At 62.9% G+C, this 115,343-nt stretch carries 102 protein-coding genes, 2 tRNA genes and 1 pseudogene (2 of these 105 cut by a window edge); 55 read left to right on the top strand and 50 right to left on the bottom strand.

The annotated features are described in order from the left end of the window. The 3 genes from NE850_RS09865 to NE850_RS09875 all read left to right on the top strand — a co-directional run. Positions 1-118, top strand: partial view of a Rossmann-like and DUF2520 domain-containing protein gene (locus NE850_RS09865; protein ID WP_007180742.1) — the 3' portion only. 821 nt of this gene lie to the left of the window's left edge; only the last 118 of its 939 coding nucleotides appear in the window; its start codon lies beyond the left edge, outside the window; the stop codon is at positions 116-118. A 77-nt stretch (positions 119-195) separates the two neighbouring features. Further along, positions 196-516, top strand: a complete 321-nt coding sequence (locus NE850_RS09870) for an EthD family reductase (protein ID WP_007180741.1) — start codon at positions 196-198, stop codon at positions 514-516. A 230-nt stretch (positions 517-746) separates the two neighbouring features. After that, positions 747-1,310, top strand: a complete 564-nt coding sequence (locus tag NE850_RS09875; protein ID WP_007180740.1) for a YggT family protein — start codon at positions 747-749, stop codon at positions 1,308-1,310. Positions 1,311-1,376: 66 nt separating this feature from the next. On the opposite strand, the gene NE850_RS09880 is transcribed toward NE850_RS09875, so the two are convergent. Beyond that, the gene (locus tag NE850_RS09880; protein WP_007180739.1) at positions 1,377-2,267 is read right to left on the bottom strand and encodes a hypothetical protein; all 891 of its coding nucleotides are present in this window, start codon (positions 2,265-2,267) and stop codon (positions 1,377-1,379) included. Positions 2,268-2,940: 673 nt separating this feature from the next. Between NE850_RS09880 and NE850_RS09885 the strand changes: the two genes are divergently transcribed. Next, a tRNA-Gly gene (locus NE850_RS09885) sits at positions 2,941-3,014 on the top strand. A gap of 691 nt (positions 3,015-3,705) precedes the next feature. Next, a complete protein-coding gene (trmB, locus tag NE850_RS09890) occupies positions 3,706-4,488 on the top strand; it encodes a tRNA (guanosine(46)-N7)-methyltransferase TrmB (protein WP_007180660.1) in 783 nt (260 codons plus the stop codon). A gap of 93 nt (positions 4,489-4,581) precedes the next feature. Here trmB and NE850_RS09895 read toward each other — a convergent pair whose 3' ends face one another. The 3 genes from NE850_RS09895 to NE850_RS09905 form a co-directional block, all read right to left on the bottom strand. Next, positions 4,582-5,418 carry an undecaprenyl-diphosphate phosphatase gene (locus NE850_RS09895; protein WP_007180659.1) on the bottom strand — a complete coding sequence of 279 codons (837 nt, stop codon included), beginning with the start codon at positions 5,416-5,418 and terminating at the stop codon, positions 4,582-4,584. An 82-nt stretch (positions 5,419-5,500) separates the two neighbouring features. Continuing rightward, complete coding sequence (locus NE850_RS09900; protein WP_007180658.1) at positions 5,501-6,094, bottom strand: DUF1439 domain-containing protein; 594 nt, start codon at positions 6,092-6,094, stop codon at positions 5,501-5,503. A gap of 103 nt (positions 6,095-6,197) precedes the next feature. Continuing rightward, on the bottom strand, positions 6,198-6,530 hold the full coding sequence (locus NE850_RS09905; RefSeq protein WP_084747912.1) for a YkgJ family cysteine cluster protein: 333 nt from the start codon (positions 6,528-6,530) through the stop codon (positions 6,198-6,200). 231 nt (positions 6,531-6,761) lie between these two features. Here NE850_RS09905 and hemN point away from each other — a divergent pair, with 231 nt between their 5' ends. Both hemN and NE850_RS09915 read left to right on the top strand, forming a co-directional pair. Continuing rightward, positions 6,762-8,147, top strand: a complete 1,386-nt coding sequence (hemN, locus tag NE850_RS09910; RefSeq protein ID WP_165186899.1) for an oxygen-independent coproporphyrinogen III oxidase — start codon at positions 6,762-6,764, stop codon at positions 8,145-8,147. Between the two features lie 106 nt (positions 8,148-8,253). Continuing rightward, positions 8,254-8,338, top strand: a tRNA-Leu gene (locus NE850_RS09915). A gap of 163 nt (positions 8,339-8,501) precedes the next feature. Here the strand turns inward: NE850_RS09915 and NE850_RS09920 are convergent. Next, positions 8,502-9,887, bottom strand: a complete 1,386-nt coding sequence (locus NE850_RS09920) for an amino acid permease (protein ID WP_035518498.1) — start codon at positions 9,885-9,887, stop codon at positions 8,502-8,504. A gap of 213 nt (positions 9,888-10,100) precedes the next feature. Between NE850_RS09920 and NE850_RS09925 the strand changes: the two genes are divergently transcribed. Then, positions 10,101-11,048, top strand: a complete 948-nt coding sequence (locus tag NE850_RS09925) for an alpha/beta hydrolase (RefSeq protein ID WP_310698703.1) — start codon at positions 10,101-10,103, stop codon at positions 11,046-11,048. A 104-nt stretch (positions 11,049-11,152) separates the two neighbouring features. Here NE850_RS09925 and NE850_RS09930 read toward each other — a convergent pair whose 3' ends face one another. From NE850_RS09930 to NE850_RS09965, 8 genes are all read right to left on the bottom strand, one after another. After that, on the bottom strand, positions 11,153-11,986 hold the full coding sequence (locus tag NE850_RS09930) for a M55 family metallopeptidase (protein WP_310698704.1): 834 nt from the start codon (positions 11,984-11,986) through the stop codon (positions 11,153-11,155). After that, the gene (locus NE850_RS09935) at positions 11,983-13,077 is read right to left on the bottom strand and encodes a P1 family peptidase (RefSeq protein ID WP_007180652.1); all 1,095 of its coding nucleotides are present in this window, start codon (positions 13,075-13,077) and stop codon (positions 11,983-11,985) included. Before NE850_RS09935 ends, NE850_RS09930 begins: the two co-directional genes overlap by 4 nt. Next, positions 13,074-13,979: a glutathione ABC transporter permease GsiD gene (gene gsiD / locus NE850_RS09940; protein WP_007180651.1), complete on the bottom strand. Its 906-nt coding sequence runs from the start codon at positions 13,977-13,979 to the stop codon at positions 13,074-13,076. Before gsiD ends, NE850_RS09935 begins: the two co-directional genes overlap by 4 nt. 7 nt (positions 13,980-13,986) lie before the next feature. Beyond that, entirely contained in the window at positions 13,987-14,907 is a 921-nt protein-coding gene (gene gsiC, locus NE850_RS09945; protein WP_007180650.1) for a glutathione ABC transporter permease GsiC, read from the bottom strand. A 124-nt stretch (positions 14,908-15,031) separates the two neighbouring features. Continuing rightward, positions 15,032-16,594, bottom strand: coding sequence for a glutathione ABC transporter substrate-binding protein GsiB (gene gsiB, locus NE850_RS09950; RefSeq protein ID WP_007180649.1), 1,563 nt, complete (start codon positions 16,592-16,594; stop codon positions 15,032-15,034). A gap of 109 nt (positions 16,595-16,703) precedes the next feature. After that, a complete protein-coding gene (locus tag NE850_RS09955) occupies positions 16,704-18,626 on the bottom strand; it encodes a dipeptide ABC transporter ATP-binding protein (protein WP_007180648.1) in 1,923 nt (640 codons plus the stop codon). Positions 18,627-18,698: 72 nt separating this feature from the next. Further along, entirely contained in the window at positions 18,699-19,691 is a 993-nt protein-coding gene (locus NE850_RS09960; protein WP_007180647.1) for an isoaspartyl peptidase/L-asparaginase family protein, read from the bottom strand. Then, positions 19,688-20,671, bottom strand: a complete 984-nt coding sequence (locus NE850_RS09965; RefSeq protein WP_007180646.1) for a MurR/RpiR family transcriptional regulator — start codon at positions 20,669-20,671, stop codon at positions 19,688-19,690. Before NE850_RS09965 ends, NE850_RS09960 begins: the two co-directional genes overlap by 4 nt. Before the next feature lie 209 nt (positions 20,672-20,880). Here NE850_RS09965 and NE850_RS09970 point away from each other — a divergent pair, with 209 nt between their 5' ends. Beyond that, positions 20,881-21,591, top strand: coding sequence for a pseudouridine synthase (locus NE850_RS09970; RefSeq protein ID WP_165186962.1), 711 nt, complete (start codon positions 20,881-20,883; stop codon positions 21,589-21,591). A gap of 167 nt (positions 21,592-21,758) precedes the next feature. After that, entirely contained in the window at positions 21,759-21,947 is a 189-nt protein-coding gene (locus NE850_RS09975; protein ID WP_007180644.1) for a hypothetical protein, read from the top strand. A 143-nt stretch (positions 21,948-22,090) separates the two neighbouring features. Here the strand turns inward: NE850_RS09975 and NE850_RS09980 are convergent, their stop codons facing one another. After that, positions 22,091-23,116, bottom strand: coding sequence for an NAD-dependent epimerase/dehydratase family protein (locus NE850_RS09980; RefSeq protein WP_165186964.1), 1,026 nt, complete (start codon positions 23,114-23,116; stop codon positions 22,091-22,093). A 95-nt stretch (positions 23,117-23,211) separates the two neighbouring features. On the opposite strand from NE850_RS09980, the gene NE850_RS09985 reads away from it, so the two are divergent. The 3 genes from NE850_RS09985 to NE850_RS09995 all read left to right on the top strand — a co-directional run bounded on the left by NE850_RS09985 (position 23,212) and on the right by NE850_RS09995 (position 26,386). Further along, entirely contained in the window at positions 23,212-24,243 is a 1,032-nt protein-coding gene (locus NE850_RS09985) for a CDP-6-deoxy-delta-3,4-glucoseen reductase (RefSeq protein ID WP_007180642.1), read from the top strand. 466 nt (positions 24,244-24,709) lie between these two features. Then, positions 24,710-25,894, top strand: a complete 1,185-nt coding sequence (locus tag NE850_RS09990; RefSeq protein WP_310698705.1) for an acetylornithine transaminase — start codon at positions 24,710-24,712, stop codon at positions 25,892-25,894. An 18-nt stretch (positions 25,895-25,912) separates the two neighbouring features. Next, entirely contained in the window at positions 25,913-26,386 is a 474-nt protein-coding gene (locus NE850_RS09995; RefSeq protein ID WP_007180640.1) for a GNAT family acetyltransferase, read from the top strand. Positions 26,387-26,468: 82 nt separating this feature from the next. Here the strand turns inward: NE850_RS09995 and NE850_RS10000 are convergent, their stop codons facing one another. The 7 genes from NE850_RS10000 to NE850_RS10030 all read right to left on the bottom strand — a co-directional run bounded on the left by NE850_RS10000 (position 26,469) and on the right by NE850_RS10030 (position 33,504). Further along, entirely contained in the window at positions 26,469-27,185 is a 717-nt protein-coding gene (locus NE850_RS10000) for an ABC transporter ATP-binding protein (protein WP_165186966.1), read from the bottom strand. After that, positions 27,185-27,958: an ABC transporter ATP-binding protein gene (locus NE850_RS10005; RefSeq protein ID WP_007180638.1), complete on the bottom strand. Its 774-nt coding sequence runs from the start codon at positions 27,956-27,958 to the stop codon at positions 27,185-27,187. The genes NE850_RS10000 and NE850_RS10005 overlap by 1 nt, the downstream gene beginning before the upstream one ends. An 18-nt stretch (positions 27,959-27,976) precedes the next feature. Continuing rightward, entirely contained in the window at positions 27,977-29,146 is a 1,170-nt protein-coding gene (locus NE850_RS10010) for a branched-chain amino acid ABC transporter permease (protein WP_007180637.1), read from the bottom strand. Positions 29,147-29,164: 18 nt separating this feature from the next. Continuing rightward, a complete protein-coding gene (locus NE850_RS10015) occupies positions 29,165-30,115 on the bottom strand; it encodes a branched-chain amino acid ABC transporter permease (protein WP_007180636.1) in 951 nt (316 codons plus the stop codon). Between the two features lie 230 nt (positions 30,116-30,345). Next, the gene (locus NE850_RS10020) at positions 30,346-31,545 is read right to left on the bottom strand and encodes a branched-chain amino acid ABC transporter substrate-binding protein (RefSeq protein ID WP_007180635.1); all 1,200 of its coding nucleotides are present in this window, start codon (positions 31,543-31,545) and stop codon (positions 30,346-30,348) included. A gap of 541 nt (positions 31,546-32,086) precedes the next feature. Beyond that, a complete protein-coding gene (gene ispH, locus NE850_RS10025; RefSeq protein ID WP_007180634.1) occupies positions 32,087-33,046 on the bottom strand; it encodes a 4-hydroxy-3-methylbut-2-enyl diphosphate reductase in 960 nt (319 codons plus the stop codon). Positions 33,047-33,048: 2 nt separating this feature from the next. Then, on the bottom strand, positions 33,049-33,504 hold the full coding sequence (locus tag NE850_RS10030; protein ID WP_007180633.1) for a peptidylprolyl isomerase: 456 nt from the start codon (positions 33,502-33,504) through the stop codon (positions 33,049-33,051). Positions 33,505-33,701: 197 nt separating this feature from the next. On the opposite strand from NE850_RS10030, the gene radC reads away from it, so the two are divergent. The 4 genes from radC to nadB all read left to right on the top strand — a co-directional run bounded on the left by radC (position 33,702) and on the right by nadB (position 36,962). Beyond that, entirely contained in the window at positions 33,702-34,463 is a 762-nt protein-coding gene (gene radC, locus NE850_RS10035; protein WP_007180632.1) for a DNA repair protein RadC, read from the top strand. Between the two features lie 241 nt (positions 34,464-34,704). Then, on the top strand, positions 34,705-34,938 hold the full coding sequence (gene rpmB, locus NE850_RS10040) for a 50S ribosomal protein L28 (protein ID WP_007180631.1): 234 nt from the start codon (positions 34,705-34,707) through the stop codon (positions 34,936-34,938). 10 nt (positions 34,939-34,948) lie between these two features. Further along, the gene (gene rpmG, locus NE850_RS10045; RefSeq protein WP_007180630.1) at positions 34,949-35,116 is read left to right on the top strand and encodes a 50S ribosomal protein L33; all 168 of its coding nucleotides are present in this window, start codon (positions 34,949-34,951) and stop codon (positions 35,114-35,116) included. 247 nt (positions 35,117-35,363) lie between these two features. Continuing rightward, on the top strand, positions 35,364-36,962 hold the full coding sequence (gene nadB / locus NE850_RS10050) for an L-aspartate oxidase (RefSeq protein ID WP_007180629.1): 1,599 nt from the start codon (positions 35,364-35,366) through the stop codon (positions 36,960-36,962). Positions 36,963-37,050: 88 nt separating this feature from the next. Here nadB and nadC read toward each other — a convergent pair whose 3' ends face one another. The 6 genes from nadC to purN form a co-directional block, all read right to left on the bottom strand. Next, complete coding sequence (gene nadC / locus NE850_RS10055; protein WP_007180628.1) at positions 37,051-37,950, bottom strand: carboxylating nicotinate-nucleotide diphosphorylase; 900 nt, start codon at positions 37,948-37,950, stop codon at positions 37,051-37,053. Beyond that, complete coding sequence (gene nadA / locus NE850_RS10060; RefSeq protein ID WP_310698706.1) at positions 37,950-39,089, bottom strand: quinolinate synthase NadA; 1,140 nt, start codon at positions 39,087-39,089, stop codon at positions 37,950-37,952. The genes nadC and nadA overlap by 1 nt, the downstream gene beginning before the upstream one ends. Positions 39,090-39,219: 130 nt before the next feature. Next, positions 39,220-40,416, bottom strand: a complete 1,197-nt coding sequence (locus tag NE850_RS10065) for a fatty acid desaturase (protein ID WP_165186968.1) — start codon at positions 40,414-40,416, stop codon at positions 39,220-39,222. Positions 40,417-40,619: 203 nt separating this feature from the next. Then, positions 40,620-41,975: a mechanosensitive ion channel family protein gene (locus NE850_RS10070; RefSeq protein WP_007180625.1), complete on the bottom strand. Its 1,356-nt coding sequence runs from the start codon at positions 41,973-41,975 to the stop codon at positions 40,620-40,622. Positions 41,976-42,056: 81 nt separating this feature from the next. After that, complete coding sequence (locus tag NE850_RS10075; RefSeq protein WP_007180624.1) at positions 42,057-43,316, bottom strand: RsmB/NOP family class I SAM-dependent RNA methyltransferase; 1,260 nt, start codon at positions 43,314-43,316, stop codon at positions 42,057-42,059. Continuing rightward, entirely contained in the window at positions 43,313-43,966 is a 654-nt protein-coding gene (gene purN, locus NE850_RS10080) for a phosphoribosylglycinamide formyltransferase (protein ID WP_007180623.1), read from the bottom strand. Before purN ends, NE850_RS10075 begins: the two co-directional genes overlap by 4 nt. 117 nt (positions 43,967-44,083) lie before the next feature. Between purN and NE850_RS10085 the strand changes: the two genes are divergently transcribed. The 7 genes from NE850_RS10085 (at position 44,084) to NE850_RS10115 (ending at position 54,427) form a co-directional block, all read left to right on the top strand. Continuing rightward, positions 44,084-45,079 (top strand): bifunctional riboflavin kinase/FAD synthetase, encoded by a 996-nt coding sequence (locus NE850_RS10085; RefSeq protein WP_007180622.1) that lies wholly within the window; start codon positions 44,084-44,086, stop codon positions 45,077-45,079. Between the two features lie 172 nt (positions 45,080-45,251). After that, positions 45,252-48,089, top strand: coding sequence for an isoleucine--tRNA ligase (ileS, locus tag NE850_RS10090; RefSeq protein ID WP_310698707.1), 2,838 nt, complete (start codon positions 45,252-45,254; stop codon positions 48,087-48,089). An 11-nt stretch (positions 48,090-48,100) separates the two neighbouring features. Then, positions 48,101-48,610, top strand: coding sequence for a signal peptidase II (lspA, locus tag NE850_RS10095; RefSeq protein WP_035518496.1), 510 nt, complete (start codon positions 48,101-48,103; stop codon positions 48,608-48,610). Between the two features lie 112 nt (positions 48,611-48,722). After that, positions 48,723-49,937 (top strand): bifunctional phosphopantothenoylcysteine decarboxylase/phosphopantothenate--cysteine ligase CoaBC, encoded by a 1,215-nt coding sequence (gene coaBC, locus NE850_RS10100; protein ID WP_007180619.1) that lies wholly within the window; start codon positions 48,723-48,725, stop codon positions 49,935-49,937. A gap of 79 nt (positions 49,938-50,016) precedes the next feature. After that, the gene (locus NE850_RS10105) at positions 50,017-51,036 is read left to right on the top strand and encodes an LLM class flavin-dependent oxidoreductase (RefSeq protein WP_310698708.1); all 1,020 of its coding nucleotides are present in this window, start codon (positions 50,017-50,019) and stop codon (positions 51,034-51,036) included. Positions 51,037-51,049: 13 nt separating this feature from the next. After that, a complete protein-coding gene (gene dut / locus NE850_RS10110) occupies positions 51,050-51,496 on the top strand; it encodes a dUTP diphosphatase (RefSeq protein WP_007180617.1) in 447 nt (148 codons plus the stop codon). Positions 51,497-51,916: 420 nt separating this feature from the next. Beyond that, positions 51,917-54,427 carry a hypothetical protein gene (locus NE850_RS10115; protein ID WP_007180616.1) on the top strand — a complete coding sequence of 837 codons (2,511 nt, stop codon included), beginning with the start codon at positions 51,917-51,919 and terminating at the stop codon, positions 54,425-54,427. Positions 54,428-54,493: 66 nt separating this feature from the next. On the opposite strand, the gene clpA is transcribed toward NE850_RS10115, so the two are convergent. Then, entirely contained in the window at positions 54,494-56,791 is a 2,298-nt protein-coding gene (gene clpA, locus NE850_RS10120; protein WP_007180615.1) for an ATP-dependent Clp protease ATP-binding subunit ClpA, read from the bottom strand. Further along, positions 56,788-57,102 (bottom strand): ATP-dependent Clp protease adapter ClpS, encoded by a 315-nt coding sequence (clpS, locus tag NE850_RS10125; RefSeq protein WP_006050100.1) that lies wholly within the window; start codon positions 57,100-57,102, stop codon positions 56,788-56,790. Before clpS ends, clpA begins: the two co-directional genes overlap by 4 nt. Before the next feature lie 550 nt (positions 57,103-57,652). On the opposite strand from clpS, the gene NE850_RS10130 reads away from it, so the two are divergent. Continuing rightward, positions 57,653-57,859 carry a cold-shock protein gene (locus NE850_RS10130; RefSeq protein WP_007180614.1) on the top strand — a complete coding sequence of 69 codons (207 nt, stop codon included), beginning with the start codon at positions 57,653-57,655 and terminating at the stop codon, positions 57,857-57,859. 274 nt (positions 57,860-58,133) lie between these two features. Here the strand turns inward: NE850_RS10130 and icd are convergent, their stop codons facing one another. Next, a complete protein-coding gene (gene icd / locus NE850_RS10135) occupies positions 58,134-59,390 on the bottom strand; it encodes an NADP-dependent isocitrate dehydrogenase (protein WP_007180613.1) in 1,257 nt (418 codons plus the stop codon). Positions 59,391-59,722: 332 nt separating this feature from the next. Here icd and NE850_RS10140 point away from each other — a divergent pair, with 332 nt between their 5' ends. From NE850_RS10140 to NE850_RS10190, 11 genes are all read left to right on the top strand, one after another. Then, positions 59,723-60,292 (top strand): pseudouridine synthase, encoded by a 570-nt coding sequence (locus NE850_RS10140; RefSeq protein ID WP_007180612.1) that lies wholly within the window; start codon positions 59,723-59,725, stop codon positions 60,290-60,292. Positions 60,293-60,748: 456 nt separating this feature from the next. After that, entirely contained in the window at positions 60,749-60,943 is a 195-nt protein-coding gene (locus NE850_RS10145) for a hypothetical protein (RefSeq protein ID WP_011489640.1), read from the top strand. Positions 60,944-61,088: 145 nt separating this feature from the next. Further along, complete coding sequence (locus tag NE850_RS10150; RefSeq protein WP_007180611.1) at positions 61,089-61,595, top strand: DUF192 domain-containing protein; 507 nt, start codon at positions 61,089-61,091, stop codon at positions 61,593-61,595. A 332-nt stretch (positions 61,596-61,927) separates the two neighbouring features. Next, the gene (gene fusA / locus NE850_RS10155) at positions 61,928-64,033 is read left to right on the top strand and encodes an elongation factor G (RefSeq protein ID WP_007180610.1); all 2,106 of its coding nucleotides are present in this window, start codon (positions 61,928-61,930) and stop codon (positions 64,031-64,033) included. Positions 64,034-64,208: 175 nt separating this feature from the next. Next, positions 64,209-64,721 carry a cupin domain-containing protein gene (locus NE850_RS10160; protein WP_007180609.1) on the top strand — a complete coding sequence of 171 codons (513 nt, stop codon included), beginning with the start codon at positions 64,209-64,211 and terminating at the stop codon, positions 64,719-64,721. An 18-nt stretch (positions 64,722-64,739) separates the two neighbouring features. Further along, complete coding sequence (locus NE850_RS10165; RefSeq protein ID WP_007180608.1) at positions 64,740-65,747, top strand: HoxN/HupN/NixA family nickel/cobalt transporter; 1,008 nt, start codon at positions 64,740-64,742, stop codon at positions 65,745-65,747. A gap of 194 nt (positions 65,748-65,941) precedes the next feature. Next, on the top strand, positions 65,942-67,606 hold the full coding sequence (locus NE850_RS10170) for an ABC transporter substrate-binding protein (RefSeq protein ID WP_007180607.1): 1,665 nt from the start codon (positions 65,942-65,944) through the stop codon (positions 67,604-67,606). A gap of 57 nt (positions 67,607-67,663) precedes the next feature. Continuing rightward, on the top strand, positions 67,664-68,674 hold the full coding sequence (locus NE850_RS10175) for an ABC transporter permease (protein ID WP_007180606.1): 1,011 nt from the start codon (positions 67,664-67,666) through the stop codon (positions 68,672-68,674). Further along, on the top strand, positions 68,671-69,549 hold the full coding sequence (locus NE850_RS10180) for an ABC transporter permease (RefSeq protein WP_007180605.1): 879 nt from the start codon (positions 68,671-68,673) through the stop codon (positions 69,547-69,549). Before NE850_RS10175 ends, NE850_RS10180 begins: the two co-directional genes overlap by 4 nt. Next, the gene (locus tag NE850_RS10185; RefSeq protein WP_007180604.1) at positions 69,546-71,723 is read left to right on the top strand and encodes an ABC transporter ATP-binding protein; all 2,178 of its coding nucleotides are present in this window, start codon (positions 69,546-69,548) and stop codon (positions 71,721-71,723) included. Before NE850_RS10180 ends, NE850_RS10185 begins: the two co-directional genes overlap by 4 nt. 253 nt (positions 71,724-71,976) lie before the next feature. Then, on the top strand, positions 71,977-72,507 hold the full coding sequence (locus tag NE850_RS10190; protein WP_007180603.1) for a Rap1a/Tai family immunity protein: 531 nt from the start codon (positions 71,977-71,979) through the stop codon (positions 72,505-72,507). Positions 72,508-72,599: 92 nt separating this feature from the next. Here the strand turns inward: NE850_RS10190 and NE850_RS10195 are convergent, their stop codons facing one another. Next, positions 72,600-73,445 carry an aldo/keto reductase gene (locus tag NE850_RS10195; RefSeq protein WP_007180602.1) on the bottom strand — a complete coding sequence of 282 codons (846 nt, stop codon included), beginning with the start codon at positions 73,443-73,445 and terminating at the stop codon, positions 72,600-72,602. A gap of 190 nt (positions 73,446-73,635) precedes the next feature. On the opposite strand from NE850_RS10195, the gene NE850_RS10200 reads away from it, so the two are divergent. Then, positions 73,636-74,382: a GntR family transcriptional regulator gene (locus tag NE850_RS10200; protein ID WP_007180601.1), complete on the top strand. Its 747-nt coding sequence runs from the start codon at positions 73,636-73,638 to the stop codon at positions 74,380-74,382. A gap of 7 nt (positions 74,383-74,389) precedes the next feature. Here the strand turns inward: NE850_RS10200 and NE850_RS10205 are convergent, their stop codons facing one another. After that, complete coding sequence (locus NE850_RS10205) at positions 74,390-75,781, bottom strand: CoA transferase (protein WP_007180600.1); 1,392 nt, start codon at positions 75,779-75,781, stop codon at positions 74,390-74,392. 116 nt (positions 75,782-75,897) lie between these two features. Here NE850_RS10205 and NE850_RS10210 point away from each other — a divergent pair, with 116 nt between their 5' ends. Then, positions 75,898-77,139 (top strand): citrate/2-methylcitrate synthase, encoded by a 1,242-nt coding sequence (locus tag NE850_RS10210; protein WP_165186973.1) that lies wholly within the window; start codon positions 75,898-75,900, stop codon positions 77,137-77,139. Between the two features lie 36 nt (positions 77,140-77,175). On the opposite strand, the gene NE850_RS10215 is transcribed toward NE850_RS10210, so the two are convergent. Next, positions 77,176-77,481: a DUF2917 domain-containing protein gene (locus NE850_RS10215; protein ID WP_310698709.1), complete on the bottom strand. Its 306-nt coding sequence runs from the start codon at positions 77,479-77,481 to the stop codon at positions 77,176-77,178. A 210-nt stretch (positions 77,482-77,691) separates the two neighbouring features. On the opposite strand from NE850_RS10215, the gene NE850_RS10220 reads away from it, so the two are divergent. From NE850_RS10220 to NE850_RS10230, 3 genes and pseudogenes are all read left to right on the top strand, one after another. Beyond that, the gene (locus NE850_RS10220; protein WP_007180597.1) at positions 77,692-79,110 is read left to right on the top strand and encodes a PLP-dependent aminotransferase family protein; all 1,419 of its coding nucleotides are present in this window, start codon (positions 77,692-77,694) and stop codon (positions 79,108-79,110) included. Between the two features lie 98 nt (positions 79,111-79,208). After that, positions 79,209-80,681: pseudogene (gene mdtD / locus NE850_RS10225) on the top strand (multidrug transporter subunit MdtD); the annotation flags it as partial. Positions 80,682-80,931: 250 nt separating this feature from the next. Then, complete coding sequence (locus NE850_RS10230; RefSeq protein WP_165187497.1) at positions 80,932-82,206, top strand: EAL domain-containing protein; 1,275 nt, start codon at positions 80,932-80,934, stop codon at positions 82,204-82,206. On the opposite strand, the gene NE850_RS10235 is transcribed toward NE850_RS10230, so the two are convergent. Next, positions 82,162-83,148 carry a sigma-70 family RNA polymerase sigma factor gene (locus tag NE850_RS10235; RefSeq protein WP_007180594.1) on the bottom strand — a complete coding sequence of 329 codons (987 nt, stop codon included), beginning with the start codon at positions 83,146-83,148 and terminating at the stop codon, positions 82,162-82,164. The two genes, NE850_RS10230 and NE850_RS10235, sit on opposite strands and share 45 nt — an antisense overlap. Before the next feature lie 250 nt (positions 83,149-83,398). On the opposite strand from NE850_RS10235, the gene clpP reads away from it, so the two are divergent. Further along, entirely contained in the window at positions 83,399-84,046 is a 648-nt protein-coding gene (gene clpP, locus NE850_RS10240; protein ID WP_165186975.1) for an ATP-dependent Clp endopeptidase proteolytic subunit ClpP, read from the top strand. Positions 84,047-84,294: 248 nt separating this feature from the next. Continuing rightward, positions 84,295-85,734 carry an NYN domain-containing protein gene (locus NE850_RS10245; RefSeq protein ID WP_310698710.1) on the top strand — a complete coding sequence of 480 codons (1,440 nt, stop codon included), beginning with the start codon at positions 84,295-84,297 and terminating at the stop codon, positions 85,732-85,734. 347 nt (positions 85,735-86,081) lie between these two features. On the opposite strand, the gene NE850_RS10250 is transcribed toward NE850_RS10245, so the two are convergent. From NE850_RS10250 to xseA, 7 genes are all read right to left on the bottom strand, one after another. Next, positions 86,082-87,851, bottom strand: a complete 1,770-nt coding sequence (locus NE850_RS10250; RefSeq protein WP_007180591.1) for a hypothetical protein — start codon at positions 87,849-87,851, stop codon at positions 86,082-86,084. Positions 87,852-88,111: 260 nt separating this feature from the next. After that, a complete protein-coding gene (locus NE850_RS10255) occupies positions 88,112-88,669 on the bottom strand; it encodes a glycine zipper family protein (protein ID WP_007180590.1) in 558 nt (185 codons plus the stop codon). A gap of 318 nt (positions 88,670-88,987) precedes the next feature. Then, positions 88,988-91,249 carry a catalase/peroxidase HPI gene (gene katG / locus NE850_RS10260; RefSeq protein WP_007180589.1) on the bottom strand — a complete coding sequence of 754 codons (2,262 nt, stop codon included), beginning with the start codon at positions 91,247-91,249 and terminating at the stop codon, positions 88,988-88,990. A gap of 501 nt (positions 91,250-91,750) precedes the next feature. Beyond that, positions 91,751-92,125 carry a DUF190 domain-containing protein gene (locus NE850_RS10265; RefSeq protein ID WP_007180588.1) on the bottom strand — a complete coding sequence of 125 codons (375 nt, stop codon included), beginning with the start codon at positions 92,123-92,125 and terminating at the stop codon, positions 91,751-91,753. 113 nt (positions 92,126-92,238) lie between these two features. Further along, positions 92,239-92,598 carry a DUF190 domain-containing protein gene (locus NE850_RS10270; RefSeq protein ID WP_405044819.1) on the bottom strand — a complete coding sequence of 120 codons (360 nt, stop codon included), beginning with the start codon at positions 92,596-92,598 and terminating at the stop codon, positions 92,239-92,241. Between the two features lie 202 nt (positions 92,599-92,800). After that, positions 92,801-93,379: a superoxide dismutase [Fe] gene (gene sodB / locus NE850_RS10275; protein ID WP_007180586.1), complete on the bottom strand. Its 579-nt coding sequence runs from the start codon at positions 93,377-93,379 to the stop codon at positions 92,801-92,803. A gap of 218 nt (positions 93,380-93,597) precedes the next feature. Beyond that, positions 93,598-94,977, bottom strand: a complete 1,380-nt coding sequence (gene xseA / locus NE850_RS10280) for an exodeoxyribonuclease VII large subunit (RefSeq protein ID WP_310698711.1) — start codon at positions 94,975-94,977, stop codon at positions 93,598-93,600. 567 nt (positions 94,978-95,544) lie between these two features. Here xseA and lpxK point away from each other — a divergent pair. The 5 genes from lpxK to NE850_RS10305 all read left to right on the top strand — a co-directional run bounded on the left by lpxK (position 95,545) and on the right by NE850_RS10305 (position 99,625). Then, positions 95,545-96,561 (top strand): tetraacyldisaccharide 4'-kinase, encoded by a 1,017-nt coding sequence (gene lpxK / locus NE850_RS10285; protein ID WP_007180584.1) that lies wholly within the window; start codon positions 95,545-95,547, stop codon positions 96,559-96,561. Continuing rightward, complete coding sequence (locus NE850_RS10290) at positions 96,542-96,745, top strand: Trm112 family protein (RefSeq protein ID WP_007180583.1); 204 nt, start codon at positions 96,542-96,544, stop codon at positions 96,743-96,745. Before lpxK ends, NE850_RS10290 begins: the two co-directional genes overlap by 20 nt. Before the next feature lie 172 nt (positions 96,746-96,917). Beyond that, a complete protein-coding gene (gene kdsB / locus NE850_RS10295; RefSeq protein WP_007180582.1) occupies positions 96,918-97,718 on the top strand; it encodes a 3-deoxy-manno-octulosonate cytidylyltransferase in 801 nt (266 codons plus the stop codon). A 213-nt stretch (positions 97,719-97,931) separates the two neighbouring features. Beyond that, positions 97,932-98,597, top strand: coding sequence for an adenylate kinase (gene adk, locus NE850_RS10300; RefSeq protein ID WP_007180581.1), 666 nt, complete (start codon positions 97,932-97,934; stop codon positions 98,595-98,597). A 269-nt stretch (positions 98,598-98,866) separates the two neighbouring features. Continuing rightward, a complete protein-coding gene (locus NE850_RS10305) occupies positions 98,867-99,625 on the top strand; it encodes a 3-hydroxyacyl-CoA dehydrogenase (protein ID WP_007180580.1) in 759 nt (252 codons plus the stop codon). A 112-nt stretch (positions 99,626-99,737) separates the two neighbouring features. Here NE850_RS10305 and NE850_RS10310 read toward each other — a convergent pair whose 3' ends face one another. Continuing rightward, positions 99,738-100,580: a SirB1 family protein gene (locus NE850_RS10310; protein WP_165186976.1), complete on the bottom strand. Its 843-nt coding sequence runs from the start codon at positions 100,578-100,580 to the stop codon at positions 99,738-99,740. Positions 100,581-100,585: 5 nt separating this feature from the next. Next, positions 100,586-102,136 (bottom strand): murein biosynthesis integral membrane protein MurJ, encoded by a 1,551-nt coding sequence (murJ, locus tag NE850_RS10315; RefSeq protein ID WP_165186979.1) that lies wholly within the window; start codon positions 102,134-102,136, stop codon positions 100,586-100,588. Between the two features lie 524 nt (positions 102,137-102,660). Here murJ and rpsT point away from each other — a divergent pair. Beyond that, complete coding sequence (gene rpsT / locus NE850_RS10320; protein WP_007180577.1) at positions 102,661-102,939, top strand: 30S ribosomal protein S20; 279 nt, start codon at positions 102,661-102,663, stop codon at positions 102,937-102,939. 189 nt (positions 102,940-103,128) lie between these two features. Here rpsT and NE850_RS10325 read toward each other — a convergent pair whose 3' ends face one another. Beyond that, the gene (locus NE850_RS10325) at positions 103,129-103,470 is read right to left on the bottom strand and encodes a DUF3579 domain-containing protein (protein WP_007180576.1); all 342 of its coding nucleotides are present in this window, start codon (positions 103,468-103,470) and stop codon (positions 103,129-103,131) included. 441 nt (positions 103,471-103,911) lie between these two features. On the opposite strand from NE850_RS10325, the gene argF reads away from it, so the two are divergent. Together argF and NE850_RS10335 are read left to right on the top strand one after the other, a co-directional pair. Further along, positions 103,912-104,841: an ornithine carbamoyltransferase gene (gene argF / locus NE850_RS10330; protein ID WP_310698712.1), complete on the top strand. Its 930-nt coding sequence runs from the start codon at positions 103,912-103,914 to the stop codon at positions 104,839-104,841. A 251-nt stretch (positions 104,842-105,092) separates the two neighbouring features. Beyond that, positions 105,093-106,319 (top strand): argininosuccinate synthase, encoded by a 1,227-nt coding sequence (locus NE850_RS10335; protein ID WP_007180574.1) that lies wholly within the window; start codon positions 105,093-105,095, stop codon positions 106,317-106,319. A 173-nt stretch (positions 106,320-106,492) separates the two neighbouring features. Here NE850_RS10335 and murB read toward each other — a convergent pair whose 3' ends face one another. Next, the gene (murB, locus tag NE850_RS10340; RefSeq protein ID WP_165186984.1) at positions 106,493-107,533 is read right to left on the bottom strand and encodes a UDP-N-acetylmuramate dehydrogenase; all 1,041 of its coding nucleotides are present in this window, start codon (positions 107,531-107,533) and stop codon (positions 106,493-106,495) included. Positions 107,534-107,743: 210 nt separating this feature from the next. Here murB and NE850_RS10345 point away from each other — a divergent pair, with 210 nt between their 5' ends. Next, positions 107,744-108,229 (top strand): YajQ family cyclic di-GMP-binding protein, encoded by a 486-nt coding sequence (locus NE850_RS10345; RefSeq protein WP_007180572.1) that lies wholly within the window; start codon positions 107,744-107,746, stop codon positions 108,227-108,229. 41 nt (positions 108,230-108,270) lie between these two features. On the opposite strand, the gene plsY is transcribed toward NE850_RS10345, so the two are convergent. Together plsY and ybaK are read right to left on the bottom strand one after the other, a co-directional pair. Beyond that, the gene (gene plsY / locus NE850_RS10350; protein ID WP_007180571.1) at positions 108,271-108,912 is read right to left on the bottom strand and encodes a glycerol-3-phosphate 1-O-acyltransferase PlsY; all 642 of its coding nucleotides are present in this window, start codon (positions 108,910-108,912) and stop codon (positions 108,271-108,273) included. A gap of 125 nt (positions 108,913-109,037) precedes the next feature. After that, positions 109,038-109,529, bottom strand: coding sequence for a Cys-tRNA(Pro) deacylase (ybaK, locus tag NE850_RS10355; protein WP_007180570.1), 492 nt, complete (start codon positions 109,527-109,529; stop codon positions 109,038-109,040). Between the two features lie 140 nt (positions 109,530-109,669). Between ybaK and NE850_RS10360 the strand changes: the two genes are divergently transcribed. Then, the gene (locus NE850_RS10360; RefSeq protein WP_007180569.1) at positions 109,670-111,232 is read left to right on the top strand and encodes a class I adenylate-forming enzyme family protein; all 1,563 of its coding nucleotides are present in this window, start codon (positions 109,670-109,672) and stop codon (positions 111,230-111,232) included. Between the two features lie 36 nt (positions 111,233-111,268). Here NE850_RS10360 and xerD read toward each other — a convergent pair whose 3' ends face one another. From xerD to queG, 3 genes are all read right to left on the bottom strand, one after another. Further along, complete coding sequence (gene xerD / locus NE850_RS10365) at positions 111,269-112,204, bottom strand: site-specific tyrosine recombinase XerD (RefSeq protein WP_007180568.1); 936 nt, start codon at positions 112,202-112,204, stop codon at positions 111,269-111,271. Continuing rightward, positions 112,201-112,671 carry a methylated-DNA--[protein]-cysteine S-methyltransferase gene (locus tag NE850_RS10370; RefSeq protein WP_007180567.1) on the bottom strand — a complete coding sequence of 157 codons (471 nt, stop codon included), beginning with the start codon at positions 112,669-112,671 and terminating at the stop codon, positions 112,201-112,203. Before NE850_RS10370 ends, xerD begins: the two co-directional genes overlap by 4 nt. Before the next feature lie 104 nt (positions 112,672-112,775). Next, the gene (gene queG / locus NE850_RS10375; protein ID WP_310698713.1) at positions 112,776-114,032 is read right to left on the bottom strand and encodes a tRNA epoxyqueuosine(34) reductase QueG; all 1,257 of its coding nucleotides are present in this window, start codon (positions 114,030-114,032) and stop codon (positions 112,776-112,778) included. Between the two features lie 17 nt (positions 114,033-114,049). Between queG and tsaE the strand changes: the two genes are divergently transcribed. Further along, complete coding sequence (tsaE, locus tag NE850_RS10380; protein WP_007180565.1) at positions 114,050-114,628, top strand: tRNA (adenosine(37)-N6)-threonylcarbamoyltransferase complex ATPase subunit type 1 TsaE; 579 nt, start codon at positions 114,050-114,052, stop codon at positions 114,626-114,628. Next, positions 114,610-115,343: the beginning of an N-acetylmuramoyl-L-alanine amidase gene (locus NE850_RS10385; RefSeq protein WP_007180564.1), read on the top strand. The gene runs 856 nt beyond the window's last position; 734 of the gene's 1,590 nt are visible here — the first part of the coding sequence; it begins with the start codon at positions 114,610-114,612; its stop codon lies off the right edge, out of view. Before tsaE ends, NE850_RS10385 begins: the two co-directional genes overlap by 19 nt.

The following is a 115,343-nucleotide window of genomic DNA, read 5'->3' on the forward strand; positions in this document are numbered from 1 at the left end:
AGAACTGGCTGAACGGCGCGCCACGCCGCCCGCCGCGATCGAAGCCATCTCTCAGGCCGTGGAAGAATCGCTCAGCCGGTCGCTGAATCAGGCCGCAGCAGGTGCAAGCGTCAAGTAAGCCGTGATAATGTGACGTCCGGCGCCGCACGCAATCCGCCAGCGCCGCGCATCGGGACCAACAGACGAGAACGCACAATGATCAAGGTCAGCATCCTTTATCCGTATCGGGAAAACGGCCACTTCGACGTGGACTATTACTGCGTCACGCATATGCCGCTCGCGGCAAAGCTGTTCGGGCCGTCCCTGAAAGGCTGGTCGGTCGACGTCGGCATCAACGCCGGACCACCCGGAACGCCGCCGCCGTATGTCGCCGCGGGTCACTTCCTGTTCGACAGCACGGACGACTTCTACAAGGTCTTCAAGTCGGTCTCCGAGCAACTGATGGCCGACATTCCGAACTACACCGACGCCGGCAACGGCACGACCCTGATCAGCGAGATCAAGATTTCCGTGTGATGCCCAGCGGACGCGGCACGAATGCGGGCCTGTAATACCGATAGCCGTCGTCGAACGTGACCTGCAAGCCGTGGCATCGCGGCACCGCACGGCCGCTCGAGACGACGCATAACGCGCTCTGCCGCAGTAAGGGCGCGGGCAATCCAAATGAAACCGCCGGCGCGCCGATCGAAAAGCGCCGGCACCCTGCGGCCGGTCGGCGGCCGTCATCCGAAGGATAAGGACACGAGATGTTTGGCGATATCGCCCGTTTTCTGCTCAATACCGTCTTCACGCTGTTCGGCGCTGCGCTGTTGCTGCGCGCCTGGTTGCAGGTCGTGCGCATGCCGCCCTACAACCCCGTCACGAACGCCGTGCTGCAGGCCACCAACTGGATCGTCCTGCCGTTGCGGCATATCCTGCCGAGCACGCGCAAGATCGACTGGGCGAGCCTTGTCGCCGCCCTGATCGCGGCCATCGTCTATGTGGTGCTGATGGTGGTCCTGACCGGCGCCGATCCGCTCACGCTGCTGCCGACGCTGCTGATCGTCGCGGTGCTCACGCTGATTAAATGGGCACTGAATCTGATCATCTGGATGACGATCCTGATGGCGCTGCTGTCGTGGCTCAATCCACGCTCGCCCGCCATGCCGATTCTGTACCAGTTGACGGCGCCGTTCCTGAATCCGCTGCGCCGCGTGGTGCCGCAACTCGGTGGCATCGACCTCTCGCCGATTCTGCTGTTCGTGATCGTGCAGGTACTGCTGATGGTGGTCACCCGCGCGGCCGTGCAACTGACTTACTTCGTGATCTGACGCCGCCCGCTGCCCGCCGCATTCAGCCGCCGCCCTCACAGGCGGCGGCTTCGCTTCATGTTTCGCTTATTGCTTCGTCAACTGACCGTAGGCGACCGTCGTGTTGGTCGCCGTCTTGATCATGAAGAAAATCGTGCGGACGTACAGATTGCTGCCCGTGATCGGCAGGAACGTAATCGCGGCATTGCCGGAGTATGTCGCGCCGGATTTCAGCGTGCAGGACGCGGTCGTGCCGGTCACGCTCAACGTGTAGAGGTTCTTCGCCGACGACGGCGTGGCGAGCAGCAACGTTCCGGAGACCGGGCAATTGCTCAGGGTGCCGCTTAGTGTGCCGTCGCTTGCAATCGTCAGCGACGACCCGGTTTCCGCCCACGTGCCCGCCACGCTCGACTGCGTCACGGCGAGCGCATTCGCGGCATCGTAGTTCCAGGACAGGTTCACCGTGTTGCCGTTCTCGACGTAGGTGCCGGTGAATGTCTGCTTGTTGACGAAAGAACCCGAACCGGAGGTCGTCGGATAGTAGAAGTTGGAGATGAAAGCGGTGCCCGAGGTGAGCGTCCAGTTCGGCGAGGTGGCCGCGAGCACGCCGAAGAATTGCGAGATGCCGAAACCGGCTACCGTATCCAGGTAAGAGATGTTGCCCTGCGGATCGATGAGCGCCGTGGTCTTGTCGACGCCGGACTGGGTGACCCAGATCCCTTCCACACCGTTGCCCACGGCCGCAGCCGAACCGCTTTGCGGACTGGACAGACTCGGCAACGGTTCGCCATTGAGGGCCGCCGACGAAGCCGGCGCGCTAGCCGGGGCGGGAGCGCTCGCCACCGACGGTGACGAAGCGCTGCCGGCCGAAGGCGTCGGCGTCGGATTGCCCCCGTCGCCACCACCGCCGCCGCAAGCTGCCAGAGCGAGCGAAGCGAGCAGAGATAACGTCAATTTAGCCTTGTTTTTCATATCCATTTTTTGTTTTTGGGGCGGTTGCACAGCCAATCAGATTCGCTGCGTCGCGCCCGTTCGTAGTTAGTAATTTGATCTCGATGTTTGCTGTCAGCGCCAGTTCGATAAATCATTCCAGCAATCCGCTTGACGGAGTGAAATCGCATGAATTGCTGTAACAATTGGAAAGGACGCAAGGGGAGTAAACGGCGGGATTTCAATAAGCTTTAATATTTATTTGAATTTTTTGAGATCAGCCCTTTGATGCCAATGAATATGATGCAGAACGAATCAAAATCGGATTTGGCCCGACGGCTCTAATGGATTGGTTTCGTATTAATACGCGCTTCCATCTGCGTTCAATTTCTTCGAACTGATCGGCAATCGGCGAGTTTGTGTCGCGACTCGGTCTGCACGGCCTTCGCGCCCCCCGATAACGCGTACGAAGCGCGGTCGCGATTGCCCACATGGGAGGCGGCGACGCGCGTTGAATGGCACGACGGCCCGTCAAGACCGGTGATGCCGCCGAGGAGAAATTTCGAAGAGACGCCCGAGATGGCAGGAGACATTCACCACGCAGCTGGCGCTAAACCGGCATTCACCGCACACGGGTTTTCGCAGCAGATAAGCTTTCCGATGGGCGGTCAACCTCCTCGTTTGCCAAATCATGCGAAACGCGCGTAGAATGGCGGGCTCTGCGGGCGTCGTATAATGGTAATACCCTAGCTTCCCAAGCTAGAGCCGTGGGTTCGATTCCCATCGCCCGCTCCAGATACTTTCCGAATGCTCCGTTGGCAAGCGGCAACTTCGTCAAAGGATCTGGCTCTACCGCTCTTCCCGTCCGTCCCGGCCAAGAATCTTTTTCTCAAGCTCAACAATTGATCCGCTTGCCAAACCGGCCAGCAGACGCGGCATTGCTATAGCAGCCGGCGAAATAGCCGAGGGTGCCTCGGCATTTTCGAATGCATGCCGAGTTCAACGGGCGGCGCCTTTTCGATTGGCATCGTATAACCGCGTGCGATCTGCAGCTTAGTCAAGCGACTCACGCGCTGATGATTGGTATTTGCCGAAATAATCGGCCCCCGGGAAATACCTTACAAATTTATTAACTCAACCGAATATACATTTCGCTATTTAAACGCAATGGTGGCACCGCCTCCCCCTAGTCGCCACCACCCGCACTCCGTCTGGACGCATCCTTTTCGGGTGTGCTACCTTACGCGCACTTGCAACGCCCGCTCCACCTTCCTGCTGATGCCTTCAGCAGAATCCAGCACGAGCCGCCTCCATGAAGGCGGCTTTTTTGTCCTAGGGGCGGCCCCCGGCGCCGCGGTCCGTAAGCGAGGCGCCTGCCGGTGCCTGGCGTGCAACTCGCGGCCCTACATACGGCGCGAGCGCGGACACGCGCCGCGCAGCACGCCAGGCAAACCGCGAAGCCCTTACCCTTGTAGCAGCATCGACAATGATCCACGATCCAAACGACGCCGGCCTGCCGGACCAACTTCCGACACCCTCCCCAGAAGCCGAAGACCAGCCCGTCGGCGACGCGCCGCCGCAGGAAGAAGCCCTGCATCGGCGCCGCATCCGCAGCTTTGTCACGCGCGCCGGCCGCGTCTCGACCGGCCAGCGCCGCGCAATGGACGACCTCGGCCCACGCTTCGTGGTGCCCTTCGCGCCGCAGCAACCCGACTGGAACAGCGTGTTCGGCCGTGAAGCGCCGCGCGTGCTGGAAATCGGTTTCGGCATGGGTGCGACCACGGCGGAGATCGCCTCGCACCGTCCCGACGACGATTTCCTCGGCGTCGAAGTGCACGAGCCGGGCGTGGGTGCGCTGCTGAAACTGATGGGCGAGCAGAACCTGTCGAACATCCGCATCATTCAGCATGACGCGGTCGAAGTGCTCGAACAGATGATCGCGCCCGACAGCCTCGACGGCGTGCACATCTTCTTTCCGGACCCGTGGCACAAGGCGCGCCACCACAAGCGCCGGCTGATCCAGTCGAAGTTTGTCGCGCTGCTCGTATCGCGCCTGAAGCCGGGCGCCTATCTGCATTGCGCGACCGACTGGCAGAACTACGCAGAACAGATGCTCGAAGTACTGAGCGCCGAGCCGTCGCTTAAAAACACCGCCGACGGCTATGCACCGCGTCCGGAGTACCGTCCGGTGACGAAGTTCGAGCGCCGTGGATTGCGGCTCGGGCACGGCGTATGGGATCTGGTTTTCCGCAAACGCGGCGCTGAGTAAGACCGCGCGCAGAGACTCACACGCCAATCAGACAAAGGTCCGCGAATGCGGACCTTTTGTCATGTTGTCACGGCTCGAGAAAACCGAAGGCACTCACTCCGTCCAGCTCAACGCCCCGCTATAGCCGACCAGCAGGATCAGTAATCCGAAACCGATCCGATACCACGCGAACGCAGTGAAGTCGTGCGCGGCGATATAGCGCAACAGCCAGCGCACGCAGGCAAACGCGCTGATGAAGGCCGCCACGAAGCCGAGCGTGAAGGTGCCGAGCGCATCGACGGAAAGCTGATGCCAGTCTTTATGCAGTTCATAAGCCGTCGCGCCGAAAATGATCGGAATTGCGAGGAAAAAGGAAAACTCCGTGGCGACGCGCCTATCGAGGCCGAACAGCATCCCGCCGATGATCGTCGAGCCCGAGCGCGACATACCCGGAATCAGCGCGAAACATTGCGCGAGCCCCACTTTTAGCGCGTCCAGCGCACTCAAGTCGTCCACGTTCTGCACGCGCGCCACCGTTTCGCCGCGGGTGCGCTGCCGCGACTCCGCCCATAGAATCACCACGCCGCCCGCCACCAGCGCGAATGCAACCGGCACCGGTGAAAACAACGCCGCCTTGATGGTCTTTTCGAATAACAGGCCGAGCACGATCGCGGGAATCGTGGCAATGATCACGTTCAGCGTGAAGCGGCGCGCGTCCGGCCGGCTGGGCAAGCCGGACACCACACTGCCGATGCGGCGGCGGTATTCCCAGCACACGGCGAGAATCGCGCCGAGCTGGATCACGACATCGAAGGTTTTCGCGTGTTCGTCGGTAAAGTTCAGCAGACTGCCCGCGACGATCAGATGCCCTGTGCTCGATACGGGCAAAAACTCCGTCAACCCTTCGACGACGCCCAGAATCAGCGCCTTGCAAGCCAATAGCCAGTCCATCCGTGCCCCTCATCGCTATAGATAGTCGGAACGAACAGGGCCGGCGTGGAATCGCGCGGCCCTGCCGGCCGCGCGCGCCACGTCATTTTTCGACGATTTGCACGCGTATGCCGTTTGTAAGGATGGTGATTGTACCGGGTTCGTAATTCACACCGGCAAATTGCAGCTGTTCGGGCTTGAAGGTGTAGATCGGATAGTTGGTCAGCAACTGCGTGGCGAGCAGCCCCGCCGCGGCGTTGATCTGCTGCGTGTAGGCCTGCGCCTGCCCGCTCACGCTGACGTTGTCGACGTTCGGTGACCTGAGCACGACCGATTTGCTGGCGGCGTCGTAGGCCAGTTCGCTCGACAGCATGAACACGCCGTCCACCGGCTGCGGCATGAAGGGACTCGCGAAGCGGGCGTCGAGCTTCACCGAGACGCGGTTCGCATCCGGCAGGAAGCCGACCACGGGGTTGGTCAGCGCGATATCGAACACCTGCGAGACCGTGCGCTGATACGGGAACTTGCGCTGCACCGCGTCTTGCACCTGCTGCTGAGAGAACGTGTAGTGCGAAGGAATGAACGGAAACGTCGATGTTGCACAGGCCGCGAGCGAAACGGTGATGCCGAGCGCGCCGGAACCGGTCAGCGCGGCGAGCAGAAAGCGGCGCCGGGCCGGCGCAGCGGGTCGAGTCATGCGAAATCTCCTGTGGAAACCTGTTCGGGCATGCAATTGCGTTGTTCGTTTGCGGCTTGCGGCGTTTTGGCCATGCGTGCGCTCATGCGTATTGTCAGCGGCGTCAGCGGACATCCGGCCGCGCGCGCGGTTGAGTCTGGGCTTCGAGTTGCGTGAGCCACGCGAGTGCTTCGCCGCGATTCGTGCCGCACATTTCCAACTGCGGTTGCAAACCGGAACAGCACGCCGGCCGCTCAGGCTGGCCGAAGATCGCACAGCGCAGATCGTCGCCGAGCTGCACACAGCGCACGCCCGCCGGCTTGCCGTTCGGCATGCCCGGAATGGCACTCGAAATCGACGGCGCAATACAGCACGCGCCGCAATCGGGGCGGCACGCGTGACCGGCCACATGGAACGCAGGCTCGCCCTTCACGACACGCTTCGACACTTCAGACACTTCGCTCACCACATTCTTCCCGAACCCGAAAGCGGGCAATGCATTATCAGACCCGCATTGTGCCACCGCATTCCATGCGACCTTTTTACGCAATCGCGCGAACGCGCGCTCACGTACACTCGGGGGATCCGAAAGGCCATGCTCAAGAAGCGTCTGCGCTGTTCGATCCGGTTTCGCGAATCACCGCCGGTTCCGCCTCTTCCTCGATGGCCGCCAGCCCTCGAGCCCCTCATGTCCAACGACAACTCGCTGTTCCGCCCCGACCTGCTCGCCAAATACAGTGCCAACGGCCCGCGGTATACGTCCTATCCGACAGCCCTGCAGTTCCGCGACGATTTCGATCCCGCCGACTATTTACGCTCCGCCGCCGATCCGGGCGCCTCGTCAACGGATCTCTCGCTGTACTTCCACATTCCGTTTTGCGACACCGTGTGTTTCTACTGCGGTTGCAATAAGGTCGCCACGAAAAACCGCGCGCACGCGCGTCCGTACCTCGCCCAGCTGAAGCGCGAAATAGCCTTGCAGGCGGCGTGTTTCGATACGCGGCGCCCGGTATCGCAATTGCATTGGGGCGGCGGCACGCCAACCTTTCTGTCGCACGACGAAACGGCCGAACTGATGGCGGCCACGCGTGAGCACTTCATGCTGCTGCCCGATGCCGAAGCCGAGTATTCGATCGAAGTCGATCCGCGCGAAGCGTCGCCCGAGACGATCGCGCATTTGCGCAAGCTGGGCTTCAACCGGCTGAGCCTCGGCGTGCAGGACTTCGATCCGGTCGTGCAGCAGGCGATCAATCGCATTCAACCGCTCGAAATGACCGCGTCGGTCATGCAGGCGGCGCGCGACACCGGCTTTCACTCGATCGGTGTCGATCTGATTTATGGGCTGCCGCATCAAACGGTCGAGAGCTTCAGCCGCACGCTCGACACGATGATCGAGCTCGCGCCCGATCGTCTCTCGGTATTCGCCTACGCCCACATGCCGCAGCTCTTCAAGATGCAACGGCAGATGGACCCCGCCACGCTGCCCTCGCCTGATGTCCGCCTCGCGATCCTGCAGCGCGTGGTCGAACGTCTGACGGGCGCGGGCTATGTGTACATCGGCATGGATCACTTCGCGCTGCCCACCGACGAACTGGCGCGCGCGCAAGCGCAGCGAACCTTGCATCGCAATTTTCAGGGCTACAGCACGCGCGCCGAATGCGATCTGATCGGTTTCGGCGCATCGTCGATCGGCAAGGTCGGCGACGTGTACGCACAGAATGCCAAGGATCTGCCGGGCTATGCCGCGGCCATCGATTCAGGCAAGCTCGCCATCAGGCGCGGCGTGCGCCTGAGCGCCGACGACCGTCTGCGCGGCGACGTGATCACGCAATTGATGTGCAACCTGGAATTGCGCTTCGATGAATTCGAAGCGGCTTACGGCATCCGCTTCGCCGAGACGTTCGAGCCGGAGCTGGAACGTTTGCGCGGCTTCGAGCAGGACGGTCTGGTATCGCTCGCCACGGACAAGCTCGAAGTGCGAATGGCCGGCCGCATGCTCGTGCGCAACATCGCTATGGTGTTCGACCGTTACCTCGGCCAGCAGACGCTCGAACGGTTTTCCCGCACGGTCTGAAGGCTTCGACGCGGTTGAGGGCAACCGGCTTGCCCGCCGTTCAATTTTCGGACATAATCTGCGTCTTCGCTGCGCGCAGGGTTCTGGTGCGTACGCTGCAACATCTGCCCAGGTGGTGAAATTGGTAGACGCAGGGGACTCAAAATCCCCCGCCGCAAGGCGTGCCGGTTCGATTCCGGCCCTGGGCACCAAAGAATTCGCAAGACCGCTGTTTCAGCATTTCCTCAAACCCCGCCAGCACATGCTGCTCGCGGGGTTTGTTGTTTGTGGCGGCCTGCCTGACAACCTCGACAGATCTGAACGAACGTGAGCGGCGTGAGCACGACCATCGCCTCTCACGCCATCCGATACCCCTTACCGCCCCACCGCCCGCGCCCCGCCCTGCACGGCCGCGCGCCGGCGCTTGAACACGTACCCGGCCCACATCACCACCAGCCACGCCGGCACCAGCCATACTGAAACGGACAGACCGGGCGTCATTGCCAGAATCACGAGGATCAATGCCATGAACGCGAGGCAGATCCAGTTGCTGACCGGAAACCAGAACGACTTGAATACGAGCGTCTCGCCTGCCGCGACCATCGCCTTGCGCGACTTGAGATGCGTGAGGCTGATCAGCGCCCAGTTGAGCACGAGCGCCGCCACCACCAGCGCCATCAGCAAGCCGAGCGCTTCGGCCGGAATCAGGTAGTTGACGATCACGCACGTGAACGTGGCGAGCGCGGACAAACCGATCGCCATATACGGCACGCCGCGCCGGTCGACCTTCATCAGCGCGCGCGGAGCGTTACCCTGCTCCGCGAGACCGTACAGCATGCGGCTGTTCGCATAGACGCCGCTGTTGTACACCGACAGCGCCGCGGTCAACACCACCACGTTGAGGACGTTCGCGGTCAGCGTCGAGCCGATCTGCGAGAAGATCATCACGAACGGACTGCCGCCGGCCGCGACCTCGTTCCACGGATACAACGACAACAGCACCGTCAGCGAGCAAATGTAGAAAATCAGAATCCGGTAGATCACCTGATTCACGGCCTTTGGAATGCTCTTCTGCGGCTCGTCGGCTTCCGCCGCCGTAATGCCGATCAACTCCAGCCCGCCGAACGAGAACATGATCACCGCGAGCATCATGAACAGACCATGAAACCCATGCGGGAAAAAGCCGCCGTGGGCCCAGAGGTTGGCGATCGACGCTTGCGGGCCGCCGTGGCCGCTGATCAGCAGATAGCCGCCGAACACGATCATGCCGACCACCGCCGCGACCTTGATGATCGCGAACCAGAACTCCGTTTCGCCGTAGGCTTTGACGTTGGCGAGATTGATCGCGTTGATGCCAGCGAAGCACACCAGCGCCGACACCCACGTCGGCACGCCGGGCCACCAGTAGTGAACATACGTGCCGACAGCGGTCAGCTCGGCCATACTCACGAGCACATACAGGACCCAGTAATTCCAGCCCGACAGAAAGCCGGCAAAGTCGCCCCAATACTTGTACGCGAAGTGGCTGAACGAACCGGCCACCGGCTCCTGCGCCACCATTTCCCCCAACTGCCGCATGATCATGAAGGCGATGATGCCGCCGATCGCGTAGCCGAGAATCATCGACGGACCGGCTGCCTGCAACACGCTGGCGGAGCCGAGAAACAGGCCGGTGCCGATCGCGCCGCCCAGCGCGATGAGCTGGATGTGGCGATTCTTGAGCCCCCGCTTCAGGCCGTCTTGCTGCTGTGCACTATTCAAATTGCGCCCCAGTGTATGAATATCGATCACCCGATCGGACTTATGGTCCGGGCCGGCCGAACCTGAAATTTTACCGTGGCCGATATTACCTAAATACTGGGAGCAACCCGCGCTTGGTTCTGCGCCGCACTTAACGGCAAGGATAGTGATTGTCACTGGCGCAGGGCTTCTGTATGTTGCCCTAGTCGGGCTTTCAGCCTCCGGAGATTCAACATGTCGCCCAAACGTCTGCTTTGCGCCGCTGCTTTGTGTCTCTGCTTCCCCGCGGCCGCCGCTCTCGCCCAAACCGCCGCGCCGGCCACGCCGCCCACCGCCGCGCCTCCCGTGGAACCCGCTGCCGAGCCGCCCATCGAGCCGGGTATGGAGACGAGCGCACCCGAAGCCCCTGCTCCCGCACCCGTGGCGCCCGCCGCACCGCCCGTGAAGGCTGCCGCCGCGCCGCCTCCCGCCGCGCCCATGACCGGTCCGGTACGCAATGTCGTGCTGGTTCACGGCGCGTTCGTCGACGGCTCGAGCTGGAACGGTGTGGTCGCCAAACTTCAGCAGAAAGGCTATCACGTGAGTTCGGTGCAGAACCCGCTCACCTCGCTCGCCGACGATGTCGCCGCGACCCGCCGCGTCCTCGCACGCCAGGACGGGCCGACCATGCTGGTGGGGCATTCGTGGGGCGGCGTCGTGATCACCGAAGCGGGCGCGAACGCGCCGAACGTCGCGGGCCTCGTCTATATCGCGGCGATCGCGCCGGACCTGCACGAGTCGACCGTGGATCTGATGAAGCGCGCCGCGCCAATGCCCGCGGGTGCGAGCATCATCAAGGATCCGAGCGGCTTCCTCTGGCTCGATCGCACGAAATACCATGCAGATTTCGCCGCGGACGTCCCCGAGAATCTGACGCGCGTGCTTGCCACCGCGCAGGTGCCGATTGCCGCAACGGCCTTCAGTGAAACGGTCAGTCAGGTCGCCTGGAGGGAAAAGCCGTCGTGGTACGTGATCACGACACGCGACCGGGCTGTGTCGCCGGAAGTCGAAAGATTCATGGCCGACCGCATGGGTGCGAAAGTCGTGCCGATGGCGTCGAGCCACCTGGCGCCGGTATCGCACGCGGGCGCGATTGCCGACGTGATCGATCACGCGGCGCGTGAGCTGAGCCGGCAGCAGTAGTCCCGTTCAGGCGCATTCGCGAGTGTCCTTCGCGCAATACCGGTTCGATGCTCTCCCGCAGTACGATTCGATTGGGACACCATAGGTTTCCGAGCCTCCGGCGTTCAACGCAACATGAACGACATCGCCGACAGGCAGTTCAGCACGCGCACCGCATGTTCCGCCGACGCCGCGCTGAATCGCAGGGTGACTGCATCGACGCGCGTGAGCGTCGGCCATTGGCAAAACAGATCGGCAAGCGCGCTGGTTTGCACGCGCAGTTCGCATTCCAGCGGCTTCGTTTGGGCGTGCGAGGATTCCCGCGCATACCCGTTGGCGAGATGCTGCTGAACCACTTCGCGCGCGGCGCTCCCGATCGCCGCGCGCGCGTTTGCCGGTGACTGCGTGACGCCGCTCGCATGCCCGGTCGCGCTCTTGGTGACGACGAAACGCGCGCCCGGGAAACGCGGCGCGGTTTCTTCGGCGAAAACGTCGTCGCCGGATAAAAGCCCGACCCGTGCGCCATATTCTTCCGCCAGCGCGCCATATACGCCCGCCTCGCCGACCTCGACGCCGTTCAGCGAAACGCGTGCGAAGGCGAAACTGTTGATCGTATGTGCAAGGACGCCGCGCGTTTGCGACATGGCGTGATAGCCGATCATGAAGACCAGCGCCGCGCCGTATTCGAGCCCGGCCATCATGCCGAGCGTGCGCGGTTTGCCGAGCACCACCTGAGCGCGCGCATCGAGCAGGTCAGGTAGCAGATTGCGAAAGCCGCCATGAGAATCGTTGACCCATACTTGCGTCGCGCCGCCGGCGAATGCGCCTTCGATCGCGGCGTTGGCTTCGAGCGTCATCCAGCGGCGCGCCGCTTCGTATTCGCTGTTGCCCGCGCGCGTTTGTTCGGGATGAAACACGCCGGCAATGCCTTCGATATCGACGGAAATGAGGACTTTCATCGGGGAGCGGGCTTGAGTAGTTGGACGAGATCGGGAACGCTGTCACGCAGCGACAGACGCCGATGGCCATCGCGTCCGGCCACGGAAGCAGCACGCCACAAGGCGTCGAGAATCGCCTGCTCGACGCTGTCCGCGCAGGCGCGAAAGAGCGGGTCAAGACGCTCGTCGGCGAGCAGCGGCGGCAGCGTAATGAAGTCGGCCCCGTGCGGCACGGTATAAGCCGTTGAAAACGCCAGCGCGATATCGCCGCTGCCATGTCCATATACCGAACCGGTGCGCGCGAGACCTGCCCCCGCGCGTAACGAAAGGCGCTTGAGTTGGCGCGCGTCGAGCGGCGCATCGGTGGCGACGATCATGATGATCGAGCCTTGCTCGGGTTTCGTCGCCGGCGTGGCTGACAATGCAGCGGTCTCCACTTTGGCAGCACGTTCGGCCAGCATGCGACCGAGCGGCGTACCGTCGACAGTCAGCATCGGCAGGCGGCCGAAGTTCGCCAGCACGAGTGCGCCGACGGTATAACTGCGACCGGCTGCGCTCACCACGCGCGACGCGTTGCCGATGCCGCCCTTCAGATCGAAGCACGACATGCCCCGGCCCGCGCCGACCGATCCGCTCGCGACATCCGAACTCGTGGCTGCCCAAGCTTCGTCGAAATGCTGCCCGGTGACGGCGAGCGCCTGGATGTCGTTCAGATAGCCGTCATTGCATTCGAACACCAAAGGATTGACCGTCGACCACTCGCGTCCGATCTGCGGATCGGCACGCACCGCCGCGCGAATCTGCGCCTGCGCGACAGCGGCGACGCTGAATGTGTTGGTCAACGCGATCGGCGTTTCCAGCGTGCCGAGTTCTTCGACCTGCACGAGCCCGATGCTTTTGCCGAACCCGTTGATCACCGAAGCCGCCGCCGGCACCTTGTCGAGAAAGGGATCCCCGTCATGCGGACGAATCACGGTCACGCCGGTTTGCACGGCGCCTTCATCGAGCGTGCAGTGCCCGACTGTCACGCCCGGCACGTCGGCAATCGTGCCGAGCGGACCCGCCGGCAATGTGCCGACATGCGGCGCGTTTTGAATCTTTGGCAAATTCATGGCCGGTCTAGCTTCGGATCGAGCGCATCGCGCAGTCCGTCGCCGAGCAGATTGAACGCCAGCACGGTCAGGAAAATCGCCAGACTCGGAAACAGCGCGATATGCGGTGCCGTCACCATGTCGGCGCGCGCTTCATTGAGCATCGCGCCCCACTCGGGCGTCGGCGGTTGTGCGCCGAGGCCGAGAAACGACAGGCTTGCCGCCGTGATGATCGAGGTACCGATACGCATCGTGAAGTACACCACCACCGAAGAAATCGTCCCCGGCAGAATGTGCCGCACGATGATGGTCCAGTCCGACGCGCCGATGCTGCGCGCCGCCTCGATATACGTGAGCTGCTTGAGCATCAGCGTATTGCCGCGCACGAGCCGCGCGAACGCCGGAATGCTGAAGATCGCCACCGCGCAGATCACGTTAATCATGCCGTTGCCGAGAATCGCCACCACGCCGATCGCCAGCAGAATGCCGGGAAAAGCGAACAGCACGTCGGCGACGCGCATCGTGATGCGATCCCACCAGCCTTCGTAATAGCCGGCCAGCAAACCGAAGAGCGTTCCGATCACCGCGCCGATCGCAACGGACAGAAAGCCTGCTTCGAGCGAAATGCGCGAACCCGCGAGAATGCGGCTGAAAATATCGCGGCCCAGCGAATCCACGCCGAACCAGTGCGCGGCGGACGGCCCTGCGTTCAACGCATCGTAGTCGAAGAAATTCTCCGGATCGTACGGCACGATATGCGGCGCCGCAATTGCAAGCGCGATCAATAACAGCACGAAAATGCCGGCGGCAAGCGCCACATGCTGCTTACGGAATTTGCGCCAGAATTCGCTCCACGGCGTGCGGATCGCAGGCTCGGCTTTCACGGTGCTGGCCGCATTCGGCTCGGTGGCGGTCGTGCTCATGCGGGCCTCACTTGAAACGGATGGTCGGGTTGATCACGGCGTACAGCACGTCCACGACCAGATTGATGATGATGAATTCCAGCGAGAACAACAGCACTTCGGCCTGGATCACCGGATAGTCGCGCATCGACACGGCATCCACCAGCAGGCGTCCGAGGCCCGGCCAGTTGAACACCACTTCGACCACGATCGAGCCGCCCAGCAGAAAACCGAATTGCAGACCCATCATCGTGATGACGGGAATCATCGCGTTGCGCAGGCAGTGTTTGACGATCACGAGAGGTTCGGGCACACCCTTTGCGCGCGCGGTGCGCACGAAGTCTTCGTTCATCACCTCGACGAACGATGCGCGGGTGAAGCGCGCCATCACCGCCGCGACAGCCGCCCCGAGTGTAAGCGACGGCAGCACATAGCTCTGCCACGAACCATCGCCGACAATCGGCAGCCAGCCGAGCTTCACCGAAAAAATCTCCATCAGCAGCATGCCGAGCGCGAACGCGGGAAACGAAATGCCCGATACCGCCAGCGTCATGCCGAGGCGGTCGGGCCAGCGGTTGCGCCATACGGCCGAGACGATGCCGATGCCCATACCCAGCACGACCGCCCACACCATGCTGGCGAGCGTGAGCAGTAGGGTCGGCATGAAGCGTTCGCCGATTTCCTCGCTGACCGGGCGTTTGCTGCGCGTGGAGACGCCGAAGTCGCCGTGCGCGATCTTCACGAAGAAGCTGGCGAACTGCTGCGGCATCGGTTTGTTCAGGCCGAGGTCGGCGCGCACCAGAGCGACCGTCGCCTCGTCCGCTTCGGGACCGGCGGCGAGCCGCGCCGGATCGCCAGGCAACAGATGCACGAACAGGAACACCAGCACGGCGACGATGAAGAGCGTCGGCAGCAGGCCAAAGAGACGTTTGACGAGGAAGTTCAGCATGGAACCCAATCCGGCAATGATGCGGGCAACGAAAGATCTTGTGCAGCGCGTAGTGGAGCAAAGCAGTGACCGCCCAGTGCGGGCGTGCCAATGAAACGGCACGTCCGCGAGCACAGTCAATTCATTACTTGATCGCGATCTCGTCGAAGTTGAACGAACCGTCCGGAGCCACATAAGCACCCGACAGACGCTTGCTGCGCGCGTACACCACCTTCTCCTTGACGAGGAAGATCCACGGCGCGTCGGCCCAGATGCGTTTTTGCGCGTCGGTGTAGAGTTCGGCTTTCTTCGTGCGGTCGGTGGTTTCGAGCGCCTGCTTCAGATCGCTGTCGACGGCGTCGTTCTTGTAGTACGCGGTATTGACCATCTTGGGCGGGAACGAGACGGATGCGAGCAGCGGCGTGATCGCCCAATCGGCTTCACCCGTCGACGACGACCAGCCCGCGTAGTACATCCGCACCGGCGCGGTCGCGGCGTCCTGCGCGCTCTCCACCTTGGCGACCCGTTGACCGGCCTCGAGCGCTTCGACTTGCGCCTTGATGCCCACTTGCGCGAGTTGCTGCTGCACGAACTGGATCACCTTCTGCGCGGTCGAGTAGTTATACGCGGACCACAGCGTGGTTTCGAAACCGTTCGGATAGCCCGCTTCCTTCAGCAGCGCGCGCGCCTTGGCCGGATCGTACGGCCACGGCCCCTGCTTCACCGCATAGTCGACGCCTTGCGGCACCACGCCGTCGGCCGGCGTCGCGTAACCGGCGAACGCGACCTTGGTGAGTGCGTCCTTGTTGACCGCATAGTTCAGCGCCTCACGCACCTTCGGATTGTCGAACGGCTTCTGGTTCACGTTCAGGCTGATATAGCGCTGAATGATCGACGGCGACGCGATCAGATCGACCTTCGGGCTCGACTGCAATTGCGCGGCCTGCTCGAACGGCACCTGGAACGCGAAATCCGCTTCGCCGGTACGCATCAACGCGGCCCGCGTGTTGTTGTCGACCACCGGTTTCCAGTCGATCGCATCGACCTTCGGGTAACCCTTCTTCCAGTAGCCGGCGAACTTCTTCACCGTCAGGTCGCCGGCAGGATCCCACTTCACCAGTTCGAACGGACCGGTGCCGACCGGATGGAACGCAATGTCCTTGCCGTACTTTTTCAGCGCGTCCGGAGAAATCATCACCGCCGACGGATGCGCGAGCACATTGATGAACGCCGAGAACGGCGCCTTCAGCGTGATCTTCACCGTGTACGCATCGACCACCTCGGTCTTCTCGATGCGGTTGAACATGTTGTAGCGCTTGAGCTTGTTCGCCGGATCGGTCACGCGGTCGAAGTTCGCTTTCACCGCGGCAGCGTTGAAGTCGGTGCCGTCCTGGAACTTCACGCCATGGCGCAGCTTGAACGTGTAGACCTTCGCATCGGAGCTGGCTTCGTAGCTGTCGGCCAGCACGTTGACCAGTTTCATGTCCTTGTCGAACCCAAAGAGCCCCTGATAGAACGACTTGGCGACGGCTTGCGAGAGCGTGTCGTTGGCATCGTACGGATCGAGCGTCGTGAAGGTCGAGGCGACGGCCATCACGGCCGTGGTGTCGGCGTGCGCCGCATTGCCCGCGAGCATCGCGAACACCACCGCGCCGCCGCTGACCAGCGCGCGCAAACGAAACGGAGAAGACGGGACCAGCAGGTTCATGAGGTTGACTCCAGGCTGCGAGATGAAAACAGGTTGAGATGCTGCGAGAGAAAGCGTGTGGCTTGGGTTCTTGGTACAGCTCTTTAGTCAGGCTTTTTAGTACCGCTCTTTAATACGCACCGCCCACGCGATGCCGGGCGACGAAATGGTCCGGCCCGACCGCGACGAGCGGCGCCACGACAGGTTCATCGTTCAGCGCGCGGATCGGGCTCGGAATCTCGTCGGCGGCGAGCATGCGTTTCGCGTGACGGCGCGCCGGATCGGCAACCGGCACCGCGCCCATCAGCTTGCGCGTGTAGGGATGCTGCGGTGCTTCGAACACCGCGCGGCGCGGGCCGATTTCGACGATCTGGCCGAGATACATCACCGCGACGCGATGACTGACGCGTTCGACCACCGCCATGTCGTGCGAAATGAACACGTACGCGACGCCGAGTTCGCGCTGCAGATCAAGCATCAGGTTGACGATCTGCGCCTGCACCGACACGTCGAGCGCGGAAACGGATTCGTCGGCGATCACGACTTTCGGATTCAACGCGAGCGCGCGCGCAATCGCGATCCGCTGCCGCTGACCGCCGGAGAATTCATGCGGATAACGCCGCGCGGCTTCGGGAGGCAAGCCGACTTTTTCGAGCAGCCATGCAACACGTGCCTGCGCTTGGGCGCCTTGCGCGACGCCGTGCACGAGCAACGGCTCCATGATCGAGAAGCCGACCGTCAGACGCGGATTCAGCGAGGCGAACGGATCCTGGAAAATAAACTGGATGTCGCGGCGCAGCGCCTGCAACGCGGGACCGGTCAGCGAACTGATTTCCTTGCCGTTGAATTCGATCGACCCGCTCTGACTTTCGACGAGGCGCAGCAGCGAGCGGCCCGTGGTCGATTTGCCGCAACCCGATTCACCGACCAGCGCCAGCGTTTCGCCGGGCCGCAAGTCGAAGCTGACTTTTTCCACCGCATGCACGCGGCCCGTCACACGGCCGAAGAGGCCGCTCCTGACCGGAAAGCGCGTGACCAGATCGCGCACACGCAGAATCGGCGGCGTGGTTTCCAGCACCAGCGGCTGCGTTTCTTCAGCGACGGCAGCTGCGGGACGCACGGCTGCGTCGCTGCCGCTCAGACTCGCCTGTTCGACGGTCAGGATCGGGAACCGGGCCGGTTGATCCGTGCCTTGCATCGCGCCGAGACGCGGCACGGCGGCAAGCAACGCCTTTGTATAAGGATGCGATGGCGCGGCGAACAACGCGTCGGACGCGCCCTCTTCCACCTTCTCGCCGCGATACATCACCAGCACGCGGTCCGCCACTTCGGCGACCACGCCCATGTCGTGCGTGATGAAGATCACGCCCATGTTCATCTCGTCCTGCAAGCCGCGGATCAGTTGCAGAATCTGCGCCTGGATCGTCACGTCGAGCGCGGTGGTGGGTTCATCGGCGATCAGCAGCGCGGGCTTGCACGACAGCGCCATCGCGATCATCACGCGCTGACGCATGCCGCCCGACAGTTGATGCGGAAACCGCGCCGCCACGCGCCGAGCTTCCGGAATGCGCACGAGTTCCAGCAAGCGCAGCGTTTCTGCATGCGCGGCCGAGCCGCTCTTGCCCTGATGCAAGGCGATTGCTTCGCTGATCTGATCGCCTACCGTGAAGACCGGATTGAGCGAGGTCATCGGCTCCTGAAAGATCATCGCGATGTCGGCGCCGCGAATCGAACGCATGGCGCCGGACGACGCTTTCGCGAGGTCGAGCACGCTGCCGTCGCGGCGCCGGAAAGCGACGCTGCCGCCGGCAAGGCGCCCGCCGCCGTGCTCGATCAAGCGCATCAACGCGAGCGACGTCACCGATTTGCCCGAACCCGATTCGCCGACGATCGCCAGCGTCTCACCGCGCTCGACCGTCAGCGACAGATTGCGGACCGCGTTGAACGTGTTCTCGCCGCTGCGAAATGCGACCGACAGATCGTCGACCGCGAGCACGCGTTGCGGCGGCAAGGTTTCGACAAGCGAACGGGTGGTGTGCGATGAAGTCGGCACGATGGTTCCTTTGAATTCGAACGCGGCTGGCGAAAGTTCAGGCGAAAGTCAGGCTTTACGGGGGTGGACGCGCTAGCGGTAAATCGCCGTCACCGGCGTTTCACCGAACCGCGCAAAACCGCGATACATACCTTCGGTATTGAACGGCAGCGCGACGTTGCCGCGCGCATCGACGGCAATCAGGCCACCGTGGCCGTCGATCTTCGGCAGGCGGTTCATCACCACATCGGCGGCGGCCTCCTGCAGCGACACATTGCGGTAGGCCATTTGCGCGGCGACGTCGTAGGCCGCCACCATGCGCATGAACATTTCGCCCGTGCCGGTGGTCGAGACGGCGCAGGTCGCGTCGTCCGCGTAACAGCCCGCGCCGATCAGCGGCGTATCGCCGACCCGGCCGACCTGCTTGTTGGTGACGCCGCCGGTCGAGGTCGCCGCCGCCACATGGCCGTGCCGATCGAGCGCGACCGCGCCGACGGTGCCGAACTTGCGGTTCGGGTCGATCGGTTCGTGCGGCGTCGGATCGTCGTCGTTCGAAGTCGGCGTGGCGGCAAGCGTGGCGCCGTCGTGATCGAGCATGGCGCGCTGCTGATCGCGCGCGAGCAGCCATTGACGATGGCGCGCTTCGGTATGGAAATACTCAGGCTCGACGAGTTCGAGCCCTTGCGCGGCGGCGAAGGCTTCCGCGCCTTCGCCCGTGAACAGCACATGCTCGCTGCGTTCGAGCACGCGGCGCGCAGCCAGAACCGGATTGCGCACGCGCTTCACGCAGCAGATCGCGCCGGCTTCGAGCGTGCGGCCGTCCATGATCGCCGCGTCGAGTTCGTGGGTGCCGGCCGCCGTGTAAACCGCGCCGCGCGCCGCGTTGAAAAGCGGGCAGTCTTCGAGCAGGCGTACGGCTTCACTGATGGCGTCGAGCGCGCTGCCGCCCTCGGCGAGCACGCGCTGGCCGGCGCTCAGCACGGCATGCAAGGCGGCGTGATAGTCGGCTTCGGCGCTGGCCGACATCGACGCGCGCAGGATCGTCCCTGCGCCGCCATGAATGGCAATGACTGCGTTGGAGTTCATCGTTTGGATTTGTTAGTGCGAGGAGTTCGGGCGGTGCGTGCAGTGCGGGTCGCGTTGCGCGTGGGCCGCGCGCTCGCGCCGGCGGCTTCGGCTTGCGGATCGACCAGCCATGGCAGCAGGAATTCGCTGACTTCGGCTGCGGCCTTCACCGAGCGTTTCGTTCGGTACGCCACTGCGTCGCACAGCGCTTCGATCACGGCGAGCACGGCCGAATCGGCGTTCGCCGCGAGCCGCCGATCGGCACGGATGTAAAGCGAGAGGTCGGCGAATTGCGCAAGCGGCGAACGCTGACTGTCGGTGAGCGCGAGCACGCGAGCACCACGGCTTGCCGCGCGGTGCGCGAGCTCGATCGTGTCTTCGACATAACGCGGAAACGCGATGCCGATCACCAGATCGCCCTCGTTGCAGGCAAACAGACGCCGCGCGGCGTGCGACGGTCCGCCCATCAGCGCGAGCGACTGCACGTTGTCGTGATAAGGCATCAGGCCATGCTCCATCAGCCCGGCGAGAAACGCGCTGGCGCCATAACCGAGCACGAACACGCGGCGTGCCGCGATGATCGCTTCGACGGCGGCTTCGGCTGCGGCGCTGTCGATCGCCGTACGGGTAGCGTGCAGATTGTTGGCGGCCTGTTCGAGCGATGCGTCCACTACATCGTCGCCGGCCGCGAGCGACTCCTGCGCACTGCGCAGGCGCTCGACCGGCGCGAGCGTCGCCTCGAAGCCGCGCACCAGCGCTTCACGAAACTGTGGATAGCCGTCGAAACCCAGTGCGCGCGCAAAGCGATTCGCCGTTGCCACCGATGCGCCGACTACGCTGGCAAGCTCGTCGATCCGCATGGTCGCCGCACGGAACAGATTGGCCAGCACGTACTCGCCCATGCGCCGATGAATCGGCGTGAGGGTCGGCATGGCGGCGGCAATACGTGCGGCGATGGCCTGCTCGGCGGGATTAAAAGCAACGGACGGTTGGTGAATCATGCGAGCAAGGCGGTGTGGTGTCGCCCGAGGGGCTTCCTTCGGGCGTAATGAAAATGAATGAAAGTATATTTACATAGAAATCCCATCTGAAAAAATTCATTTTCATTTTTGAGGGTTTTCACGGAGGCGCAGAGGATGAACGGATCGCAGTGATCCGACTCGCGCCGCGGGGCGCGCTCCGCTTCCTGCGGTGTTATTCTTCGCTCGCCATGAATCTCGAAAGCATTCTCTTCACTCAAGGTTTCGGCTCGCGCCGTCAGTGCCGCGCGCTGATCGCCGACGCGCGCGTGAGCATCGGCGGCGCTGTCTGCACCGATGCCGACGCCGACTTCCCCACCGGCGACACCACGTTCTCCTTCACCGTGGACGGTGTAGTCTGGCCGTATCGCGAGCACGCCTATCTGCTTCTGAACAAGCCGGCGGGCTACGAATGTTCGCGCGACCCGCAGCATCACCTGAGCGTGTTCAGCCTGTTGCCGCCGCAGTTCGCCGAGCGCGGCGTGCAATGCGTGGGCCGGCTGGATCAGGACACCACCGGCCTGCTGCTCCTCTCCGACGACGGCAAGTTCGTTCACCTGTTCACTTCGCCGAAACGCAAAGTGCCCAAGGTGTATGTCGCCACTACGCGCCATCCGATCGACGACGTGCAATTGAGCGCACTGCACGACGGCGTGCTGCTGCATGGCGAGTCCAAACCGATTGCCGCAGTCAACGTAGAGGCGCGCGGCGACCACACGCTCGCGCTCACCGTGATGGAGGGCAAGTATCACCAGGTCAAGCGGATGATCGCGGCAGCCGGCAACCGGTGCGAGGCGCTGCATCGCGAGCGGATAGGCGGTTTCGCTTTGCCCGGGGCGCTTGCACCAGGCGCATGGCAATGGCTCGACGAAACCCACCTCGGATCTCTACGGAGCGGGTAAACCGGTAGTGCCCCTTTAAGGCCTTGATGCAGCAGGAAAACGCATGCGCGGCTGCGCATACAGCGCGCATGGTCCCCGTCTGGGCGCTGCGTCGCAGCATGATCTTCCTTACACGTCGCCCTATACTCGCTTAAACAAAGACTACAAAGGGTTCAAGGAGGGGCGCCATGGTCATCCACGACAGTTTGCAGATCTCGTCCGTGATGGTTGCTTTTCTATGCCTCGGGCTAGTTCTGATTGGCGGATTGCTGGTCATGATGCGGCTGCGGCACAACTATCATCCGAACCTGATCGGCGCGTTGATCGGCGCGATGCTGTGCTTCGTGCTGCTGGAAGCATTGCCCGCGCTGACGTAGACCTCGCGAAGCCGCGCGACGCTGATGCAGTGGAGCGCCGGGGGAAAGGGATGGTCCGGGCAGTGCCCGGGGCGATGACTTTTTGCCGCGCTTTTCTTCGCTTTCACGCTTTCACGCTTTCACGCTTTCACGCTTTCACGCTTTCACGCTTTCACGCTTTCACGCAAAAAATCTTCGACGCTTGGGTAGCGCAAGCGCACGCTCAACTCCTGTTTGAGACGCCGGTTCAAAAGCCGTCTCGATTCGCGCATGAAAGACAGCAAGGTCGGCTCGATCTGCTGCTCCGCTTCGTCCCGCGTAATGCGCGGTGCACGCGGGAGTCCAAACGCATCGGCCACCTCGTCGAAGTACTCGCCCATTTTCAGCGACGAGTCGTCGGACGCGTGGACCACGCGCCCCGGCCGCCCGTGCGTGGCGAGCCGCACGAGGATCGCGGCCAGATCGTCGGCGTGAATGTGGTTGGTGTAGACGTCGTCGGCATCGATCAGGGCCGGTGTGCCTTTTTCGAGCCGCGCGAGCGGCAGACGGTTGCCCGCATAGATGCCCGGAATTCGCGCGATGCTGGCCGCCACACTGCCGCGCGCCGTCACGCGCCGCAATTGCCGCTCGGCCGAGACACGGCGCCTGGCGCGGGCGTTGGCCGGCTGCGTCACGCGTGTCTCGTCGATCCACGCGCCGCCGCAGTCGCCATAGACGCCCGTCGTGCTCGCGTACACGAGGCGCACGGGTGCGCGCGAACCGGCGGTCCGGCGCACCCCGTCGGGTACAATACCGGCTGTTTCAGATTCCGCCCACGAGGCGCGAACGCGGCGCAATCGCCCCACCGCCGCCACGGTGCCATGCGCGGCACGCAGCGCTGAAGCGCGGCGCGTGCCCAGCGTAGCCAGCAAGGCACGGGTACGGCGGTCGTCGTCGCCGGTTTTTTGCGGCGGCGCGAGGTGTAGCACCGTCGGCGCGAGGCCCGCGAGTCGTTTCAGGCTGCGGCGCACATCGAGATCGCCGACCAGCGGCGTGACGCCCGCAGCGCGCAATTCGGCGCTGCGCCCGGCATGACTGGTCAGCGCAAAGACATGCGCGCGCGGCTGCAGCAAAGGCACGCAGCGCATGCCGACGTCGCCGCAACCTACGATTAACACGCGCGGCCGGCGGAAGTTTCGTGTCGCTTTCATGGTGGACGCATTGTAGCCGTCAGGCGCGGCAAGTACCGCGCAGTGGATACGGCGAGTCCGATAACGATTACCGACTTTTCGAATTCGAACACTCTATGGCATTTAACGTCACGCTCCGGCAAAGCGGCCGGCAGTTTCAGGTGGAACAGGACGAACCGGTGCTGAGCGCCGCCTTGCGCCAGGGCATCGGCCTGCCGTACGGTTGCAAGAACGGCGCCTGCGGTTCATGCAAGGGCACTGTGATCAGCGGCGAAATCGAGCAGCGTGCACATTCTTCGTCGGCTCTGTCGAACGAGGAAAAAACGCGCGGCATGGCGCTCTTCTGCTGCGCGACCGCCTGCTCCGATCTCGAAGTGGACATCCGCGAGGTGGCCGGCGTCGGCGACGTGCAGGTCAAGAAACTGCCGTGCCGGGTGAACGCGATCGAGCGCAAGGCCGACGACGTCATCGTGCTGAAGCTGCAATTGCCGGCCAACGAGCGTCTGCAATATCTCGCCGGCCAGTACCTTGAATTCATTCTGAAAGATGGCAAGCGCCGCAGCTATTCCATGGCGAATGCGCCGCACACGGAAGGCCCGATCGAACTGCATATCCGTCACATGCCCGGCGGTGCCTTTACCGATCATGTGTTCAACACCATGAAAGAGCGCGACATCCTGCGCTTCGAAGCGCCGCTCGGCACGTTCTTCCTGCGTGAAGATTCGGACAAGCCGATCGTGCTGCTCGCGTCGGGTACGGGCTTCGCGCCGTTGAAGGCGATCATCGAGCACGCAGTGTTCAAGAACCTGAACCGGCCGATGACGCTGTACTGGGGTGCACGCCGCAAGAAAGATCTGTATCTGCTCGAACTCGCCGAGCAATGGGCGCGCGAGATTCCGAACTTCAAGTTCGTGCCGGTGTTGTCCGAGCCGGATGCGGGCGACGCATGGACAGGCCGCGTCGGCTTCGTGCATCGTGCGGTGCTCGAAGACTTGCCCGACCTGTCGGCCTACCAGGTGTATGCGTGCGGCGCACCGGTGATGGTGGAGTCGGCGCAGCGCGATTTCACGCAGCATCATGGACTGCCGGAAGACGAGTTCTACGCGGATTCGTTCACGAGCGCAGCGGATCTGGCGAACGCGGTTTGATGTTAGGGGGCGGACCCCCGGCTTCCTGATTCAGAATGGGCGCTCGGTGGAGCGCCCATTTGCATTTTCAGCGGCCGTTCTTCGTGACCTGCCCTGCCCGTCGGACCAACGGTTTGAACCAGCGCCGTCACATTTTAGTCAGCCGGACCTCTCATAATCGGCAAGCAGCATGGCTTTGCACGACGGAAAAAATATCCGTCCAACGCAAATTCATGGTTTACACCAGCGCTTTCCTTGTCGTATTCTTTCGCGCATGAACCGCATCCAGTCCGAACTTCGACGTCGCCGCTCGCCGCTTCCCTAGGGACGCCGCTGGCTTCGTCACGGATTCGCGCCACACAAAGGCGCAAGCTGTTCGAATCATGAAAGCCACGGCATGCCGTGGCTTTTCTGTTTTTTCGGCTCTTATTTTGTAGTTGGCCAAACTTCATCCACCCTTTACCCCCGTTGTCTGGAGCCTGCCGTCATGAATTTCAATGAGTATCCGATCGAGTCGCTGATGTACATCACGAACCGGCCCGAAATCGTTTTCACGCACGGCAAAGGCTCGTGGCTCTACGACAACAACGGCAAGCGATATCTGGACTTCATCCAGGGCTGGGCGGTCAACAGCCTCGGCCATTGCAACGACGGCATGATCGAAGCGCTGAACAAACAGGCGCAATTGCTGATCAACCCGTCGCCGGCCTTCTACAACGAGCCGATGGCGAAACTCGCCGGCCTGCTCACGCAACACAGCTGTTTCGACAAGGTGTTCTTCGCGAACAGCGGCGCCGAAGCCAACGAAGGCGCGATCAAGCTCGCGCGCAAGTGGGGCAAGAAGTTCAAGGACGGCGCGTTCGAGATCATCACGTTCGATCACAGCTTCCATGGCCGCACGCTGGCCACCATGTCGGCCAGCGGCAAGCCGGGCTGGGACACGATCTACGCACCGCAAGTGCCGGGCTTTCCGAAGGCGGACCTGAACGATATCGCGTCGGTGGAAAAACTCATCAATGCGAAGACCGTGGCCGTGATGCTCGAACCGATTCAGGGCGAAGGCGGCGTGATTCCCGCCACGCGCGAGTTCATGCAGCAACTGCGCGCGCTGACGAAAAAGCACAACCTGCTGCTGATCGTCGACGAAGTGCAAAGCGGCTGCGGCCGCGCGGGCACGCTGTTCGCGTACGAGCTGTCGGGCATCGAACCGGACATCATGACGCTCGGCAAGGGCATCGGCGGCGGCGTGCCGCTCGCGGCGCTGCTCTCGAAAGCGGCCGTCGCCGTGTTCGAAGCGGGCGACCAGGGCGGCACCTACAACGGCAATCCGCTGATGACGGCAGTCGGCTACTCGGTAATCTCGCAACTCACCGCGCCGGGCTTCCTCGAAGGCGTGTGCGCGCGCGGCGAGTATCTGCGCTCGAAACTGCTGGAGTTGTCGGAAGAACGCGGCTTCCTGGGCGAACGCGGTCAAGGCCTGTTGCGCGCGCTGCTGCTCGGCAAGGACATCGGCAACCAGATCGTCGAAAAGGCGCGCAACATGCAGCCTGACGGCCTGCTGCTGAACGCGGCGCGTCCGAACCTGCTGCGCTTCATGCCAGCGCTGAATGTGACCAACGAAGAAATCGACCAGATGATGGCGATGCTGCGTTCGATTCTCGACACGCTGTAATCGGACGGGACTGCGTGTATGACGTCGAGCGCAACGCTGTCGATCCGATGCTTCGAAGCGCGCGACACCGATGCCGTGGTCGCGCTGTGGCAGCAAGCCTTCCCGGAGTATCGGGACGTCACGAGGCCGCAGCGCAATCCGCATCTGTCGATCGCCAACAAGCTGGCGACGCAGCCGGAACTGTTCTTTGTCGCGGTACTCGGCGAGCGGATCGTCGGCACGGTGATGGGCGGCTACGACGGCCATCGCGGCTGGCTGTATTCGCTCGCGGTGGATGAATCGCTGCGTCGTCATGGAATCGGCACGCGGCTCGTCGCGCATGTCGAACGCGCGCTGACGGAGCGTGGCTGCCCGAAACTGAATCTGCAGGTATTGTCCGCGAAGGCCGACGTGCGCGCGTTTTACGAGGCGCTCGGTTATCGCGCCGACGCCGTGATCAGTCTCGGCAAGCGTCTGGGTGAATTGGCGGACCCGGTGGCAACGACCACCTAGACGCGCGCCTCGCCAAATAGAAAAAGGTCGCATGCGAAAACGCATGCGACCTTTTTTCATACGTATAGCAAACTAACCGGGTTCATTCACCCAGATACGCTGCCCGCACCTTCGGATCATCCAGCATCTGCTTCGCGTCACCCGACATCGTGACCAGACCCGAGTCCATCACGTAGCCACGATTCGCGGCCTGCAACGCGAGCCGCGCGTTCTGCTCGACCAGCAGCACGGTCATGCCTTCAGCCGAAATCGCCCGCACCACCTCGAAGATCTTCTCGACCATGATCGGCGACAGCCCCATCGACGGCTCGTCCAGCAGCAGCAACTTGGGACGCGAGATGATCGCGCGCGCCATCGCCAGCATCTGCTGTTCGCCGCCCGAGAGCGTGCCCGCGTATTGCGTCGCGCGCTCTTTCAAACGCGGGAAGAAGCCGAACATGCGATCCACGTCCGCCTTGATGCCGTCCGTGTCGGTACGCAGATAGGCGCCCATCTGCATGTTCTCGATGATCGACATGCGCGCGAAAATACCGCGGCCTTCCGGCACCATCGCGAGACCGCGCTTGAGCAGCAGATGCGGCGGAATGCCCTTGATCGACTCGCCCATGTACTCGATGTCGCCGATCGTGTAAGGCTTCAGACCCGTGATCGCCTTCATCGTCGTGGTCTTGCCCGCGCCGTTCGCGCCGATCAGCGTGACCAGTTCGCCCTGCGCGACTTCGAGATCGATGCCCTTGACTGCCTGAATGCCGCCGTAATTGACCTGCAGGCTCTTGATTTTCAACATTGCCGTTGCCATTAGTGGACCCCCGCACCCAGATAAGCTTCGATCACCTTCGGATCCTTCTGCACGTCCTGCGGCAGACCCTGGGCAATCACCTTGCCGTAGTCGAGCACCGTCATCTGGTTGCACAGACCCATCACGAGTTTCACGTCGTGTTCGATCAGCAGGATCGTCTTGCCGTCAGAGCGGATCTTGTCGAGCAGCTTGGTCAGTTCGACCTTCTCCGTCGCGTTCATGCCGGCGGCCGGTTCGTCCAGCGCCAGCAGTTTCGGATCCGTTGCCAAAGCACGCGCAATTTCCAGCCGACGCTGGTGACCGTACGACAGATTGCGCGACGTGTAGTCCGCGTACTGCGCAATGCCGACGTACTCCAGCAGTTCGATCGCGCGCTCCTTGATCTCGCGCTCTTCCTTGCGCTCGGACGGTGTCTGGAACACCGCGCCGATCAAACCGTGCCTGGTGCGCACGTGACGGCCAACCATCACGTTTTCCAGCGCGGTCATGCCGCCAAAGAGGCGGATGTTCTGGAACGTACGCGCAATGCCCGCCTTCGCCACCTGATAAACAGCGGTCGGCGTGTACGGCGTGCCGTCGAGCTTGAATTCGCCCGAATCCGGCGTGTACAGGCCCGTGATCACGTTGAAGAAGGTGGTCTTGCCGGCGCCGTTCGGGCCGATCAGACCGTAAATCTGCCCGGCCTTGATCTCAAGACCGACATCGGACAGCGCCTGCAAACCGCCGAAGCGTTTGTTCACGCCTTTGACGGACAGTCGAATGTTATCGCTCATATTTATTCTCCGTGTCCGTTAGACCCGCACCGGCTTCTTGCCATTGCGCTTCGACAGTTTCGCAATCTTGTCTTCATGCTTGGGCGACGGCCACAAGCCTTCCGAGCGGTACAGCATGATCAGCACCATCGCGAGTGCGTAGACCAGCTGACGGATCACTTCCGTGTCGACGATTTCATGGCCGAAGATCATGTTCTGCAGCGGACCCATCGTCGAGCGCAGGAATTCCGGCAGCACGGCGAGCAGCACCGCGCCGAGAATCACGCCCGGGATGTGGCCCATACCGCCCAGCACCACGCACGCCAGCACCACGATCGATTCCGGCAGCGTGAACGATTCCGGCGACACGAAGCCCTGGAACGAGCCGAACATCGCGCCCGACAGACCGCCGAACGAAGCGCCCATCGCGAACGCCAGCAGCTTCACGTTGCGGGTGTTGATGCCCATTGCCTTGGCGGCGATTTCGTCTTCGCGGATCGCGGCCCACGCACGGCCGATACGCGAGTGCTGCAAACGCGTACACACCCAGATCACGACCAATGCGGCGATCACGAACAGGTAGTAGTACGAGTACACCGACGGGAACTGGAAACCGAACAGCGAGTGCGTCTGCGCCAGGCTGAAGTCGCCCAGGTGCACCGGGTCGATCGCCGTGATCCCCTTCGGGCCGTTGGTGATATTCACCGGACGGTCGAGGTTGTTCATGAAGATCCGCACGATTTCCCCGAAGCCCAACGTCACGATGGCGAGGTAGTCGCCACGCAGACGCAGCGTCGGCGCGCCGAGCAGCACGCCGAACAGCGCGGCTAGACCCATCGCGCACGGCACGATGATCAGGAACGGCACGTGCAGCCCGTTCGGCGCGAGGTGCGCAATCCACTCGAACTGCGTGGACAGGTGCGGCGAACTCAGCAGCGCTGCAACGTAGGCGCCCACCGCGTAGAACGCAATGTAGCCCAGGTCGAGCAGGCCGGCGAAGCCGACCACCACGTTGAGGCCGAGCGCGAGCATCACGTACAGCATCGCGAAGTCGAGCACGCGGACCCAGTAGTTGCCGCCCGCCGTGCCGATGATCATCGGCGCGGCGATCACGCAAATTGCGGTGATGATGCCGACCGTCAGCGTCTTGGTCAGGTTCTTTTCAGGGATGAGCGTCGTGGACGGCTCGATCGGTTGAATTGAGGTCATGTTTGCTTTCTCCCAGGATCAGGCGCGATCCGCCACGCGTTCGCCGAGCAGGCCCGACGGACGGAACACCAGCACGATGATCAGCACGATGAAGGCGAACACGTCCTGATAGTTACTACCGAACACACCGCCGGTGAGGTTGCCGATGTAGCCAGCGCCCAGCTGCTCGATCAGGCCGAGCAGCACGCCGCCCACCATCGCGCCGCCGAGATTGCCGATACCGCCGAGCACTGCTGCGGTAAAGGCCTTCAGGCCGGGGATGAAGCCCATATAGAAGTGTGCGTTGCCGTATTCCGATGCGATCATCACGCCGGCCAGAGCGGCAAGCGCCGAGCCGATCATGAAAGTCGCCGAGATCACGAAGTTCGGGTTCACGCCCATCAGCGACGCATTGCCCGGGTTCTCGGCGATGGCTCGCATCGCGCGGCCGAGCTTGGTTTTGTGCACGAGCAGCAGCAGGCCGCCCATCACGAGGAACGCCACCACGATGATCACGATTTCGGTCATCGAGATCACGGCTCCCGGCGTCGTGTCCGTGGCCTTGATCACGTTGAGCGGGTCGGTGGGCAACAGCTGCGGGAACGGCAGCGGATTGCGCGACCAGATCATCATGGCCAGCGTCTGCAGCAGGATCGACACACCGATCGCGGTGATCAGCGGGGCGAGACGCGGTGCTTTACGCAACGGCCGGTAAGCCACGCGCTCGATCGTGTAGCCGACAACCGCGCACACGATGGCCGCGATGATCAGCGCGATGACGAGCGTCGGCACATTGCCGAGGCCGGGGAAGTGGTTCTGCAGCACGCCTATGGCTGAGAGCGCGACCATCGCGCCCACCATCAACACATCGCCATGCGCGAAGTTGATGATGCCCAGAATGCCGTAAACCATCGTATAGCCCAGTGCGATGATGGCGTAAACGCTGCCAAGCACCAGCCCGTTGAGAACCTGCTGGATGAAAATATCCATTTAATGCTCCTTAGCCCGTGCGACTGGATTCGCGTTCTTCATCAGCCGGTGGGCGGTGATGCGGTACGCCAATCTCAACGGCACTGCGGGTACTGATGTAAAAGACCGGTAAGGGTTATCCGCTGCCGGTTCGCCTTGGCAACTGGATGACAGTCGCGGGCTCGCCTTGGGCGGATGCAAAAACGGCACCGTTGGGTGGTTTCGGTGCCGTCAGGCTGAACGTCCCGTCATCACATCTTCACGACGTCGAGGACCGCTTTTTTGCCGTCCTTGAAGTCGTAAAGCGTAATGGCGCCCTCTTTCAAATCACCCTTGTCGTCGAACGCGATGTGACCGATTACCCCGTTGTAATCGGTCGATGGCATCGCAGCCAGCACCTTGGGCGCCTCGATAGAATTAGCGCGCTTCATTGCATCGACAATCACGTACACAGCGTCATACGTGAACGGCGCGTAAATCTGCACCGGCGTGTGGAAGCGGTCCACGTACTTCTTCTCGAAGTCCGCTCCCTTGTCCATTTTCGAAAGCGCAAGTCCCGCCTCCGAACAGACCAGGTTTTGCACGGCGGTTCCCGCCAGCTCACCCACCTTGTCGGTACACACACCGTCGCCGCCAAGGATTTTTGCCCTGATACCGAGCGCCGCCGCCTGTTTGGTAAACGGCCCGCCCGTCGCGTCCATGCCGCCGAACATGATCACGTCCGGCTGAACACTTTTGATCTTTGTGAGGATGGCCCGGAAATCCGTGGCCCGGTCGTTCGTCGCTTCCCGCGCGACGATCTTCGCTCCGCTCGCCTCTACGGTCTTCGCGAATTCGTCCGCGAGCCCCTTACCGTAGGCGGTTGCATCGTCCACTATGGCGATGCGTTTGGCGCCCAACGCCTTCGTGGCGTAATCGGCGAGCGCCGGACCTTGTTGCGCGTCGGTGGCGACGACCCGGTAGGTCGTCTTGAAACCCTGCAGCGTGTACGCCGGATTCGTCGACGACGGCGAGATCTGCACGATGCTCGCATCGCTATAGATCTTCGAAGCCGGAATCGACACGCCCGAATTCAGGTGGCCGACCACCGCCACCACGTGATCGTCGACCAGCTTCTGCGCGACCGCCGTTCCCGTTTTCGGGTCCGCGGCATCGTCTTGCGCATCGAGCTCCAACTGGATCTTGTGGCCGTCGATGGTCAAACCCTGCGTATTGATTTCCTCGACTGCCAGACGCGCGCCGTTTTCGTTGTCCTTGCCCAGATGCGCAATACCGCCCGTCAAAGGGGCCGCATGACCGATCTTCACGATAGTCGCTTCACTCGCCGGTGCCGCTGCCGCCACAGCCGCAGATGCACCCGCTCCCGCCTCACCATCCTGTTTCTTGCCGCACGCGGTCAGCATCGCAACCGCGGCCGCGATGGACACGGCGTAAGCAAACTTGACTCGCATTAAATAGGTCTCCTGCGCCTTGCAAAATCTATTGTCCGGAGACCCTGAGGCCTTGAGAACGCGCGCATTGTAACTCCAATTTTGCGACGGGCAATATTGTTGAACCGCTGGGGTTTTCCTGCATTGCAACCTTATTTTGAGAGCGAAGACGATCAAAAGGCGCAACCGGGTTGCGCCTATTTTTCGTGCATCAGTTGCACCACCGTTGCACCCAATGGCATCAAGTGTTGCAGCGAATTTCCCGTGCGCCCGATTGCACCGGGGCTGGCGTTACGTATTACGTTTCTGCGGATATCGGGATATACGCACTATCTTAGTGCGTCAAAAAAACACGCAACCTGTTTAGCCCTCATTAAACGGGGACGTATCATGTTTAAATCTATAAAAACCCGCATCACAATTCAAAGAAATTTGTGTGAGAGGACACCAAAATTGGTCCCACGCGATGATCTGGCACTTTATGTAGAGTGCAGTTGCCAGGCGGCGAACATAAAAAAAGCGCGCCCTCGGGCGCGCTTTTCTTTCAGCAGTCAGCGAATTGTCAGGCGGGCAGACCCAAACCGCGTGGCAGCGGAAACGCGATGTTTTCCTCGATGCCCTCTAGCGCGCGCACATTGCGCACGCCGAGTTCACGCAAACGGGCGATCACCGCCTGCGCCAGCACCTCCGGCGCCGAGGCGCCAGCCGTTACGCCGATGCGGCGCTTGCCCTCGACCCAGACCGCATCGATCTGATCGGGCGAGTCCACCATATAAGCAGGCACGCCGAGCTTCTCGGCCAACTCGCGCAGCCGGTTGGAGTTCGAGCTATTCGGGCTGCCGACCACGATCACGACGTCGCACTGCGGTGCCATGAACTTCACCGCGTCCTGGCGGTTTTGCGTGGCGTAGCAGATATCCTGCTTTTTCGGTTCGCGGATGGACGGGTATTTGGCCTTCAAGGCGGCAATGATCTGGGCAGCGTCGTCGACCGACAGGGTGGTTTGCGTGACGAACGCGATCCGCTCGGGGTCGGCCAACTGCAAGGCCTGCACGTCTTCGATGTCTTCCACCAGATGCATGCCCTCGCCCGCCTGGCCCATCGTGCCTTCGACTTCGGGATGGCCCTTGTGACCGATCATGACGATGTCGAAGCCGTCCTGGCGCATCTTCGCGACCTCGATATGCACCTTGGTCACGAGCGGACATGTGGCGTCGTACACGCGCAGCCCGCGAGTCTCGGCTTCGGAACGCACTGCCCTCGACACGCCGTGCGCGCTGAAAATAACCGTGTTGCCGGGCGGCACCTCTTCAAGCCGTTCGATGAAGATCGCCCCCTTCTTGCGCAGATCCTCGACCACGTACGCGTTATGGACGATTTCGTGACGCACGTAGATCGGCGAGCCGTGCAGCTTGATAGCCCGCTCTACGATCTCGATCGCCCGGTCGACACCGGCACAGAACCCGCGCGGCTGCGCCAGCAGGATCTCGGTTTCAGCAAGAGTCGTATCCATAATGCTCATGTTTACAGAATCCCGATGATTTTCACTTCAAACGCCAGCGCCTGGCCGGCAAGCGGGTGGTTGAAGTCGAACAGGGCCGACGTTTCACCGACTTCTTTCAGAACGCCGGCATAGCGGCCGCCACCCGGCGCGTTGAATTCGACCAGGTCGCCCGGAGAAAAATCCTCGCCGATCATGCTGTTTTCGCGCAGCGTGGCGAGCGATACGCGTTGGATCAATTCCGGATTACGGGGACCGAACGCCTGGCCGGACGCTAGCTGAAAGGTCGAATGGTGGCCGACCTTCAAACCCAGCAGAATATCTTCCAGCGGCGGCGCCAGCTGGCCGGCGCCGAGCAGCAGCGTGGCCGGCTTGTCGTTGAAGGTATTGATGACTTCGGCGCCATCGGCAAGGGAAAGCCGGTAGTGAAGCGTCACGTGTGAACCCGGTTTCACTTCGGAAATGTCGATGATGCTCATGCAATGCTCGCTCGGTCGAAGCGCGCTGCACGCGTGCGCCGCTGGCGCAGTCGACGCGTGTGGCAAACCGTCGGGGTGCCGTGCGCAAAGCGCCTATTGTAAGCCACATAGCGGGCGGCGGCTGTGTCCGTCGCGCGCATCGCCGCGCGGCCGCCGCATTGCCGCACCACCAACCCGAAGCGGAGGATCCTGTATATATGGCAGATCACGCCACCCCGATTGACGAAGCAAATCTTGAAACCGCCGCCCCCGACCTCGCGGCGCCTGATGCAGCGCCCACGCCACTCGTGCGAGGCAAATGGCTCAAAAACGACATGCCGCGCGAGCGGCTGATCGAACAGGGCGCCAGCGTGCTGTCGGATACCGAACTGATCGTGCTTATTCTAGGCTCGGGGCTGCCGGGCCACGACGTCTTCGATGTGGCGCGCGCGTTGCTCGAGCGCTTCGGCTCGCTGCGTGCGATGCTCGACGCAACCTACACGGATTTCGCCGACCTCCGCGGCATTGGCCCCGCGAAAAAGACCCAACTGCTCGCCATCATGGAGATGGCGCGGCGCTCGCTAGTCGATAAAATGCGCATGCGCTCGCTGATCAATTCGCCCGAGGCCGTAGAAAATTACCTTCGCCTACGGATCGGCGGGCGTCCACAGGAAATTTTTGTGTCGCTTTTCCTCGACGCCCGGCATCGGCTGATACGCTGCGAAGAAAGCGCACAGGGCACGCTCACGCGCATGGCGGTATATCCACGCGAGATCGTGCGGCGCGCGCTGAGTCTGAATGCAGCCAGTCTGATCGTCGCGCATAATCACCCGTCCGGCGCCGTCCAGCCGAGCGCGAGCGACTGTCGCCTGACTCATACGCTGCGCGACGCGCTCACCCTGATCGACGTGCAACTGGTCGATCATCTGGTGATCGGCACCGATAGCGTCTACTCCTTCGCCCGCGCCGGCTGGCCGTGACACGGCCCGAACACAGGTCGCGCAGGCGTTGTGCCGTGGCCGGCATCGCAAATAAGGTTTGATTTTGCGGCTTTTTTTCTGCTAGAATTCCGGTTTGCCTATTTCCAACCCCCTGTTCCGAAGCCACCAAGGCGTTCCGGAAAGGAAACGTGCCTGGAGTTGTGTCATCAGCTCAGCGCCGCTCTTTTCGGGAAACTTTCACGGCGTTCGAACTCAGAATTAGCGTATTAGGAGTGCTCTCATGGCACGCGTATGCCAAGTAACTGGGAAAGCGCCGATGAGCGGCAACAACGTTTCCCACGCGAACAACAAAACCAAGCGCCGGTTCCTGCCGAACCTGCAAAACCGCCGCATTTGGGTGGAAAGCGAAAACCGTTGGGTGCGTCTGCGCGTTTCGAACGCCGGCCTGCGCCTGATCGACAAGAACGGTATCGACGCTGTGCTCGCAGATCTGCGCGCACGCGGTGAAGCCTAAGGAGTAAATCATGGCGAAAGGCGCACGCGACAAGATCAAGCTGGAATCGACCGCAGGCACGGGTCACTTCTACACGACGACGAAGAACAAACGCAACATGCCGGAAAAGATGCTGATCAAGAAATTTGATCCGGTCGTCCGTAAGCACGTTGAGTACAAGGAAACCAAGATTAAGTAAATCTTGGCTCCTGCCTGACGAAGGCAAAGACATACAAAAAAAGCCTCGCATTCGTGCGGGGCTTTTTTGTTTTCGGCGCACGCCTCTTTATCTCTGTGTCGCTGCTTGTCCATGATTCGCCAGTCCGAATAGTCTTATGCCGTTCGGCCAGCTTTCCCTCATCCGTCGCGGCGCGTATCCTTTCTCGTTTTAGCGGCGAGCGAATCGCACGCCGTCACCGCAAAACGAAAAGACGGAGATGTACGCAATGGAATTCGATGTGGCGATTGTCGGTAGCGGTCTGGCTGGTTTGAGCGTCGCGCTCAATCTGGCGGAGACCCGGCGGGTTGCGGTGGTCGCCAAGCGATCGATTACCGAAGGCGCAAGCGACTGGGCACAAGGCGGCATCGCCGCAGTACTGGATTCGGCGGACAGCATTGAGAATCACGTGCGCGATACGCTGATCGCGGGCGGCGGCCTGTGCGACGAAGCGGCAACGCGCTTCATCGTCGAACATGGGCGGGCCGCGATCGAATGGTTGATCGCGCAAGGCGTGCCGTTCACCAAAGACGACGCCGCCGAGCTCGGTTTCCACCTGACGCGCGAAGGCGGCCACAGCCACCGGCGGATCATTCACGCTGCGGATGCAACGGGCCACGCCGTGGTGGCCACGCTCAGCGAGCGGGTGCGCCGTCACCCGAACATCACGCTGCTCGAAGATCACTACGCAATCGACCTGATCACGTCCGACCGCCTCGGCTTGCCAGGACGGCGTTGTCACGGCCTGTATGCACTCGATCTGCAAAGCGGCCGCACCGTGACGATCGAGGCACCGCATACCGTGCTCGCCACTGGCGGCGCCGGCAAGGTTTATCTCTACACCACGAATCCCGACACCGCGACCGGCGACGGCATCGCGATGGCGTGGCGGGCCGGCTGCCGCGTAGCCAATATGGAATTCATCCAGTTCCATCCGACCTGCCTGTTCCACCCGTACGCAAAATCGTTTCTGATCTCGGAAGCCGTGCGCGGCGAAGGCGGCATTCTCAAGCTCCCGGACGGCACGCGTTTCATGCCGAACCACGACGAACGTGCCGAACTCGCGCCGCGCGATATCGTCGCGCGTGCGATCGACTTCGAAATCAAGAAGCGTGGCATCGATTGCGTGTATCTGGACATCAGCCATCAACCGTCCGAATTCCTGCGCGAGCACTTCCCGACGATTCTGGCGCGCTGCCTGGAATTCGGCATCGACATCACCAGGGAAGCGATTCCGGTCGTGCCGGCCGCACACTACACCTGCGGCGGCGTCGTGACCGATCTGGCGGGGCGGACGGACCTGGCCGGCCTCTATGCGGTCGGCGAGACGTCATGCACGGGTTTGCACGGCGCGAACCGGCTTGCCAGCAACTCCCTGCTCGAATGCATCGTCATTGGACGCTCCGCGGCACAAGCGATCGAAGAAGAAGGTTTTAGCGCTGCCGTTCACGCCCCGCTGCCGGATTGGGACGAAAGCCGCGTGTCCGATCCGGACGAAGAAGTCGTGGTCGCGCATAACTGGGACGAACTGCGCCGGCTGATGTGGAACTACGTCGGCATCGTACGGACCGACAAGCGGCTCGCACGAGCGAAGCATCGGCTCGCCCTGCTGCGCGATGAAATTCACGAGTATTACGCCAACTTCAAGGTGAGCCGCGACTTGCTCGAATTGCGCAATCTGGTCGATGTGGCGTCGTTGATCGTCGAAGGCGCGCGTTCGCGGCGTGAGAGCCGCGGTTTGCACTTCAGCCGCGACTGGCCGGCCACTTTGCCCAAAGCGCTGCCGACAGTGCTCTCGCCGGAGCATGTACGCAACCGCAACGTGTGATCGAGACGAGCTGAAACAGAAAGGGCTATCGCCAGATCATCCCGGCGATAGCCCTTTCCCGATCGACTGCGACCGGTGTGCTCAAACGTCAGACGATCCGCATCGAGTAATCTGTTGCGCGCACGTCTTTGGTCAACGCGCCGATCGACACACGATCGACACCGGTTTCGGCAATCGTGCGCACGGTATCGAAGTTCACACCACCCGACACCTCCAGCACCGCCCGCCCCGCTGTGATGCGCACCGCTTCGCGCATGGCGTCGAACGAAAAATTGTCCAGCAGAATGGATTGCGCGCGATGAGCCAGCGCAGTTTCCAGTTCTTCGAGTGTCTCGACTTCGACCTGGATCGGCACGCCCGCATTCAGCGCCAGCGCGGCGTCCATCGCAGCGCCCACCCCGCCAGCCGCGGCGATGTGGTTTTCCTTGATGAGAATACCGTCGTACAGCGCGAGACGCTGGTTCGCACCACCACCCACGCGCACCGCGTACTTTTGCGCGAGCCGCAGGCCCGGCAAAGTCTTGCGCGTATCGAGAATGCGCGTTCGCGTATGAGCGATGGCATCGACATAACGGCGCGTCGCGCTCGCCACCCCCGACAGTAATTGCAGGAAGTTCAGCGCGTTGCGTTCCGCCGTCAACAAGGCGCGCACGGGTCCGCGCAGTTCGCAGACCGTTGTGTCGGCTTTCATCCGGTCGCCTTCACGATAGCGCCACTGGACCTCGATACGCGGATCGACCTGGCGCATCACCGCGTTGAACCACGGCACGCCGCACAGCACCGCATCCTCACGCACGATGATGCGCGCGCCGCGCAGGTCGTCCACTGGAACCAGGCGGCCCGTCTGGTCACCGGTGCCGATGTCTTCGGCCAGTGCGTCGGCGACGTTGCGCGCCAACGCGGCTTCGAATGCCGTGCCGTACTGCGCTTGAATTTCAGCCAACAGCGGCGACACCGCCTCGACTTGACTGCGCTCAACCGCCCCCATCACGCTGCTCCCACGTTCGAATAGAGTTGCGCGTCGCGCGCCAGATCGCCGCTCGCCTGCACGCGCTTCTTGTGACGCGCCGCGAAATCCAGCATCCGGTCGATCGGCAGACGCGCCCGCTCGCCGATCGCACGGTCGACGAAGATTTCGTTGTGACCGCGCTCGAGCACGTCGGCCAGATTTGCGAGGCCATTCATTGCCATCCACGGGCAGTGCGCGCAACTCTTGCAGGTCGCGCTGTTGCCGGCCGTCGGCGCGGCAATCAGGGTCTTGCCGGGCGCGGCGAGCTGCATCTTGTGCAGAATGCCGAGATCGGTCGCCACGATGAAATGCGTCGCGTCCAGCTTTTGCACCGCGTCGATCAATTGTGTAGTCGAGCCCACCACGTCTGCCTGCGCGACCACGTTGGCCGGCGACTCAGGGTGCACCAACACTTTGGCGCCCGGATATTCAGCGCGCAGCAGGTCGAGTTCGATGCCTTTGAATTCGTCGTGCACCAGACATGAACCCTGCCACAGCAGCATGTCCGCGCCGGTCTTGTTCTGGATATAACTGCCGAGGTGGCGGTCCGGCGCCCAGATGATCTTTTCGCCGCGGGCGTGCAGGTCGGCAACGATTTCCAATCCGATCGACGACGTCACCATCCAGTCCGCGCGCGCCTTCACGGCTGCGCTCGTGTTCGCGTACACGACCACCGTGCGATCCGGGTGCGCGTCGCAGAAAGCCGAGAACTCATCGACCGGGCAGCCCAGATCGAGCGAACAGGTTGCGTCGAGATCCGGCATCAGAATGCGCTTGTCCGGACTCAGGATTTTCGCCGTCTCGCCCATGAAGCGCACGCCCGCAACGACCAGCGTTTGCGCGTCGTGATCGCGTCCGAAGCGCGCCATCTCCAGTGAATCGGCCACGCAACCGCCAGTCTCGTCGGCGAGCTCCTGCAATTCCGCGTCGACATAATAGTGCGCGACAAGCACCGCTTTCTCGCGTTCGAGCAATTTGCGGATGCGTGCCTTCAGCGCCAGCTTCTCTTCGGCCGACGGCATGTCGGGCACCTTCGCCCACGCCTGCCCGATCCCGCAGGTCGTACCCTGCGCTTGTGGCCGGTCGTATTCGACGGTCCTGATCGCCTGCTGATCCATGATCTCCTCTGCCTTCGCTCTGCCGCCGCGGACTCTCAATCGCGTGTCGTTGCAGTTTCCGCGGCCCAAAAAGCAAAACCCCGCCAACGCGGGGTTTTGTGACGTACTGAGATTTTAATGGATTTCGCTATCAGGCATAACGGCGCAATCGCATCGCAAACTCTTGCAGCGTTTTGATGCCGCTTTGTTCAGCGCGATGACACCAGTCCTGCAACTGAATCAGCAACTGATCACGCGAAGCATTGGAGCGCTCCCACATGGCCGCCAGTTCGTTGCGCATGTCGATATACGTCTTGAGCTTCTGGCTGCTCGCGAAAATTTGCGGCAACTGACGCTTCTGCGGTTCGTCGAGACCCGCTTCTTCCTTGTGGAACCAGCTACGCGCACCGCGCATGAGTTGATACTTCTCGCGCGCGCCGACTTCCTTCAAATGCGCCAGTTCCTGACGATAGGCACGCTTGAGCGCCTTGCCGTAACGCGCCATCACTTCGTAGCGATTGGCCAGCACGGCTTGCAGCGTGTCCTGATCGAGCACCAGCTTGCCGGTGGTGAGGCGCGGCGTAGGCGCAACCTTCTTCACCTTCGCGAGACGGAACGCCGACATGATGCGGATATACATCCAGCCGATATCGAACTCGTACCACTTGTTCGACAGCTTGGCGGACGTCGCATACGTGTGGTGATTGTTATGCAGTTCCTCACCGCCGATGATGATGCCCCACGGGAAAATGTTGGTGCTGGCATCCGCCGAGTTGAAGTTGCGATAGCCCCAGAAGTGCGCGAGACCGTTCACCACACCGGCGGCCCAGAACGGAATCCATACCATTTGCACGGCCCAGATCGTCAGACCGACGACGCCGAACAGCGCGACGTTCAGCACCATCATCAGGCTCACGCCGAGGATCGGGTATTTGGTGTAGACGTTGCGTTCCATCCAGTCGTTCGGCGTGCCGTGACTGAACTTGCGCATCGTTTCTTCGTTTTTCGCTTCAGTGCGGTACAGTTCCGCGCCTTCGAGCAGCACCTTCCAGATGCCGCGCGTTTGCGGGCTGTGCGGATCTTCTTCAGTCTCGCACTTGGCGTGGTGCTTGCGGTGAATCGCGGCCCATTGGCCGGTCAGCATGCCGGTGGTCATCCACAGCCAGAAACGGAAAAAATGACTGACGACCGGATGCAGTTCCAGCGCGCGGTGCGCCTGGCAGCGATGCAGATAGACTGTCACGCCGATGATCGTGATGTGCGTCGCGATCGCCGTGTACAGCACGAGTTGCCACCACGAGAAGTGCAGCAGACCGTGGGCAAGAAAATCGAGCAAAGAATTCAACAAGGCAATTTACCTGTGGAACGAGAGGTACGAGATACACGCAGATTGCGCGTGTCAAGAAAGTGAAAGCATACAGCTGGATTGGACGATATTCTACTTGAACCGTTCCAAGTGTTTGTAACAAATAGGGATTTTTTGTGCCGCATCAACGGAACGCAACACACCGAACGTCTATATAAGACTCGCCGGCGCGTCTAAAGCGCCCGTCAATGCGCGCCGTCCGCCTGATTGGCCGAGGGGGCGGTCATTATTACCGGCTGCGGTACCCCGGCGCCAACATTGCCGACGATTCGCACTTCGCGTTGCGCGAACGGAATCGAGATGTCGTGCTCCGAGAACAGACGCCAGATATTGCGGTTGACGGCCGAGCGCACGCCCGACGTTCCGGTGGCCGCGTCCTCGACCCAGAACCCGAGTTCGAGGTTGATGCCGTCCGCACCGAAACTCGCCAGATAAGGCGTCGGCGCAGGTTCCTGCAGTACTCGCGGCACGTCCCCGCCAGCCTGCACTAGCAGCGCCATCGCCTGCTCGACGTTGGACGTGTACGCGACCTGCACGGCCACCTTCGCATAGCCGCGCGTCAGGTACGACGACTGGTTCTGGACCACATCCGTGATCAGCTTTTCGTTCGGAATCAGCGTCTCGATGCCGTCCAGTCCACGCACGACGGTATAGCGCGTGCGGATCTGCGTGACCATGCCCTGCAGGCCGCTCACGTTGATCGTGTCGCCAATGCGCAGCGACCGGTCGATCAGGATGATGAATCCCGACACGTAGTTGCTGGCGATCTTCTGCAGACCGAAGCCCAGCCCAACGCCCAGCGCGCCGCCGAACACGCCCAGCACGGTGATGTCGATGCCGACCAGCGACAGGCTGATCAGCACCGCCGCCAGCACGAACGCCGCCCGGCCGACCCGCGCCACCACCACCTTCAGGTTGGCATCGAGCGTTTTCGAACGCATCAGACGGTCTTCGAACGTGGAACCGAGCCACATCGCGACAATCATCGTCACGCATACCCACAGCAGTCCCGAGATAAGCGAGAGCAGCGTCATGTGCGCGTTGGCGACGCGGAACTGGACGCTCGCCATCCACGTGATCACGCCGTCCTGAATGCCCATGACCGTGAGCACCATGCCGACCCAGACGACCAGCGAAACGATCTTTTCGACGAGGAACAGCCACGGATGCGTCGCGCCGTCGTGGCTGAAAACCCGCCGCGCAAAGAAAAACACAATGTAAATCAGGCCAATGCCAAATAACGGCACCAGCGCCAGATCGAGCAGCGCGGTGTGCATGAACTGGCCGGTGACCGACCGCGCGAGCCAGACGAGGGTCGCGCCGATCAGCGGAAAGAACGCGCGATTCAGGCTTTCCGCGCCGAAGCGCAGGGTCTGGTAACGCGTCTGGCGACGCAGATCCAGCGCCCGGCGCAACAGGCGCGCGAGCAGCCACGCGATCGCGAGCGTCCCGAGCAGGACGCCGACCTGCCACAACATCACCGGCTGACCGAAATCGCGCGCGAGGTCGCTGAACATATGAGGGAAAAGACGGTTTTGCATGATGTCGCGGAAATCGCCGGCGCCCTGCCGGGTTCAGGAATCGAACCCGCGCGCGCCGGCAGAAGCCTGTTACGCCTGCGCCTAGCTTTGGCGTTCCAGCACGGCGGCGAAGAAGCCGTCGGTAGCGTGCCGGTGCGGCCACAGCGAAAGGTAATCGCCCATTTCCAGATCGATGCGCTGCTCGGCCAGCACGTCGCGCGCGGGCACCAGAGCGAAATCGGGATGGCCGGCGAGGAACTGCTCCACCACGGCTTCGTTTTCGGCTTCCAGAATCGAGCAGGTGGCGTAGACCAGGCGGCCGCCCTTCTTTACCAGGCGCGCGGCGCTCGCCAGAATCGACGCCTGCTTCGGCGCCAGTTCGGCCACCGATTCCGGCGACTGGCGCCACTTCAGGTCCGGGTTGCGACGCAGTGTGCCCAGGCCGCTGCACGGCGCATCGACCAGCACGCGGTCGATCTTGCCCGCGAGGCGCTTGATCTTGGAATCGTGTTCACTATCGATCAGCACCGGATTCACATTCGACAAGCCGCTGCGTGCAAGGCGCGGCTTGAGCTTGGCGAGACGCCGCTCGGAGATGTCGAAGGCGTAGAGCCGACCGGTCGAGCGCATCGCCGCGCCCAGCGCCAGCGTCTTGCCGCCCGCGCCCGCGCAGAAGTCGACGATCATTTCACCGCGCTTGGGCGCGACCAGCGAGCACAGCAACTGGCTGCCTTCGTCCTGCACTTCGACCCAGCCATGCTGGAACGCGTCGAGCTTGGTGAGCGGCGGCTTGCCGACCACCCGCACGCCGAACGGTGCGAACGGCGTGGCGCCAGCCTCGATACCGGCCTTCGACAGCGCGTTCAGCACGTCGTCGCGGCTCGCCTTGATCGGGTTGGTGCGCAGATCCAGCGGCGCCGGGTAGTTCAGCGCCGCGGCCAGTTGCGCCAGCTCATCGGGTTCGAAACGCTTGCTGAGCGCCTGATAGATCCAGTCGGGCAGATTCAGGCGAATCCGCAACGGCAGGCTTTCCGGGTCGATCTTCGAAACGTGTTCAAGCCAGCTCAGCTCCTGTTCCGACACAAACGGCTTGAGCGCGTTACGTCCCGCCGTCTGCATCAGGCCGAGCAACGCCATGCGGCGCGCCGGGCTGCCGGCGCCGCCTTCGGCCAGATGGGCGAATTCCATCCGGCGGCGCAGCACCGCGAAAACCGCCTCGGCGATGACCCCGCGCTCGCCGTGCCCGAGCTTCGGGTGCGCGCGGAAGAAACGGCTCGTGGTAGCGTCGGCCGGGCCGTTGAGTTTTAGGACTTCAGCCAACAAAGTCTCAGTTTGTCCAATCAAAAAACCATGCAATCTCATGCGCCCTCTCCGGCGGTGTGACCGGCAAAGAGCCATTGCGGCTCCGGCGGCGTAAGCGTGACACGCAGGCCTTCGAGAGCAAGGCGCCCTTCGACGAACCAGCGCACCGCGCGTGGATAAATGATGTGTTCAGTTGCCAGCACGCGTTCGGCGAGCGTGGCGGGAGTGTCGCCCGTCTCCACGGGAACCGCCGACTGTACGACGATCGGCCCGTGATCCAGCTGGGACGTGACAAAATGCACGGACGCGCCGTGCAGCCGCACGCCCGCGTCGAGCGCCTGCTGATGGGTTTTCAGGCCCGGAAAGCTTGGCAGCAGCGACGGATGCACATTCAGCATGCGCCCGGCGTAATGATCGACGAAACCGGCCGTGAGCACCCGCATGAAGCCGGCGAGCACCACCAGATCGGGCGCGAAACTGTCGATTTGCTGAGCGAGCGCGGCGTCGAAGCTGTCGCGGCTGGAAAACTGGCGGTGGTCGACCACCGCCGTGGCAATGCCGTGCGACGCCGCGAACGCAAGGCCCGCGGCATCGGGACGGTTGGCAATCACGGCGGCGACTTGCGCGGGCCAGGCTTCGTCCGAGCAGGCTCGAACAATGGCTTCCATGTTGCTTCCCCGTCCGGAAATCAGGATGACGAGTTTTTTCATCCGCGGATTTTATCATTCGGGGACACTGAAACCGCGACGCTCCGCCGTCCACCGCGCTGAACGTTTATAATCGTTCGTTTTGCGGCACCCCGGCCGCTCCACCTCAAACCCGCTATCGTGAGAGTCTTCCGCGGTCTTCCCAATGCTGAAAGCCGTGCGCCCTGCGCACTGACCATCGGCAACTTCGACGGTGTCCACCGCGGCCATCAGGCTCTGCTCGCCCACGTGCGGGCGGCTGCCGATGCACGCGGCCTGCCTGTCTGCGTGATGACCTTCGAGCCGCACCCGCGCGAATTCTTCAACCCGGCGGGCGCGCCGCCGCGCATCGCCATGCTGCGCGACAAGCTCGAGGCACTGCGCACCAACGGCGTCGACCGGGTAGTGGTCGAGCATTTCAATCACACGTTCGCGAGCCAGTCGCCGGACGCGTTCGTCGAACGGATCATCGTCAACGGGCTGCATGCGCGCTGGGTCATGATCGGCGACGACTTCCGCTACGGCGCAAAACGCGCCGGCGACTTCGCGTCGCTCAAGGCCGCGGGGCAGCAACACGGTTTCGAAGTCGAACAGATGGCCACAGTGGCCGATCCGTCGGGCGCGCGCATTTCCAGCTCGGGCGTGCGCGCGGCGCTGGTGGCGGGCGACCTCGACTCGGCACGCGCCGCACTGGGCCGCGACTACGTGATCAGCGGCCACGTCGTGCACGGCATGAAGCTCGGCCGCGATCTCGGCTTCCCCACGCTGAACCTGCCGATCGCCCACAAGCGCCCGGCGCTCGCGGGCATTTTCGTGGTGCGCGTGCATGGCGTGGGGGATGAACCGCTGCCCGGCGTCGCAAGCCTCGGCCTGCGCCCCACGGTGGACGATTCCGGTCGCGTGCTGCTCGAAGTTCACCTGCTCGACTGGCATGGCGACGCGTATGGCAAACTCGTGCGCGTCGAATTTCTGAAGAAGCTGCGCGACGAGGAAAAGTACGTCGACCTCGAAACGCTGACCGCCGCCATTGCGCGCGACGTAGCCAACGCGCGCGCGTGGTTCGCGGCCGTCGGCGCCGGCACGCCGGGCAGCCGCTCCACCGGCTTCGCCACCTCGGCCACCGACCGAATTAGATAACCGCCGTGGTCCACGCAAGCGCTTAAGCACCGCATGCGTGGACCTTCGCCGCGCGCATCGAAGGGCGTCCGTGAGTCACGCGACATGCCTGCCGGGCGCGCCCCACGCCCCTCGCGCATCGTGCGCATTCCGCGCCCTGCTGCGCATAGAAAGAATTCACCGCGACCTCATCATGAGCAACAAGAAAGCCGATTCGAAACCGCAGTCACGCTACCCGCTCAACCTGCTCGACACGCCGTTCCCGATGCGCGGCGATTTGCCCAAGCGCGAGCCGCAATGGGTCAAGGAATGGCAGGAACGCAAGATCTATGAGAAGATCCGCGCCGCCTCCAAGGGCCGCAAGAAGTTCATCCTGCACGACGGCCCGCCGTATGCGAACGGCGACATCCACCTCGGCCATGCGGTGAACAAGATCCTGAAGGACATGATCGTCAAGGCGCGCAATCTGGCGGGCTTCGACGCGGTCTACGTGCCGGGCTGGGATTGCCACGGCATGCCGATCGAAATCCAGATCGAAAAGCAGTTCGGCAAATCGCTGCCGGCCGCTGAAGTCATGCAGAAGGCGCGTGCCTACGCGACCGAGCAGATCGAGAAGCAGAAGGTCGGCTTCCGGCGTCTGGGCGTGCTCGGCGACTGGGACAATCCGTACAAGACCATGAACTTCACCAACGAAGCCGGCGAAATCCGCGCGCTCGCGAAGATCATGGAAAAAGGCTACGTGTTCCGGGGCCTGAAGCCGGTGAACTGGTGTTTCGACTGCGGCTCGGCGCTCGCCGAAGCGGAAGTCGAGTACAAGGACAAGACCGATCCGACCATCGACGTGCTGTTCAGCTTCGCCGAGCCGGGAAAGACCGCTGAGGCGTTCGGCTTGAATGCGCTGCCGCGCAACGAAGGCGGTATCGTGATCTGGACTACCACGCCGTGGACCATCCCCGCCAACCAGGCGCTGAACCTGCATCCGGAAATCGTCTACGCGCTGGTCGATACGCCGCGCGGGCTGCTGATCCTCGCGGAAGAGCGCGTCGAAGCGTGCCTGAAGCAATACGGTCTGGAAGGCACGATCGTCGCCACCACGCCGGGCGCGAAGCTCGTCAATCTGCGTTTCAACCATCCGCTTGCGTCCGCGCATCCGAGCTACAAGCGCACCTCGCCGGTCTATCTCGGCGACTACGTGACCACTGAATCGGGCACGGGCGTCGTGCACTCGTCGCCGGCGTATGGCGTGGAAGACTTCGTGTCGTGCAAGGCGCACGGCATGTCCGACTCCGACATCATCAATCCGGTGATGGGCGACGGCCGCTATATCGAATCGCTCGCGCTGTTCGGCGGCTTGTCGATCTGGGCGGCCAATCCGCAGATCGTCGAAGCGCTGCAAGGCGCCGGCACGCTGATGCGCACCGAGAAGTACACGCACAGCTACATGCACTGCTGGCGCCACAAGACGCCGATCATCTACCGCGCCACGTCGCAATGGTTCGCCGGCATGGACGTGAAGCCGAACGATACCGACAGGACGCTGCGCGAGACCGCGCTCGAAGGCATCGAAAACACCGCGTTCTATCCCGCGTGGGGCAAGCAGCGCCTGTTCAGCATGATCGCGAATCGCCCGGACTGGACGCTGTCGCGCCAACGCCAATGGGGCGTGCCGATGGCGTTCTTCGTTCACAAGGAAACCGGCGAGCTGCATCCGCGTACGCTGGAGTTGCTCGAAGAAGTCGCGCAACGCGTCGAGAAGGCCGGCATCGAAGCCTGGCAGTCGCTCGACCCGCGCGAGCTGCTCGGCGACGACGCCAACATGTACGAGAAGAACCGCGACACGCTCGACGTGTGGTTCGATTCGGGCACCACGCACTGGCACGTGCTGCGCGGCTCGCACAAAGACGAACTGCAATTCCCGGCCGACCTCTATCTGGAAGGCTCGGACCAGCACCGCGGCTGGTTTCACTCGTCGCTGTTGACCGCCTCGATGCTCGACGGCCGCCCGCCGTACAACGCGCTGCTCACGCACGGCTTCACCGTGGACGGCGAAGGCCGCAAGATGAGCAAGTCGCTCGGCAACGGTATCGATCCGCATGAAGTGGCGAACCGCCTCGGCGCGGAAATCATCCGCCTGTGGATCGCCTCGACCGATTACTCGGGCGAGCTGGCGATCTCGGAAGAAATCCTGAAACGCGTCACGGAAGGCTATCGCCGTATCCGCAACACGCTGCGCTTCCTGCTCGCGAACCTGTCGGACTTCGACTTCGCGCAGCACGCGCGTCCGGTCGAAGACTGGCTCGAGATCGACCGCTATGCGGTGGCGCTGTCGGCGAATCTGCAAAGCGACATCCTCTCGCACTACGAGAAGTACGAATTCCACCCGGTGGTCGCCAAGCTGCAGACGTTCTGCTCGGAAGACCTCGGCGGCTTCTATCTGGACGTGCTGAAAGACCGTCTGTACACGACCGCCGCGGACTCCGTCGCGCGCCGTTCGGCACAGACCGCGCTGTATCACATCGCGCACGGCCTGCTGCGTCTGATGGCGCCTTTCCTGTCGTTCACCGCAGAAGAAGCGTGGAAGATCTTCGAGCCGAACAGCGAGACGATCTTCACCGAGACGTACCACGCGTTCCCGGCCGTGCCGGAAACCGGCGCGCTGCTCGACAAATGGACGCTTCTGCGCGCCGCCCGCAGCGACGTGACCAAGGCGCTGGAAGAAGCGCGCGTGGCCAACCTGATCGGCTCGTCCCTGCAGGCGGAAGTGGAAATCCGCGCCAGCGGCGCACGCTACGACGCACTCACGAGCCTCGGCGACGACCTGAAGTTCGTGCTGATCACGTCGGCGGCGACCGTGGTGAAGGTGGACAGCGAAGCGGAAGAAGGCGTCGAAGTGATCGCCTCGAAGTATCTGAAATGCGAACGCTGCTGGCACTATCGCGCGGACGTCGGCGCGAACGCCGAACACCCCACGCTGTGCGGCCGCTGCTTCAGCAATCTGTTCGGCAACGGTGAAATCAGGAGCGCGGCATAATGGCGAGAACCATGTCGAAAACCGCGTCGAAAACATCTGCCGCAAACGGGTCGCTGGCGCCCTGGCTTGGGGTTGCGCTGATCGTCATTCTGTTCGATCAGTTGACGAAAATCGCAGTCCAGAAGGTGTTCGCCTACGGTGTCGCGCATGAGGTCACGTCGTTTTTCAACCTGATCCTCGTGTACAACCGCGGCGCGGCGTTCAGCTTCCTCGCAATGGCGGGCGGCTGGCAACGCTGGGCGTTCACCGCGCTCGGCGTGGTGGCCGCGCTGGTGATCTGCTATCTGCTCAAGCGCCACGGCGGGCAGAAAATGTTCTGCACGGCGCTCGCGCTGATTCTCGGCGGCGCGCTCGGCAACGTGATCGATCGGCTCGCGTATGGCCACGTGATCGATTTCCTCGATTTTCACGTGCGCACGTGGCACTGGCCGGCGTTCAATCTTGCCGACAGCGCGATCACGGTCGGCGCGATCTTGCTCGTGCTCGACGAGTTGCGGCGCGTACGCGGCAGCGTACGCTAAGGCCGCAGTCGCTCGCGCTCAGGTTCGCGCGCCAGTACGGTTTGAAAGGCGCGGCGGCGGGATGCAACGCCCCGCCCCGCTGAGCGCCACCACGCTTTGTCGGAGGCTTTCGTTGGCAACCGCAGAACTCGCAGGAAAACACCTCGTCCTTGGCATGACGGGCGGCATTGCCTGCTACAAGATCGCCGAACTCACGCGTCTGTTGACCAAGGCCGGCGCGACCGTGCAGGTCGTCATGACCGAAGCGGCCACGCAGTTCATCACGCCCGTCACCATGCAGGCGCTGTCCGGCCGTCCGGTCTATACCAGCCAGTGGGACGGGCGCGTGCCGAACAACATGGCGCACATCGATCTGTCGCGTGAAGCGGATGCGATCGTGATCGCGCCCGCCTCCACCGATTTCCTCGCCAAACTCGCGCACGGCATGGCCGACGACCTGCTGTCGACGCTGTGCGTCGCGCGCGATTGTCCGCTGCTGGTCGTGCCGGCCATGAACCGGCAGATGTGGCAGAACCCGGCCACCCAACGCAACGTCGCGCAATTGCGCGCGGACGGCGTCGAAGTGCTCGGCCCCGATTCCGGCCCGCAAGCGTGCGGCGAAGTCGGCGACGGGCGCATGCTCGAAGCCGCCGCCACCTACGAAGCCGTCGCCTCGTTCTTCGCGCCGAAAATCCTCAGCGGCCGGCGCGTGCTGTTGACCGCCGGGCCGACCTTCGAACCGCTCGATCCGGTGCGCGGCATCACCAACCGCTCCAGCGGCAAGATGGGTTTTGCGCTGGCGCGCGCCGCGCAACAGGCGGGCGCCGAGGTGCATCTGGTCGCCGGCCCCGTCGCTCTGGAAACGCCTTGGGGCGTGTTCCGCCAGGACGTGCAAACCGCCCAGCAGATGCACGACGCGGTAATGCACTCGATCGCGGACGCCGACATCTTCATCGGCGTGGCCGCGGTGGCGGACTGGCGCGTCGATCACGCCAGCGAGCACAAGATCAAGAAGACCGCGGATCGCGCGCTGCCGAGCTTCACGTTCGTCGAAAATCCGGACATTCTGGCTTCGGTGGCAAAACTGCCGCATCCGCCGTTCACGGTCGGCTTCGCCGCGGAAAGCGGCGACCTCGAAGTCCACGGCGAAGAAAAGCGCGTGCGCAAAAATGTGCCGCTGCTGATCGGCAATCTCGGCCCGCAGACTTTCGGCCTCGACGATAACGAAGTGATCCTGTTCGAAGCAGGCGGCACGACCAGGCTGCCACGCGCCGACAAGCAGACGCTCGCGCGCGCGCTGATCGCGGAGATCGCCAGGCGTCTGCCCGACACAAGTCTGATTCGCTGAACCGTCCCGGCCGCACGCACGCCGATGCGCTCGCCGTGAGTCGCGCAAGCGAATTGGAATCATCTGGAGCGGTACAGACATGACGCGACTATCCGTACTCGATCAAACGCCGGTGATCGCCGGGCACTCGGTGGCGGACGCGATTGCCGCCACGGTTGAACTCGCGCAACTCGCCGACGACCTCGGCTACACGCGTTACTGGTGCGCCGAGCATCATGGCCTGCGCGGCGTGTCGAATCCCTGCCCCGAGGTGATGCTGGCGCGCCTGGGCAGTGTGACGAGCCACATCCGGCTGGGCTCCGGCGGCGTGATGCTGCCGTATTACAGCCCATTCAAGGTCGCCGAGCAATTCATGATGCTCGAGGCGCTGTTCCCCAATCGTATCGATCTGGGCGTGGGACGTGCGCCGGGTGGCGACATGCGCACCGCGCAAGCGGTCGCCGCCGGCGACTACAATCGCGGCGATATTTTTCCGCAGCAAGTGGCCGATCTGCTCGGCCTGATGCACGGCACGTTGCCCGCCGATCACATTGCGAGCGGCGTGCTGCTGCAACCGCAAATCGATACGCGTCCGCAAGTGTGGATGCTGGGGTCGAGTGAATTCGGCGGACTGCTGGCCGCGCAACTCGGCATTCCGTTTGCGTTTGCGCACTTCATCAACGCGCATTTCGGGCACCAGGTCGCGCATGCGTATCGCGAGCGCTTCAAGGCCGGCCACGCGTTACAGCAGCCGTATCTGGCGGCCGCCGTGTTCGTGATCTGCGCGGACACCGAACAGGAAGCCGCGGATCTCGAAAAAGCCGTCGACCTGCGCCGCGTGCAGATGGCCTATGGCTTGAACGAACCGATTCCGTCCATCGAACAGGGCATCGCGCAGGAGTACGGCGAGCGCGAGCAGCTCGTGATCTCGCGCGAAAAGCCGCGCAGTATCATCGGCGCGCCGGCAACCGTCACTGAACGGCTTCATGCGTTGCAGGAGCAGTTCCAGGCGGACGAGCTGATCGTGCTCACCGTTGCGGGCAGCTATCGCGCCCGGTTGCGCTCCTATGAACTTCTTGCCGAGGCGTTCCAACTCGAACGCCCGGCGTCCACTCCTTAACCTTCCAACCTGCATGAAACTCGACCTGAAGATCCTCGACGCGCGCATGCGCGATCAGCTCCCGGCTTACGCCACCACCGGCAGCGCGGGCCTCGACCTGCGCGCGTGCCTCGACGAACCGTTGACGCTGAAGCCCGGCGAGACCGCGCTAGTGCCGACGGGTCTGGCGATTCACGTCGGCGATCCGGGCTATGCCGCACTGATTCTGCCGCGCTCGGGATTGGGACATAAGCACGGGATCGTGCTCGGCAATCTCGTCGGTCTGATCGATTCGGATTACCAAGGCCAACTGATGATCTCGACGTGGAACCGCGGCGAGACCACCTTCGTGCTGAACCCAATGGAGCGCCTGGCGCAACTGGTTATCGTGCCGGTCGTGCAGGCGGAGTTCAATATCGTCGACGACTTCGAAACCAGCGAGCGTGGCGCGGGTGGTTTCGGCAGCACGGGCAAGCATTAAGACAGATTTCCCCCAAACCCGTGCTGGTTGAGCCCAATCCAGCACGGCTCTCTCCCTCGTTTCAAACCCTCCTCGCGTCTTTCTCCGACGACCCAGATTCGGAATTATCCGATTTGGACCTTCACTTCTCCCACCTATAAATCAACCACCAGCCTCTCCGATCCATCCGGCCACACTTGCTGATTGATTGCTGGCCACATCACGTTCCCGTTTTCCAGTTCCTGCTTTCGTTTCCCGTTTCTGAGTTCCCCTCAAAGCCAGACAAAGGAGGTTTATATCATTATCTTCAATTCATAAATTTACTTAGTTATCCATACCATAGCCAATCTGGTACGGATGCATTGCTCTCCGGACAGAACTTTTTCTTCGCCCATCCGGGCAAGCAGCCCAAGTTCACCGGACAACCTGAATGGAGTCACCATGAAGATCGAATATGATGCAATCGTCGGCCCGGGTGCCAATGAATGGTATGGCACGATCATCGTCTCCAACCTGCGCTATGAAGACGGCAGCGCTGTCAACGTCAGCGAGTTCCTCGCATTCAACTTCCATTCGCCGGCCAATCTGGATGCCACGGCCATCCAGCCGCAGTTCATCAGTTGGGTGGTGGGCGAGACTTCCGTGCAAGCCTCGCAAATTGGCGACGGCGACTTCGACGTCACGGTGACGATACCGTTCACCACGTCCTATACGATGCAGCCGCCCGATCAGATCACGATCGGCATCAACGGCAACCTTGTCGCCCATCCGGACACCTGGCTCGACTCATTCGTGTTCGCGGCCGATCACGAGCCGACAATCTTCGGCACGGTGTCCGCCGCGTGCGAGACGGCGCCGGACCCGGCGCTGGCGAACGTGACGCCCGTTCTCACGCTCGCCCAAGGCAGCATGGTCACCACCTTGCCGCTTAGCTACAGCGGGAGCGTCACCGCGAGTCTCGAACAGGGCGGCTACACGGTGAGCGGCGACAGCATTGCTACTGTCGATGAGACTGTCGTTGCGCCGCTTGTCATCAGTCCCACTTCGGTGGAAGTCACCGCAGGCAATACCTCGACGATCAAAGTGACATTCGGGCCGGTAGAGCGATATTGCGCGCTCGACATTTCGATCGGGTCGCTCGCGGGTTTGTCGAAGGAAACGCTCAGTGTTACGCTGACCGACAGCAAGACCGGCAACACCCTCGCTGCATTCGACGCAACGACCAACAGCGTGACGTCGCTGCGAAAACTGCCGCCGTCGGGCACTGCGCGCGTATCGATACAAAAGGTCGCACTGAACGACGTCAACTACTCGTTCGCGGTGCCGGATATCACGCTGACAGACGCACTGCACAAGGTGGTTATCGACGACTCGACGATGGCGAGCAAGCCAGTCAATACGTCGGGATACGTCAAGGTCGCGATCGAGGTCACTGCCGAACAGACGCTCGATCGCCAGATCGACTTGCGCCTGATCGCCAGCGACATGAACTATCTGCAGACAGTTGCCGTCGAATCGCAGCAAACCGCTTTCTCGGCACTCGTCCGGCCGGGGCATTACACGGTGGAGACCGCCGACTTCCTGTCGGCGGGCGTCGTATATGCGGTCAGCGGGCCAGCGCAGTTGGACGTGAACGGTGACGGCCACATTGAACTCGACGTGACGGTCGGCGCATCCGCCGATCTGCACGTGCGCGGTTTCCCCGAGTATCTATGCTTCGGTGGCTGCGCCGATTTGCAGCCGAGCAATCTGGCCGACTTCGCGGCGGCGCGCGCGACGTCGGTCTTCGATTACGCCGGCACCGACGGCGCCGGAGACTCGAACGTGTTCCTGAGCGACGACGTGCAGACCAGAACGACGATCACCCTCGCTCGCAACGTCGAAACGCAACTGGGCAAGGGTCAGCCCGTGCTGCCCGTGATGGTCTCGTACACCTGCAACCTGTCGCTCGGCGACACGCCGACGATCCTCGCCAACGCCGACGCGCACGCGCACAGCTTCGCGAACTACATCCTGGCACTCAACATCGCCACGGAGGCGATCGACAACGATCACCCGGTGCCGGCAGGTTTCATCGTGAACCCGGACTTTCTCGGCGCGTGCGAGCAGGCCAACTTCGGCGCGACCTACGCCATGCCGGTGCGCGGTCCGCTGCAAACCGCGCTCGACCATTGGTCGCTCTCCGCAGCCATTCCCGACAATATCACCGAGGACATTGCGGGCTACGTCCTCGCCGTGAACTGGCTGACCCGCACGGTAGCGCCAAGCGTGACTTTCGGCTGGCAGATCAATCTCTGGGGTGTCGGCTACTCGGAGTGGATTTATGAGGACACCGACAAAACGGCGCAGATGGCGCAGCAGACGTCTGACTATGTTGTCAGCCTCGGCGTGTACGACGGTCCGTACGCGCCCGACTTCCTCGCGATCGACCGCTACGAAGCGGACGACTTCACGCAGCGCGCGTACGTGAACGGCTACTGCTATGGTCCTCGCGAATGGAAACGCTACTTCGATTTCTGCAAGACAGTGAGCCGCGCACTCAAATTGCCGGTAATGCCGTGGCAGATTCCCGCGAGCCGCATTCCGAATACGACCGACCCGGTCGCGGCTGATTTCGACTCTCAGCATTGGGGAACCGGTGGCAGTTGTTTGCTGGGCGATCCGACAATCGGCTCCGACTATCGCAACGTGCATCCGACTATTCTGGCGCTTCAATTCCCGCCGGCGTTCCAGCAATCCATGGGTGTTACCGCCGAAGATATGTTCCTCCGGTCCGAACCATTCGACATTTCGAATCCGCTGTATGGCGACTTCCCGCTGCGCGGCATCTTCACCGTCCTGCTGGGCGGCGGCGCGACAACCGGCATTGTCTCGGCGATCGGCAATCCCGAGGCCTGGGCGAGAGAAAAGCTGAATGCCTACATGGACGATCCGATCAAGTTCGATCAATAGCATCGGCCCAAAAAAAACGGCGTGGACCTATGAGTCCACGCCGTTTTTTAGTACTAACGCTTACGCTTATTCGACTTCCACCGCTTCCGGATTCGGATTGCGCGGAGCCGGATGCTCGTCGAACGTCAACTGGACCTTGTCTTCCGCATCCACGTCGACCGTCACGCGACCGCCGTTCATCAGCTTGCCGAACAGCAGTTCGTCCGCCAGTGCACGACGGATCGTGTCCTGAATCAGACGCTGCATCGGCCGTGCGCCCATGAGCGGATCGAAACCGTGCTTGGCGAGATGCTTGCGCAGTGCGTCGGTGAAGAGCGCATCGACCTTCTTCTCGTGCAACTGATCTTCCAGCTGCATGAGGAACTTGTCGACCACGCGCATGATGATTTCTTCATCCAGTGCGCGGAAGCTGATCGTTGCATCCAGACGGTTGCGGAACTCCGGCGTGAACATGCGCTTGATGTCGACCATTTCGTCGCCGGTTTCCCGACGATTCGTGAAGCCGATCACCGACTTGCCCATTGCCTCGGCGCCCGCATTCGTCGTCATGATGATGATGACGTTGCGGAAATCCGCCTTGCGGCCGTTGTTGTCCGTCAGCGTGCCGTGGTCCATCACCTGCAGCAGCACGTTGTAGATATCCGGATGCGCCTTCTCGATTTCGTCGAGCAGCAGCACGCAATGCGGCTTCTTCGTGACAGCTTCGGTCAGCAGACCGCCCTGGTCGAAACCGACATAGCCCGGCGGCGCGCCGATCAAACGGCTGACCGCATGACGCTCCATGTATTCCGACATGTCGAAGCGGATCAGCTCGATGCCCAGCGTGAACGCCAGTTGCTTCGCCACTTCGGTCTTGCCGACGCCCGTGGGGCCGGAGAACAGGAATGCGCCGATCGGCTTGTCCAGCTTGCCCAGACCCGCACGCGCCATCTTGATCGCGGCCGACAGCGCGTCGATAGCCGGGTCTTGCCCGAACACCACGCTCTTCAGATCGCGATCCAGCGTTTGCAGCTTGCTGCGATCGTCTTGCGACACGCTTTGCGGCGGGACGCGGGCAATCTTCGAAATGATTTCCTCGATCTCGTTCTTGCCGATAGTCTTCTTCTGCTTCGACTTCGGCAGGATGCGTTGCGCCGCGCCGGCTTCGTCGATCACGTCGATCGCCTTGTCCGGTAGATGACGATCCGTGATGAAGCGTGCCGACAACTCAGCCGCCGCCGACAGCGCGCCCGACGAATACTTCACACCGTGGTGCTCTTCGAAGCGCGACTTCAGGCCACGCAGGATCGCCACCGTCTGTTCGACGGTCGGCTCGGTCACGTCGACCTTCTGGAAACGGCGCGACAATGCCGCGTCTTTTTCGAAAATGCCGCGATATTCCGTGAACGTGGTCGCGCCAATGCACTTCAACGTGCCCGACGACAGCGCCGGCTTGAGCAGGTTCGACGCGTCCAGCGTACCGCCCGACGCAGCGCCTGCGCCGATCAGCGTATGAATTTCGTCGATGAACAGGATGGCGTGCGGACGTTCCTTCAATTCCTTGAGAACCGTCTTCAGGCGCTGTTCGAAGTCACCGCGATACTTGGTGCCGGCGAGCAGCGCGCCCATGTCGAGCGAATACACCTGGGCATCCGCCAGAATGTCCGGCACTTCGCCGCGCGTAATGCGCCACGCGAGACCTTCGGCGATCGCGGTCTTGCCGACGCCGGCCTCACCGACCAGCAGCGGATTGTTCTTGCGACGACGGCACAGCACCTGCACCACACGCTCGACTTCCGACTCGCGCCCGATCAGCGGATCGATGCGGCCGTCTTTCGCCATCTGGTTCAGGTTCTGGGTGAACTGCGCGAGCGGGGTTTCTTTCTGCGCGGCGGCTTCGTCGGACTCGGCATTCGCGTCGCTCGCTTTCGCGGCGTCGGTGCTGCTCGTCTTGGCGATGCCGTGCGAGATGAAATTGACCACGTCCAGACGCGTCACGCCCTGCTGCTGCAGGTAGTACACCGCGTGCGAATCCTTCTCGCCGAAGATCGCGACCAGCACGTTGGCGCCGGTCACTTCCTTCTTGCCATTCGAGGTGGACTGAACATGCATGATCGCGCGCTGGATCACACGCTGGAAACCCAGCGTGGGCTGCGTGTCGACGTCGTCCGTGCCAGGCACGGTCGGCGTGTTGTCATGAATGAAGTTGCGCAGGTTCTGGCGCAGATCCTCGATATTGGCCGCGCATGCACGCAACACCTCCGCTGCTGTCGGATTGTCCAACAGTGCCAGCAAAAGATGTTCGACCGTTATGAACTCGTGCCGCGCCTGGCGTGCTTCCATGAACGCCATGTGCAGGCTGACTTCCAGTTCCTGGGCAATCATGCTTCCTCCATCACACACTGCAGCGGATGCCCGGCCTGCCGTGCGTGGGTAACGACTTGCTCGACTTTGGTCGACGCGATGTCCCGCGTATAGACCCCACAAACTCCCCTGCCCTCGCGATGCACCTTCAACATTACCTGTGTTGCGGTTTCTCTATCTTTATTGAAGTATTCCTGCACGATCATCACGACAAATTCCATCGGCGTGAAGTCGTCATTCAGCAGCACCACCTTGTACATGGATGGCGGCTTGAGCTTTTTCTCCTGCCGCTCCAGTACGGTGCCGTCCTGCTTGTCCGGGATAATCGCCATACACCCATTCTAAACAACTAGGACAGGCCCGCAATCCTGTCAAAACCCGGCCAACCGGCCAGTAAGCCCGTTCGCGACCGCCTGATGGGCGATTCCCCGCCACGCGTGCGTTAAATCGACGAGCCGATTTGCGGAGCCGGCCCCTATCCTGTGATGCTTGCGGCCGTGCTGCGCCGCAGTCGGATCGAGTATCGCACAACCTGCCGTAGCTGGCTGACGGCTCGCCTGGCCCAGTCTTCGCCGAGGCGACCCGCTGAACAGCAGGTGAGTCGATTATGCGACTTTTCAAGACGGCCCGCTTGCGCAACCGCACATAACGAAAGCGGGAAAAACCCTGGAAAGTGCCTGTTTGCAACGCGGCAACGGCATCTCAAAATTTTCTTGACACCCGAATAAAGAGCCTCAACAATCAAGCTGGCACTTTTTTCACCAAGCCATAATTTCGAAAAAATGCCGATGGTGAGCTTGTGAGGAGGGAGCGGCTGCATCGCGCGGTCGTCGAGCTTTTCGAGGGCTCGTGGTAGTGACATGAGTTACAGGGGAAGTTGGAATGGCAACTGGTACGGTCAAATGGTTCAATGACGCAAAAGGTTTCGGATTCATCACGCCTGACGAAGGTGGCGAGGATCTGTTTGCACACTTCTCGGCCATCCAGATGAATGGGTTCAAGACCCTCAAGGAAGGCCAAAAGGTAACCTTCGAGGTCGTGCAAGGCCCGAAAGGCAAACAGGCATCGAACATTCAGGCGCCTGCCTGAAGCTGCTCGATACCCGTCCTTTGAAACCCGGCTCCGTGCCGGGTTTCTTTTTTTGGGTTTCGTCCTCTGGTCGCTCCGAGGCTTGTTCTGGTTGTATCCGGCGCGCACATGTCCCATATATCGGGTAATTTCTTCGGTCTGCTGCCGAGTGTCACGTTTTGCGCTTCAGCTCGCGCGTTACGAAAACATCGCGTGAAGCCACAAACACACAACCCCGGCCGCCTCCCGGCGCCGGGGTTGTACATGCGAACCAGTTCGGCCCAACGCAAGCTGCTTACAGATTCTCGATCAGCACCTGGCCGAAACCGGAACACGACACCTGCGTCGCGCCTTCCATCAGGCGCGCGAAATCGTACGTGACGCGTTTTTGCAGAATCGATTTTTCCATCGACTTGATGATCAGATCCGCTGCCTCGGTCCAGCCGAGATGGCGCAGCATCATTTCCGCCGAAAGAATTTCCGAGCCTGGATTCACGTAGTCCTTACCGGCGTATTTCGGCGCAGTGCCGTGCGTGGCTTCGAACATCGCGACCGAATCCGACATGTTCGCACCCGGTGCGATACCGATACCGCCGACCTGCGCGGCCAACGCATCCGACACATAGTCGCCATTCAGGTTCAGCGTGGCGATCACGTCGTATTCAGCCGGACGCAGCAGAATCTGCTGCAGGAACGCATCCGCGATCACGTCCTTCAGGACGATGTCGCCGCCCGTCTTCGGATTCTTGATCTTCATCCACGGGCCGCCGTCGATCAGTTCCGCGGCGAATTCCTTTTGCGCCAGCGCGTAACCGTAGTCGCGGAACGCGCCTTCGGTGAACTTCATGATGTTGCCCTTGTGCACCAGAGTGACCGAACGGCGATCGTGGTCGAGCGCGTACTGGATCGCCTTGCGCACCAGACGCTCCGTGCCTTCACGCGACACCGGCTTGATGCCGATCCCCGACGTTTCCGGGAAGCGGATCTTCTTCACGCCCATTTCTTCGCGCAGGAACTTGATGATCTTTTTCGCCTGCTCCGATTCGGCCGGCCACTCGATACCCGCGTAGATGTCTTCCGAGTTTTCGCGGAAGATCACCATGTTGGTTTTCTCCGGCTCGCGCACCGGCGAAGGCACACCCTTGAAATACTGCACCGGACGCAAGCACACATACAGATCCAGTTCCTGGCGCAGCGCGACGTTCAGCGAACGGATGCCGCCGCCCACCGGCGTGGTGAGCGGGCCCTTGATCGAGACGACATACTCCTTGAGCACCTGCAGCGTCTCTTCGGGCAGCCACACATCCGGGCCGTACACCTTGGTGGACTTCTCGCCGGCGTAGATTTCCATCCAGTGGATTTTTCGCTTGCCTGCATACGCTTTTTCCACAGCGGCATCCACGACCTTGATCATGACCGGCGTGATGTCGATGCCGGTGCCGTCGCCTTCGATGTACGGAATGATCGGCTGGTCCGACACGTTGAGCGAGAAATCGGGATTGACGGTGATCTTGTCACCGCCGGTCGGAACCTTGATGTGCTGATACGGCATGATCGGACTCCAGTGAAGGCTATGCTGAAAGCTGATGGGAGACTGCGAAAACGGGGGCGCTCCTCGCTACGCGCAATGCCGCACGCCGGCAAGCGGCCTGGCCGCTATTCTAGCCCACGCGAACGCTGCGCCGAGGCCGCGGCGGCTCGGGGTTTTCCAACATGGACGAAGTCAATCCAGCGAGGCACAACTCTTATGTCTTATATAAGACAACGAGCTTAGCGTCGCGCATTATGCTTTATTATCCCGCCATTTACTATTGGCCCGACGCCTCCCGGGGCTGCGCGGCATGAGCGCCGCAACGGCGCGTCGCGACTCTCATTTCATCCACTATGCGCCTTCTCGCTCTGAACAAACCGTTCGGCACTATCTGCCAGTTCTCGCCGCACGAAACGCGCGCGTCGCTGGCCGACTGGGTCAAGGTGCCCAACGTGTATCCGGCAGGCCGGCTCGACTCCGATAGCGAAGGCCTGCTGCTTCTCACCGACGACGGCGCGTTGCAGGCGCGCATTGCCGAGCCGCGTCACAAACTCGTCAAACGTTATTGGGCGCAAGTGGAAGGCGCGGTCGATGCGGCCACACTAAAGAAGCTCGCACGCGGCGTCGATCTCGGCGACTACGTGACGCGGCCCTGTCGCGCCGAGTACGTGGAACCAACCGACACCCTCTGGGTACGCACGCCGCCGATCCGCTATCGCGCCGCGATACCGACCACATGGATCGAATTGTCGATCACCGAAGGCAAGAACCGCCAGGTGCGTCGCATGACTGCCGCCGTGGGGTTTCCGACATTGCGCCTGGTGCGCGTGGGCATCGGCGCACTCGACGTGTTTTCGCTCGGGCTGCAACCGGGAGAGAGCGTCGATTTACCGCCGGATGCGCCGTGGAAAGGCATGATGTGATCATGCGCCCACGCATGACCGAGTGCTCGCCGAATCCGCTCAACGCCTCCACTTCACACCGCGGCACAATACCTAACTCGTTGTATCCGCAAACAAAATAGCGCGTGAAACCACTGTGAAAAACGCGTGAAACAATGACACCCATGACAACGTCGTGGCACGTGATCTGAATCAATCCATCGGCTTATAAGTTTTCCACAAATTTCGCGTCAACCGCTGCGCGAGCTCAGGCGTTATTCGACGCAGATGCCGCCCGAAGCTATCCGGCATTCAGCCTTAAGGGCCTTTGTGCAAGCCGCTCTTGCGGTAAGTGCGGGGAGTCTGAGCGCTAACGCAGACGTGTCGAAAATTTGTTCGATGCGGCTGTCAACCGAAAGGTGGATGGCACGTTTACCGACATGACTCCATATATAACCGGGTCATTTGGTTAATTAACTAAAGCTGAGGATTCACAAAATGAACAAACTGATCGCCGCTCTGGTCGCTGGTCTCTTCGCAACGGCAGCATTCGCACAAGCTTCGGCACCGGCAGCAGCTTCGGCAGCTCCGGCAGCAGCAGCTTCGTCGGCAAAGAAGACCACGAAGCACGCTCACAAGAAGTCGCACAAGAAGGCAGCAGCAGCTGCTGCAGCTTCGGGCGCTTCGGAGTAAGTTTGTTGTAAAAACGCAGTCAAGAACTAGCTTCATTGCCGTTCTTACGGCGTTGAAAGGCAGATCACCGCAAGGCGATCTGCCTTTTTGTTTTTGACGCGCTCGCGTAACATTCGCGGGTTAATTTCCAGCAAGGAGTCATGCCGTGCGATTTCCCATGCGCTCGTTGATTGCGCGTTTCGCCATTGCCGTTGCATTGCCGCTCGCCGCGTTGACATTCACCGCCACAACCATCGCACCTGCTCACGCGCAGCAGATGCCGGCCGGCGCTAAACAGCCTGGCGAATTTCCGCGCGCGAAACTGACCGCGGGCATGTTCGTGATCGACGCCGCTGTCGCTGCGAACGACGCGGACCGCGAGCAAGGCCTCATGTATCGCACGAACCTCGCGCCGAACGAAGGCATGCTGTTCGTCTTCAATGAAAACGCGGTGCATTGCTTCTGGATGAAGAACACGTTGATCCCGCTGTCGATCGCATTCATGCGCGCCGACGGCACGGTCACCGACATCGACGAGATGCAGGCCGAGACCACCAACAATCACTGCCCGAAGAACAACGGCGTGTATGCGTTGGAAATGAGCAAAGGCTGGTTCACGTCGAAAGGCATCAAACCGGGGATGAAGATCCAGGGCTTGCCCGCCGCGCAATAAAGCGCGCCGTCCGCAGGAGCGCGCCGCCGCTCGCCTCACCACTTTGCTTCACCGCTTTCCGCAAGCCGGTGCCTTGTCACGAGGCGCCGGCTCTTTTATTTGCGCGCCGCGGCATGAGCACCCTGTCACGCCGTATCGCGTCGCACCAAAGCACGCCGCACGGGCAGCCGAAGCCCTGCCAGCACCCGTTCGCGGCCAACCGGGAAGATTCCTGCAAAAGACGGGCCGACGCGCTATCCTAGTAATCTTAGTAAAGCAGCACCCAGGCTCCCCGGACAGCACAGACTGCTGCCCGGCAAGCGTTTCAGGCGCGCCATTCCAAGGAGGTTCACGTGCCCCGCAAGACTCCCATCGAGCGCTACCGGAATATCGGCATTAGCGCTCACATCGATGCCGGCAAAACCACCACCACTGAACGCATCCTGTTCTACACCGGCGTGACCCACAAGATCGGCGAGGTTCACGACGGTGCGGCGACGATGGACTGGATGGAACAGGAGCAGGAGCGCGGCATCACCATTACGTCGGCGGCCACCACTGCTTTCTGGAAGGGTATGGCCGGCAACTATCCGGAACACCGGATCAACATCATCGACACGCCGGGCCACGTCGACTTCACGATCGAAGTGGAGCGCTCCATGCGCGTGCTCGACGGCGCGTGCATGGTGTACGACTCGGTCGGCGGCGTGCAGCCGCAGTCCGAAACCGTGTGGCGTCAGGCGAACAAGTACAAGGTGCCGCGCATTGCGTTCGTCAACAAGATGGACCGCGTGGGCGCGGACTTCTTCCGTGTGCAGCGGCAGATCGGCGATCGCCTGAAGGGCGTCGCGGTGCCGATCCAGATTCCGGTCGGCGCGGAAGAACACTTCCAGGGCGTGGTCGACCTCGTCAAGATGAAGGCGATCTTCTGGGACGAAGAGAACCAGGGCATCAAATTCGAGTACCGTGATATTCCGCCGGAACTCGCGGCGACCGCAAAGGAATGGCACGACAAGATGGTCGAGGCCGCAGCCGAAGCGAATGAGGAACTGCTCGACAAATACCTCGGCGGCGAAACATTGACCGAAGAGGAAATCAAGCACGGCATTCGCGTGCGCTGCATTGCCAACGAAATCGTGCCGATGCTGTGCGGCAGCGCGTTCAAGAACAAGGGCGTGCAAGCCATGCTCGACGCGGTGATCGACTATCTGCCGTCACCGGTGGACGTGCCCGCCATCACCGGCCACGACGAACACGACAAGGAAATCGAGCGCCATCCGACCGATACCGATCCGTTCTCGGCACTCGCCTTCAAGATCATGACCGACCCGTTCGTCGGCCAGCTGATTTTCTTCCGCGTCTATTCCGGCGTGGTGAATTCGGGCGACACGGTCTACAACGCGATCAAGGAAAAGAAGGAACGCCTTGGCCGGATCCTGCAGATGCACGCCAACGAACGCAAGGAAATCAAGGAAGTGTACGCGGGCGACATCGCCGCGGCTGTCGGCCTGAAGGAAGCGACCACGGGTGACACGCTGTGCGATCCGAACCACGTGATCATCCTCGAAAAGATGATCTTCCCGGAGCCGGTGATCTCGCAGGCCGTCGAGCCGAAGACCAAGGTCGACCAGGAAAAGATGGGCATCGCGTTGAACCGTCTTGCCCAGGAAGATCCGTCGTTCCGCGTGCAGACCGATGAAGAATCCGGCCAGACCATCATCTCGGGCATGGGCGAGCTGCACCTGGAAATTCTGGTCGACCGCATGAAGCGCGAGTTCGGCGTCGAGGCAACGGTCGGCAAGCCGCAGGTTGCGTATCGCGAGACGGTGCGCAACAAGGTCGAAGACGTCGAAGGCAAATTCGTCAAGCAGTCGGGCGGCCGCGGTCAATACGGCCATGCGGTGATTACGCTCGAGCCGGCGCCACAAGGCAAGGGCTACGAATTCGTCGACGCGATCAAGGGCGGTGTGATTCCGCGTGAATATATTCCGGCCGTCGACAAGGGCATCCAGGAAACGCTGAAGGCCGGCGTGCTCGCGGGCTATCCGGTGGTCGACGTGAAGGTGACGCTCACCTTCGGTTCGTACCACGACGTTGACTCGAACGAAAACGCGTTCCGCATGGCCGGCTCGATGGCCTTCAAGGAAGCGATGCGCAAGGCCAAACCCGTGCTGCTCGAACCGATGATGGCCGTCGAGGTGGAAACGCCGGAAGACTTCATGGGCAACGTGATGGGCGACCTGTCGAGCCGCCGCGGACTCGTGCAAGGCATGGAAGACATCGCCGGGGGCGGCGGGAAGCTGGTGCGCGCCGAAGTGCCGCTCGCGGAGATGTTCGGTTACTCCACGTCGCTGCGCTCCGCGACGCAAGGCCGCGCGACCTACACGATGGAGTTCAAGCACTATGCGGAAACGCCGAACAACGTCGCTGAAGCCGTGATCAACGCGAAGCAGAAATAAGCACTACGCCAAAGGCATTCATGCCAACGGCTCGAAGCCCGTCCCCGGTGGACGGGCTTTTTTTCGTCCGCTGCAACGCGCCCAGGGCTTCTTCACACGCACGTTTTTGAACGTGCAAAAATGCCGGAAGGCGCCGTGCCGAACGCCGGAACTCACGCCCACGAGGAGACACATCATGAGCCACGATCACGAACATCCGCATTACAAAGACGTGCCGCCCACCGCGCCCGATTGGCGCGAGCACGGCGTGAAAGTCATCAAGGGCGACCAGCTCGATAGCAACACGGCGCAAACGCCGGGCATGAATCGCGCGGCGGCGATCAATGCCGCACGCGTGGGCGCGCAGAAGATCTGGGCCGGCACCGTGACGATCCACCCGAATGCGAAGACCGGCGCACATCATCACGGCGCGCTCGAAAGCGTGATCTACGTGGTACGCGGCCAGGCGCGCATGCGTTGGGGCGAGCATCTGGAGTTCACCGCCGAAGCCGGTCCCGGCGACTTCATTTTCGTGCCGCCGTATGTGCCGCATCAGGAGATCAACGCGAGTACCGACGACCCGCTCGAATGCGTGCTGGTGCGCAGCGACAACGAAGCGGTAGTGGTTAATCTGAACATCGACGCGGTGGAACAACCCGAGACGGTGTTCTGGGTCGATCCGATTCACAAGCATCCGCACGATCATTAACTCCCGCCCACGCAACTCATGACGCCGACCGCTTCGCTGCGCCCTCGCCTCTTCACGCTATACGCCGTGCTGATCGCCGCCAATCTCGGCGCGTGGGCGTGGGCCCTGATCGCGTTTCGCCACTACCCGCTGCTGCTCGGCACCGCGCTGCTCGCCTACGGCTTCGGCCTGCGCCATGCGGTCGACGCCGATCACATCGCGGCGATCGACGCCGTCACACGCAAGCTCATGCAAGCCGGCAAACGGCCGCTCGGCGTCGGGCTGTCGTTTTCGCTGGGGCATTCGACCATCGTGATCCTCGCGACGATCGGCATAGCGTGGACCGCGCATTCGCTGCATGGCCGCTTCGAGACTTTCAAGGCCGTGGGCGGCACCATCGGCACGCTCGTCTCCGCGAGCTTCCTGCTGGTGCTCGCAGCCGTCAATCTCGTGATTCTGCGTGACGTCTGGCGCCGTTATCGCCATGTCCAGCAAAGCGGCGAATTGCCTGCTAAAACGCCGGACTCGATTGCGCCGGCAGGTCTGCTGTCGCGCGCGTTGCGTCCGCTCTTCAGGCTCGTGACGAAAAGCTGGCACATGTACCCGGTCGGCGTGCTGTTCGGCCTCGGCTTCGATACCGCGACCGAGATCGGTTTGCTCGCGATCGCCGCTTCCGAAGCCGGCAAAGGTCTGCCGCTCTATTCGATTCTCGTGTTTCCCGCGCTCTTCACCGCCGGCATGACGCTGGTCGATTCAACCGACAACGTGCTGATGGTGCATGCGTACGGCTGGGCCATGGACGACCCGAAACGCAAGCTCTACTACAACGCGAGCATCACCTTTGTCTCGGCGGTGGTGGCGATCGTGATCGGCGGCGTTGAAGCGTTGGGGCTGCTGTCGGACAAGCTCGGTCTGAACGGCGGCGTATGGGATGCGATCGCCAGCGTGAACGACCGCTTCGGCGTGCTGGGTTACGGCATCGTCGCGGTGTTCATGGCGTGCTGGATCGGCTCGGTGCTGTTCCATCGCTGGCGCCGGGCGTTGTGATGGCGATACACACCGGTCCTTTTATCCGACAATCGGCAACCCGGTAACGCCGCGAGCACGCCGAACCCGCCAGCAATCCTTTACACTGAAACCGCTTCGCTCGCCGCTTTCGTCATTGCACTACCGTCGCCGGGTCGCGCGCATCCGGCGCGGCCTTTCAGAACCGGCAACAGAACGGACTGGACACTCCATCGATGAAGACTCCCGCGAACCGATTTCCCGCACTCGACGCAGCCCGCCTCACCGCCGACGCCTACGGCAACCACGCCATCGACGAATTCGTCGCCGGCCGCATCACGCGCCGCGATCTGCTGCGCTATGCAAGCGTGATCGGTTTGTCGCTGGCCGGCGCCGGCGTGCTGAATGCGCCGCAAGCGCGTGCGCAAGGCACCGCGGCCGCGTCGAATCAGACCATCCGCGTGGCTCACCTGACACCGGCCGGCGCGGTCGATCCGCTCACCGTGACGGATGCCGCCAGCCTCGCGCTGCTGAACCAGACCGGCGAATTCCTGATCGACGACGACGGCGAAAAGCTCGTACTCAAGCCGGCACTCGCGTTGTCGTGGAAACCGAACGACAAAGGCGACGTGTGGACCTTCAAGCTGCGTCCGAACGTCAAGTTCCACGACGGCCAGTTGTTCAGCGCCAAAGACGTGGTCGCCACGTTCGACCGCCTGGCCGATCCGGCGAGCGGCTCGGCGGCGCTTTCCGTGCTCAAGGGCGTGCTGTCGAAAGGCGGCGCCAAAGTGATCGACGACCACACGGTCGCGTTTCATCTGGACGCGCCGAACGGCAACTTCCCGTATTACGTTTCCTCGGACAATTACAACGCCGTGATCCTGCCCGCGAACTACGCGGGCGGTTATGAAAAGAGCTTCATCGGCACAGGTCCGTTCAAGCTCGAAAAGTATCAGGCGAAGGTGGGCGCGTCGTTCGTGCGCAATCCCGATTACTGGGGCGAAAAAGCGTTACCGCAACGCGTACAGTTCTCGTTCTACGCCGACGAACAGGCACAATTGCTTGCGCTGCAAGGCCATCAGGCCGACGTGATGGGCACCTTCACCGTGCAGGGCGGCGCCGGCATTCTGAACAATCCGGATTACAAGGCCGTGGGCGTGAAGTCAAGCGCGCACCGGCAGATTCACATGCGCAACGACAATCCGCTGTTCAAGGACAAGCGCGTGCGCCAGGCACTGGCGTTGTCGATCGATCGCGACGTGCTGGTGCGCGGCCTGTTCAAAGGGCGCGCGCAACTCGGCAACGACAGTCCGTTCGCGCCGGTGTTTCCGTCTTCGGATGCGGGTGTTCCGCAACGCAGGATCGACGTCGCCAAAGCGAAGCAGCTGCTTGCGCAAGCCGGCGTGCCGAACGGCTTCGAAGTGACGCTGACCACCGAAAAATACATGGAGATTCCCGATCTCGCGGTGGTCGTGCAAAACGCGGCGAAGGCCATTGGCGTGCGCATCAATCTGAAGATCGAAAGCCAGTCGCTGTATTACGGCGCGGGCACGCCGGGCAAATCGGATTGGCTGGACTCGCCGCTCGGCATTACCGACTACGGTCATCGCGGCGTGCCGAACGTCTTCCTGAATGCACCGCTTACCAGCACCGGCACATGGAACGCCGCGCACTTCAGGAATCCGCAATACGATCAACTGGTCGCACAATTCGTTGCGGCTATCGATCTCGGCTCGCAGCGGAAAATCGCCGGGCAGATCCAGACGCTGCTGCTCGATGAAACGCCCATCATCATTCCGTTCTTCTACGATCAGCTGATCGCCATGCGCAAGGGTGTGAACGGCGTGCGCTTCACCGCGCTCGCGCAACTCTACTTCGACCGCGCGGTGTTGAGCGCGTAATGCTGGACGCCCGAGGTTGAGCGCCCGAGCACCAGCGCGTTTCGGCAGGAGAGCATGATGTCGAGCACGGTGACCCCTTCCACTTCCTCCATGTCGAGCGGCAACGCGGGCCGCGTCGTGCGTTTTCTGGCTACGCGTGTCGGCTTGTCGCTGATCACGCTGTGGCTGCTCTCGGTGATCGTCTTCGCCGGCGGACAACTGCTGCCGGGCGATATCGGCCGCGCGGTGCTCGGCCCGCTCGCCGATGCGCGCGCGGTCGCCGCGCTCAATCATCAACTCGGCGCCGACCGTCCGCTGATGACGCAATACGTCGACTGGATTTCGCATTTCGTGCGCGGCGACATGGGACTGTCCTATGCGTATCGCGAGCCGGTCGGGCCGTTTATCGCCAACGCGCTCGCGCATTCCGCGAAGCTCGGCTTGCTCGCGTTCGTCGTCGTCGTGCCGCTCGGCATTGCGGGCGGCGTGTGGTCGGCCATGCACGCGGGGCGCTGGCTCGATCGCACGATCAGCATCGTGGGGTTGTCGGCCACGGTGGTGCCGGAATTCGTTTCGTCGATCGTGCTGATTCTGGTGTTCGGCGTGTGGCTACGCTGGCTGCCGATCGAAGCGTCGTATCCGCCCGAAGCGAGCGCACTCGAACAGCTGCGTCATCTGGTGCTACCGGTGCTGCCGCTCGTGCTGGTGTTCTTCGGCTACATCGCGAGGATGGCGCGCGCCGGCACCGTCGAGGCGCTCGACGCGGACTATACGCGCACCGCGATTCTCAAGGGTCTACCGCGCCGTATCGTGATCTGGCGGCACGTCTTGCGCAATGCATTGCTGCCCACCATCACGGTCGCCGCCACGCAACTCGGTTATATGATCGGCGGGCTCGTGGTGGTCGAGACGCTGTTCCACTACCAGGGCATCGGCTCGCTGATCTACAACGCCGCGAAGGCCAAGGACTTCCCAATGCTCGAAGCAGGCGTACTGACGATCGGCGTGGTCTACACCGTCGCCAATCTCGTCGCCGATGCGCTGCACGTCCTGCTCAATCCACGCTTGCGAGTGAGGAGCGCCGAATGAGCACGATCGTTCCGCCGGCCGCGCCCCCAACGCCGCGTCCGGTTACCGAGCCCCGCTTCGACCAGTTGCGCGTGCTGCTGCGCTCGCCGACCTTCGTGGTGGGCGTGGTGATCGTCGCGTGGTGGATCGTCTGCGCGATCGCCGGGCAATGGATCGTGCGGATCGACCCTTATGCGTCCGATCCGCTCAACTCGCTGATGCCGCCTGATCGCACGCACTGGTTCGGCACCGATCAACTCGGGCGCGACGTGTTCTCGCGCGTGATCGTCGGCGCGCGCGACATTCTCACCATCGCGCCGCTCGCCACCCTGCTCGGCACAGCGGCGGGCACCGCGCTGGGATTGATCGTCGGCTACTTCGAAGGCTGGGTCGACAACGTGGTCGGACGCGTCATCGACGCCGTGCTCGCGCTGCCACTGGTGATCGTCGCGCTGCTCGCGCTGGCCGCCGTCGGCGCGTCGAACTTCACCGTGATCCTCGTGATCGGCATCACCTTCACGCCGATCACTGCGCGCACCGTGCGCGCCGCCGTGTTCGCCGAACGGCATCTCGACTACGTCGCGGCAGCGCAGCTACGCGGCGAGCGCGCGCCGTACATCATGTTCGCCGAGATTCTGCCGAACGTGCTGCCGCCCGTCATCGTCGAAGCGACGGTGCGGCTCGGTTACGCGATCTTCGCGGTCGCCACGCTGTCGTTTCTCGGCTTCGGCATCCAGCCGCCGTCGGCCGACTGGGGGCTCGCGCTGTCCGAGTCATACACGCTGATGGCGGGCGGCGCATGGTGGACCGTGGTGTTCGCCGCCGGCGCGATTGCCAGCCTCGTGGTCGGCGTGAATCTGATCGCCGACAGCGTGCAAGGCGTGCTCGACCGATGAACGGCCCGCCGCCCTCCTCGTTCCCCGCCTTCGATGTCTCGAAGAGCGATCGCACGGACGCGCTGACCGTCATCGGTCTGACGGTCACGTACCGCGTGCGCGGACGCGATCGCGAGGTGCTGCAGGACATTTCGTTTCGCGTGCGGCGCGGCGAAGCGTATGGTCTCGTCGGCGAGTCCGGCTGCGGCAAGTCGACCGTTGCGATGGCGGCGCTGCGCTATCTGCCGCGCAACGGCAAAGTGAAGGCCGGCAAGATCATCGTCACCGGCGAGGACGTGCAGAAGCTTGACGCCGACGCGTTGCGCAACATGCGCGCCAGAACGATTTCAATGGTCTACCAGGATCCGGGGCGCGCGCTGAATCCGTCGCTGACGATCGCGCGGCAAGTCTCCGAAGCGTTCGAAGCCGCCGGCGTCGCGCGCGACGAAGCCTTGCGGCGCACGCTGGAGATGTTGCAGCGCGTGCGCATCGCCGCGCCCGAGCGGGTGATGGAGAGTTATCCGCATCAACTGTCGGGCGGCATGCAACAGCGCGTAGTGATCGCGATGGCGCTCGCCTCGAACCCCGCGCTGCTGATTCTCGACGAACCGACTACCGGCCTCGATGCTACCGTCGAGGCCGAAGTGCTCGACCTCGTCGCGCAGTTGCGCGAGGAACTCGGCACGGCTGTGCTGTTCATCAGCCACAACCTCGCGGTGATCGGGCGGATGTGCGAACGCGTCGGCGTGCTTTACGCGGGAAAACTGGTCGAGGAAGGCGCGACGCAAGATGTCTTCACGCGGCCGCGCCATCCCTATACGGTCGGACTGTTGCGCTGTCTGCCCACGGCCGGGCGCAGCAAGGACAGCGAGCGGCTCGACACGATCGCCGGCAGCCTGCCGTTGCCGGGTGCGGTAACGCAGGGCTGCATCTACGCAGAGCGCTGCCGCCTCGCCGACGACCGCTGCCGCCGCGAAGCGCCGCCGCCGTATCGCGTGAGCGCCGCACACGGCGATCAGATGTCACGCTGCCATTACCACGAACGCGCGATCGAATTGCCGCGTGCAAGCGCGCAAGCCTTGCCGGAGTGCAACGGCGCGTCGTTCGACGGCAAACCGCCTGCTCTCGTCTTGCGCGCGGAAAAACTGTCGAAGACGTTTCACGTGTCCGGCGCGCCGCTGCGCGCGGTGGACCACGTCTCAATCGATCTCGCCAGCGGTGAGACGCTCGGCCTCGTCGGCGAATCGGGCAGCGGCAAGACGACGCTCGCCAAACTGATGCTCGGCCTGCTCACGCCGGATGCAGGCAGCGTGCTCGAACTGGATGGCGAGCCGCTCGCGGCGCGCGTCACACGACGCAGCGACGATCAGGTCAAGTCGCTGCAGATCGTTTTCCAGAATCCGGACTCGGCGCTCAATCGCGCGCATTCGGTGAAACGGCTGATCGGCCGCGCGCTGTCGCGCCTCACCACGTTGCGCGGGCCCGCGATCGACGAACGGCTTGCCGCCTTGACCGCCGCAGTGCGTTTGCCGCAGCGCTATCTCGACTCGCGTACGCGGCAACTGTCCGGTGGCCTGAAACAGCGGGTGGCAATTGCCCGCGCGTTTGCCGGCGAACCGCGCGTGGTGGTTTGCGACGAACCGACTTCCGCGCTCGACGTTTCCGTGCAGGCCGCGATCCTGAATCTGCTCGCCGATCTGCAGCGCGAGCGTGGCGTGAGTTACGTTTTCATCTCGCACGACCTGCATGTGGTGCGCTATCTGTCGGATCGCATCGCCGTGCTGTATCTGGGCAGGCTGCTGGAAATCGGCCCGGCGGCGGCTGTGTTCGGCGGGCCGCACCATCCTTATACGGAAGCGCTGCTGTCTTCGGTACCGACACTCGATGGCCGCGGCGGCGCAACCCGCATCCGGCTATCCGGCGATCTGCCGAGTGCGGTATCGCCGCCATCGGGCTGCGTGTTCCACACGCGCTGCCCGCGTAAGCTCGGCGCGATCTGCGAACAGCAGGATCCGCCGTTCCTCGACGCCGGCGCCGCGGCAGGGCCGTCCGCGCATCGAATCCGCTGTCACATTCCCGTCGACGAATTGCGCGCGCTGCAAGCCGCTTCACGCGACGATGCGGACAACGTCGCGAGGAAGGTTCCGGGCAACGGTTCGGAAAACGCGCCCGAGAATGCCGGGCGCGACGAATAGCGTGGCGTGATGCAGGACGACGGGCGGCAGAACGGTATCGGGAAAAAGCGATGGGCGGGCTCGGGTAGCGGCAACTCCGGTGAAGCGGGTGCGGCAAGGGGAACGGCAAGGGGCGTGGTAATGGAAGCAGCGGAGCGCGCCCGCAAAGCAGCTGCACCTCAAACAATCGGTCGCTCATGGGCGCATGACCGGAACCAAACCGGGGCGATTGCCTCATATCAGATATCAACGTTCGATATGAGGGCACCACAACATGCAACGAAACGTCCCACCCGCCGCGGCACACGCGGTCAACGGCCTGTTGATGGCCGCCGCGCTCAGCCTCGCATCGCTCGCTCATGCGCAAACGGCAGCGCAAACGGCAGCGCAAACGCCCCCACAGACGGCACAGGCGGCACAGGCGACACAAACAGCACAAGCGGCACAGCCGCTGTCGCCCACGCTCTCGCAAGCCGCACCGCCGGTCGATCCCACCTTCTCGGCCTATTCGCTTGCGCAGACCTGCAAGCAGAAAAACGATAACGTCGCCCAAGGCCAATGCGTCGGCGCGATTCGCGGCATCATCCACGGCTATCAGTACGGCGTGCTATTCCTCGGTCAGCGCGCCGCCCTGCCGGCCAATGAAACGCAGCGAGTGTCGCTGTGTCTGCGCAATACGCAGGTGTCGTCGATCGTCGACGAATTCGTCGCGGACGCCGCTCAGGTCAACGAAGATTCGCTCAAGCACACCCCCGCTGAAGTCGCGGTGCTGGGTTCCGTGCACATGCACCACAGTTGCAATTGATCAGGCGCCTGCAACGGCCGTTGCGTGTCCGACGGAATCGACGACCCGCCGCCCGCACCGTGCCGTCGCGCGCCAAACGGGCGCCGCTGCACTTACAGCATTTCGAGCGGCCGCTTGCTGCGCGGTGGTTTGAAATACGCGTCGATAGCGGCCAGTTCATCCGCGCCGAGTTGCAGTTGCGACGCGCGATAGTTGTCGCGCACATGCTCGACGCGGCCCGCCTTCGGAATCGCGAACACGCCGGGCTCGAGCAACACCCATGCGAGCGCCACCTGGAACACCGAGACGCCGCGCGCGTCGGCGATATCGTCGAGCGGCGAGCGTTTCGGCAGGCGTGCGTGATCGACCGGGCTGTACGCCATAGCCGGCATCTTGCGCGCGGCGAGCCACGGCAGCAGATCGAATTCCGGCCCGCGGCGCACCACGTTGTAGAGAATCTGATTGGTCGCGCACGCATCGCCGCCCGGCGTGGCGACGAGTTCTTCCATATCCGCGGTGTCGAAGTTGCTGACGCCCCAATGGCGAATCTTGCCCGCCTGCCGTAACGCCTCGAAGCCCTCGACCGTTTCCGCGAGCGGCACCGAGCCGCGCCAGTGCAGCAGATACAGATCGAGCTGATCCGTCTTCAGACGCTTGAGGCTCTGCTCGCAGGCTGCGATCACGCCGCGCCGGCTGGCGTTATGCGGATACACCTTGCTGACCAGAAACACCTTGTCGCGCAACCCGGCCAAAGCAACGCCCAGCAGAGATTCGGTCGCGCCGTCGCCATACATTTCCGCCGTGTCGATCAACGTCATGCCGAGTTCGATGCCGCAACGCAGCGCGTCGATTTCGGCGGCACGCCGCGCCGGCACTTCACCCATCTCCCAGGTGCCCTGCCCCAGTTTCGGAATGCGTTCGCCGTCGGGCAGGCTCACGCTTGCGATGTCGCTCGTCATGCTGACTCCTCGAAGTGGCTCAATGGTCGGCAATGCCGCAGCGCAGGCGAATGCGCGGCGTATGCCACGAAAAACATAGCGACGAGTTTAGCGGTTCAACGGACATTCGATCGGCCACCAGGCAAAAGCCCGCTATAACATAGCGCGCCGATGTCATAGAATTGCCGCTTGCCCTTCTTGCGTGAGTTCCATGACCTCTGCCTCGGAAGACCGCTGGCGCGACCTGCGCCCGGACCCGGAAAACGACACGCCGCTCTACCTGCAACTTGCCCGCAAGCTCGGCGCCGCCATCCACGAGAACCGCTGGAACGCCGGCGAGGCGCTGCCCTCGGAGCGCGTACTCTCGGAGGCGCTGGGCGTATCGCGAATCACTTCACGCAAGGCAATTGCCTTGCTGGTCGAGCAGGGATTGATTCGGCGCACTCAGGGCGCGGGCAGTTTCATCACGCCACGCTACGAAGATCCGCTATCGCGTTTGTCGAGCTTTAGCGAAATGCTGCGTCGGCGGGGTTTTACGCCGAGTTCGAAGTGGCTGTCGCGCGAAATCCTGCCGGCAAACCGCGACGAGGTGATTCAGCTCGGCTTGTCGCCGGCCGCGGCGGTAACGCGCTTGCGGCGCTTGCGCCTGGCCGACGGCATCGTGATGGCGGTCGAGAATTCCACGTTCCCCGCTGCGGTGATTCCCGATCCGCAAGCTATCGGCGATTCGCTGTACACGTACCTGGAGAATCGCGGGCTGACGATTGTCCGCGCGCTCCAGCACTTTCGCGCGGTGAACGCGAGCGAGGAAATCGCGCAGCAGATGAGCATCGCCCCGAACGAGGCGCTGCTGTTGATTACCCGTGTGGGCTATACCGCCGATCAGCGGGCGATCGAGTTGACCGACACGTACTGCCGCAACGATTACTACGACTTCGTGGCGGAATTGAGGAAGTAAGGGCACCTCACTCCCACCTGGCCTCGTGCGCGCCCACCCGGCTCGGCGGCAGCGCGAAAAACGCAGGCGTCTCGCCCAGCACCTCGGCCGGCTGCACTCCCAGCACGCGGCCAAACTCCGACTCCACGCTCGCGAGGCAATCGCGCACATCATCAAGCGCCACGTCGGGCGCTTTCCAGCCCTCGGGAATCTGCCCGAACGACTGCAGCCACCGGCCCGTTTGCGCGAGCGAGACGCGCACATGCCAGCTTCCGCCTTCGGTTGCCCGCCGTGCCAACGCGGCCATCGCACCGAAAGCCGCCAGATACCCGGTCGCATGATCCAGCGCCTGACACGGCAGATGCTTTGGCTCGTGCCACCCCGCCGCCTCACGTTCGGTAAAGGCAATTCCGCTCGCCGACTGCACCAGGCTGTCGAACCCGCGCCGCTGCGCCCAAGATCCCTCGTGACCATAGGCCGACACCGAAACGTAGACGATCCCCGGCCGCACACGCGCCAGTTCCTCGGGACCGAAACCGCGCGCGGCCAGCGCTCCCGGGCGATATGCCTGTAGAAATACATCGGCATTACCGGCAAGGCCGCGCAAAACCTCGCGCCCCGCCGCTTCGCGCAGATCGACCAGCGCCGAACGCTTGCCGCGCCCGTTGTCGATCACCAGCGGCGCAATATTCGGCAGATGCGGCCCGTTGATCATCAGCACCTGCGCGCCATGCTGCGCGAGCGCGCGCCCGGCGACGGGCCCGGCAATGATGCGCGACAGATCCAGCACGCGCACCCCCGCCAGCGGCCGGTCCGCGCCACGCTGAGCGGGCGGCTCGGCCGGCGCGTCGCCGATGCGCTCGATCTCGAAGAGCGGCAAGCCCGCAATCGCTTTGGCCTGATCGAGCGCGGCCCACTCATCGGGCGTGCGAATCAACGCGGCGCACAGACCCGCGTCGGCGAGCGTCTGGTCGAGCGTCGCGCCGTCCCAGCCGCGAATCGCGGCGGCCACCGCGTCCCGATCGTTCGCGCAGCCAAGTACGTTCAATACCCCCTGCAGATGATGCGGGAAGTTGGTGTGCAGTTGAATCCAGCGGCCATCGTGCGTCTCGTAGAAGCCCATCACCGGATCGCGCAGGGCGGGCGGCGGGCCGTCGTTGATACGCAAATAGCGTTCGCTGCGAAACGACGCCAGCGCGCGCCGCATCTCCACCGTCACGTGTTGCCTGCGCCCGGTGCGCAGACGGTGATATTCGGCAGCCGCGAGTCCGGTCGCGGCGATGCTCGCCGAAGCCAGGGTGCCCACCCGGTAGACGGATGGCAAGCCGGGATCCGCGCCCGCGAGCGTGACAGACCTCAGCGCGCTCGGGTCGCACCCGGCGAGAGTCCAGATATGTTTGAGAGCGAATTCAGGCGTCATGGCGTTCCATAACAGAGCAGAAGGAAGTGCACCGAGTCTAGAAGTCCGCCACGCCGCAATCAATCTTGATTATGATAATCAATATATATTGATTTCTTCGGTTTCCGCGCCTTTCCATGTCGACCTCGAATTCCCTGACCGCTGCTGAAGCCGCCGCCACGCTCGGCATCAGCCTGCCTACGCTCTACGCCTATGTGAGCCGCGGCATGCTGAGTTCGTCGCCGGATGCGCAAGGCAAGCATCGTCTCTACGACGCCGGCGAAGTGCGCCGTCTCGCGCGCCGCAAGGAAGACGGCAAACGCGCCGGCAAGGTCGCGCAGAAGGTGCTCGACTGGGGCGTGCCGGTGCTCGAATCGTCGATCACGCTGGTCGCCGAGGGCCGGCTGCTGTATCGCGGGCACGACGCGATGGAACTGGCGCAAAGTGCCTCGCTCGAGGAGATTGCCGCGTTGCTGTGGGAATGCAGCGCGAGGCGGATTGCCGATGCGCCGGCCGTGCCGTTCGCCACCGCTCAGTGGGCCGCGTGGCTCAAGCTGTGGAGCGACAGCACGCCGCTCGATCGCGCGCTCGTGCTGTTGCCGGCCGCGGCGGCGCAAATGCCGCGGGTGTGGGCGCTCGGCCGTGACGCGCAACTCGATACGGCCTGCGCCGTCATGCGTCTGCTGACCGCCGCGACGATCTCGGCGGCGCCGTCGAACGAGCCGCTGCATCGGCAGTTGGCTTCAACGTGGCATGTGCGGAACCGGCAGCAGGCTAACGTGCTGCGCGCGGCGCTGGTGGCCTGCGCGGATCATGAGTTGAATGCGTCGACCTTCACCGTGCGCTGTATCACCTCGACGGGGGCGCACCTGTTCGGCGCGGTGGCCGGCGGCCTCGCCGCATTGTCGGGCCCGCGTCATGGCGGCGAAACGGTGCGCGTCGGCGCGCTGCTCGAAGAAGCGTCGCGCGCGCCCGATCTCGACCGTTATCTGGCGAACCGCCTCGCGCGCCACGAACACGGCGTGCATGGGCCGATCCTGTCGGGCTTCGGTCATCCGCTTTATCCGGAAGGCGACCCTCGCGCGCGGCTACTGTTAGGCATGCTCGCCGACTGCGCGCCCGCGCGTTCGCCGCTGGCTGAAGTGCTGGGATTGGCGCGCACGGTCCGCGATACGACCGGCGCCGAGCCGACCGTGGATTTCGCGCTCGCCGCCATCGAGCGGGTGCTGGCGCTGCCGGCCGGAGCCGCTTTCACGCTGTTCGCGGTGGGCCGGACAGTCGGCTGGATTGCCCACGCGATGGAACAGACGCGCGACGGCCGGTTGATCCGGCCGCGGGCGCGCTACATCGGGGAATACGAGGCCGCCGGGCGCGATTGAGACGCTGCCGACTCGACGCACCCACTCGACGAATGGTCAGGCCGCACCCAGCCAGCGCGGCAGCCAGTTCAGCACCGGCATACGCGGCGCCGGCCTCGTGGCGGAACGCAAGGAGCCGCTCGCCAGCGCAAAACGCGCCCCGGCCTGTCCTGCGCTGATCCACGCCACCGTCTGGCGCGGCAGCTCGATCGACTCGCCTGCAGCGGGCCAGTGATCCTTGCTGTCACCCTCGACAGTCAGCCAGATTTCGCCCGAGATCACCTTGAAGATCGACGGACGCGCGACACGCCAGGCCGCCGTGGGCTCGCCATGTTCCAATTCGAAAATCCGCACTTCACGCATCGCCTTTCCCCTTCGAAGAACTTTTCTGTTGTACCGATTATTGACGTGCGATGATCGAATACCCATGCACAGTTCAGAACACTTTAGTCGGAACTGTTCAGTCGAAAAACCGGACAGTTGGCGGGAAGCGTGTGCCGTTCGTGGTGTGGCGTTCGTGAATGGAAAGCTCGGGAGCACCCGCCGCGCCGCCCGGTGAAGGAAAAGATCCACATGAAACTCGAAATTCAACTCGATCGGGACAACGGCGTACCGCTGACCGAACAGATCGTCGCGGGCGTCACGACGTGGATCCGGTCGCGTACCGCGCACCCGGGCTCGAAGTTGCCGTCGATCCGCCAGTTCGCCACCGATTACGACGTGAGCCGCTTTCCAGTGATCGAGGCTTACGACCGGCTGGTGTCGCTCGGCTATATCGACTCGCGCCACGGCTCCGGCTTCTACGTCTCCGACCGGCAGCCCGCGGGCACGCATTGCCAGGGCACCTCGGACCCGCGCCGCGCCGAAGGCGAATCGGACCATCTCTTGCAGCAGTTCAACCACCCCGGCGAAACGCTCAAGCTGGGCAGCGGTTTTATCCCCGAAGCGTGGCGCGACATGGATAGCATCGCGCAGGCGATTCGCCACGTGTCGCGCACCGACCCGGCGAGCATGGTCGACTACGCCACCCCGCTCGGCAACCTGACTTTGCGCGAGCACCTGCAAAGCCGCATCGGCCAGTTGGGGATACAGGCGGATGCGTCGCAGATTCTGATCACCAACGGCGCAAGCCAGGCATTCGATCTGCTGATGCGCTACATGCTCAAGGCAGGCGACACGATCTTTGTCGAAGACCCCGGCTACTACAACCTTTACGGGCTGCTGAAGCTGCACGGCGTGAAATTGATCGGCATTCCGCGCACGCGTAACGGCCCCGATCTGGACGTGATGCAGGAACAGTTGAAGTCGCACCGGCCCAAGCTGCTGTTCATCAACACCGTGTTCCACAATCCGACCGGCACCACGGTGGCGCCGCCGGTGGCCTTCCGGCTGTTGCAACTGGCGCGCGAGCACGGCTTCTCGATCATCGAGGACGATATCTATGCCGACTTCCAGACCGACCTCACCGATCGCCTCGCCACGCTCGATCAACTCGAACACGTGATCTACGTGGGCGGCCTGTCGAAGACGCTGTCTTCGTCGCTGCGGATAGGCTGTGTGGTGGCGAGCCACGCCATCATCAAAGATCTGGTCGACATCAAGATGCTGACGAGCATCGGCGGTTCGCGGTTCGCCGAAGCAGTGGCCGTGTCGATGCTGGAGCGCGGCGCGTATCGCAAGTATCTGGAGCGCCTGCGGCGGCGTATGCGCGACGCGCTCGGCTCGACGATCCAGACGCTCGAGGACGCCGGCTGGGACATTTTCGACAAACCCGTGGGCGGGAAATTCGTGTGGGCTCGCGTGCCGCATGTGGCCAATGCGGAGCGGCTGGTGGAGTGCGGTGCGCCGCTTGGGGTGACCGTCGTGCCGGGCAATTACTTCCGGCCGAATATGGAGGTCAGTCCGTGGACCAGGATTCACATTGCGTTCGGAAACGACCCGCGTGCGCGGGCGTTCTTTCGTGCGGCGGCGGCGTTGCCGGCGTCGGGGTGAGGCGTCGGGGTCTGCAATCACCGCGCTTCTGGCCCGATCCCAACTCCACGCCCTCTGCGCACGGTGGCGCTTTTCCCTAGAATAGCGAGTCCCACCCCGTCTCGCGCGCCCAGCCGCCCTCCATGTCCACGCCGACTCCGTCCGCTCCCACGCCCAGTACCCCTTCCCCACGCTCGCTCACGGTGATGCTGTGGGTCGTCGCTACCGGCTTCTTCATGCAGACGCTCGACTCGACCATCGTCAACACCGCGCTCCCCGCGATGGCGACGAGCCTCGGCGAGTTGCCGCTGCGCATGCAATCGGTGGTGATCGCCTATTCGCTGACGATGGCCGTGATGATCCCCGTGTCAGGCTGGCTCGCCGACAAGCTCGGCACGCGCCGCGTGTTCTTCAGCGCGATCCTGGTGTTTGCAGTCGCCTCGTTGCTGTGCGCGAACGCGCATACCCTGAATCAGCTCGTGGCTTTCCGCATCATGCAAGGCGTGGGCGGCGCCATGCTGTTGCCGGTCGGCCGGCTCGCGGTACTGCGTACCTTTCCGGCAGAACGCTATCTGCCGGCGCTCTCGTTCGTGGCGATCCCCGGTCTGATCGGACCGCTGATCGGCCCCACGCTCGGCGGCTGGCTCGTGAAGATCGCCTCGTGGCACTGGATCTTTCTGATCAACGTGCCGGTGGGCATCGTAGGTTGCATCGCCACGTTTATCTTCATGCCGGATAGCCGCAACGAGCACGTCGGCAAGTTCGACATGAAAGGCTACTTGCTGCTGATCCTGGGCATGGTGGCAATTTCGTTCGCGCTCGACGGCCGCACCGAATTCGGCATTCAGCACGCCACAGTGCTGGTGCTGCTGATCCTGAGCCTTGCCTGCTTTGTCGCCTACGGCTTGCACGCCGTGAGCGAGCCCTCGCCGATTTTCTCGCTCGACCTCTTCAAGATCCACACCTTCAGCGTGGGCCTGCTGGGCAATCTGTTCGCGCGGATCGGCAGCGGCGCGATGCCTTATCTGATTCCTCTGCTATTGCAGGTGAGTCTCGGCTATAGCGCCTTCGAAGCCGGCCTGATGATGCTGCCGGTGGCAGCCGCGGGCATGGCGTCCAAACGTCTCGTGACGACGCTGATCATCAAGTACAGCTATCGGCGCGTGCTGATCATCAACACGGTGCTGGTCGGCTTGACGATGGCAAGCTTCGCGCTCACCGCCGCGAACCAGCCGCTGTGGCTGCGGCTTGTGCAACTGGCACTCTTCGGCGGCGCCAACTCGATCCAGTTCACCGCGATGAACACGCTGACGCTCAAGGATCTGGGCACCGGCGGCGCGAGCAGCGGCAATAGCCTGTTTTCATTGGTCCAGATGCTGTCGATGAGTCTCGGCGTGACGGTGGCCGGCGCCCTGCTCGCCACCTTCACCGGCCTGCTGCCGCGTGTGACGGCCGCCAATTCGCTGCCCGCATTTCACGCGACGTTCCTGTGTGTCGGCATCATCACGGCGGGCTCGTCGTGGATCTTTGCGCAACTGTCGCCGGACATCCGCACGCCCGCGAAAAAGACCGATCCCTCCGAACGAACCTGATGTTCGCTGGCCCGCAGCCGACCCGCAACGGGGCGCGGGCCGCACCAGCGAAGTGCGAATCGTCGCGCTCGCGCCCGCGCTGGCGCACAATCGTCTTATCTGAGGGTGATCTGACTGGGACACTCGGGCATGCGTGCTGTGTTTCCGCACGCGCATAGTTCTTGCTCGGCTATCCTGTAAACTCACATTTTGCGCATGCGGACTCGTGTCGAGCATGCAGGCGCGCCGCCACCTCCACACGACTGACATGATGAGCATGATCGAACTCGATCCTCCCGGCTTCCAGCCGCCGCGCCCAATGGCCGGCGACGAGGGCTCCCGGCGCACCGTTCTGTACGGCGGCTACACTGTTTTCAGCGTGTTCCAGCCGGTTTTCTCCGTGTCGCACCGGCGCGCGATCGGTTATCACGCTTCGCTGCGCGCCCGCGACGAACACGGCTTGCAAGTGCCCTCGCACGAAGTTTTCACGCAAGCCGCGCGGCGCGGCGACCTGCTCGAACTCGGACGGCTCGCTGAATCGCTGCATCTGGGCAACTTCAACGCGTTCGACAGCCACGACGAATGGCTCTTCCTGAGCCTGCACCCGGCCGCGCTGATGGACACCAGCTACGGCGACGCGCTGCTGGCAGGCCTCAAGGCGCTCGGCCTGCCTCCGCAGCGCGTGGTACTCGAAGTTTCCGAACAGGCGGGCGGTGAAACTACGCGTTTTGCCGAAATCATCGATGCGCTGCGCAAATCCGGCTTCCTGATCGCGCTCGACGGCTTTGGCGCGAAGCATTCGAACATTGACCGTGTGTGGAATCTGCGGCCGGACATCGTCACGCTCGACCGCTGCATTCTCGCGCAAGCCAGCGAACACTCGCATATTGAACGCGTGCTGCCGGGCCTCGTCTCGCTGCTGCACGAATCCGGCCAGCTGGTGCTGATGGGCGGCCTGACCACCGAACGCGACGCGCTGATCGCCCTCGAATGCAACGTGGACTTCGTGCAAGGCGCGTTTTTCGCGGGCCCGAGCGTCGAACCGGTCAAGCCGCAAGCGGCGGCCGGCTTGATGGACTCGCTCTCCGCAGCGCTGCGTGAGCGGGTCGCCGCGCGCGAGCGTGCACAGTCCGCACGGCTCGCGCCGTACGTCACCGCGCTCGAGACGGCAGCCGCGCAACTGGTGGCCGGCGAGTCGGTCGCGCAAGCCACCGCATCGCTCCTCACGCTCGGCGAGACGGCACGCTGCTTCGTGCTGGACGGTTCGGGCCGGCAGATCGGCGACAACGTGCTGCCGTCGGGGCGCGCCTCGCAACGCGCCAAGCGTTTCCGCCCGCTGCTGCATTCGGAAGGCGCGAGTTGGGAGCGCCGGCCGTACTTTATCCAGGCGATGCGCGTGCCCGGCCAGGTGCACCTCACCCCGCCCTACCTGTCGATCAATGAAGCTCACCTGTGCGTGACCGCCTCGATCGCCGCGCATACGCCGACGGGCACACAGGTGCTATGCGTGGACATCAACTGGGAAGTCGCCGCCCACCGGAATTGACGTCAAGGCGCTCTGCTGGATCCGCGCAAGCAGTTGCCTGACTGCGGCGCGGCCCAGCATGCGGTTGGCGGCCCGCAAGCGCGCCGAACTGGTCACCACGCGCATGGCGACGATCTTTGCGGAGCCATCCGCGAAGCTGTTCGTGGATATGTCGAGAACGCCGACCACCTCGCCCTCGAAGAGCAACGCAACACACAATGTGCCCGCGACCGACACCGTCTCGGCGTTGCTGGCATGCTCGACGAGCGACGTTACCGTATCCATCCACCCGGCCATTGCCGGTTCCGGCGCGCTCACCGGCGTGCACAAAGGCGCGTCGCTGACGACCTCCGGCGCGTCACTAAAGAGCCGCAGCAGGCCGGCTCGATCCTGCGCCTCAAGCGCTGTGCGCAAGCGTTCCACGATCCGCGCATGCGCGGCCGGGTCGGGCCGCTCCACCGGCGCACCCGCCCGTTGCAGACGCGCTTTGGCCCGATGGACGATCTGCCGGCAGGCGGCAGGCGTGCGCTCGAGAATCGCCGCGATCTCAGCGTAATCACAGTCGAAGGCTTCGTGCAGCACGAATGCCGCGCGTTCGTCGGGTTTCAGCCGCTCAAGCAGCAGCATCACGCCATAGGACATCTCCGCCGCGCGCAAGGCCAGTTCCTCGGCCGATGGCGCGACTTCGTCGAGCCACGGTTCCGGCAACCAGCCGGCGGCCTGCGACGCGCGTTCGCGCTGCACATGACGCAGCCGGTCGATCGCCGCGCGCGTGGTGATCGTGGTAAGCCAGGCGGCCGGTGTCTGCACCTCCTGCGTGTCTGCGAGGTGCCATTTCAGGCCGACGTCTTGCACCACGTCTTCTGCTTCGGCGCGGCTGCCGAGCATTCGGTACGCCAGCGCGAGCAGGCGGGCGCGCACGGCCTCGAAGCTGGATGCCTTCTCGATTGCTTTTTCCGTCATAAGTAGACCTCCAGATCGTGAGCGGTGAAAAGTGCGCGGCGCCTTGCCTGCGATCTTGTCCGGGCGCGCGCCAGCAGCGTCATTCCTTTCGACTTGACGGCTGGGCACGGATCGATGTGACAGCGTCGCGCAAAAATATTTCTGTCACATCGTTCCGTGCCGCGCCGTCATAAGGGCAACAACCGGCGCATTGAATGCGCGGGTGCTCCGCACAACTCACCGTCACCCGGGCGGCATACGCGAGGTCAACATGCATAGCAGCTACCCAACCATCACCGGCCTTGGCCTCGTGCCCACCGTGATCGAACAGTCCGGTCGCGGCGAGCGCGCCTATGACATCTATTCGCGTCTGCTGCGCGAGCGCATCGTATTTCTCGTTGGGCCCGTGAACGAGCAGTCGGCCAGCGTGATTGTCGCGCAGTTGCTGTTTCTGGAATCCGAGAATCCCGACAAGGATATTTCTTTTTACATCAATTCGCCGGGCGGTTCCGTATACGACGGCCTCGCGATCTACGACACCATGCAGTTCATCAAACCGGAGGTCTCCACGTTGTGCACCGGCTTTGCCGCGAGCATGGGAACCTTCCTTCTGACCGCCGGCCAGCGCGGCAAGCGGTATGCGTTGCCGAACGCACGCATCATGATCCACCAGCCGTCAGGCGGCAGCCAGGGCACGGCGGCAGACGTCGAGATCCAGGCGAAGGAAGTGCTCTATCTGCGAGAGCGCCTGAATGCCATGATGGCCGAGCGCACCGGCCGCAGCATTGAGGAAATTGCCCGCGATACCGACCGCGACAACTTTATGTCGGCACACGCGGCCAAAACGTATGGTCTCGTCGACGAGGTGCTGGAAACGCGCGCAGCGTTAGATGCGTCTCCGTATCTCCACGACAGGTAGCGCGGTGACGCCTGGCAGATCCATCGCACACCGCCGGGCTAGCGTGTCGAATTGTTTCGTCGCAAGGCGCGCCTCGGCGTGAACCGCCCTGAAAAACCGTGGAAAACGTCGCAGAGAGCCGGCGTCATTCCGGGTTCAGGCCGCCTACACCGGCACGCGCGCTGAACACAAAAACTGATCACCTCCGCTGGAATCGCTATCATGGTCGCGATTCGTCGAATTTGACGATCGCTTCAATGGAGATATACATGGCGTCATCCAACGAAACCGTCAGCATGGCGCTGTTCTGCGATTTCGAAAACGTCGCGCTCGGCGTGCGCGACGCGAAATATGACAAGTTCGATATCAAGCTGGTGCTTGAACGGCTGCTGCTCAAGGGCAGCATTGTCGTGAAGAAAGCGTACTGCGACTGGGACCGCTACAAGAGTTTCAAAGGCGCGATGCACGAAGCCAATTTCGAATTGATCGAAATTCCGCACGTGCGCCAGTCGGGCAAGAATTCCGCCGACATCCGGCTCGTGGTCGACGCGCTCGACCTTTGCTACACGAAATCGCACGTCAATACGTTCGTCATCATCAGCGGCGACTCTGACTTTTCGCCGCTGGTGTCGAAGCTGCGCGAGAACGCCAAGCAGGTGATCGGCGTCGGCGTGCAGCAATCCACGTCGGATCTGCTGGTCGCGAACTGCGACGAGTTCTTCTTTTACGATGACCTCGTGCGGGAAAGCCAGCGCACGGTCGCCAAACGCGAGTCGTCGCGTCCGCCCCAGGCCGCCCAGCCGGCGGCCAAACGCGCACCCGACGAAGAGAAAACCCGCAACAAGGAAGATCTCGAAAAACGCCGCACCAAGGCCGTCGAGATCGCGGTGCAAACGTTCGACGCGCTTGCGTCGGAACGCGGCGATAGCGGCAAGATCTGGGCGTCGGTACTGAAGAACGCGATCAAACGCCGCAAGCCGGATTTCAACGAGACGTACTACGGTTTTCGCGCCTTCGGCAATCTGCTGGAAGAAGCTCATGCCCGCGGACTGCTCGAATTCGGCCGCGACGAGAAGTCCGGCGCATATGTCTATCGGAGTTCGGTTGCGAATGCGGCTGGCGAGAACGCGAGCGAGGCCGCCGAGGCTGCCGAGTCGGCGGAACAGTTGTATGAGGCGCAGGTCGCAGAAACGGTGAGCGCCGAGTCGGGCGGCAAGCACGAGTCGCGCCGCCGAGGGCGAGGCAATCGCAAGGCAGGCCGCGGCCAGCAGGAAACCGTTCACGAAGAACGTCATGCTACCGAGCACGGTGGCAGCGCTCAGGCCCAAACGGACAACCTGCACGCGCAAACGCCGAAAAACAGCGAGTTCGTTTTTGAACTGCCGGAAGCGCCGACGGCGTCGCCGGAAACTCTTGCGGCCGAAGTGTCGGGCGGCGTTGACAGCGGAGCCAACGAACCGCATACGGGTGGCAAACAACCCGCGCGCCGTAAAGAACGCGCACCTCGCAAGACGGCTGCGAAAAAAGCAAAGAAAGCTGAGCCGCGAAGCATCGATGATATTCCGGAAATCGCGGCGCCTGCTGAAACGGCGGCGCCCCCTTCTGCCACGGCGGAAGAAGCGTCCGCGCCGGCAAAAAAGGCCGCACGCAAAGCTGCGCCGCGCAGTCGTCGTCCGCGCAAGACCGCTGCCACGGGTGACGTGCAGTAAGCGTCGCACGTCAGCGCGGCGGCCGGTGTCGCTGCCTGCCTGGCATCGCTGCCCCAGCGTCGCGGCCTCGGCATCGCGGCCCGGCGTTTAATGTGCGCCCGGCGGCAAAAGAATGCGCCCGCTCCCTGCGAGCGGAACGCTTCCCGCACTGAGCAATGCATTACGACGCGCGTGAACCCAGCGTGAAACAGAAAGCCCCTGTATCCGGAAAACCGGACACAGGGGCTTCTTTTCACACGCGATCCGAACCGTCGCAGGCTAACCGCCAACACTACGTCCCACCGCCTACGCGAACACGCTCAGCAACAACCGCATCCCGCCAAACGCAATACAAAAACCTCTTCCACTCACAGCAACCCAAACACCGCCACACCATTGGTAGCGCCGACATACACCTTGCCGCGCGCGATCATCGGCGTGATGAATTTGTTGCCCGCGCCCCATTGATCGCGCGTGCCGGCCTGGTTGCTGTTGTACAACTCGATGGCGAGATTGCCTGCGTTGTACGCGTGCAAAGCGCCGGTCGTGCCGTTTTCCGCCGCCCAGACAATGCCGTTGCTCGCGCCGTTCGCCGACACAGCCGGCGTCGCCCCCGGATACGCAAAAGTGGTCGGACTCCTCGATGCGGCAGTGGTCGCGAGCAACGCCCCCGAGACTGGCAGCGCCTTCAGGTTGTCGTTCAGGCCGCCGTAGTAAACCACGCCGTTGTAGTAAGCCGGCGATCCCCAGATGCCGCCCGCCAGCGTGCCGATCAACTCCTGCCAGATGTTGTTGGCGGCCGGGCTGAATTTTCCCATCGAATCACGATCGACGACGTAGATATGGTTGTCCTTGCCGGCCGCCACCGCGAGATGCTTGACAACGCCGCCCGCGGTCGTCTGGTCCGGCAGCACCATCGCGCCGCCCGAGCCAAAATCGTTGTCCGTGCCCGCTTCCTCGACGACGTTGGACATCGCGAAGTAATCGGTAACCTGCAGGTTGCCCACGGAGAGCTTCATCATCGAGTTGCCGAAGTCGCCATCGACAGGAAAGCCCTGTGCATTCAGCGTGGTGCCGAACGTGCCGTTGCCATCCACCACGTAGAGCGAGGTGCCGTCCGATGCCATGCCCGAGCCGGCCATCCAGATCGAGCCCTGACTGCCGTTCGGCGTGATGTTGAGCACACTGGTCTGTTTCAGCGTGTCGGCGCTATAGGCCATCAGCCAGCCCGTGTACGCGCCCGACATGCAGTGCGCGGTCCAGCCCATGTAGATGTTGCCGCCAACCAGCGTGAGTGCCGCGCGCTCCGTATGCAGCGACGGGTTGAAGGTAATCACACCGTTCACGCTGCCCGCGCCGTTGCCCGGGTACGTTGCCGCAATTTCCGTCGGACCGCCCAGTACTTCGGCGCCGGTCGCGAGGTCAAGCGCATGCAGCCGGTGATGGTAGCCGCCACTCCCGTCTTTCGTCATGGCCACGGCGTACAGCACGCCATTCGTGCCGCGATTGCGGTCGATCACCGGCGTCGACGTAATGCCGATCTCCGGCGTGATGTCCTGGCAACCGTGGTCGTCGCTGGGCGTTTCACCGCTCCCGATCAACGAGACCTTCCACAGTTGCGCGAACGACGTCGCGTCGTAGGCGTAGACGCTATCGTGTTCGGTGACCACGTACACCACATCGTGCGACGTACCGCCGATCGCCAGACTGGTGACGAAAAGCGGTTCTCCGTCGACCTTGCCGTCCGCGGCAAGAAACGCGACTTTGCCGAAGCTGGCCGAATTGACGTTGGCCGGCGTGAGGGTCGTCTCGGCGAGCATCTGACCGGTACGGCCGATATCGTTGTGATGCATGAGGACGTCGGTGGCGTAGGCTGTACCCGCCGTACCGGTCGATCCAGTGCCGGTGCTGCCCATTCCCGAACCGGTCCCGGCGCCACTGCCCGTGCCGCCCGAGCCTGAGCCCGAACCGCCCGCGGTGCCGCTCCCGCCAGCCGCGCCCGACGCCACGACGGGCGCGCCACCACCCCCGCCGCACGACACGAAACAGGAGGCGACGGCGATTAACGCCGCCACCGTACCCCGGCGGGACCATACACCCAGCCCGGACGTCTCAACGCCAGCTTGCGAGATTCGCATTTTCGCCTCGTCTCATGAACGATGCGACGGTCAACTCCGCACAACGAACGGTGCGCGTCGTGAATCACGTCGCGTGCCGCAAGAGAGGAGTTCGCCACGTGCGTCTTCCGATCGCTGGATGCGCTGGTCGCCCTTACGGATGATTAACCGTACGCTGTTTGCAAAGGCGTTTGCCGCCATCGTTTCGCCTCCCTCCGCCATACGTGGCAATACTTGAGGACGACGCGGCCTCGCTACAGCAGGCGTTCGATCGAACTCGATCAGTAGTACGGATAAGGGGCATAGATTACCGGCGGCGGCCCGTAGTAACGAGGCGGCGGCGCAACATATACCGGCTGCGGCGCGTAGACCGGCATCTGCGGCTGCGAGATCGTATTGCCCTTCGACGTCATGCATTGCGCGTACGCTGCGTCGTATCGCGCCTGCATGCTGTTGGCCGAATACTGCGCGCCGTTTGCGCCGGCCGCGCCGCCGAGCAGCAAGCCGCTGCCCGCGCCAATCGCAGCACCCGCGCCGGCATTGCCCGCCGCCGCCCCGATGAGCGCGCCGACAGCGGCACCGCCCAGCGTGCCGACGGCCGCGCTATTGACGCTGTTCGTAGTCGAACTCTGCGCGGCACCGGCCGCGTCCGACGCACGGTAGGCGTAATCGCGGCAGGAGTAGTCGTCCTGCTGGAACTGATTGAGCGGCTCGCCGCTGCGCGGCAGCGCAACAATGGAAGGACCGCTCGGCGGCACGACTGCGCAGCCGCCAAGGAGCGCCAGTGCGAGCGCGCCTGCCGGCAGGGCGACGCGTGTCGATTTGAGACTTGAGATCATAGGGGCGCACGTTTCTTCATGGGAGAAACATACGTTAGGCCAATTTGCGTGCGGCTTGTTTACGAGATAGTTACCGTATTTTTTCTTTATCTATCCGGACACGCCGCCGACGGGCTGAAAGCACGTGGTGAGCATGGACGCGGTTACCAACTGTGACAAAGAGTCATCCGTCGCAGAACGCCCGATAAAGACGCGCCCGGCCGGTCCGGTTCCGCAAAAACCAAAGCCTTTGCGACCGGGACCACGTCATCGATCTGAGTCGGCAGACGCTTTGCGAGGCCCCGCCAGGAACATGCTCCGGCGGGGCTCCTCGACCAGTCAGGCAATCTCGAACCGGTCCAGATCCATCACTTTGGCCCAGGCTGCAACGAAGTCGCGGACGAATTTCTCCTGCGCGTCCTCGCTTGCATAGACTTCGCATAAAGCCCTGAGCTGAGCATGCGACCCAAAGACCAGATCGACACGCGTGCCCGTCCATTTGAGCTCGCCGCTCTTGCGATCTCGCCCCTCGAACACGTCCCTGGCCAGCGACAGCGGCTTCCATTCCGTGCCCATGTCGAGCAGGTTACGGAAGAAGTCATTGGACAGCGTCTCCGGCCGGTGCGTGAATACACCGTGCGAATCCTGCCCTGCGTGAACGTTCAAGGCGCGCAAGCCGCCGATCAGCACCGTCATCTCCGGCGCCGTCAGCGTCAGCAATTGCGCCTTGTCGATCAGCAAGGCCTCCGCCGGAGCGCGATACTTGCCCTGGAGGTAGTTGCGGAAGCCATCGGCGAGCGGTTCGAGCGCCGCGACGGATTGCACGTCGGTCTGCTCCTGCGAGGCATCCATGCGGCCCGGCGAGAAAGGCACGCTCACCTGCTGGCCGGCGCTCTTTGCCGCCTGTTCGATAGCGGCGGCGCCACCCAGCACGATCAGGTCGGCCAGCGAAATCTTCTTGCCACCAGACTGCGAGCCGTTGAACTCGCTCTGAATACCTTCGAGGACTTTCAGCACCTTCGCCAGTTGCTCAGGCTGATTGACTGGCCAGTCTTTCTGCGGCGCGAGGCGAATGCGCGCACCGTTGGCGCCGCCGCGCTTGTCCGAGCCGCGGAAAGTGGAAGCCGAAGCCCACGCCGTCGACACCAGCTGCGAGACTGACAGCCCCGACGCCAGAATCTTCTGCTTGAGCGAGGCGATATCCTGCCCGTTCACCAGCGGATGGTCGAGCGCCGGAATCGGGTCCTGCCAGATCAGTTCTTCGGCCGGCACTTCCGGGCCGAGATAGCGGGTGCGCGGTCCCATGTCGCGGTGGGTCAGCTTGAACCAGGCGCGGGAGAAGGCATCGGCAAGCTCGTCCGGATTCTCCAGAAACCGCCGCGAAATCTTCTCGTAGACGGGATCGAAGCGCAGCGAGAGGTCGGTGGTGAGCATGGTCGGCCGCAGCTTCTTCGAGGGGTCGTGAGCGTGCGGGATCGTTTCGCCGGCGTCCTTGGCAACCCACTGATGCGCGCCTGCGGGGCTCTTGGTCAGCTCCCATTCGTACTTGAACAGGTTTTCGAAGAAGCCATTGCCCCACTTCGTGGGCGTGGTGGTCCAGGTGACTTCCAGACCGCTCGTGATCGTGTCGCCGCCCTTGCCGGTGCCGAAGCTGTTCTTCCAGCCCAGCCCCTGGTTCTCGAGATCGGCCGCCTCGGGTTCGGGGCCGACGTTGTCGGCGGGACCGGCGCCGTGCGTCTTGCCGAAGGTGTGACCACCGGCGATCAGCGCGACAGTCTCTTCGTCGTTCATGGCCATGCGAGCGAAGGTTTCGCGAATGTCGTGCGCCGCGGCGAGCGGGTCCGGATTGCCGTCGGGGCCTTCCGGGTTGACATAGATGAGGCCCATCTGCACGGCGCCCAGCGGATTTTCGAGGTTTCGCCCGCTGTTGTCGCGGCTCACCTCTTCGCCGTGTTTTTCTTCGTCGGCGACGATCACGCCACCGTCGTCGTTATCGCCGGCCGCGCCTTTGCCGTAGCGGACGTCGCCGCCCAGCCAGGTCTTCTCGTTGCCCCAGTAGACGTCCAGATCCGGCTCCCACGTGTCCTCCCGGCCGCCCGCGAAACCGAAGGTCTTAAAGCCCATGGTTTCGAGCGCGACGTTACCCGTGAGAATCAACAGGTCGGCCCAGGAAATCTTCTGGCCGTACTTTTGCTTGATCGGCCAGAGCAGGCGGCGCGCCTTGTCCAGGCTGACGTTGTCCGGCCAACTGTTGAGCGGCGCAAACCGTTGCTGACCGCGCCCAGCGCCGCCGCGGCCGTCGCCGATGCGATACGTGCCGGCGCTGTGCCAGGCCATGCGGATGAACAGCGGCCCGTAGTGGCCGAAGTCCGCGGGCCACCAGTCCTGCGAGTCGGTCATCAGAGCGGCCAGGTCTTTCTTCACGGCAGCCAGATCGAGGCTCCTGAACGCCTCGGCATAGTTGAAGCTGCCATCCATCGGGTTGGACTTGCCGGAGTGCTGGCTGAGCAGATCCAGTCGCAACTGCTTCGGCCACCAGTCACGGTTCGTGGTGCCGCTGCCGGCGGCATGGTTGAACGGACACTTTGCTTCGCTTGACATGCGATACCTCCTTGGGGAGACGTACACTTGGGTGTTCTACTGTGGCGTCAGACTTCCGGACGCATCGGCCATCCGGCGCCGGTGGGCCTGTCTGAAAACCTCGTGGTGCACGCTTTCTGGTGTGCCGCTGCCGATCACCCGACGCACATAATCGTGCTGCGACGCGGGATGTTCGTAGCGGGAATTGGACGAGAATGGCTCACCTCTTCAGACCTGCTGCGATCTGAAATATACGTGAGAGTCTCTCGCAATAGAAAGCGGTTCTTGCAATGTCATCGATAGGTCGTGACTATAACTTGGCCGTCGGAAAATCGCTTGCTCGGTGCCGGGAGAGCGCCGTTGTGATCGACGCGAAGAGTGGGTAGAAGTTCGACAATCACGCACGCCCTGGCGAGCGAATGCAGATAGTCAACCGCGTGGATTGACGCAAGGCAACTGGCCCGGGTTATTTACTTAGGTATCCGATGGTTTTTCGATGTGCAGGCGCATGCAAGGCCCATGTCACTCCTCATCCGTCGATCGGCCGAACAGCGAAAAAAGCTTCGACGGTTTATGCGGAACGTCTTCGCCGATGACACCGAACTCGACCGGCAAACGCATGTAGAAAACGTGCACGTTTTCGGCGCGCACCAGATCGAGAAGCTGCTCCGCTTCGGTTTCGGTCACGGCAAGAATGATCTGCACCGGCTGATCGTCGAGTTTGAGCATGCGGGCCGCGTGACGCGAACCGGCGTGGCCGATGCCTTCGGCGCAATTGATGACGGTCGCGCCGCTGATCCCGAGCCGCCGGACCTCGTGCAGCAGCCATTCGCACACGGTTTGATGGCCGTGCTTCCTGTTCTGCTCTGTATAGAACGTCAGTTGATAGCCGTTCATCGTATATCTCCGCCGCCCGACGCCGGGCCGCACCCCATCGCCTGATTCATTCTAGCCCATGACCCACGAGACAGATGCGCGAGCGTAGCATCCCGGCACCGGCGCGGCCCACGCTACTCACCGCCCTCTTCCGCGCTTGCGCCAAGCACTTCGTATTCGACAGGACAGCGCGTGTAGAAGAGCTGAACGCCGCCGTGCCGGAGAGTATCGAGCAGCGCGTCGATGCGTTCATCTTCCGCCGCCACCGTGACGACGACGGGCTGGTCGACCAGTTCAAAAAACCGCGCCGCATGGTACTTGCCATGCGCGTCGATGCTTTCGCTCACCTCGATCACCGTGGCGCCCTCGATGCCGGCTTCCTTCGTCTTCTCCAGAATCCAGTCGATGACGGTCATGTGACTCTTGCGGTGACTCTGATTGGCTGCAAACAACGTCAATTGACTGCCTTTCATGAGGAACTCCGATCGGTCCATGAAGAATGCGCGAGTGGTCTGCGCGCAGCATGCCGGGCCTGCCTGGCAAACTCATACTAACCCCCGGGCAAAACGCTCGCTCGAATGTTGCCCGATGCGAAAGGCAGGCACAAAAAAGCCCTCGCGCGGAGGGCTTTCATCCAGGCTACGGCTTGCAAAGTTTATTGCGGGAGACTGCGTTCGCCTTTGCGCAACCGCAAACTCACGCGAAGTTCTTCGACGCGAATTCCCAGTTGACGATATTCCAGTACGCTTCGACGAACTTCGGACGCGCATTGCGGTAATCGATGTAGTAAGCGTGCTCCCATACGTCGATCGTCAGCAGTGCCTTGGCGTCGGTGGTCAGCGGCGTGGCGGCGTTGCTGGTCGACACCAGGTCGAGCGAACCGTCGGGCTTCTTCACGAGCCATGCCCAACCCGAGCCGAACGTGCCGACTGCGGTCTTGGCGAATTCTTCCTTGAACTTGTCGAACGAACCCCACTTGGCGTTGATCGCGTCAGCGAGTGCGCCGCTCGGAGCACCGCCACCTTGCGGCGACAGGCTGTTCCAGAAGAACGTGTGGTTCCACACTTGAGCCGCGTTGTTGAACACACCGCCCGATGCCTTCTTGACGATTTCCTCCAGCGACAGATTTTCGAACTCCGTGCCCTTGATCAGATTGTTCAGGTTAGTCACATAGGTCTGGTGATGCTTGCCGTAGTGAAACTCGAGCGTCTCTTCCGACATGTGCGGAACGAGTGCGTTTTTCGCGAACGGCAGCGGTGGGAGCGTATGTTCCATGGTGCTTTCCTTCTCAGTATCTGTTGTGGGGGGAGTCTGCGGATAACGCTATAGAGCACTCGATTGTAGGCGACTTGGAATAACCCCGCAAACCAACGGACTTTATGTCCGGCATCGGCAAACATGCTGCACACATAGCGTAATTAATGCATTCGCACACCGTGTGCCAGGGCACTGCAAGCGTCAAAAGTACTGGCGCCCGCCCCGTGGGGGAAGTGTCAGAATCCGTCGGTCAGGCGCGGCTGCACATCCGCGAGCGCGATGTCCGCGGCGCCTTCCGCGAGATGCACCGTAAGGCGCCGCCCGGGTTTCAACGACGACGGCGCACGCACCGCGCGCCCGCTCTGCGCATCGAGCACCGCCGCATAACCACGCTCGAGCGTGCGCTGCGGGCTCAGCACTTCGAGACGCGCGGCAAGCGTGTCGATGCGCGCGGTCTGACGTTCATGCTGGCGTAACAAAGCCATGTCCAGACGCTGCGCGAGATTGCCGAGCTTCGCCTGATGCCCGGCGAGATCAGGGCGCCAACGTTGCCAGCGCATCTGTAGCAGCGAAAACCGCGCTCTTGCATCACGTACCGGGCGCGTGCCCGCCGACGCGAGCCGCACGCTCAGTTGCTGCAAATGAGTGCGTTGCCGCGCGAGACGCTCAGCCGGCGACACCAGCCTGCGCGCGAGCCAGTCGAGTTGCTGCGCGCGCCGCTCCATCATGCGGCCGAAACCGCGTGCGAGTGTCGCGTGGCGATGGTCGAGCTCGCGCAACAGCAGCACGCGCTGCGGACTCACCAGTTCGGCGGCGCCGGTGGGCGTCGGCGCGCGCACATCGGCGGCGAAATCGGCGATCGTGAAATCGGTTTCGTGACCCACGCCGCTCACCACCGGAATGGCGCTTTCGGCGATCGCGCGCGCCAGCACTTCTTCGTTGAACGCCCACAGGTCTTCGATCGAGCCGCCGCCACGGCAGACGATCAGCACGTCGACTTCGCGCCTTGCGTTGGCGGCATCGACCATCGCGGCGAGCTTCGCGCTCACGCCTGCGCCCTGCACCGGCGCCGGATAGACGATCACCGGAATGTGCGGCGCGCGGCGCGACAGCGTGGTCAGGACATCGCGCAAGGCGGCGGCCTGCAAGGACGTCACGATGCCGACTGCTCGCGGATGCGACGGCAACGGGCGCTTTCGTTCGGCGGCAAAGAGACCCTCGGCTTCGAGCTGCGCTTTCAGCCGCAGGAACGCTTCATAGAGACGCCCCTGCCCTGTGCGCCGCACCGCCTCGACATTCAGTTGCAGCTCGCCGCGCGGCTCGTACATTGTCACCAAGGCGCGCACTTCAATGCGATCGCCTTCGCGCGGCGTGAATTCGGCGTATTGCGCTCGCCCGCGGAACATCACGCAGCGCATCTGCGCCTGCGCGTCCTTGATCGAGAAATACCAGTGGCCGCTCGCGGCGCGCGTGAAGTTCGACACTTCGCCGGCAACCCAGACCAGCGGGAACGAGCGTTCGAGCATCGTGCCGATTGCGCGATTGAGCGCCGAGACGGGGACGACGACTTCGCCGCCGGGCGCGGCCGACGAGAAAAAAGGGCTTTCGGGATTCATGCGAGGAATATGTGTGGCTGGCCGGACAGACGATAGACCGAGCGGCCATCGGCGTCCAGCGCGGCACTCGAATTGTTAAAAGTGTCCACATGGCGGGACCGAGCGGACGAAACCCGCCGGATTGCCCGCGCGGCCGCATGAATCGAAAGCATGTCTTTGATTTATATGGAGTTTATATCTCACTAAAGAGAATGATTGCCGATACCGGGCGCGCGGACCGGCCTTCTCCGCCCGTCCGATGGCAGGTTCTCCACAAAGTTATCCACAGGCCGTGGGCAACGCCGCTACTGCCGTTCCGGCGCGCGACGCACGGTTCGCGACTTGCCGGGCGGGACGCACGCGCGCTAGAGTGGCGGGTTCGACGGCATGCCGGATGGTGCGTAGCACCCGGCATCGCGGCACCTGCGCACGCGCGTCCGGTGCGGCACCTGTTTCACCTTTTGCCTCATTTTCGACAGTCCGGAGAACCGCGTTGATGCTTGCCCCGCGTATTGCGCCTAGCTCCTTCATGCCGCCGTGCCGGCGCTTTCCGGCGAGCGGCGTGCCGCTCGTCCGAGCAATCTGCCCATGAGCGAAATCAGCAACCGTCTCGAAGCGCGCCTTGCGCGCGAATGGCAACAACGCGGCCCGCTTGCATGGGCGCTGACACCGTTCGCCTGCGTGTTCGGCGCGATCGCCGCCGCGCGGCGCGCCGCCTTTTCGTTCGGCTGGTTGAAGTCGGTGCGCGTCGGCGTGCCCGTGGTGGTGGTCGGCAATGTGACGGTCGGCGGCACGGGAAAAACGCCGACCGTGATCGCGCTGGTCGAAGCGTTACGTGTCGCGGGCTTCCACCCCGGCGTGGTGTCGCGTGGCTACGGCGCGCGCGTGACGACGCCGACGCCGATCACGCCCGCATCGGCGGCGAGTGCGGGCGGCGACGAGCCGCTGCTGATCGCCCGCCGCACCGGCGCGCCGGTCTGGGTCTGCCCGGATCGCGTGGCCGCCGCGCAGGCACTGTGCGCCGCGCACCGCGATGTCGACGTGATCGTGAGCGACGACGGCTTGCAGCACTACCGGCTCCAGCGCGATGCCGAACTGGTCGTGTTCGATCACCGGCTCGGCGGCAACGGTTTTCTGCTGCCCGCCGGACCGCTGCGCGAGCCGCTGTCGCGCCGCCGCGACGCCACGCTCATCAATGATCCTTACGCACGCACGCTGCCCGCGTGGCCGAACACCTTCGCGTTGCAACTCGCGCCCGGCGACGCGTGGCATCTGGACAATCCCGCGTTGCGCCGTCCGCTCGCGCAGTTCAGTGGCGATCGCGTGCTGGCCGCGGCCGGCATCGGCGCGCCGGAACGCTTTTTCGCCACGCTGCGCGCCGCCGGCCTGACGCCGGCCACCCGCGCCCTGCCGGATCACTACGCGTTCGAGCGCAATCCGTTTACCGACGTGGACGCCGACACCATCCTGATAACAGAAAAGGATGCGGTAAAATTAGGGTCCTGGCACGACGCGCGCATCTGGATAGTCCCGGTTGAAGCCGCGCTCGATCATCGCCTCATTGCATTAGTTGTGGAGAAAGTCCGTGGACGCTCGCCTGCTTGAAATTCTCGTCTGCCCGATCTGCAAGGGCCCGCTCAGCTACGACCGCGCCGCGCAGGAACTGATCTGCAATGCGGACAAACTCGCCTATCCGATCCGCGACGGCATTCCCGTCATGCTCGTCGACGAGGCGCGGCAGACCGTGGAAGGCACGCCGGTCGATCTGAATCCGGGCTCCGTAGCTTAGGTTCGGCTCGCTCGCGCAGGGCGGCCGCCATGCGTGGTGTCCCGCATGTTGCGATCCGCCTGCGCCGTCTTTCCGGTCCGCCCCGCTGTCACGGCTACCGTGTATGCGCTGCCGCCTTCCTCCGGTTTCATCGCCGCCCGCTTTTCCGCCCGTCTTTGCGCCTGTCTTGCCGATGACCCACGCCAACACCACCACTCCTCCGTTCATCGCCGTCGTGCCGGCTCGCCTCGCGTCGACGCGTCTGCCCAACAAGCCGCTCGCCGACATCGGCGGCAAGCCGATGGTGGTGCGGGTCGCCGAACGCGCGCGCGAATCGGGCGCGCAGCAGGTGCTGGTCGCCTCGGACGCGCAGGCGGTGCTCGACGCCGCCCGCGATCACGGCTTCGAAGCCGTGTTGACGCGCGCGGACCATCCGTCCGGCACGGACCGTCTCGCGGAAGTCGCGGCGCAATTCGGCTGGAGCGACGACACGATCGTGGTCAACGTGCAGGGCGACGAGCCACTCATCGATCCGGCGCTCGTGTGCGGCGTCGCGTCGCACCTCGCGGCGAGCAGCGGTTGCGCGATCGCCACCGCAGCCCATCCGATCACCGACCCCGCCGAGATTTTCAATCCGAACGTCGTCAAGGTCGTGCTCGATGCGCGCGGCGTCGCGCTGTACTTCTCGCGCGCGCCGATACCGTGGGCACGCGACGCTTATCAGCCGCACTGGCCCAATGTCGCAGCGATGCCCACGCCTCCCGCGCCCGCGGTGGTCCACCGGCATATCGGCCTGTACGCGTATCGCGCGCAATTCCTGCGCACTTACCCAAGTCTCGCGATCTCGCCGATCGAACAGGTCGAAGCGCTCGAACAACTGCGCGCGATGTGGCACGGCGAACGGATCGCGGTACTCGTCACCCATGACGTGCCCCTGCCCGGCGTCGACACGCCCGCCGATCTCGCACGCGTGCAGGCTTTATTCGGGTCTTGAGCGGAAAAACCCGTGGCATAATCGGACGGTTGTGCGCGCCTCCCGAGACAAGCGAAAGTCAGGGTTTGCCCCGGTCGCGCCGTTGCGGTCCTGCAGCGCCGTCCAGTCGACGTGCAGCGCGAGACTCGTACCGGCAGCCGACGCGGAGCCTTCGACGCATCGTGGGACGGCTGCTGCGCCACCAAAGAATTCACATAGATCTGGAGATATCACATGCGTTTGATCCTTTTGGGTGCGCCCGGCGCGGGTAAGGGTACTCAGGCCACCTTCATCAAGGAAAAGTTCGGCATTCCGCAAATTTCCACCGGTGACATGCTGCGCGCAGCCGTCAAGGCAGGCACGCCGCTCGGCCTTGAAGCCAAGCGCTTCATGGACGCTGGTGAACTGGTCACGGACGAACTGATCATCAATCTGGTGAAAGAACGTCTGCAGCAGCCGGACTGCGCGAACGGTTATCTGTTCGACGGTTTTCCGCGCACCATTCCGCAAGCCGAGGCGATGAAGCAGGCCGGCGTCGCGATCGACTATGTGCTGGAAATCGACGTGCCGTTCGAGGAGATCATCGTGCGCATGAGCGGCCGCCGCTCGCACGCCGCGTCGGGCCGTACGTACCACGTCAAGTTCAATCCGCCGAAGGTCGAAGGCGTGGACGACGTGACCGGCGAACCGCTGATCCAGCGCGACGACGACAAGGAAGAAACGGTCAAGAAGCGTCTGGAAGTGTATGAGGCGCAGACCAAGCCGTTGATCGAGTACTACACCAACTGGGCGAAGAACGGCGATTCGTCGACCCCGCTGAAGGCACCGCAGTATCGCCGCATTTCGGGCCTCGGCAGCGTCGATGAAATTCGTGAACGTGCGTTTGAGGCGTTGAAGTAAGCTCGCTTCGCCCTGTGTTTGCCTCAGTGAAACCCGCCCTTGTCGGCGGGTTTTTTATTGCATCTCGCCGCGTGGATACGGCGTAGCTTGCTTCCCCGCTACGCCTTGAATTAGTTAGCCATCCATAACTGTCTGCTTTCGCGGCGCACGAATCGGGCGCCTTCAGGCAGCCGCCCGCAGCGCTTTCCGCGTTGCAGCATAGTCGTTACAATCGATCATCGAAAAAATATTCGATCCGGACATTAGTGAACCGTAGCAAAGGAGAAGACATGGAGATTCGTGACAATGTATTCCTGATCACCGGCGGTGCATCAGGTCTCGGCGCGGCCACGGCGCGCCTTCTCGTCGAAAACGGCGGCAAGGTGGTGCTCGCCGACCTGAATGTGGATGCCGGCGAAGCGCTCGCGAAAGAACTCGGCGGCGTGTTCGTCAAATGCGACGTCAGCCGCGAAGACGACGCCACTCAGGCCGTCGAAGCCGCCACCAGGCTCGGCACGCTGCGCGGTCTCGTCAATTGCGCGGGCGTTGCGCCCGCCATCAAAACGGTCGGCAAGGACGGCCCGCATCCGCTCGACTCTTTCACGCGCACCATTTCGATCAATCTGATCGGCACCTTCAACATGATCCGGCTCGCTGCCGCGGCCATGTCGAAGAACGAGCCGAATGCAAATGGCGAGCGCGGCGTGATCATCAATACGGCGTCCGTGGCGGCGTATGACGGCCAGATCGGCCAGGCGGCTTACGCGGCATCCAAGAGCGGCGTGGTCGGCATGACGCTGCCTATCGCACGTGACTTGTCGCGCAACGCGATCCGCGTGATGACCATTGCCCCGGGCATTTTCGAAACGCCCATGCTGCTCGGCATGCCGCAGGAAGTGCAGGACGCGCTCGGCGCGATGGTGCCGTTCCCACCGCGTCTCGGCAAACCGGCGGAGTACGCGATGCTGGCCAAGCAGATCTTCGACAACCCGATGCTCAACGGCGAAGTGATCCGTCTGGACGGCGCGATCCGCATGCAGCCGAAGTGACCATCATGCAGGCTGCTGCCTGATACGGGGCGCCAATAAAAAACGCCTGCACATGAATATGTGCAGGCGTTTTCTGTTTGAGCCGTTCTTTCTGACAGGCGTTGCACGGCGGCTAGTCGCGGTCGTTGTGTTGAGTACGCTGACGCAATTCATGCAGTTGCGACTCCACTACGGTCGCGTCTTCGGCATCCGGCTGGTCGCCGAGATAGCGCTCCAGGTCTTCGAGCGCGGGCCGCAGGTAATCGAGCCGCGCATAAGCGAAGCCGCGATCGCGCACTTCTTCGATACTCTCCGGCAGCAGGATCACGAGACGCTGCTGCACTGCCAGCAGGCGCTGCCAGCGTTCCGTCTGAAGATAGGTGGACTTCAGATTGCGCAGCATACGCGCGATGATCTCGCGGCGCGTGGCCGGCTGCAGCAGCATGCGCAGCGCCCTGCTCACCGATTCCCCAGCCGACGCCACATACGGTTCCAGCATCTCCACCATCTCCGACTCGGACAACGAGTGTCCGCTGGTCGGATCGAGCATCACGTCGCCGTCGGGCGTTGTCACGCGCAGCAGGAAGTGGCCGGGAAACGACACGCCGCGCGCCGGAATACCGATCTGCTCGGCCATCTCCAGATACAGCACCGCCAGCGAAATCGGAACGCCGCGGCGGCGCTTGAGCACCGCGTTCAGATGACTGTTGTCGGGGTCGTAATAATCGTTCAGATTGCTGGCGAAACCGAGCTCACGGAAGAAGAACCGGTTCAGTATGCCGACCTTCTGCTTGATGTCGGCGTCGTCCGGCATGCGCCGCTGCAGGCGCACCACCAACTCGTCGATCTCGGCGAGCGTGCCTTGCAGATCGAGATCGGGGTAAGCGTCCTGCGCGAGCGAGAGCGCCGCCTCGGTCAGCGGAAGACTGTCGTCTTCCGCGACCAGCGTGCTGAAATAGTCGAGAACTCGCGTCATCGTGATCACTTCGCTCGCCTTTTGAAATACGCGTACTTGAAGCCCATCAGCCAAAGCATACCGAAATATAGCGCGGCGAACAGAACGAGGCACGCGGCGAGCAACACCATGCGGTCGACCGGCCGGCTGTGCATGCCGATCCAGTCGAAGCTGATCGCCAGCCAATGCATGGTGCCGGCCAGCACCAGACAGGCGCCGAACAACTGCACGAAGAATTTGAGCCAGCCGCTCGACGGCGTATAAATGCCGCGCTTGCGCAGACCGAGAAACAGCAGCAGCGCATTGCCGCAAGCGCCAAGCCCCACACTCAGCGTCAAACCCGCGTGCGCGAAAATCGGCACGAACACATAGTTGCTCAACTGCGTGAGGATCAGCACGACGACACCGATCTTCACCGGCGTCTTGATGTCCTGTTTGGCGTAGAAACCTGGCGCAAGGATCTTGATGAGAATCAGGCCGATCAGCCCCACGCCATAAGCCGCCAGCGCGCGGGCGACCATCACCACCGAGTTGCCGTCGAACTTGCCGTAGTTGAACAGCGTGGCGGTCAGCGGCTGCGCGAAGAAAAACAGCGCGACGGCGCTCGGCGCGGCGAGCAGGAAGGTGACACGCAAGCCCCAGTCGAGCAGCGACGAATACTCGAGCGGATCGGCGTCGACGTGGGCCTTGGAGAGGCTCGGCAGCAGGATCGTGCCGAGCGCGACGCCCAGCAGCGCGGTCGGAAACTCCATCAGCCGGTCGGCGTAGTTGATCCAGGACACGGCCCCCGGGCCGATCCGCGACGCGATATTCGTGTTGATGATCAGGCTGATCTGCGCGACCGAGACGGCGAACATCGCGGGTACCATCTTGGACAGCACGCGCTTCACGCCGCGATGCGCGAGCGCCTTCACCGGGTTCAGGCCGATGCGCGGAATCATGTCGATCTTCTTCAGACCCGGCAGTTGCACCAGGAACTGCAGCACGCCGCCCGCGATCACCGCCCAGGCGAGCGCATAGACCGGCGTTTGCAGGCGCGGCGCAACGAACACCGCGGCGACGATGAACGCGACGTTCAGCAGAACCGGCGCGAACGCGGGCAACGAGAAGTTCTTGTACGTATTCAGTACGCCCGACGCCAGCGACGTCAGCGAAATGAAAATGATGTACGGGAACATGATGCGCGTCATGGTGACCGCGAGCGCATACGCCTGACCCTCATGCGCAAGGCCCGAGGCAACGACGAACACCACGCCCGAGGCGCCCACTACGCCGATCAGCGAGAGGACCGCGAGCGCCCAGGCGAGCACTGTCGACGTGGCGTCGACCAGTGCCTTGGTGGCGTCGTGGCCTTGCTGGTTCTTGAACTCGGCGAGAATCGGCACGAAGGCCTGCGAGAACGCGCCTTCGGCAGAGATGCGGCGCAGCAGGTTCGGAATGCGGAAGGCGACGTAAAACGCGTCAGTGTATTGACTGGCACCGAACGCGCGTGCGATCAGCGTTTCGCGGGCCAGTCCGGTCACGCGCGACAGCAGCGTGAAGCCGCTGACCGTCAGCAGGGCTCGGAATAGATTCATGGGGCGCTTATTATACGGGTGCCGCAAGTGCGGACGACGAGCCGGAACGCGATTCGGACCGATTTGCCGCGCAGACGTTCGATACGACAGGCGCATCGGCGCGGTTTCCTGGCATGCCGCGCGGCGCCGTCCCGCTCGGCATGCCGCCGCAACCGCCCTTCTTGCGCGGACTTCGGCACGACGCCGCACAATGGCCGCCGGCCGGGCGCCGGACTTTACACAACGGGGCGGCACGGCGTCATAGCGCTTTCCCGTTGCCACGTGCCTGATTTTGTTGCTATAATCGCCGGTTTCGAAGCTCGCTCAACTTTCGGACCATTTCCGTACGAGGTCGGGGTCGGCCCCACGCCGCCTGCGAACACCCTCGAATAGCCCGAAAACACAGGCCTGCCTTCGCGTAGTCCGAGCGATTTTTTCGACACTTTTGCGCTCTTGGGCAATCGCTTCCAAGAGTTCGATCTAAAAGCAGCACCTCACCACTTGAAGGTCAGGTACTGGAAACAGGAACAGGATAAGGAACCGTCATGGCTAACTCCGCACAAGCACGCAAGCGCGCCCGCCAGGCCGCCAAGGCAAACTCGCATAACTCGGCACTGCGCTCGAAGTTCCGCACGGCTATCAAGGCTGTCCGCAAGGCGATCGACGCCGGCGACAAGGCCAAGGCCGCTGAGATCTTCCTGGCATCGTCGAAGACCATCGACATCATCGCCGACAAGAAAATCGTTCACAAGAACAAGGCTGCTCGCCATAAGAGCCGCCTCGCTGCAGCCATCAAGGGTCTGCAAGCGCCCGCAGCGCAGTAATTCCGGTCAGCCCGCTTCGGCGGGCTACCTCCTGTTTCCGCTGCACAGAAAGGCCCGCCTCGGCGGGCCTTTCTGTCTGGAACCGGTGCAACCGAATGGTCCGCCCCACTCGCCGATGCCCGTGCTTCGGTCATGAAAAAACCCGCTGCTGGCGGGTTTTTGTTTTTGCCGATTCAACCGGCCTGCGCCTTAGCGCGTATTCTCGGAGCGCTGCGTGCCGTGCTCCGGCGGCAACTCGCAAGCTTCAGTCACGACGAGGTCGTTGTCTTTCGCGAAGTTGAGGACGAAGTCGAAAGCCATTGGTTCGATGTCACGCAAACGCGAATCGAGAATCACGCATTTGAGGTCGCCGAGCATGGTTGGCCGGACATAAAGCGAGTACTGCATGTAGGCGTTCGGCCCCTTCCTTGCACCGGGGCCGAAGCACGCCATGACGCCTGCGAGGCGCTCCGACCAGTCGCTCGGCCGAAACTTTTTTCCCGTCGACGTGATGCCCTGAATGAAATATTCGGTTGGAGCTGCTTCGGCCATGTAGGAATACCTGTGTGACTGCCCAGCGGGATGACGGCAAAGCTGACAGCGGAAACGGCTTTGAATTGCCCGGACCCGCCGACCATGCCGCGATGGCGAACCACGCGCCACCAGAACCGCGAAGGGCTGGCTGAGCCGCCTTTTGCGCTTGTCATGACGGCGCACCGCGAGCAGGCTTTTCCGAGCCGCGCGAGCCGTGTCCCGCAAGCGAAATACCGGCCTGCTGGGCTTTGGGATAACCCGTAGATTATAGCGCAGCGGACCTTTTTCCGCAGCGCACACAAGACATGTCCGAGCTATCGATGAGCCTTTCAGACCGCTTGAGCGGCCTTTTGGCCGACTCGTCAAACCGGGCGAAATCCTTTATGCTGCATTGAGTTACCACAAACGACGGCGGCGCCGTCCGGCAATCCTGCCGGGTGATACCGCCGTATTTGTTTCATGACCGCCAAGAAAATTCGCCACTACCTGCAGTTCAAGGATTTCTCGCTGGAAGACTACGAGTACTTGCTGGAACGCGCGCGCATTCTGAAACGCAAGTTCAAGAACTACGAGACCTACCATCCGCTGCACGATCGCACGCTGGCAATGATCTTCGAAAAAAATTCGACACGCACGCGCCTGTCGTTCGAAGCCGGCATCTTCCAGTTGGGCGGCCACGCCGTTTTCATGAGCACGCGCGACACGCAGCTCGGTCGCGGCGAACCGATCGAAGACGCAGCGCAAGTCATCTCGCGCATGGTCGACATCATCATGATCCGCACGTTCGGGCAGGACATTCTCCAGCGCTTCTCCGAGAATTCGCGCGTGCCCGTGATCAACGGGCTGACCAACGAATATCACCCGTGCCAGGTGCTGGCGGACATCTTCACGTACTTCGAGCATCGCGGCCCGATTCGCGGCAAGACGGTCGCGTGGGTCGGCGACGCCAACAACATGCTGTATACGTGGATCGAAGCCGCGCAAATTCTCGGCTTCAAGCTGCGCCTGTCCACGCCGCCGGGCTACAAGCTCGACCGCGCCATGGTCGCCGCCGAGAGCGCGCCGTTCTACGAAGAATTCGACGATCCGAACGAGGCCTGCGCCGGCGCCGACCTCGTGACCACCGACGTCTGGACCAGCATGGGCTTCGAAGCCGAAAATGAAGCGCGCAAGAAAGCCTTCGCTGACTGGTGCGTCGACGCCGACATGATGGCGCGCGCCAATGCAGACGCGCTCTTCATGCACTGCCTGCCCGCCCACCGCGGCGAGGAAGTCAGCGCGGAAGTGATCGACGGGCCGCAAAGCGTCGTGTGGGACGAGGCGGAAAATCGTCTGCACGTGCAAAAGGCCTTGATGGAATATCTGCTGCTCGGCAAGCTGAATCACTGAGCGAGCTGCCCGGTCAGCAGGTTGAGCAGCATCTGCGTGAAGCGCGACGGGGCCTTGAATACGAGGCAAGGCATCCACGTTTAGCGCCACGCATCGAGCCGGAGTCCACTGCGTCAAGCGGACCCGGCTTCGTCACCGCACTGCCCCAAAAACGCGGGCAACGGGCGATTTAGTGTCAAAATAGTGGTTTTCCGCGCTCCGGGACCGCCGGCGCGCCTTGTTTTCCCGCTTTCTCCAGCTACGAGTTCACCATGAGCGATATCAAGAAAGTCGTGCTCGCCTATTCGGGCGGCCTCGACACCTCCGTCATCCTGAAGTGGTTGCAGGACAATTACGACGCCGAAGTCGTCACGTTCACGGCCGACATCGGCCAGGGCGAAGAGCTGGAACCGGCGCGCAAGAAAGCCCTGCAACTCGGCATCAAGCCGGAAAACATCTATATCGAGGATCTGCGCGAAGAATTCGTGCGTGATTTCGTGTTCCCGATGTTCCGCGCCAACACGATCTATGAAGGCGAGTATCTGCTGGGCACGTCGATCGCGCGTCCGCTGATCGCCAAGCGTCAGATCGAAATCGCGCGCGCCACCGGCGCACAAGCGGTTTCGCACGGCGCAACCGGCAAGGGCAACGACCAGGTTCGCTTCGAACTCGGTTACTACGCGCTGGAACCGGGCATCAAGGTGATCGCGCCGTGGCGCGAATGGGATCTGCTGTCGCGCGAAAAGCTGCTCGCGTATGCCGAAAAGGCCGGCATTCCGATCGAAATGAAGCACAAGCAAGGCGGTGCGCCATATTCGATGGACGCCAACCTGCTGCACATTTCGTTCGAAGGCCGTCACCTGGAAGATCCGAAAGCGGAAGCGGAAGCCGACATGTGGCGTTGGACCGTGTCGCCGGAAGAGGCGCCGGACCAGGCTGAATACCTCGATATCGAGTACGAGCACGGCGATCCGGTTGCGATCAACGGCAAGCGTCTGTCGCCTGCGGAAATGCTCACCGAGCTGAACCGTCTGGGCGGCAAGCACGGTATCGGCCGTCTCGACCTGGTGGAAAACCGTTATGTCGGCATGAAGTCGCGCGGCTGCTATGAAACGCCGGGCGGCACGATCATGCTGAAGGCGCACCGCGGCATCGAGTCGATCACGCTCGACCGTGAAGTGGCTCACCTGAAAGACGACCTGATGCCCCGCTACGCCGCACTGATTTATAACGGCTACTGGTGGAGCCCGGAGCGCCGCGCGCTTCAGGTGCTGATCGACCATACGCAAGAGAAGGTCAACGGCTGGGTGCGTGTGAAGCTGTACAAGGGCAGCGTGTCGGTTGTCGCGCGCGATTCGAAGGAAACGCTGTTCGACAAGACCATCGCAACGTTCGACGACGACGGCGGCGCCTACAACCAGGCCGACGCCGGCGGCTTCATCAAGCTGAACGCACTGCGTATGCGGATTGCGGAGAACGCGCGTCGTCAGCGTGGCTGACCAGGTGCGTTTGGTCGAGGATAACTTCGCGCCAGCGAAGTTATCAAACGCCTAGAGCGCGGCCGAAGCCAATCGCAGACGCAAAAAAGACGCTGGGAGATTTTCTCCCGGCGTCTTTTTTATCAGCATCAGCGTCAGCAGTAAATCGGCAACAACCAGGCCGACTCAAACCATCACAAACAAACCGGCTCCGCCTCCAGTTCCACCCCAAACCTCTCACGCACATCGCGCTGAATCGCTTTCGCGAGTGCCAGCAATTCGGCGCCGTTCGCTCCGCCGCGGTTCACCAGCACCAGCGCCTGCCGTTCATGCACGGCCGCCGCGCCCATCGCGCGACCTTTCCAGCCGCATCGATCGATCAGCCAGCCGGCGGCAAGTTTCACCCGTCCGTCTGCCTGCACATAAGACACGACGTCCGGCTCCCTGAGCTTCAACGCCTCGAACTGCGCCGGCCCGATCATCGGATTCTTGAAGAAGCTGCCCGCATTGCCGAGTTCCAGCGGATCGGGCAGCTTGGCGCGCCGCACCGCCACCACCGCATCGAAGATGGCCTGCGCGGTCGGCGGCGTGCCGGCATGGCCGTTCGCGGCCAACTCGCGAGCGAGATCGGCGTAGCCGGCGCGCGGCTCCCAGACCTTCGGCAACCGGAACGTCACCGACGTAATCACGAAACGGTCGCGTCCTTCACGCTTGAAAAAGCTGTCGCGATAGCCGAAGCCGCACGCCTGCGGGCCCAGTTCGACCACGGCGCCCGTGGCCAACTCCAGCGCGCGCAGCGACGCAAAGCGCTCGCACATCTCCAACCCATACGCGCCGATGTTCTGGATCGGCGCCGCGCCCACCGTGCCCGGGATCAACGCGAGGTTTTCGAGACCAGGCATGCCTTGCGACAAAGTCCAGCCGACAAACTCATGCCACGGCTCGCCGCCGGCCGCTTCGACGTACCATGCATCATTGTCTTCACGCACGACGCGGCGGCCCCGCAGCGCGATCAGCAATACCAGACCGCCAAAGTCGCCGGTCAGGACGACATTGCTACCACCGCCCAGCACGAGGCGCGGCAGGCCGGCCGCGCGCGGATCGCGCACCGCGGGCATCAATTGCTCTTCACGCTCGATGCGGCATGCAAACTGCGCGCGAACATCGAAGCCGAAGGTGTTGTGCGCCTTGAGCGGATAGCCGGCAATGAACGCGGCGGATTCGGTTTGGGGCATCGGAATGAGAACGGTGGAACTGTCGAATGAAACAACGAACAAAGCAGCCGATCAAACCGGCTTGCGGCGCCGGCCGGGCGACAATGCGCGGCGGCCTTGGGCAAAAGGGAGTGGCGTCGGTAAAATGACGTCCGGTCCGTGATTATAGCGAGTGCCTCGCGAGCAGCCGGCCGGTTGCGTCGCGCACCGCAGCACTATTGGGAGAAAGCAATGCCATCGTTTGACGTCGTCTGCGAAGCGAACATGATCGAAGTCAAGAACGCGATCGAGCAGTCCAACAAGGAAATTTCAACGCGCTTCGACTTCAAAGGGTCGGACGCGCGCGTCGAACACAAGGAAAACGAAATCACGGCCTACGCGGACGATGATTTCAAACTCGGCCAGGTGAAAGACGTGCTGCTGTCGAAAATGGCCAAGCGCAACGTGGACGTGCGCTTCCTCGACTACGGCAAGATCGAGAAGATCGGCGGCGACAAGGTCAAGCAGGTCATCAAGATCAAGAAGGGCGTGTCGGGCGATCTGTCGAAGAAAATCGTGCGCCTCGTGAAGGACAGCAAGATCAAGGTTCAGGCGAGCATTCAAGGCGACGCGGTGCGCATCACCGGCGGCAAGCGCGACGATTTGCAAAGCGTGATCGCCATGCTGCGCAAGGACGTGACGGACACGCCGCTCGACTTCAACAACTTCCGCGACTGATGCATGGGCGCGCGAACGCCGCGCGCCCATGCATCAACCCGTCAGACGTCGCTCCCCGCCGCCGGCTTTGCCGCCGCGTCTGCCTTCTTGTCGCCAATCCGGCTTTCCTGCCCGCGCATCAGCTTGGCAATGTTGCCGCGATGGCGCCACACCAGCAATGAGCTCATCACGACGATGGCCAGCGCGATGATATGCGGCCCGAACAGAAAGCCGTCGAAGATCGGCGCGAACACTGCCGCGGCCAATGCCGCCAGCGACGAATAGCGCGTGAAGAATGCCACGATCAGCCAGGTCAGCAAGGTAGCCGCGCCCAGGATCGGATTGATCGCGAGCAGCACGCCCGCCGCGGTCGCCACGCCCTTGCCGCCCTTGAAGCGAAAGAAAGCCGGATACAGGTGGCCGAGAAACACGGCAACCGCCGCGATCGCCACCGACGTGTCGTCGAGCCCATAGCGCGTGCCGAAGTGCACGACGAACCACACCGGCAGCCAACCCTTGAATGCGTCGCCGATCAGCGTGAGAATCGCGGCCTTCTTGCTGCCGCTGCGCAGCACGTTGGTGGCGCCCGGGTTGCCCGAGCCGTACGAGCGCGGGTCGTCGAGGCCCATCGCGGCGCTCACGATCACGGCGAACGACACCGAACCGATCAGGTAGGCAACGACAGCAACGATCAGGTTTTGCATCTGGGACTCTTATAAGGATCGGCGGTCTGAAACTCGATACCCCAACCGCAACAGGGCGCGCAACTCGGAACGAAGCGGCGCACATTCTACCCAACCGGCGCGCCCGGAAAACATTCAGGCAAACGTCAATCGACGCTCGCGCACTGAACCGCCTTCGCCGCCAGCAACTCCGTCAACACCTTCGGCTCGATGCTGACCAGAAAACCGCGCCGGCCACCGTTCAGCCAGATCTTATCCATTTCGAGAATGCTCGATTCGACGTACACCGGCATCTGCTTCCTTGTGCCGAACGGCGAGGTGCCGCCGATCAGGTAGCCGGAATGCCGGCTCGCCACTTCGGGCTTGCACGGCTCGATGCGCTTCGCGCCGATCTGCCGCGCGAGGTTCTTGGTACTGACGGTGCGATCGCCGTGCATCAGCACGATCAGCGGCTTGGCGTGCTCGTCTTCCATCACCAGCGTCTTCACCACGTGATGTTCGTCCACGCCGAGCTGGCGCGCCGATTCCCCAGTGCCGCCATGCTCGACATAATCGTAAGGATGCTCACCGAAAGTGACGCCGTGGCGGCGCAGAAACTGCGTGGCCGGCGTTTCGGAAACGTGTCTGGATTTGCTCATCGGCGCATTGTAATGGCGACTTTACGCAACGGCTATTTGCCGAATGGTCGATTGTGCCGGCCCGGCGATTATGGCACGATCGTTCTAAAATCCTCCGGCGCACCGCACGCCGGGCCCCGAATCGTTCCTGGGAGACAGCGTTGAGCCTCGATTCATCCACCCGTTCCACGATCGACATTCCCGCGCTGCTGGCTGCACTGCCCGCGCGGATCGCCGACATTCCGGCGCTCGCTGCCGCGCGTGATCCACAACATATCGCATTGATCGAGGATGCGCGCCGCCTGACCAGCGCGCAACTCCTGCAGGCCGTCGACGCCGCCACCGCGCTGCTGCGCGAATGGGGCGTGCGCGGCGGCGATCGCGTGATGATCGTCGCGGAGAACAGCATCGCGCAGATCGTACTGCTGTTCGCGACCGCGAGGCTCGACGCGTGGGCGCTGGTGTCGAACGCGCGGCTGTCGGCGGCCGAACTCGACTCGATCCGCGCGCATGCGCAGCCGCGCGTGGTCGCGTATGCCACGGAAAGCTCGGCCGACGCCGAACAGCACGCTCGGCGGCATCAAGCCACCACGGCGCCGGCTATCACGCCGGACATCGGCAACTGGTCGTACACCGTGGATAACGCGGCGGTAGCCGAACCTGTCGAAGCCGCCAACCATCGCCAATGCGCCGCGTTGATCTACACCACCGGCACGACCGGCGCACCGAAGGGCGTGATGCTCTCGCATCGCAATCTGCTCTTCATCGCCGCAGTGTCGAGCCGCTTGCGCAAAGTCGGCCCGGACGACGTCGTCTACGCCGTGCTGCCGATCTCGCACGTGTACGGCTTCGCGTCCGTGTGTCTGGGCAGCCTGCATGCGGGCGCGACCTTGCGGCTCGTGCCGCGCTTCGCGCCGGAAGCCGTGCGCCGCGCGCTTGCCAAAGAACGCGTGTCGATCTTCCAGGGCGTGCCGGCCATGCACGCCAAGCTGCTCGAGCATCTGAAAACGCACGGCCACCCGTGGTCCGCGCCGCAACTGCGCTTCGCCTACTCGGGCGGATCGCTGCTCGACGCCGCGTTGAAAGCGCAGGTGGAAAGCGTCTACGGTCTGCCGCTGCACAACGGTTACGGCATGACCGAGAGCAGCCCGACCGTGTCGCACACCATGCTCGATGCGCCGCGCAGCGACTGCTCCGTCGGCAAGGTCATTCCGGGTGTGGAGGTGCGTTTCGTCGGACTCGACGGCATCGACGCCGCGAAGGGCGAGATCGGCGAGCTATGGGTGCGCGGTCCGAATGTGATGCTCGGCTACTACCGCAGCCCCGAGCAGACCCGCACGGTCGTGACCGAAGACGGCTGGCTAAAAACCGGCGATCTCGCGCGGCAGGACGCGGACGGCGCGTTGCATATCGTTGGGCGCAGCAAGGAGTTGATCATCCGTTCCGGTTTCAATGTGTATCCGGCCGAGGTCGAGCATGTGTTGAACGCGCATCCGCAAGTCGTGCAGTCGGCGGTGGTTGGGCGCGCGGTGGGGCGTAACGAGGAAGTAGTCGCGTTCGTCGAACTGATTGCGGGTGCGACGGTGACGCCCGGCGAATTGATCGACTGGTGCGGCGAGCGTCTCGCGCCGTACAAGCGGCCGGCCGAAGTCAAAGTGCTCGCCGCGCTGCCGGCCGCATCGACTGGCAAGATTCTCAAGCATCGGCTGCGCGAGTTTCTCTGAGCGAAGGGTAAGCGCAAGCGCTACCGCGAGCGCAAATCAGCCTCGCGGATGATGCTGCGCATGCAGCGACTTCAACCGTTCACGGGCCACGTGCGTGTAGATCTGCGTGGTTGAAATATCCGTGTGGCCGAGCAGCAGTTGCACGACACGCAGGTCGGCGCCGTGATTGAGCAGATGCGTGGCGAACGCGTGCCGCAAGGTATGCGGCGACAACGGCGCATTCACACCGGCCGCCGCCGCGTGACGCTTGATGATGTTCCAGAACTGCTGGCGCGTCATGCCCTCCGCGCGGCTCGTCACGAACAGCGCGTCTGTCGCGCGCGCGCCGAGCAATACGGGCCGCGCCTCGCGCAGATAGCGTTCGATCCAGCCGTGCGCCTCTTCGCCGAACGGAATCAGGCGCTCCTTCGAGCCCTTGCCCATGACGCGCACCACGCCCTCGTTCAGGCCCACTTCCACTGTTTTCAGCGTGACGAGTTCGGTCACGCGCAAACCGCTCGCGTACATCAGCTCCAGCATCGTGCGGTCGCGCAGACCCAACGGCGTATCGACGTCGGGCGCGCCGAGCAGCGCTTCGACTTGCGCTTCGGTAAGCGTCGACGGAAAACGCGGCGGCTGTTTCGCCGAGCGGATGCGCACTGTCGGGTCGATCTTCGTGCGATGCTCGCGCACTGCCCAGCTGTAGTAGCGGCGAAACACCGAGAGCCGGCGGTTCGCCGAGGTCGATTTGTCCTTCTGCCGTGCGGCGCTATACGCGTTCAGATCGGCTTCGCTCGCGGTGTCGAGCGAAGCATTGCGGCTCTGCGCGAGCCATTCGCAAAAGAGACGCAGATCGCGGCGGTACGCGTCGAGCGTGTTGCGCGACAGACCATGCTCGAGCCACAGCGCGTCGCAGAATGCATCGATCGACGCCGAGCTGGCAACAAAGAGAGGTGACGCGGCGGGCGCGTCGTCGATCAAGGTATCGCTCATGCGTAGGGAATGCCTTCATGCGCCAGCAGCCAGCGCTTCACGTTGCGGAAGAAACCCTCTTCGGCGTGATTCGCAAAACCGCCGATGCCGCTCGAACTCACCACCCGATGGCATGGAATCACAATCGGAAAGTAATTCGCGCCGCACGCCTGACCGACCGCGCGCGGCGCGCTGCCGAGCTGCCTTGCCAATTGCCCATAGGTCAGCACGACGCCTGGCGGAATGTCGCTGATGGCCTGCCAGACGCGCTTCTGAAATGCGGTGCCTACCGACGCAAGCGGCAACGCGAACTTCGCCGAAGCACGCTCGAAATATCGCTCGATCTGTTCGGCCGCCTGCCTCGCCAACGGCGTGTCGGGCGCGACGTTTTGCATGGAGTCCGGCAGATAGACGATCTCGCGCACGGCCTCGCCTTCGAGGCGGATGCCGACCTTGCCGAACGGTGCATCGATCACTGCGTTGAACATGATTGCCTGCTCCTCACTGGCGCGGCGTTCCGCTGCACAAGCTGGCGCACCTGCATATCGTGCAGATGCGCTGCACACGCCGCGCCCAATAGTTTGCCGCTACTTTACGCCGCTTCCAACGCCCATTCCACATGCTCGCGCACAACTGCGGAGGCGTCGCCGGCACGCAGTCTGAGCGCCTGCACGATTGCCTCGCGAGCCGCATCGCTCAAACTGTCGGGCGACGCACGCAGCGCGTTGCCCATGCCCACCGCGAGATTGCGCAGCCAGCTCTCGTAGCCGATCCGTCGAATCGCACTGCCCTGCATGCGCGTATCGAACTCGTCCGCGCTCCACGCGAAAAGCTCGACGAGCGACGCGCGATCGAGCCCATGCCGCACGTCGAAATCGGCGACCGGCGCGGCCTGCGCGAACTTGTTCCATGGGCACACGAGCTGGCAATCGTCGCAGCCATACACGCGATTACCGATCAGCGGCCGCATTTCCAGCGGAATGCTGCCCTTCAACTCGATCGTGAGATAGGAGATGCACAGCCGCGCATCGACCTTGTAAGGCGCGACGATCGCGCCGGTCGGACAGGCGCCGATGCAACGCGCGCAACTGCCGCAGTGCGAGCCCGGCGTTTCGGGCGCGAGCTCGGGCGATGTGTCGGCGTCCGTCGGCAACGGCACATCGACATAGATTTCGCCGAGGAAAAACAGCGACCCGGCGTCGCGCTGCAACAGCAGCGTATGTTTGCCGCGCCAGCCGATGCCGGCCTTCTGGGCAAGTTCTACCTCCAGCACCGGCGCCGAATCGGTAAATACGCGGTAGCCGAACGCGCCGATCTCCGCCTCGATTTTTTCGGCGAGATGTTGCAGACGGTTACGCATGACCTTGTGATAGTCGCGGCCGCGCGCATAGATCGACACCACCGCTGCGCACGGGTCCGCGAGCCGCGCGTGCTCGGCCGCGCGCCAGTCCTGCCTGGCGTGCTTTTCCTGCATGAGCGGCCCCTCCTGCAAAGCGCTTTCATGCGCCTTTCCGCTCATTGTCCCGGCGGGCAGATAAGCGATGCGCGCCGTAATCACACGTCGCGTGCCGGCCACAAGCTCGGCGGGCCGCGCGCGTTTCATGCCGTGTTTCGCCATATAATCCATCTCGCCGTGGCAACCCGCTTCCAGCCAGGCTGCAAGCGGCGCTTCGGCGGCGGAGAGATCGGTGTCGCTAATGCCGATCGCTCCGAAACCCAGTTCACGGCCCCACGTTTTGATGTTCAGCGCGAGCGCGTTCAGCGCCGTTTCATCGAAATGACGCTCGGCACGCGCATCGTCGTCAGACGCAGGCGTGCAGGAAACAGGGGACTCCGGACTTCGGTTCATCACGCCATTTTACGAGAATGCCTGTCAATCCCAATCTCGCGATCCAACCGCCCGCCAACGTCCTGCTCGAACGCACCTTCGCGCTCGCGGACGAAGCCGCCACACTCGCGTTCGGCGAGCGCTTCGCGAAGGCGATCGAAAGCGTGCGTGAAGCGTCGCGGCACACGCCGGGCGTTCAGGACCGCACGGCATTCCACGGACTGCAAGTGCAACTCGTCGGCGACCTCGGTGCCGGCAAAACCACTCTCGTGCGCGCGACCTTGCGCGGCCTCGGCCATACCGGCCGCGTGCGCAGTCCCACTTACACACTCGTCGAACCTTATGTGCTCGCGCGCCCCGCCGGGGAACTCGCGCTCTATCACTTCGATCTGTACAGATTCACCGATCCGGCCGAATGGGCCGACGCGGGCTTTCGCGAGTACTTCGACAGCGGCGCGGTCTGCCTCGTCGAATGGCCGCAACGCGCGGGGCGTCTCTTAGGCGTGCCGGATCTCGTCTTCTCGCTCGACCTCGATAACGAGAACCAGGGCGGTGGCCGTGTGCTCGTCGCACGGGCATACAGCGAACCAGGAAAGGCATGTCTCGAAAGATGTTGATCAAACCGTTCCGCTCGATCGAATCGGCGGCCACCGCAACGCATAACTGGCGGCGCCGGCAGATTCTGCGCGCGGGTGCGTCCACGCTCGTGCTCGGCCTCGTCGCGCCGCGTCTCGCGTGGGCGAGTTCGGTGCTCGGCGTGCGGGTCTGGCCGGCGCGCGACTACACGCGCGTGACGATCGAATCCGATCAGCCTCTGCAGAACGCACAGCAGTTGCTGCAGGGACCGGACCGGCTGGTGGTCGATCTGAGCGGCCTCGATCTGGACCAGGCGCTCAAGGATCTCGTCTCGAAGATCACGCCGAACGATCCGCAGATTCAATCGGTGCGCGTCGGGCAATATCAGCCGCATGTGGTGCGCATGGTGTTCGACCTGAAGGGCTCGGTGAAGCCGCAGGTGTTCACGCTGCCGCCGGTCGGCGCGTACAAGTACCGGCTGGTGTTCGACCTGTACCCCGCGGTCGCACCTGATCCGTTGATGGATCTGCTCGCGCAGACAGAACGCAAGCAACAGACGCTGAACGAAGAGAATAGCGCGCCGCCGCCTGCCACGCTGAGCGGCCCCGGCACTACGCCGCCCACCGCCGACAACAGTGAGGCGTTCTTCGAGCGTTACGCGCAGAACAGCGGCAGCGGGTCCGCGCCGAGCGTGCCGCGTCCGACCGCGCACGTCACGCCAACGCCCGCTCCGCCGATCCTCGGCAAGCCCGCCAC

Origin of the sequence: Paraburkholderia sp. USG1, from assembly GCF_031570135.1 — a bacterium.
GTDB lineage: Bacteria > Pseudomonadota > Gammaproteobacteria > Burkholderiales > Burkholderiaceae > Paraburkholderia > Paraburkholderia dioscoreae.

What these genes read in the sequence shown, in the direction of transcription:
- NE850_RS09870 (WP_007180741.1), top strand. Translation starts at nt 196, where the DNA reads ATGATCAAGGTCAGCATCCTTTATCCGTATCGGGAAAACGGCCACTTC.
- NE850_RS09875 (WP_007180740.1), top strand. Translation starts at nt 747, where the DNA reads ATGTTTGGCGATATCGCCCGTTTTCTGCTCAATACCGTCTTCACGCTG.
- NE850_RS09880 (WP_007180739.1), bottom strand. Translation starts at nt 2,267, where the DNA reads ATGGATATGAAAAACAAGGCTAAATTGACGTTATCTCTGCTCGCTTCG.
- trmB (WP_007180660.1), top strand. Translation starts at nt 3,706, where the DNA reads ATGATCCACGATCCAAACGACGCCGGCCTGCCGGACCAACTTCCGACA.
- NE850_RS09895 (WP_007180659.1), bottom strand. Translation starts at nt 5,418, where the DNA reads ATGGACTGGCTATTGGCTTGCAAGGCGCTGATTCTGGGCGTCGTCGAA.
- NE850_RS09900 (WP_007180658.1), bottom strand. Translation starts at nt 6,094, where the DNA reads ATGACTCGACCCGCTGCGCCGGCCCGGCGCCGCTTTCTGCTCGCCGCG.
- hemN (WP_165186899.1), top strand. Translation starts at nt 6,762, where the DNA reads ATGTCCAACGACAACTCGCTGTTCCGCCCCGACCTGCTCGCCAAATAC.
- NE850_RS09925 (WP_310698703.1), top strand. Translation starts at nt 10,101, where the DNA reads ATGTCGCCCAAACGTCTGCTTTGCGCCGCTGCTTTGTGTCTCTGCTTC.
- NE850_RS09930 (WP_310698704.1), bottom strand. Translation starts at nt 11,986, where the DNA reads ATGAAAGTCCTCATTTCCGTCGATATCGAAGGCATTGCCGGCGTGTTT.
- NE850_RS09935 (WP_007180652.1), bottom strand. Translation starts at nt 13,077, where the DNA reads ATGAATTTGCCAAAGATTCAAAACGCGCCGCATGTCGGCACATTGCCG.
- gsiD (WP_007180651.1), bottom strand. Translation starts at nt 13,979, where the DNA reads ATGAGCACGACCGCCACCGAGCCGAATGCGGCCAGCACCGTGAAAGCC.
- gsiC (WP_007180650.1), bottom strand. Translation starts at nt 14,907, where the DNA reads ATGCTGAACTTCCTCGTCAAACGTCTCTTTGGCCTGCTGCCGACGCTC.
- gsiB (WP_007180649.1), bottom strand. Translation starts at nt 16,594, where the DNA reads ATGAACCTGCTGGTCCCGTCTTCTCCGTTTCGTTTGCGCGCGCTGGTC.
- NE850_RS09960 (WP_007180647.1), bottom strand. Translation starts at nt 19,691, where the DNA reads ATGAACTCCAACGCAGTCATTGCCATTCATGGCGGCGCAGGGACGATC.
- NE850_RS09965 (WP_007180646.1), bottom strand. Translation starts at nt 20,671, where the DNA reads ATGATTCACCAACCGTCCGTTGCTTTTAATCCCGCCGAGCAGGCCATC.
- NE850_RS09970 (WP_165186962.1), top strand. Translation starts at nt 20,881, where the DNA reads ATGAATCTCGAAAGCATTCTCTTCACTCAAGGTTTCGGCTCGCGCCGT.
- NE850_RS09975 (WP_007180644.1), top strand. Translation starts at nt 21,759, where the DNA reads ATGGTCATCCACGACAGTTTGCAGATCTCGTCCGTGATGGTTGCTTTT.
- NE850_RS09980 (WP_165186964.1), bottom strand. Translation starts at nt 23,116, where the DNA reads ATGAAAGCGACACGAAACTTCCGCCGGCCGCGCGTGTTAATCGTAGGT.
- NE850_RS09985 (WP_007180642.1), top strand. Translation starts at nt 23,212, where the DNA reads ATGGCATTTAACGTCACGCTCCGGCAAAGCGGCCGGCAGTTTCAGGTG.
- NE850_RS09990 (WP_310698705.1), top strand. Translation starts at nt 24,710, where the DNA reads ATGAATTTCAATGAGTATCCGATCGAGTCGCTGATGTACATCACGAAC.
- NE850_RS09995 (WP_007180640.1), top strand. Translation starts at nt 25,913, where the DNA reads ATGACGTCGAGCGCAACGCTGTCGATCCGATGCTTCGAAGCGCGCGAC.
- NE850_RS10000 (WP_165186966.1), bottom strand. Translation starts at nt 27,185, where the DNA reads ATGGCAACGGCAATGTTGAAAATCAAGAGCCTGCAGGTCAATTACGGC.
- NE850_RS10005 (WP_007180638.1), bottom strand. Translation starts at nt 27,958, where the DNA reads ATGAGCGATAACATTCGACTGTCCGTCAAAGGCGTGAACAAACGCTTC.
- NE850_RS10010 (WP_007180637.1), bottom strand. Translation starts at nt 29,146, where the DNA reads ATGACCTCAATTCAACCGATCGAGCCGTCCACGACGCTCATCCCTGAA.
- NE850_RS10015 (WP_007180636.1), bottom strand. Translation starts at nt 30,115, where the DNA reads ATGGATATTTTCATCCAGCAGGTTCTCAACGGGCTGGTGCTTGGCAGC.
- NE850_RS10020 (WP_007180635.1), bottom strand. Translation starts at nt 31,545, where the DNA reads ATGCGAGTCAAGTTTGCTTACGCCGTGTCCATCGCGGCCGCGGTTGCG.
- ispH (WP_007180634.1), bottom strand. Translation starts at nt 33,046, where the DNA reads ATGAGCATTATGGATACGACTCTTGCTGAAACCGAGATCCTGCTGGCG.
- NE850_RS10030 (WP_007180633.1), bottom strand. Translation starts at nt 33,504, where the DNA reads ATGAGCATCATCGACATTTCCGAAGTGAAACCGGGTTCACACGTGACG.
- radC (WP_007180632.1), top strand. Translation starts at nt 33,702, where the DNA reads ATGGCAGATCACGCCACCCCGATTGACGAAGCAAATCTTGAAACCGCC.
- rpmB (WP_007180631.1), top strand. Translation starts at nt 34,705, where the DNA reads ATGGCACGCGTATGCCAAGTAACTGGGAAAGCGCCGATGAGCGGCAAC.
- rpmG (WP_007180630.1), top strand. Translation starts at nt 34,949, where the DNA reads ATGGCGAAAGGCGCACGCGACAAGATCAAGCTGGAATCGACCGCAGGC.
- nadB (WP_007180629.1), top strand. Translation starts at nt 35,364, where the DNA reads ATGGAATTCGATGTGGCGATTGTCGGTAGCGGTCTGGCTGGTTTGAGC.
- nadC (WP_007180628.1), bottom strand. Translation starts at nt 37,950, where the DNA reads ATGGGGGCGGTTGAGCGCAGTCAAGTCGAGGCGGTGTCGCCGCTGTTG.
- nadA (WP_310698706.1), bottom strand. Translation starts at nt 39,089, where the DNA reads ATGGATCAGCAGGCGATCAGGACCGTCGAATACGACCGGCCACAAGCG.
- NE850_RS10070 (WP_007180625.1), bottom strand. Translation starts at nt 41,975, where the DNA reads ATGCAAAACCGTCTTTTCCCTCATATGTTCAGCGACCTCGCGCGCGAT.
- NE850_RS10075 (WP_007180624.1), bottom strand. Translation starts at nt 43,316, where the DNA reads ATGAGATTGCATGGTTTTTTGATTGGACAAACTGAGACTTTGTTGGCT.
- purN (WP_007180623.1), bottom strand. Translation starts at nt 43,966, where the DNA reads ATGAAAAAACTCGTCATCCTGATTTCCGGACGGGGAAGCAACATGGAA.
- ileS (WP_310698707.1), top strand. Translation starts at nt 45,252, where the DNA reads ATGAGCAACAAGAAAGCCGATTCGAAACCGCAGTCACGCTACCCGCTC.
- lspA (WP_035518496.1), top strand. Translation starts at nt 48,101, where the DNA reads ATGTCGAAAACCGCGTCGAAAACATCTGCCGCAAACGGGTCGCTGGCG.
- NE850_RS10105 (WP_310698708.1), top strand. Translation starts at nt 50,017, where the DNA reads ATGACGCGACTATCCGTACTCGATCAAACGCCGGTGATCGCCGGGCAC.
- dut (WP_007180617.1), top strand. Translation starts at nt 51,050, where the DNA reads ATGAAACTCGACCTGAAGATCCTCGACGCGCGCATGCGCGATCAGCTC.
- NE850_RS10115 (WP_007180616.1), top strand. Translation starts at nt 51,917, where the DNA reads ATGAAGATCGAATATGATGCAATCGTCGGCCCGGGTGCCAATGAATGG.
- clpA (WP_007180615.1), bottom strand. Translation starts at nt 56,791, where the DNA reads ATGATTGCCCAGGAACTGGAAGTCAGCCTGCACATGGCGTTCATGGAA.
- clpS (WP_006050100.1), bottom strand. Translation starts at nt 57,102, where the DNA reads ATGGCGATTATCCCGGACAAGCAGGACGGCACCGTACTGGAGCGGCAG.
- NE850_RS10130 (WP_007180614.1), top strand. Translation starts at nt 57,653, where the DNA reads ATGGCAACTGGTACGGTCAAATGGTTCAATGACGCAAAAGGTTTCGGA.
- icd (WP_007180613.1), bottom strand. Translation starts at nt 59,390, where the DNA reads ATGCCGTATCAGCACATCAAGGTTCCGACCGGCGGTGACAAGATCACC.
- NE850_RS10140 (WP_007180612.1), top strand. Translation starts at nt 59,723, where the DNA reads ATGCGCCTTCTCGCTCTGAACAAACCGTTCGGCACTATCTGCCAGTTC.
- NE850_RS10145 (WP_011489640.1), top strand. Translation starts at nt 60,749, where the DNA reads ATGAACAAACTGATCGCCGCTCTGGTCGCTGGTCTCTTCGCAACGGCA.
- NE850_RS10160 (WP_007180609.1), top strand. Translation starts at nt 64,209, where the DNA reads ATGAGCCACGATCACGAACATCCGCATTACAAAGACGTGCCGCCCACC.
- NE850_RS10165 (WP_007180608.1), top strand. Translation starts at nt 64,740, where the DNA reads ATGACGCCGACCGCTTCGCTGCGCCCTCGCCTCTTCACGCTATACGCC.
- NE850_RS10170 (WP_007180607.1), top strand. Translation starts at nt 65,942, where the DNA reads ATGAAGACTCCCGCGAACCGATTTCCCGCACTCGACGCAGCCCGCCTC.
- NE850_RS10175 (WP_007180606.1), top strand. Translation starts at nt 67,664, where the DNA reads ATGTCGAGCACGGTGACCCCTTCCACTTCCTCCATGTCGAGCGGCAAC.
- NE850_RS10180 (WP_007180605.1), top strand. Translation starts at nt 68,671, where the DNA reads ATGAGCACGATCGTTCCGCCGGCCGCGCCCCCAACGCCGCGTCCGGTT.
- NE850_RS10185 (WP_007180604.1), top strand. Translation starts at nt 69,546, where the DNA reads ATGAACGGCCCGCCGCCCTCCTCGTTCCCCGCCTTCGATGTCTCGAAG.
- NE850_RS10190 (WP_007180603.1), top strand. Translation starts at nt 71,977, where the DNA reads ATGCAACGAAACGTCCCACCCGCCGCGGCACACGCGGTCAACGGCCTG.
- NE850_RS10195 (WP_007180602.1), bottom strand. Translation starts at nt 73,445, where the DNA reads ATGACGAGCGACATCGCAAGCGTGAGCCTGCCCGACGGCGAACGCATT.
- NE850_RS10200 (WP_007180601.1), top strand. Translation starts at nt 73,636, where the DNA reads ATGACCTCTGCCTCGGAAGACCGCTGGCGCGACCTGCGCCCGGACCCG.
- NE850_RS10205 (WP_007180600.1), bottom strand. Translation starts at nt 75,781, where the DNA reads ATGACGCCTGAATTCGCTCTCAAACATATCTGGACTCTCGCCGGGTGC.
- NE850_RS10210 (WP_165186973.1), top strand. Translation starts at nt 75,898, where the DNA reads ATGTCGACCTCGAATTCCCTGACCGCTGCTGAAGCCGCCGCCACGCTC.
- NE850_RS10215 (WP_310698709.1), bottom strand. Translation starts at nt 77,481, where the DNA reads ATGCGTGAAGTGCGGATTTTCGAATTGGAACATGGCGAGCCCACGGCG.
- NE850_RS10220 (WP_007180597.1), top strand. Translation starts at nt 77,692, where the DNA reads ATGAAACTCGAAATTCAACTCGATCGGGACAACGGCGTACCGCTGACC.
- NE850_RS10230 (WP_165187497.1), top strand. Translation starts at nt 80,932, where the DNA reads ATGAGCATGATCGAACTCGATCCTCCCGGCTTCCAGCCGCCGCGCCCA.
- NE850_RS10235 (WP_007180594.1), bottom strand. Translation starts at nt 83,148, where the DNA reads ATGACGGAAAAAGCAATCGAGAAGGCATCCAGCTTCGAGGCCGTGCGC.
- clpP (WP_165186975.1), top strand. Translation starts at nt 83,399, where the DNA reads ATGCATAGCAGCTACCCAACCATCACCGGCCTTGGCCTCGTGCCCACC.
- NE850_RS10245 (WP_310698710.1), top strand. Translation starts at nt 84,295, where the DNA reads ATGGCGTCATCCAACGAAACCGTCAGCATGGCGCTGTTCTGCGATTTC.
- NE850_RS10250 (WP_007180591.1), bottom strand. Translation starts at nt 87,851, where the DNA reads ATGCGAATCTCGCAAGCTGGCGTTGAGACGTCCGGGCTGGGTGTATGG.
- NE850_RS10255 (WP_007180590.1), bottom strand. Translation starts at nt 88,669, where the DNA reads ATGATCTCAAGTCTCAAATCGACACGCGTCGCCCTGCCGGCAGGCGCG.
- katG (WP_007180589.1), bottom strand. Translation starts at nt 91,249, where the DNA reads ATGTCAAGCGAAGCAAAGTGTCCGTTCAACCATGCCGCCGGCAGCGGC.
- NE850_RS10265 (WP_007180588.1), bottom strand. Translation starts at nt 92,125, where the DNA reads ATGAACGGCTATCAACTGACGTTCTATACAGAGCAGAACAGGAAGCAC.
- NE850_RS10270 (WP_405044819.1), bottom strand. Translation starts at nt 92,598, where the DNA reads ATGGACCGATCGGAGTTCCTCATGAAAGGCAGTCAATTGACGTTGTTT.
- sodB (WP_007180586.1), bottom strand. Translation starts at nt 93,379, where the DNA reads ATGGAACATACGCTCCCACCGCTGCCGTTCGCGAAAAACGCACTCGTT.
- xseA (WP_310698711.1), bottom strand. Translation starts at nt 94,977, where the DNA reads ATGAATCCCGAAAGCCCTTTTTTCTCGTCGGCCGCGCCCGGCGGCGAA.
- lpxK (WP_007180584.1), top strand. Translation starts at nt 95,545, where the DNA reads ATGAGCGAAATCAGCAACCGTCTCGAAGCGCGCCTTGCGCGCGAATGG.
- kdsB (WP_007180582.1), top strand. Translation starts at nt 96,918, where the DNA reads ATGACCCACGCCAACACCACCACTCCTCCGTTCATCGCCGTCGTGCCG.
- adk (WP_007180581.1), top strand. Translation starts at nt 97,932, where the DNA reads ATGCGTTTGATCCTTTTGGGTGCGCCCGGCGCGGGTAAGGGTACTCAG.
- NE850_RS10305 (WP_007180580.1), top strand. Translation starts at nt 98,867, where the DNA reads ATGGAGATTCGTGACAATGTATTCCTGATCACCGGCGGTGCATCAGGT.
- NE850_RS10310 (WP_165186976.1), bottom strand. Translation starts at nt 100,580, where the DNA reads ATGACGCGAGTTCTCGACTATTTCAGCACGCTGGTCGCGGAAGACGAC.
- murJ (WP_165186979.1), bottom strand. Translation starts at nt 102,136, where the DNA reads ATGAATCTATTCCGAGCCCTGCTGACGGTCAGCGGCTTCACGCTGCTG.
- rpsT (WP_007180577.1), top strand. Translation starts at nt 102,661, where the DNA reads ATGGCTAACTCCGCACAAGCACGCAAGCGCGCCCGCCAGGCCGCCAAG.
- NE850_RS10325 (WP_007180576.1), bottom strand. Translation starts at nt 103,470, where the DNA reads ATGGCCGAAGCAGCTCCAACCGAATATTTCATTCAGGGCATCACGTCG.
- argF (WP_310698712.1), top strand. Translation starts at nt 103,912, where the DNA reads ATGACCGCCAAGAAAATTCGCCACTACCTGCAGTTCAAGGATTTCTCG.
- NE850_RS10335 (WP_007180574.1), top strand. Translation starts at nt 105,093, where the DNA reads ATGAGCGATATCAAGAAAGTCGTGCTCGCCTATTCGGGCGGCCTCGAC.
- murB (WP_165186984.1), bottom strand. Translation starts at nt 107,533, where the DNA reads ATGCCCCAAACCGAATCCGCCGCGTTCATTGCCGGCTATCCGCTCAAG.
- NE850_RS10345 (WP_007180572.1), top strand. Translation starts at nt 107,744, where the DNA reads ATGCCATCGTTTGACGTCGTCTGCGAAGCGAACATGATCGAAGTCAAG.
- plsY (WP_007180571.1), bottom strand. Translation starts at nt 108,912, where the DNA reads ATGCAAAACCTGATCGTTGCTGTCGTTGCCTACCTGATCGGTTCGGTG.
- ybaK (WP_007180570.1), bottom strand. Translation starts at nt 109,529, where the DNA reads ATGAGCAAATCCAGACACGTTTCCGAAACGCCGGCCACGCAGTTTCTG.
- xerD (WP_007180568.1), bottom strand. Translation starts at nt 112,204, where the DNA reads ATGAGCGATACCTTGATCGACGACGCGCCCGCCGCGTCACCTCTCTTT.
- NE850_RS10370 (WP_007180567.1), bottom strand. Translation starts at nt 112,671, where the DNA reads ATGTTCAACGCAGTGATCGATGCACCGTTCGGCAAGGTCGGCATCCGC.
- queG (WP_310698713.1), bottom strand. Translation starts at nt 114,032, where the DNA reads ATGAACCGAAGTCCGGAGTCCCCTGTTTCCTGCACGCCTGCGTCTGAC.
- tsaE (WP_007180565.1), top strand. Translation starts at nt 114,050, where the DNA reads ATGCCTGTCAATCCCAATCTCGCGATCCAACCGCCCGCCAACGTCCTG.